The sequence below is a fragment of the Aliirhizobium cellulosilyticum genome, from assembly GCF_014198105.1.
Classification (GTDB): domain Bacteria; phylum Pseudomonadota; class Alphaproteobacteria; order Rhizobiales; family Rhizobiaceae; genus Neorhizobium; species Neorhizobium cellulosilyticum.
The window spans coordinates 230686-346028 of record NZ_JACIGW010000003.1; the positions used below are offsets into that span (position 1 = coordinate 230686).

Annotated in this window: 105 protein-coding genes and 2 pseudogenes (2 of these 107 only partly in view); 44 read left to right on the forward strand and 63 right to left on the reverse strand. The window is 57.2% G+C overall.

Features of this window, described 5'->3' with window-relative positions:
• The 5 genes and pseudogenes from GGE33_RS15535 to GGE33_RS28010 all read right to left on the reverse strand — a co-directional run.
• Positions 1-595: the 5' portion of a metallophosphoesterase gene (locus GGE33_RS15535; RefSeq protein ID WP_183824682.1), read on the reverse strand. Its footprint begins 251 nt before the window's first position; 595 of the gene's 846 nt are visible here — the first part of the coding sequence; its start codon is at positions 593-595; the stop codon falls past the left edge of the window.
• Positions 592-2550 carry an AAA family ATPase gene (locus GGE33_RS15540; RefSeq protein ID WP_183824686.1) on the reverse strand — a complete coding sequence of 653 codons (1959 nt, stop codon included), beginning with the start codon at positions 2548-2550 and terminating at the stop codon, positions 592-594. Before GGE33_RS15540 ends, GGE33_RS15535 begins: the two co-directional genes overlap by 4 nt.
• 56 nt (positions 2551-2606) lie before the next feature.
• On the reverse strand, positions 2607-3095 hold the full coding sequence (locus GGE33_RS15545) for a hypothetical protein (protein WP_246436140.1): 489 nt from the start codon (positions 3093-3095) through the stop codon (positions 2607-2609).
• Between the two features lie 282 nt (positions 3096-3377).
• The gene (locus GGE33_RS15550) at positions 3378-4163 is read right to left on the reverse strand and encodes a substrate-binding domain-containing protein (RefSeq protein WP_246436143.1); all 786 of its coding nucleotides are present in this window, start codon (positions 4161-4163) and stop codon (positions 3378-3380) included.
• Positions 4164-4271: 108 nt separating this feature from the next.
• A pseudogene (locus GGE33_RS28010) lies at positions 4272-4418 on the reverse strand (LacI family DNA-binding transcriptional regulator); the annotation flags it as partial.
• A gap of 207 nt (positions 4419-4625) precedes the next feature.
• Between GGE33_RS28010 and GGE33_RS15555 the strand changes: the two are divergent.
• Positions 4626-5930: an MFS transporter gene (locus tag GGE33_RS15555; RefSeq protein ID WP_183824694.1), complete on the forward strand. Its 1305-nt coding sequence runs from the start codon at positions 4626-4628 to the stop codon at positions 5928-5930.
• 3 nt (positions 5931-5933) lie between these two features.
• Complete coding sequence (locus GGE33_RS15560; RefSeq protein WP_183824697.1) at positions 5934-7127, forward strand: enolase C-terminal domain-like protein; 1194 nt, start codon at positions 5934-5936, stop codon at positions 7125-7127.
• A 173-nt stretch (positions 7128-7300) separates the two neighbouring features.
• Here GGE33_RS15560 and crcB read toward each other — a convergent pair whose 3' ends face one another.
• The 5 genes from crcB to GGE33_RS15585 all read right to left on the reverse strand — a co-directional run bounded on the left by crcB (position 7301) and on the right by GGE33_RS15585 (position 12265).
• Positions 7301-7690 (reverse strand): fluoride efflux transporter CrcB, encoded by a 390-nt coding sequence (gene crcB / locus GGE33_RS15565; protein ID WP_183824700.1) that lies wholly within the window; start codon positions 7688-7690, stop codon positions 7301-7303.
• 372 nt (positions 7691-8062) lie between these two features.
• A complete protein-coding gene (gene alsS, locus GGE33_RS15570; RefSeq protein ID WP_183824703.1) occupies positions 8063-9736 on the reverse strand; it encodes an acetolactate synthase AlsS in 1674 nt (557 codons plus the stop codon).
• A 31-nt stretch (positions 9737-9767) separates the two neighbouring features.
• Complete coding sequence (budA, locus tag GGE33_RS15575; protein WP_183824706.1) at positions 9768-10559, reverse strand: acetolactate decarboxylase; 792 nt, start codon at positions 10557-10559, stop codon at positions 9768-9770.
• Between the two features lie 453 nt (positions 10560-11012).
• Positions 11013-11885 (reverse strand): l-ornithine N(alpha)-acyltransferase, encoded by an 873-nt coding sequence (gene olsB, locus GGE33_RS15580; protein ID WP_183824709.1) that lies wholly within the window; start codon positions 11883-11885, stop codon positions 11013-11015.
• Positions 11886-12061: 176 nt separating this feature from the next.
• A complete protein-coding gene (locus tag GGE33_RS15585) occupies positions 12062-12265 on the reverse strand; it encodes a hypothetical protein (protein WP_183824712.1) in 204 nt (67 codons plus the stop codon).
• Positions 12266-12771: 506 nt separating this feature from the next.
• Here GGE33_RS15585 and GGE33_RS15590 point away from each other — a divergent pair.
• The 3 genes from GGE33_RS15590 to GGE33_RS15600 all read left to right on the forward strand — a co-directional run bounded on the left by GGE33_RS15590 (position 12772) and on the right by GGE33_RS15600 (position 16079).
• Entirely contained in the window at positions 12772-13866 is a 1095-nt protein-coding gene (locus GGE33_RS15590; protein ID WP_183824715.1) for a hypothetical protein, read from the forward strand.
• A 567-nt stretch (positions 13867-14433) separates the two neighbouring features.
• Complete coding sequence (locus GGE33_RS15595) at positions 14434-15054, forward strand: hypothetical protein (RefSeq protein ID WP_183824718.1); 621 nt, start codon at positions 14434-14436, stop codon at positions 15052-15054.
• 761 nt (positions 15055-15815) lie between these two features.
• The gene (locus GGE33_RS15600; protein ID WP_183824721.1) at positions 15816-16079 is read left to right on the forward strand and encodes a hypothetical protein; all 264 of its coding nucleotides are present in this window, start codon (positions 15816-15818) and stop codon (positions 16077-16079) included.
• A gap of 68 nt (positions 16080-16147) precedes the next feature.
• On the opposite strand, the gene GGE33_RS15605 is transcribed toward GGE33_RS15600, so the two are convergent.
• Positions 16148-17074 (reverse strand): LysR substrate-binding domain-containing protein, encoded by a 927-nt coding sequence (locus GGE33_RS15605; RefSeq protein WP_183824724.1) that lies wholly within the window; start codon positions 17072-17074, stop codon positions 16148-16150.
• Between the two features lie 187 nt (positions 17075-17261).
• Here GGE33_RS15605 and dctA point away from each other — a divergent pair, with 187 nt between their 5' ends.
• The 5 genes from dctA to ku (GGE33_RS15630) all read left to right on the forward strand — a co-directional run bounded on the left by dctA (position 17262) and on the right by ku (GGE33_RS15630) (position 22809).
• Positions 17262-18569, forward strand: coding sequence for a C4-dicarboxylate transporter DctA (dctA, locus tag GGE33_RS15610; protein WP_183824727.1), 1308 nt, complete (start codon positions 17262-17264; stop codon positions 18567-18569).
• A 31-nt stretch (positions 18570-18600) separates the two neighbouring features.
• Entirely contained in the window at positions 18601-19764 is a 1164-nt protein-coding gene (locus tag GGE33_RS15615; protein WP_183824730.1) for a mandelate racemase/muconate lactonizing enzyme family protein, read from the forward strand.
• A gap of 573 nt (positions 19765-20337) precedes the next feature.
• On the forward strand, positions 20338-21030 hold the full coding sequence (locus GGE33_RS15620) for an SDR family NAD(P)-dependent oxidoreductase (RefSeq protein WP_183824735.1): 693 nt from the start codon (positions 20338-20340) through the stop codon (positions 21028-21030).
• A 79-nt stretch (positions 21031-21109) separates the two neighbouring features.
• A complete protein-coding gene (ku, locus tag GGE33_RS15625) occupies positions 21110-21985 on the forward strand; it encodes a non-homologous end joining protein Ku (RefSeq protein ID WP_183825594.1) in 876 nt (291 codons plus the stop codon).
• Positions 21986-21987: 2 nt separating this feature from the next.
• Positions 21988-22809 carry a non-homologous end joining protein Ku gene (gene ku, locus GGE33_RS15630; protein ID WP_183825598.1) on the forward strand — a complete coding sequence of 274 codons (822 nt, stop codon included), beginning with the start codon at positions 21988-21990 and terminating at the stop codon, positions 22807-22809.
• 15 nt (positions 22810-22824) lie between these two features.
• On the opposite strand, the gene GGE33_RS15635 is transcribed toward ku (GGE33_RS15630), so the two are convergent.
• The 5 genes from GGE33_RS15635 to GGE33_RS15655 all read right to left on the reverse strand — a co-directional run bounded on the left by GGE33_RS15635 (position 22825) and on the right by GGE33_RS15655 (position 27341).
• A complete protein-coding gene (locus tag GGE33_RS15635) occupies positions 22825-23091 on the reverse strand; it encodes a hypothetical protein (RefSeq protein WP_183824738.1) in 267 nt (88 codons plus the stop codon).
• A gap of 807 nt (positions 23092-23898) precedes the next feature.
• Positions 23899-26538: a DNA ligase D gene (ligD, locus tag GGE33_RS15640; protein ID WP_183824741.1), complete on the reverse strand. Its 2640-nt coding sequence runs from the start codon at positions 26536-26538 to the stop codon at positions 23899-23901.
• A 59-nt stretch (positions 26539-26597) separates the two neighbouring features.
• Positions 26598-26909, reverse strand: a complete 312-nt coding sequence (locus tag GGE33_RS15645; RefSeq protein ID WP_183824744.1) for a hypothetical protein — start codon at positions 26907-26909, stop codon at positions 26598-26600.
• Between the two features lie 32 nt (positions 26910-26941).
• On the reverse strand, positions 26942-27127 hold the full coding sequence (locus GGE33_RS15650; RefSeq protein ID WP_183824746.1) for a hypothetical protein: 186 nt from the start codon (positions 27125-27127) through the stop codon (positions 26942-26944).
• A gap of 4 nt (positions 27128-27131) precedes the next feature.
• A complete protein-coding gene (locus tag GGE33_RS15655) occupies positions 27132-27341 on the reverse strand; it encodes a hypothetical protein (protein ID WP_183824749.1) in 210 nt (69 codons plus the stop codon).
• A 138-nt stretch (positions 27342-27479) separates the two neighbouring features.
• Here GGE33_RS15655 and GGE33_RS15660 point away from each other — a divergent pair, with 138 nt between their 5' ends.
• Positions 27480-27689, forward strand: coding sequence for a hypothetical protein (locus tag GGE33_RS15660; protein WP_183824752.1), 210 nt, complete (start codon positions 27480-27482; stop codon positions 27687-27689).
• Positions 27682-27897: a hypothetical protein gene (locus GGE33_RS27515; protein ID WP_246436145.1), complete on the forward strand. Its 216-nt coding sequence runs from the start codon at positions 27682-27684 to the stop codon at positions 27895-27897. The genes GGE33_RS15660 and GGE33_RS27515 overlap by 8 nt, the downstream gene beginning before the upstream one ends.
• A 263-nt stretch (positions 27898-28160) precedes the next feature.
• Here the strand turns inward: GGE33_RS27515 and GGE33_RS15665 are convergent, their stop codons facing one another.
• Entirely contained in the window at positions 28161-28427 is a 267-nt protein-coding gene (locus GGE33_RS15665) for a hypothetical protein (protein ID WP_183824755.1), read from the reverse strand.
• Positions 28428-28631: 204 nt separating this feature from the next.
• Between GGE33_RS15665 and GGE33_RS15670 the strand changes: the two genes are divergently transcribed.
• The 3 genes from GGE33_RS15670 to GGE33_RS15680 all read left to right on the forward strand — a co-directional run bounded on the left by GGE33_RS15670 (position 28632) and on the right by GGE33_RS15680 (position 30173).
• Entirely contained in the window at positions 28632-28802 is a 171-nt protein-coding gene (locus GGE33_RS15670; RefSeq protein WP_183824758.1) for a hypothetical protein, read from the forward strand.
• Positions 28803-28872: 70 nt separating this feature from the next.
• Entirely contained in the window at positions 28873-29658 is a 786-nt protein-coding gene (xth, locus tag GGE33_RS15675) for an exodeoxyribonuclease III (protein ID WP_183824761.1), read from the forward strand.
• On the forward strand, positions 29655-30173 hold the full coding sequence (locus GGE33_RS15680) for a GXWXG domain-containing protein (protein WP_183824764.1): 519 nt from the start codon (positions 29655-29657) through the stop codon (positions 30171-30173). Before xth ends, GGE33_RS15680 begins: the two co-directional genes overlap by 4 nt.
• A gap of 44 nt (positions 30174-30217) precedes the next feature.
• Here the strand turns inward: GGE33_RS15680 and GGE33_RS27725 are convergent, their stop codons facing one another.
• The 6 genes from GGE33_RS27725 to GGE33_RS15705 form a co-directional block, all read right to left on the reverse strand.
• Entirely contained in the window at positions 30218-30346 is a 129-nt protein-coding gene (locus GGE33_RS27725; RefSeq protein ID WP_281388788.1) for a hypothetical protein, read from the reverse strand.
• Between the two features lie 100 nt (positions 30347-30446).
• Entirely contained in the window at positions 30447-30857 is a 411-nt protein-coding gene (locus GGE33_RS15685) for a GFA family protein (protein ID WP_343062497.1), read from the reverse strand.
• 16 nt (positions 30858-30873) lie between these two features.
• Complete coding sequence (locus tag GGE33_RS15690) at positions 30874-31086, reverse strand: hypervirulence associated TUDOR domain-containing protein (RefSeq protein ID WP_183824771.1); 213 nt, start codon at positions 31084-31086, stop codon at positions 30874-30876.
• Between the two features lie 146 nt (positions 31087-31232).
• On the reverse strand, positions 31233-31742 hold the full coding sequence (locus GGE33_RS15695; protein ID WP_183824774.1) for a hypothetical protein: 510 nt from the start codon (positions 31740-31742) through the stop codon (positions 31233-31235).
• 144 nt (positions 31743-31886) lie between these two features.
• Positions 31887-32489 (reverse strand): alpha/beta hydrolase, encoded by a 603-nt coding sequence (locus GGE33_RS15700; RefSeq protein ID WP_183824777.1) that lies wholly within the window; start codon positions 32487-32489, stop codon positions 31887-31889.
• Positions 32490-32638: 149 nt separating this feature from the next.
• A complete protein-coding gene (locus tag GGE33_RS15705; RefSeq protein WP_183824780.1) occupies positions 32639-33088 on the reverse strand; it encodes a DUF892 family protein in 450 nt (149 codons plus the stop codon).
• Between the two features lie 556 nt (positions 33089-33644).
• Between GGE33_RS15705 and GGE33_RS28015 the strand changes: the two genes are divergently transcribed.
• A complete protein-coding gene (locus GGE33_RS28015) occupies positions 33645-33716 on the forward strand; it encodes a glycine zipper domain-containing protein (RefSeq protein WP_425486663.1) in 72 nt (23 codons plus the stop codon).
• Between the two features lie 68 nt (positions 33717-33784).
• Here the strand turns inward: GGE33_RS28015 and GGE33_RS15715 are convergent, their stop codons facing one another.
• Positions 33785-34171, reverse strand: a complete 387-nt coding sequence (locus GGE33_RS15715; RefSeq protein WP_183824783.1) for a winged helix-turn-helix transcriptional regulator — start codon at positions 34169-34171, stop codon at positions 33785-33787.
• Between the two features lie 81 nt (positions 34172-34252).
• Here GGE33_RS15715 and GGE33_RS15720 point away from each other — a divergent pair, with 81 nt between their 5' ends.
• Positions 34253-34984: an SDR family NAD(P)-dependent oxidoreductase gene (locus GGE33_RS15720; RefSeq protein WP_183824786.1), complete on the forward strand. Its 732-nt coding sequence runs from the start codon at positions 34253-34255 to the stop codon at positions 34982-34984.
• Between the two features lie 65 nt (positions 34985-35049).
• On the opposite strand, the gene GGE33_RS15725 is transcribed toward GGE33_RS15720, so the two are convergent.
• On the reverse strand, positions 35050-35700 hold the full coding sequence (locus tag GGE33_RS15725) for a PRC-barrel domain-containing protein (RefSeq protein ID WP_183824789.1): 651 nt from the start codon (positions 35698-35700) through the stop codon (positions 35050-35052).
• A 451-nt stretch (positions 35701-36151) separates the two neighbouring features.
• On the opposite strand from GGE33_RS15725, the gene GGE33_RS15730 reads away from it, so the two are divergent.
• The 3 genes and pseudogenes from GGE33_RS15730 (at position 36152) to GGE33_RS15735 (ending at position 39185) form a co-directional block, all read left to right on the forward strand.
• On the forward strand, positions 36152-36769 hold the full coding sequence (locus GGE33_RS15730) for a DUF1684 domain-containing protein (RefSeq protein ID WP_183824792.1): 618 nt from the start codon (positions 36152-36154) through the stop codon (positions 36767-36769).
• 16 nt (positions 36770-36785) lie between these two features.
• Positions 36786-36875: pseudogene (locus GGE33_RS27520) on the forward strand (exodeoxyribonuclease III); the annotation flags it as partial.
• A gap of 363 nt (positions 36876-37238) precedes the next feature.
• On the forward strand, positions 37239-39185 hold the full coding sequence (locus GGE33_RS15735; RefSeq protein WP_246436147.1) for a KAP family NTPase: 1947 nt from the start codon (positions 37239-37241) through the stop codon (positions 39183-39185).
• Positions 39186-39528: 343 nt separating this feature from the next.
• Here the strand turns inward: GGE33_RS15735 and GGE33_RS15740 are convergent, their stop codons facing one another.
• Together GGE33_RS15740 and GGE33_RS15745 are read right to left on the reverse strand one after the other, a co-directional pair.
• Positions 39529-40125, reverse strand: a complete 597-nt coding sequence (locus GGE33_RS15740) for a hypothetical protein (protein WP_183824795.1) — start codon at positions 40123-40125, stop codon at positions 39529-39531.
• Positions 40122-40694 (reverse strand): hypothetical protein, encoded by a 573-nt coding sequence (locus GGE33_RS15745; RefSeq protein WP_183824798.1) that lies wholly within the window; start codon positions 40692-40694, stop codon positions 40122-40124. Before GGE33_RS15745 ends, GGE33_RS15740 begins: the two co-directional genes overlap by 4 nt.
• Positions 40695-40997: 303 nt before the next feature.
• On the opposite strand from GGE33_RS15745, the gene GGE33_RS15750 reads away from it, so the two are divergent.
• Entirely contained in the window at positions 40998-41369 is a 372-nt protein-coding gene (locus tag GGE33_RS15750; RefSeq protein WP_210303684.1) for a TIGR03067 domain-containing protein, read from the forward strand.
• A gap of 260 nt (positions 41370-41629) precedes the next feature.
• Here the strand turns inward: GGE33_RS15750 and GGE33_RS15755 are convergent, their stop codons facing one another.
• Complete coding sequence (locus tag GGE33_RS15755; protein WP_183824801.1) at positions 41630-43999, reverse strand: hypothetical protein; 2370 nt, start codon at positions 43997-43999, stop codon at positions 41630-41632.
• Between the two features lie 609 nt (positions 44000-44608).
• Here GGE33_RS15755 and GGE33_RS15760 point away from each other — a divergent pair.
• Together GGE33_RS15760 and GGE33_RS15765 are read left to right on the forward strand one after the other, a co-directional pair.
• Positions 44609-46036, forward strand: a complete 1428-nt coding sequence (locus GGE33_RS15760) for a TniQ family protein (protein WP_281388789.1) — start codon at positions 44609-44611, stop codon at positions 46034-46036.
• Positions 46037-46266: 230 nt separating this feature from the next.
• A complete protein-coding gene (locus GGE33_RS15765) occupies positions 46267-48333 on the forward strand; it encodes a DNA cytosine methyltransferase (RefSeq protein ID WP_183824808.1) in 2067 nt (688 codons plus the stop codon).
• 11 nt (positions 48334-48344) lie between these two features.
• Here GGE33_RS15765 and GGE33_RS15770 read toward each other — a convergent pair whose 3' ends face one another.
• A complete protein-coding gene (locus tag GGE33_RS15770; protein WP_183824811.1) occupies positions 48345-49085 on the reverse strand; it encodes a hypothetical protein in 741 nt (246 codons plus the stop codon).
• A 563-nt stretch (positions 49086-49648) separates the two neighbouring features.
• Here GGE33_RS15770 and GGE33_RS15775 point away from each other — a divergent pair.
• The 5 genes from GGE33_RS15775 to GGE33_RS15795 all read left to right on the forward strand — a co-directional run bounded on the left by GGE33_RS15775 (position 49649) and on the right by GGE33_RS15795 (position 55791).
• Positions 49649-49864 carry a hypothetical protein gene (locus tag GGE33_RS15775; RefSeq protein WP_183824814.1) on the forward strand — a complete coding sequence of 72 codons (216 nt, stop codon included), beginning with the start codon at positions 49649-49651 and terminating at the stop codon, positions 49862-49864.
• A 97-nt stretch (positions 49865-49961) separates the two neighbouring features.
• On the forward strand, positions 49962-50771 hold the full coding sequence (locus GGE33_RS15780) for a hypothetical protein (protein ID WP_183824817.1): 810 nt from the start codon (positions 49962-49964) through the stop codon (positions 50769-50771).
• A gap of 74 nt (positions 50772-50845) precedes the next feature.
• Positions 50846-53023 (forward strand): Mu transposase C-terminal domain-containing protein, encoded by a 2178-nt coding sequence (locus tag GGE33_RS15785; RefSeq protein ID WP_183824820.1) that lies wholly within the window; start codon positions 50846-50848, stop codon positions 53021-53023.
• Positions 53001-53993 (forward strand): TniB family NTP-binding protein, encoded by a 993-nt coding sequence (locus tag GGE33_RS15790; RefSeq protein ID WP_183824823.1) that lies wholly within the window; start codon positions 53001-53003, stop codon positions 53991-53993. The genes GGE33_RS15785 and GGE33_RS15790 overlap by 23 nt, the downstream gene beginning before the upstream one ends.
• 13 nt (positions 53994-54006) lie before the next feature.
• Positions 54007-55791: a TniQ family protein gene (locus GGE33_RS15795; RefSeq protein WP_183824826.1), complete on the forward strand. Its 1785-nt coding sequence runs from the start codon at positions 54007-54009 to the stop codon at positions 55789-55791.
• Between the two features lie 556 nt (positions 55792-56347).
• On the opposite strand, the gene GGE33_RS15800 is transcribed toward GGE33_RS15795, so the two are convergent.
• The 10 genes from GGE33_RS15800 to GGE33_RS15845 all read right to left on the reverse strand — a co-directional run bounded on the left by GGE33_RS15800 (position 56348) and on the right by GGE33_RS15845 (position 68956).
• Positions 56348-57085: a GntR family transcriptional regulator gene (locus GGE33_RS15800; RefSeq protein ID WP_343062475.1), complete on the reverse strand. Its 738-nt coding sequence runs from the start codon at positions 57083-57085 to the stop codon at positions 56348-56350.
• 86 nt (positions 57086-57171) lie between these two features.
• Positions 57172-58410: a Zn-dependent hydrolase gene (locus GGE33_RS15805; protein ID WP_183824829.1), complete on the reverse strand. Its 1239-nt coding sequence runs from the start codon at positions 58408-58410 to the stop codon at positions 57172-57174.
• A gap of 66 nt (positions 58411-58476) precedes the next feature.
• Positions 58477-59811: an aspartate aminotransferase family protein gene (locus GGE33_RS15810; RefSeq protein WP_246436149.1), complete on the reverse strand. Its 1335-nt coding sequence runs from the start codon at positions 59809-59811 to the stop codon at positions 58477-58479.
• 18 nt (positions 59812-59829) lie between these two features.
• The gene (locus GGE33_RS15815) at positions 59830-60897 is read right to left on the reverse strand and encodes a phosphotransferase (protein ID WP_183824832.1); all 1068 of its coding nucleotides are present in this window, start codon (positions 60895-60897) and stop codon (positions 59830-59832) included.
• A gap of 72 nt (positions 60898-60969) precedes the next feature.
• Positions 60970-62397: an amidase gene (locus tag GGE33_RS15820; RefSeq protein ID WP_183824835.1), complete on the reverse strand. Its 1428-nt coding sequence runs from the start codon at positions 62395-62397 to the stop codon at positions 60970-60972.
• A gap of 19 nt (positions 62398-62416) precedes the next feature.
• The gene (locus GGE33_RS15825) at positions 62417-63769 is read right to left on the reverse strand and encodes an aspartate aminotransferase family protein (protein WP_183824838.1); all 1353 of its coding nucleotides are present in this window, start codon (positions 63767-63769) and stop codon (positions 62417-62419) included.
• Between the two features lie 53 nt (positions 63770-63822).
• Positions 63823-65517, reverse strand: a complete 1695-nt coding sequence (locus GGE33_RS15830; protein WP_183825615.1) for an ABC transporter ATP-binding protein — start codon at positions 65515-65517, stop codon at positions 63823-63825.
• Positions 65518-65528: 11 nt separating this feature from the next.
• The gene (locus GGE33_RS15835) at positions 65529-66368 is read right to left on the reverse strand and encodes an ABC transporter permease (RefSeq protein ID WP_183824841.1); all 840 of its coding nucleotides are present in this window, start codon (positions 66366-66368) and stop codon (positions 65529-65531) included.
• Positions 66365-67336 carry an ABC transporter permease gene (locus GGE33_RS15840; protein ID WP_183824844.1) on the reverse strand — a complete coding sequence of 324 codons (972 nt, stop codon included), beginning with the start codon at positions 67334-67336 and terminating at the stop codon, positions 66365-66367. The genes GGE33_RS15835 and GGE33_RS15840 overlap by 4 nt, the downstream gene beginning before the upstream one ends.
• 72 nt (positions 67337-67408) lie before the next feature.
• The gene (locus tag GGE33_RS15845; protein WP_183824847.1) at positions 67409-68956 is read right to left on the reverse strand and encodes an ABC transporter substrate-binding protein; all 1548 of its coding nucleotides are present in this window, start codon (positions 68954-68956) and stop codon (positions 67409-67411) included.
• 250 nt (positions 68957-69206) lie between these two features.
• Here GGE33_RS15845 and GGE33_RS15850 point away from each other — a divergent pair, with 250 nt between their 5' ends.
• A complete protein-coding gene (locus GGE33_RS15850; RefSeq protein ID WP_183824850.1) occupies positions 69207-70163 on the forward strand; it encodes a 2-hydroxyacid dehydrogenase in 957 nt (318 codons plus the stop codon).
• Here the strand turns inward: GGE33_RS15850 and GGE33_RS15855 are convergent.
• From GGE33_RS15855 to GGE33_RS15910, 12 genes are all read right to left on the reverse strand, one after another.
• Entirely contained in the window at positions 70157-70915 is a 759-nt protein-coding gene (locus tag GGE33_RS15855; protein WP_183824853.1) for a GntR family transcriptional regulator, read from the reverse strand. The two genes, GGE33_RS15850 and GGE33_RS15855, sit on opposite strands and share 7 nt — an antisense overlap.
• Positions 70916-71098: 183 nt before the next feature.
• Positions 71099-71884 carry an ABC transporter permease gene (locus GGE33_RS15860; protein WP_148144701.1) on the reverse strand — a complete coding sequence of 262 codons (786 nt, stop codon included), beginning with the start codon at positions 71882-71884 and terminating at the stop codon, positions 71099-71101.
• Complete coding sequence (locus GGE33_RS15865; protein WP_148144700.1) at positions 71884-73065, reverse strand: ABC transporter permease; 1182 nt, start codon at positions 73063-73065, stop codon at positions 71884-71886. The genes GGE33_RS15860 and GGE33_RS15865 overlap by 1 nt, the downstream gene beginning before the upstream one ends.
• Positions 73065-74147: a polyamine ABC transporter ATP-binding protein gene (locus tag GGE33_RS15870; RefSeq protein ID WP_148144699.1), complete on the reverse strand. Its 1083-nt coding sequence runs from the start codon at positions 74145-74147 to the stop codon at positions 73065-73067. The genes GGE33_RS15865 and GGE33_RS15870 overlap by 1 nt, the downstream gene beginning before the upstream one ends.
• Positions 74148-74286: 139 nt before the next feature.
• Positions 74287-75339 (reverse strand): ABC transporter substrate-binding protein, encoded by a 1053-nt coding sequence (locus GGE33_RS15875; protein ID WP_148144698.1) that lies wholly within the window; start codon positions 75337-75339, stop codon positions 74287-74289.
• A gap of 116 nt (positions 75340-75455) precedes the next feature.
• On the reverse strand, positions 75456-76175 hold the full coding sequence (locus GGE33_RS15880; protein ID WP_148144765.1) for an SDR family NAD(P)-dependent oxidoreductase: 720 nt from the start codon (positions 76173-76175) through the stop codon (positions 75456-75458).
• 665 nt (positions 76176-76840) lie between these two features.
• Positions 76841-78010 carry a PLP-dependent transferase gene (locus GGE33_RS15885; protein WP_210303686.1) on the reverse strand — a complete coding sequence of 390 codons (1170 nt, stop codon included), beginning with the start codon at positions 78008-78010 and terminating at the stop codon, positions 76841-76843.
• An 11-nt stretch (positions 78011-78021) separates the two neighbouring features.
• On the reverse strand, positions 78022-78750 hold the full coding sequence (locus GGE33_RS15890) for an amino acid ABC transporter ATP-binding protein (RefSeq protein ID WP_148144763.1): 729 nt from the start codon (positions 78748-78750) through the stop codon (positions 78022-78024).
• Between the two features lie 15 nt (positions 78751-78765).
• Positions 78766-79458 carry an amino acid ABC transporter permease gene (locus tag GGE33_RS15895; RefSeq protein ID WP_183824856.1) on the reverse strand — a complete coding sequence of 231 codons (693 nt, stop codon included), beginning with the start codon at positions 79456-79458 and terminating at the stop codon, positions 78766-78768.
• 1 nt (position 79459) lies between these two features.
• Positions 79460-80206 (reverse strand): amino acid ABC transporter permease, encoded by a 747-nt coding sequence (locus tag GGE33_RS15900; protein ID WP_148144696.1) that lies wholly within the window; start codon positions 80204-80206, stop codon positions 79460-79462.
• Between the two features lie 82 nt (positions 80207-80288).
• Entirely contained in the window at positions 80289-81197 is a 909-nt protein-coding gene (locus GGE33_RS15905) for a transporter substrate-binding domain-containing protein (protein WP_183824859.1), read from the reverse strand.
• 187 nt (positions 81198-81384) lie between these two features.
• Complete coding sequence (locus tag GGE33_RS15910; RefSeq protein WP_183824862.1) at positions 81385-82080, reverse strand: GntR family transcriptional regulator; 696 nt, start codon at positions 82078-82080, stop codon at positions 81385-81387.
• Between the two features lie 407 nt (positions 82081-82487).
• Here GGE33_RS15910 and GGE33_RS15915 point away from each other — a divergent pair, with 407 nt between their 5' ends.
• Positions 82488-83336 (forward strand): alpha/beta hydrolase, encoded by an 849-nt coding sequence (locus tag GGE33_RS15915; RefSeq protein ID WP_246436212.1) that lies wholly within the window; start codon positions 82488-82490, stop codon positions 83334-83336.
• A 72-nt stretch (positions 83337-83408) separates the two neighbouring features.
• Here GGE33_RS15915 and GGE33_RS15920 read toward each other — a convergent pair whose 3' ends face one another.
• Positions 83409-85595, reverse strand: coding sequence for a TonB-dependent siderophore receptor (locus GGE33_RS15920; protein ID WP_183824869.1), 2187 nt, complete (start codon positions 85593-85595; stop codon positions 83409-83411).
• A gap of 175 nt (positions 85596-85770) precedes the next feature.
• Here GGE33_RS15920 and GGE33_RS27860 point away from each other — a divergent pair, with 175 nt between their 5' ends.
• The 4 genes from GGE33_RS27860 to GGE33_RS15940 all read left to right on the forward strand — a co-directional run bounded on the left by GGE33_RS27860 (position 85771) and on the right by GGE33_RS15940 (position 89998).
• Positions 85771-86796: a helix-turn-helix domain-containing protein gene (locus tag GGE33_RS27860; RefSeq protein WP_183685343.1), complete on the forward strand. Its 1026-nt coding sequence runs from the start codon at positions 85771-85773 to the stop codon at positions 86794-86796.
• Positions 86797-86941: 145 nt separating this feature from the next.
• On the forward strand, positions 86942-87892 hold the full coding sequence (gene fepB / locus GGE33_RS15930) for a Fe2+-enterobactin ABC transporter substrate-binding protein (protein ID WP_183824872.1): 951 nt from the start codon (positions 86942-86944) through the stop codon (positions 87890-87892).
• A gap of 43 nt (positions 87893-87935) precedes the next feature.
• Positions 87936-88937 carry a FecCD family ABC transporter permease gene (locus GGE33_RS15935; protein WP_183824876.1) on the forward strand — a complete coding sequence of 334 codons (1002 nt, stop codon included), beginning with the start codon at positions 87936-87938 and terminating at the stop codon, positions 88935-88937.
• The gene (locus tag GGE33_RS15940; protein ID WP_183824881.1) at positions 88934-89998 is read left to right on the forward strand and encodes a FecCD family ABC transporter permease; all 1065 of its coding nucleotides are present in this window, start codon (positions 88934-88936) and stop codon (positions 89996-89998) included. The genes GGE33_RS15935 and GGE33_RS15940 overlap by 4 nt, the downstream gene beginning before the upstream one ends.
• A gap of 8 nt (positions 89999-90006) precedes the next feature.
• On the opposite strand, the gene GGE33_RS15945 is transcribed toward GGE33_RS15940, so the two are convergent.
• Positions 90007-90840 carry an ABC transporter ATP-binding protein gene (locus tag GGE33_RS15945; protein ID WP_183824885.1) on the reverse strand — a complete coding sequence of 278 codons (834 nt, stop codon included), beginning with the start codon at positions 90838-90840 and terminating at the stop codon, positions 90007-90009.
• Positions 90841-91194: 354 nt separating this feature from the next.
• Between GGE33_RS15945 and GGE33_RS15950 the strand changes: the two genes are divergently transcribed.
• The 9 genes from GGE33_RS15950 (at position 91195) to pta (ending at position 102961) form a co-directional block, all read left to right on the forward strand.
• Positions 91195-92844, forward strand: a complete 1650-nt coding sequence (locus GGE33_RS15950; protein WP_246436216.1) for a GGDEF domain-containing protein — start codon at positions 91195-91197, stop codon at positions 92842-92844.
• A gap of 736 nt (positions 92845-93580) precedes the next feature.
• Positions 93581-94909 carry a CitMHS family transporter gene (locus GGE33_RS15955; protein WP_183824892.1) on the forward strand — a complete coding sequence of 443 codons (1329 nt, stop codon included), beginning with the start codon at positions 93581-93583 and terminating at the stop codon, positions 94907-94909.
• A 37-nt stretch (positions 94910-94946) separates the two neighbouring features.
• Positions 94947-96284 carry an acyclic terpene utilization AtuA family protein gene (locus GGE33_RS15960; RefSeq protein WP_183824895.1) on the forward strand — a complete coding sequence of 446 codons (1338 nt, stop codon included), beginning with the start codon at positions 94947-94949 and terminating at the stop codon, positions 96282-96284.
• Between the two features lie 4 nt (positions 96285-96288).
• Positions 96289-96600: an AtuA-related protein gene (locus GGE33_RS15965; protein WP_139678196.1), complete on the forward strand. Its 312-nt coding sequence runs from the start codon at positions 96289-96291 to the stop codon at positions 96598-96600.
• A 67-nt stretch (positions 96601-96667) separates the two neighbouring features.
• Entirely contained in the window at positions 96668-97327 is a 660-nt protein-coding gene (locus GGE33_RS15970) for a CoA transferase subunit A (RefSeq protein WP_183824899.1), read from the forward strand.
• Positions 97324-97980 (forward strand): 3-oxoacid CoA-transferase subunit B, encoded by a 657-nt coding sequence (locus GGE33_RS15975; protein ID WP_183824902.1) that lies wholly within the window; start codon positions 97324-97326, stop codon positions 97978-97980. The genes GGE33_RS15970 and GGE33_RS15975 overlap by 4 nt, the downstream gene beginning before the upstream one ends.
• Before the next feature lie 178 nt (positions 97981-98158).
• The gene (locus GGE33_RS15980) at positions 98159-99331 is read left to right on the forward strand and encodes an acetyl-CoA C-acetyltransferase (protein WP_183824905.1); all 1173 of its coding nucleotides are present in this window, start codon (positions 98159-98161) and stop codon (positions 99329-99331) included.
• Between the two features lie 199 nt (positions 99332-99530).
• Positions 99531-100733 carry an acetate/propionate family kinase gene (locus GGE33_RS15985; protein WP_183824908.1) on the forward strand — a complete coding sequence of 401 codons (1203 nt, stop codon included), beginning with the start codon at positions 99531-99533 and terminating at the stop codon, positions 100731-100733.
• A 116-nt stretch (positions 100734-100849) separates the two neighbouring features.
• Positions 100850-102961 (forward strand): phosphate acetyltransferase, encoded by a 2112-nt coding sequence (pta, locus tag GGE33_RS15990; RefSeq protein WP_183824911.1) that lies wholly within the window; start codon positions 100850-100852, stop codon positions 102959-102961.
• A 62-nt stretch (positions 102962-103023) separates the two neighbouring features.
• On the opposite strand, the gene GGE33_RS15995 is transcribed toward pta, so the two are convergent.
• The 8 genes from GGE33_RS15995 to GGE33_RS16030 form a co-directional block, all read right to left on the reverse strand.
• A complete protein-coding gene (locus GGE33_RS15995; RefSeq protein ID WP_246436153.1) occupies positions 103024-103857 on the reverse strand; it encodes a class I SAM-dependent methyltransferase in 834 nt (277 codons plus the stop codon).
• Positions 103806-104870 carry a glycosyltransferase family 4 protein gene (locus tag GGE33_RS16000; protein ID WP_343062498.1) on the reverse strand — a complete coding sequence of 355 codons (1065 nt, stop codon included), beginning with the start codon at positions 104868-104870 and terminating at the stop codon, positions 103806-103808. The genes GGE33_RS15995 and GGE33_RS16000 overlap by 52 nt, the downstream gene beginning before the upstream one ends.
• A 5-nt stretch (positions 104871-104875) precedes the next feature.
• Positions 104876-105274 carry a 6-pyruvoyl trahydropterin synthase family protein gene (locus tag GGE33_RS16005; RefSeq protein ID WP_183824914.1) on the reverse strand — a complete coding sequence of 133 codons (399 nt, stop codon included), beginning with the start codon at positions 105272-105274 and terminating at the stop codon, positions 104876-104878.
• Positions 105275-105295: 21 nt separating this feature from the next.
• Positions 105296-106273 carry a zinc-dependent alcohol dehydrogenase gene (locus tag GGE33_RS16010; protein ID WP_183824917.1) on the reverse strand — a complete coding sequence of 326 codons (978 nt, stop codon included), beginning with the start codon at positions 106271-106273 and terminating at the stop codon, positions 105296-105298.
• Positions 106270-108198, reverse strand: a complete 1929-nt coding sequence (mdoH, locus tag GGE33_RS16015; protein WP_183824920.1) for a glucans biosynthesis glucosyltransferase MdoH — start codon at positions 108196-108198, stop codon at positions 106270-106272. The genes GGE33_RS16010 and mdoH overlap by 4 nt, the downstream gene beginning before the upstream one ends.
• Before the next feature lie 209 nt (positions 108199-108407).
• A complete protein-coding gene (locus GGE33_RS16020; RefSeq protein WP_183824923.1) occupies positions 108408-109835 on the reverse strand; it encodes a cytochrome c in 1428 nt (475 codons plus the stop codon).
• Positions 109836-109837: 2 nt separating this feature from the next.
• The gene (locus tag GGE33_RS16025) at positions 109838-111472 is read right to left on the reverse strand and encodes a GMC family oxidoreductase (protein ID WP_183824926.1); all 1635 of its coding nucleotides are present in this window, start codon (positions 111470-111472) and stop codon (positions 109838-109840) included.
• 30 nt (positions 111473-111502) lie between these two features.
• A complete protein-coding gene (locus tag GGE33_RS16030; RefSeq protein WP_210297877.1) occupies positions 111503-112048 on the reverse strand; it encodes a sugar dehydrogenase complex small subunit in 546 nt (181 codons plus the stop codon).
• Between the two features lie 318 nt (positions 112049-112366).
• Here GGE33_RS16030 and GGE33_RS16035 point away from each other — a divergent pair, with 318 nt between their 5' ends.
• On the forward strand, positions 112367-112819 hold the full coding sequence (locus GGE33_RS16035) for a MarR family transcriptional regulator (RefSeq protein ID WP_148144673.1): 453 nt from the start codon (positions 112367-112369) through the stop codon (positions 112817-112819).
• Between the two features lie 9 nt (positions 112820-112828).
• On the opposite strand, the gene glpK is transcribed toward GGE33_RS16035, so the two are convergent.
• Together glpK and GGE33_RS16045 are read right to left on the reverse strand one after the other, a co-directional pair.
• Entirely contained in the window at positions 112829-114325 is a 1497-nt protein-coding gene (gene glpK, locus GGE33_RS16040) for a glycerol kinase GlpK (RefSeq protein WP_183824928.1), read from the reverse strand.
• Between the two features lie 94 nt (positions 114326-114419).
• On the reverse strand, positions 114420-115343 hold the 3' portion of the coding sequence (locus tag GGE33_RS16045) for an ABC transporter substrate-binding protein (protein ID WP_183824930.1). It continues 798 nt past the right edge of the window; 924 of the gene's 1722 nt are visible here — the last part of the coding sequence; the start codon falls outside the window, past its right edge; the stop codon is at positions 114420-114422.

Here is a 115343-nt window from a genome sequence, read left to right on the forward strand (position 1 = left end):
GTGATCTTGGCGATGGCGCGTGATGCGTCAATACAACGGTCGTTCCATCAAACGGCACCTCTAGTTGGCTTTGAATGTACGCACGGCTAGCCAAATGGCGTTCAAGCAGATCATCTGCGGAGATCAGATGCAGCCCGCCGTCCTCCCGTCTCTGCGGCAGAACAATCTGATAGAAATCCATCATGCGTCGAGTGCATTCTCTGATCGCCAGGTCACGACGAGCGCTAAGCGGTAGGTGTCCCTCAGAATGGGCATCGATCTCGAAGTCGGTCCAGAGGGTTGCCCCGATCACCCGGACACCATCCTTCTGAAATACCCCGTTCTCCAGAACATGTACGTTCGTGCCGATGGTAGCGTTGCGAGCGTACTCAAGTGTTCCGTCGATTGAAGATCCATAATAGTCATGGTTGCCCAAGGTCGCGACGACGGGCATATGCGGAGCGATCTCAGACTTCAGATAATCGATGGACCTTTTGATATCATCCGTGACGTCACCTGGATAAATGCAGATGTCCGCCTCTGGGATGATGAGGGGCCGCGGATGTAACAGGTCCAGTCGAGAGGCGTGTAAGTCGCTAATAACCCAGGCCTTCATGACCGGATCTCCTGTTTGGTGGATCGGGTCGTTCGTGATTTCCGAGTTGAGGGGTAAATATTGGGTCGCTTCAAATTGCTGGTTTCACGACGCAGTTCATCGAGCCTGGCGGGCGACATGCAACCGTGCTCATACAAATCGTTTACGACCTTGAGAAGGAGCGTCTTTTGCTCTCGAAGGATCTCTTCTGAGCGCTTCATCTCCTCGGAAAGGATCGAGTCGACGCGATCAACCAGCCATGGGACTTGCTGATTTCCAATGGCATCCCACGCGGTTCCGGTTCCCAGCTGCAACAACCGGTTGCCCATTCCTAGTTTTGTCTCCATTAGCAAGGCCAGATCGGTGGCCGCGGCGAGATCACTGTCTCGCCCAGCGCCTGATCCGTGGCCATGACTGCCCAGCACCAAGCGTTCGGCGGCCATGCCAGATAAAAGGATGCAAATCTCATCGCGATACTGCTGCGCGTTGCCGAACAAATTCATGGGCCGTTCGAACACCGCGCTCCCAGCGGACTGGGTCCTAAAACGAGGATTAAGTTGATTGCGGATAAATGCGCCCAAAAATTTCCCGTAGTCGATGACAGTTCCAACAATGGTATGCCCTGCCTCATGGATCGCCACGCATCGCCGATACTCACCAACTACATGCAGCATCTCCGGTAGGGTCGCTGAAAGGTCTGTCAATTTGAGCGCCCGCGCTTCCCGTCTCGCGTTTTTTTTGCCATCGCGGACGAGTTGAGCAAGATCGGCACCTGCCATCCCTTCCGTCTGAGGGCCCAATTCCCGAATATCGAAAGTGAGGTCCCGCCCCAGAAGTTGACGTAGGATTGCTAACCGATCCTCTTCACTCGGCAGCTTGATAGCGACATGTCGATCAAGTCGCCCCGGCCGAAGGACCGCAGGGTCAATCTTGTCCGGGTGGTTCGTGGCTCCGACTACCACCACCCCATCCCTAGACGCAGCCCCGTCGAGGCACTCCAAAAGTGCGTTCACGACTTGGACCGAATAATTGGCATAATCACCGCTGAAAGCTTCTCGACTTCCGACGGAGTCAAGTTCATCGATGAAGATGATACTTGGCGCCTCATTTGCAGCGGCTTGGAAGTCTGATCTCATTGCCTTGAGAAGGTCGTTGAGACTGCCTTTGGCCTGCCACTGACTGAGTGAGGTCGCAACAAAATTAACTTCGCACGTCGCTGCCAAAGCTTTCGCAAAGACAGTCTTCCCGACCCCTGGCGGGCCGCTAACAAGCAAACCGCGATCGACGTCAGACCATTTGAGCGATCCGCGTTTCCATCGTTTCAGATCATCCGCTAACTGTAGACCCCACTGCTTTGCTTCGCCGTAGCCGTGAAGCTCATCAAGTCGCGGACTACTCTCGATCGAAGGAACTACGCGAGTGGTTTCTGGAGCAAACCTCTTCAGTCGTTGAAGGCTATCTGAAATAGGCCGGTCCCGCCTGAGGGCGCTAACCATGATATCCCGAGGATAGGTCAAAAGCCTCGATGCTTGGCCCGTCGTGATGGATAAGTCCAATGCCGTCCTGCACGCTTCTCGCAGATCGGCGGGGGTCACCGACTCCATCTGCACGGTTGCATCAGCCGCGACAAGAATCTCGGTTGGCAGGATCGGAGTTTCGGAAATGACGATCGCCCGTCTTTTCGGGAAGCATGCGGACTGGAAGGATGCCTTGATCCTTTCGGGTTTGTCCTTCGCCGCGACCAATAGATAACCTGATGTGAGGGAGCTCGATGCCTCGAGGTTCTCGTTGAGATAAACAGTGGCTGAGGGCTCAAAATCCTCCGCTGATTGCGCGGGCGGCGTCAGTAGTACCAACAACCCAGGAGCGCCCAAGGCGAACGCGGGTTGAGTGTGAATTGAAGCAAGGAAGATACGGTGGAAAGCGTGATCGAGGACGCCCGAGCCGATTTTCTCGGTTCTGGAAAATACAGACATAGTGGTTCCTTCGCCGCCAAATAGCGGTCGTAAAATGACAGGGGGGATTGTGGGATTCAGTCGAGTATGCGTCGGACGATCGTCTCGGGTCCGATGAGCCGCTCGTCTAGATCCATCGAAACGAAGCGATGCAAAACCATCGAAGCTAAACCAGCCATCGGTTTCGTTTCGCGAAATACCATCAACGCTTCCGCCACCGTCAGGCTAGAGCACTCATCAAGCGCGGCAAGGAGACGAATTCGGTCTGAAAGCGCGGCTTCGTAACGAGCATAGCGGAGGAGATCCTTGGCATTCTTCAGGCGAACGCGCGGAAGCGATCGGCTCTCTACCTGCTCGTAGCTGAGACCAGCGGTCTTGGCAGCACGTTGCGCCCAATCTGGTGGCCCCTCCTCTCGGACGCCGTCCAAGAGGAATGCTCCCTGCTTGCCCTTAATCAGGAAATCGGGGCGGTACGTCTGACCTTTGTGGGAAAGCGCCACAGACCTGCATGACCACGAAATGATATCGTCATTGACATCAAGAATACATGCAACGTCGCGGGCCAATTGGTCTCTGAATAGGACCGGGCCCTCACAACGAACTGTGCTGAGTGGATAGAAAATCTGTACGGTATTCAATGACGCACTGGAGTGCGAAGAAGAGATGCTCATCGTGAACCCTCAAATAGACATGGAACCGAATCCCCTGTTCGGGGAAGTTCAATGGCCTATTCGTATCGTGGGTCGAGCGATCTTGGTCATAAGGAACAAATACGGAACGAAATCGATCCTGTCAACGACTTAGTTTCGTGCCACGGTTCGCCGCGGCTTCAAGGGCGAGCCTCCGACCTACCCGCTGCGTCCCTCGCTTGGGCTCATCTTCCAAAGCTCCAGCCGAGGAACATTCGTGATGTTCGACGAAACACGGTCAGCGGCCAATTCGCCAATCATCAGCTCACCGAGGCGGTGTCCGTATTGTCGAAGGTCAACACGGTAGGACGTCAACGAGGGCGACAAGTATCGGCAAACAGGGTTTTCTCTGAAGCCAATAACCGCAACATCGCGCCCGGGCTCAAGTCCGCTTATTTGGAGCTTTTGATACAAGCCCATCGCCATCGTTTCCTGAATGAGAAGGACTGCATCGGGTCGAGGATCAATGTCCAGTAGACTACTGGCGATTTCATGTCCTCCGGCGATCCTGTCGTAAGGTCGAAGAACCAAGGTGTCGTCATAGGGTAGTCCCGCATCATTCAACCCGCGTCGATACCCTTCCAGAAACTTGAAATTGCTATTGGTTTCCTGAGACGTCAGTCCCAGTACAATGCGAGTCCGACCCGACTTAACGAAACGCCTGACAGCGTCCGCGGCAACTGAACCGAAATCAAGATCGAGAGCTGCATAGTCTCCCCTGGTCTCGCTGCTTCCCAAAGCAACAAATGGAACCTGAGCCTTCAGTAGATAATCAACCCGCGCGTCATATCGTTGAATATTTGAGATAATAAAAGCATCCGCTAAATGGCGGTCCACAGCGCGGTACAAAAACTCATTTTGATCCTGATCCGACGAGCATGGCAGGATAATTAAATCCATTCCGGCACTGGCTAATGCTCCTTGGAGCCCCTCACTCAAGGCCATGAAAAAGGTCTCGCCCGCTACCGTACGCCCAATATCAGTTCTCATCGTCAACGCGACAGTGTTGGTACTTCCGCTTCGGAGGCTTCGACCTGATTGATTAGGTCGGTAGCCCAACCTTTCCGCCTCCGCGCGGATCCTGTCACGCGTCTCCAGACTCACATCAGCGCTATCGTTCATTGCACGCGAGACAGTGCTGATTGACATCCCCAACTGAGAAGCCAACTCACGTATGCCTATGCCTGAGCGCTTGCGCATGCTGTCCCTTTTTTATCGTCCGATAGCCTTCTTGACACGGCGAGGCTTGAGTGACAACTTCCGGAAACGTTTCCGGGAGGCGGAATTGCTTAATGTGCTGCGCGACCATGAAGCCCATGTTTGCGGGCATATTCTAACGCCTCACATCGTTTCGATAGAGGAGAAAAACCGGAAACGTTTCGTTTTAGGTTTTATGGTGGAGGAATCATGGATACCTTAGAGAAGGAGACGCTCGGTAAAATCACCCGGCGGCTTCTGCCGATTTTGATCTTTGGTTATTTTATCGCGATCCTTGATCGCGCGAACGTGGGTGTCGCCGCGCTTACAATGAACCAGGATCTGGGACTGTCGACCGCAGCATTCGGCTTTGCCGCAGGCGTTTTCTTCGTCCCATACGTCTTGCTGGAACTACCATCCAATTTGGCGCTTGAACGGTTCGGCGCACGATGGTGGATCGCCCGCATTATGTTAACTTGGGGTCTTATCTCCGCAGCTCATGCTTTGGTTTGGAGCGCTGAGAGTCTTTACGTAGTTCGAGCGCTTCTAGGTGCCGCCGAAGCTGGCTTCTTCCCAGGCGTTGTCTTCTATTTGACCTTGTGGTTTCCCGCTGCGTACAGAGGCCGCATCATGAGCATGTTCATGACTGGCATCCCAATCGCACTCGTTTTGGGCACTCCACTCTCGACGATCCTTCTTGAGCTCGATGGCGCGATGGGCCTTCACGGTTGGCAGTGGATGTACATTGTGGAAGGCATTCCCGCGATCATTCTCGCGTTCTTCATCCCCTTCCTGCTGCCAAGCGGGCCAGCCCAAGCGAAGTTTCTGTCAGAGCAAGAAAGGGCATGGCTCATTTCACGACTGGAGCAGGAGCGAGCCGAAAAAGCCATGGTGGGCCAGGGTAGCCATGGAAAACAGCTTCTCAAGGCACTGCTGAGCCCACAGGTTTTGCTGTTCTGCCTGATGTATTATGGATTGACCAATCTCAATGGCGCAGTGAGCACATTCCTGCCGCTTATCCTGAAGGAGTTCGGTTTCGGCCAACTGCAGTCAGGTTTTGTTGCCGCCATCCCATATGCATTCGGCGCGGTCGGCATGCTTCTGCTTGGACGCCTCGCCGACAAGCCCGGAAGGCGAGTTGCTACGAACTATCTGGCACTCGGTATCTCCGTAATCGGCCTTCTAGTTACTGCTTGGATAAACGATCCAACGCTCAAACTCATTTCACTTTGCTTCGCGGCTGTGGGGGTATTTGGGGCCATGCCAGTGTTCTGGGGCCTACCAACAGCGGTTCTTAGTGGTGTGGTCGCGGCAGGCGGCATCGCGCTTATTAACTCGTTGGGCAACCTTTCCAGCGTCATCAATCCGTGGGTGATCGGTATCATTCGCGACCAGACTGGAAACTTTAATGGCGGCTTCTACTGGCTCGCTATCATGGCAACCATGTCGATGATCGTACTCACGGCAATCACATTGACCTTCGGTCGTGCCAGCGCCGCTTCCAAGAGGACTTAATTCATGCGCATCACAGAAATTCGGCTACGCCAACTTCATGGTACCTTGCCGACCAATGGAGATCATTGGGAAGAACGCCTCGTCCGTCCCATTGATATCTATCCCGAATATCGGACCCGTAACGACCACGAAGGTGGTACGCAGACTACCGACGGCTTCAAGATCGTCACCTACTTCGTTGAGGTTCACACCGATGAAGGTGTAACTGGACTTGCTGGTCCGATACCGGAAGGCGTTGCATTCATTATCGCACGCCAACTCCGACGGTTTCTGATCGGCCAAGATCCGATCGCTGGCGAAAGGCTTTGGGATCAAATGCATCGTGGCATGGTGCATGGACGACAGGGCGATGCGATGCTGGCCATCAGTGCCATCGACTGTGCACTCTGGGATCTGCGGGGGAAGTGGCTAAATCAGCCGGTGTACCGCCTGCTGGGTGGACCTACACAGACGACTATCCCAGCATATGCCTCAATGCTCGGGTTCGCAGTGCTCGATGCTGGTAAAGTCCACGAACGCGCAGTCGAGTATAAGGAAAAAGGATACCGTGCACAGAAGTGGTTCTTCCGTCACGGCCCGATGAGCGGTGCGGATGGCTTGAAGAAGAATATCGAGTTGGTTCGAACGCTTCGCGAGGCAGTCGGCGAAGACTATGATCTGATGTTCGATTGCTGGCAGGCAATGGATGTCGGATATGTTGTCGAGCTAGCCGAACGGATTGAGGAGTACAAGCCGCGTTGGCTCGAGGAATGTGTCATGCCGGACCGTATCGAGAGCTACTCGAGAATTCGGGAACGCATCTGCACCCCCCTCTCCGGCGCCGAACATGAGTATACGCGCTGGGGCTTTAAGCGGTTTCTTGATGCGGGTGCCTTGGATGTTATTCAGCCGGATATCTATTGGTGCGGCGGTCTTACCGAAACACTGAAAATCGCGGCTCTTGCGACCACTTATGATGTCGTGACCATTCCTCATGGCCACTCGACTTTTGCGACCGCGCATTTTTCTGCAACACAGTCTCCCATCCATACTCCCTATCAGGAGTATCTGGTCAAATGGAATGCCGTTCACCAGCACTTCTTAGTTGACCCATTGGATGTGATTGATGGCATGATTAATGTGCCTGACAGACCGGGGATGGCGATGGAAATTGACACGTCCAAGATTGAGAACGAGGCAATCGTTTTCAGCGACTAGCAGGAGCCCTCGAAGCGAGACTCTGATTTTGCAATTGCCCCAACGAAAGCCAGTTTAAACCGTTTCTGTTTCGTTGGATTGGAGTGTCCATCGCCAAATGGATGCAGTCGGTAAAGTTCACGACTTTTCCAACTGCGCCCATTTTGGACGACGATGTTCTCATTCTCTCGTCTTTAGCTAGCTGAGTTCGACAAACTCCAGCTGACGACGGCCATTCCCACGGCCAATCCCGCGAGTGAAAGGATTATCGAAGCCAAAACATATGTGAATGCCGCACTCTGGTGCCCAGCGTCCCATAAGCTGACCGCATCAAGCGAGAACGTTGAAAACGTCGTGAAACCACCAAGAATACCCGTCGTCAAGAAAAGCTTGAGCTCTTGAGGGAGATCCGATTTGAGTGCGAAGAGCGCCGTTATGGCGCCCATTGCGATCGATCCAACGATGTTTACCGTCAACGTACCATACGGGAAGTGGAGACCCAGTAGCCTCGCCGAAACGACATTGACGATTTGCCTTAAGACACCACCAATTCCGGCGCCGAAAAAAACGACAAGATAAACCATTCATATGCTCGCTATGTTGCACATCGGGTTAGCTTCAATTCGAGTGCGCCATCGCGCAACCATACATACAGATAGGTAATTGCCTGTTGTGAGACTTCGGGAGCTGCCAAGACTGTGCCAGAAGCGGTTGATCGATTCCGATCGAAGCCGAATTCTTTAATTGATACCTGTAGCACCCTTCCGGTCACACTCAGCTTCGATACCTCGAGCTGATTAACTTGCGCAGTGCCCGCGTTCCGTGGGCACTGCGCGGTTGAAGATGGCTTAGGATTCGACCACAATGGCAGTGGGCCTAAAGCCACTTGGTTGAACGCGTGAGATAGGAAGCCTGGCTCACAAAGCAGCTAGAACAGGCACCTAACGAAACAGTGGTTAAAGGATGCTGTCGTGATGTACTGCCTCAAAGAGCTGTGCGTTCTTTGTGTAATCCACGTTGACGCCAATCAAGACTGGACCAGGGATATCGAAAGCGCTTCGAAGTGTGGTTGCAAGGTCGTCAGGCCCTGATACCTGGAAACCTTTGGCGCCGAATGCCTCTGCGTATCGCACAACATCTACAGATCCAAGGTCGGTACCGGAATGACGCCCGTATTTGAGCTCTTCTTGAGCCGCCACCATGTTGTAGCTCCCGTCGATCCAAACCATATGAACGAGGTTCGACCTCAACCGTACCGCCGTTTCAAGCTCCATAGCCGAGAACAGAAACCCACCGTCGCCGGAAACTGAAAGGACCTTTTCAGTCGGGCGTACGATACTGGCGGCGATCGCCCACGGAAGCGCGACACCGAGTGTCTGCTGGCCGTTGGAAATAAGAACTTGGCGTGCACGGAAACTGGTCAGGTAACGCGAGAGATACAGGCTGAACGATCCCATGTCCGAGCAAAGGGTCACGTCAGGGGACATGAATTTCTGCAGCTCGGCAATGATCCTGAAAGGGTGGATTGGATCGCCTCCTTGAACTGCTGCTTCCGCCAAAAGGTTCGCGCGGTCATGTTTGATCTGTTCGAGTAGTAAGCTCGTCCTTTTGCTAAGTACCGAACGCGTTATGAGCACGCTCAATTGATACAGGCTCTCCTCGATGTTCCCGATGATCTCAACCGATGGATTATAGTCGTTTTCGATTTGAGCCGGGACGACGTCAATGTGGACAATCGCTCGGTCGTTATCCTTATTCCAGATTGACGGCCAGTATTCGATGGCGTCGTATCCGATGGTGACGACCAGGTCAGCCGATTCCAGGAGCTGATCCACCGGCTGGTTTGCCAACTGACCAACGCGACCGCCAAACATCGCGAACTCCCGTTCTGATAGGGCGCCAGCCGCTTGAAAGGTACCTACAACCGGCAACGCCTTCTTGTTCAGCAAATGTCTAATGGCATTCGCAGCACCTGGCTTACTTGCCATCAGACCGAGTAGCACCACCGGGTTCGTAGCCTCGTCGATCAGTCGCGCTGCTTCCGCGATAGCGGCGGTCGAGCCAGCGCCTTGTTCGAGGATTGAACGGAGGCGGATCGGCCTGCAGGCCGCAGGCGCATTCATAACGTCAATGGGGAGGCTGACGAACGCAGAACCGGGACGACCACTTTCAGCTGCGCGGAACGCTGCCGAAAGGACCTCGGCCGTCGCGGCAGGAGAATCTACCTCTGCTGCAAACTTTGTGACCGGTTTCAGCACATTCACCGAGTCGAGCGTCTGATGTAACGACTTAAGCCGGTCGGCAACCGCCACGCCGCCTCCTAGAGCAACAAGCGGATCACCCTCGGAGTGTGCGGTAGCAAGGCCGGTTGCGAGGTTCGATACACCAGGCCCCGAAGTGGCAATAGCTACGCCAGCCTTACCGGTCATCCGCCCAATTCCGCCCGCGATAAAGGCCGCATTCTGCTCGTGCCTGCAAACGACAGTCGTGATCGACGAGTCCAGCAAACGGTCAAAAACCTTGTCGATCTTCGCGCCCGGAACACCAAAGACATGCGTGACACCATGCTGCTCGAGGGTCTCGACAACGATGTCCGCGCCAGTTTGCGCAGTTTCACTAAAGCTGGTCATTATCTTTTCCGATCTCTATTGATGGGCTAGATTAAGAGTTACCGCCTTCTGCGGCGCTTATTTTTTCCGCCAGATCTGGCGCGGAAAGGTCTGCCTTCAGAAAATCTGAGGTGTCGGGAAGCTCCAGGTGGAAGCTCTGGAGAGGGCACAGGCGGCCAATCGCATTTTCGACCTCGAAATCGAGCACGTGTCCGCCGAACTTGCGATCCGCCATTAGAAAGTGGAGATGAAATCCCGGAACTCCAAAAGCTCCAGCATAGGCAGGGGTGCGAAATCCGGCCAAGGTCCCTTCAACATCATGAAGGATACTCTGCTTTTGCCCTTTCGCAGCCTCCTGCAAAGGCGGGAATGGACGGCTCTGCTTTCTTACCGTGCGCGTAACAATCGTCCGGAAGCGACCGTCAATTCTGATCGCAGAAAAGAGGTTAGCCTGTGTGCTTTGCTCCACTAATCTGAACGCCTCGGACATCGTTACTGCCTCGAGTTTTAGATCGGCAACATCCTGGAAAAAGGTAACAAGCGCGAAAGGCGTACGTTGCGTGTCATCGACAATTTTCACACTACCGTCGGAGCGCAATTGATAGAACACGCCGTCAAATCCGACCATCTCTCCATCAAGGTCGTTAAACGTTCCCAATCCGAAATCACCGTGCGAATGTAGATCACCGTAGGTCGTGGTGCCCTCGTAAACTCCATCTACGAGAGCCGACATCAAGGAAGTCTGATAAGCTTCCCCCGCGACAGCATTTGGGACCCTATCCGCAAGGACAGATGCCGACGCGATCAGCTCATTGGCGCCGGAGAGAGGTTGTATGTTATCCATCGAGAATCCTGTCTACTTCGCGTGCCTAAGTATCTCACGGAAGCTATGGCTGACTCAGTGAACGAGCAATTGGACCAAGATGTATGCTTCCCATACCTCAGTAGAGGGACCACTTAGCTTTCAGGACGCGGATAGCCGTCTGGATGTGTCGCTCATGCCTCAGACGGAGGGCCACTAACGCGCACCAAATTTGCTTTGGCCTGCGTCGAAAAACAAACAACTGCCACACCAACCACACGTGGCTGACAGTGCGATTGTCATGTGAGGCGCGGCAAGCAACTTAGATCTATCGATGCACCATTCGGATGAAATAGCGGGTGGAGATGTCCTTCGGACACCAACGTTCAATCAGCATCCTGATTGCGAAAGCTTTTCCAGGGATACTTCAATTGCGATCTCTGAAGAAAGCTGTCCCCGCTGTCATCGTCAAATGAAGAGCTCACGATAGGATCGTCAGCTCGCAAAGCGGGTGAAATCAGTCCCGAAATGGTTGGTATAGCGTCCGGAAATAACCGCAATGGGCAAGACGATTAGGACATCGGTGGTGTTGAAGGCCTGATCGACAACGGCGCCATCACCAATCATAGCACCAAGACGCAGATAACCTTTCACCAGCGGCGGCATCGCCAACAAAGCCTGACGCGGATCGATCTCTTCAAGGGCGAGCAGATCCATATTACGATAGAGATCCGTCTTTGCCGAAACCATCCATTCGTCCTTTACCAGCGAGCTCTGGTGCAGAAAGGAGAGTGCGAGTGCGTGCTCCTGCGGATCGATACCGGGGAAAGATGCGCAGCCGAACATTGCGCCCATGCCGTGTCTCAGTGAATATGCCCAGTTGCCTTGCCAGAGCAGTTGAACCGTTCGCTTGGTGCGATACTCGGGTAGAACGCACGAACGGCCGAGCTCCATGAACTGCTTGTCCGGATGACGCTTTATAAGCGGTTCGATATCGAACTCAGAGGCGGAATAGAAACCGCCATTCGCCATGGCGACTTCTTGGCGGAGTAAGCGGTAGGTGCCAACAATCTGCTCCTCGATCTCACCTTCGATTGCATTGTCGATGACCAGAAGATGATCGCAGATGTCATCATAGGAGTCGAAATCGCGCTTTAGATGCATTGCCACGGGAGGCAGCATCGCTTTCATCTCTCCGACAAAAACACGGTAACGAACAGACTGTGCGGCGGCGATCTCCCGGCTGTTGCGTGCAAGCCGCGTTTCTAAGGAGCCGATACGTCCGAATACATCACCATATTCGTTTGGCGGTGCCGGTGTAGAGTGAGTATCAAGGATCAATTCACGGGTAGGGAATTCGATTGCCATGGTGTTTCCCCCGACCGGTTCCGAAGAGACGCCGAAACAGACCATTAAAATGTTCCGACGTCGCACATCAGATTAGCTTCATTCGCAATCCGCAATTCCGCAACCATACGTAAGGATAGGCAACGGCCTTTTATGAAGTTTTCAGACAACTCAAAACGGCAGCAAGGAAGGATTCCTTAGCGATCGATCGAAGACAGAGTTTGCTCCGCCGGATCACCAGGCCTCGCCCCGAGCGGATGTTGCACTTCTTTCAAACGCTCGATCACCTCACTTGCATGCTCAATAACCTGATGTAAGCGCTTTAGATGCAGTGATACCGTGCGGAGCGCTTCCTCTTCGCTTGTCAAATCAAAGATCGAGCGATTGTCGTTGTCAGACATGAATTCAATCTGTCCCTGTCTAAATGATTATGAAGCTAAATTGAGTGCGGTATTATTTTTCACCGAGCGCGGAGAGCAGCAGCTACTTAAATACTTGGATATCTTATCGTTTATTACTCGCACCTTAACCAAGCATCCGTTTTTTTAGAATTCATGGATGCATAAGCTATATCTATTTGTCGCCTTAAAATTGTAAATTCCGCAGTGTTTTTCAGAGCAGCCAACAGATGGGCGAATGGATAACCCACCTCAAAGCCGTCATTGACAAAAAGGGACCGCAGCGGAGTTTCTTGCGACGTCGCGGGGGACATAACTGACGTCTTTGAAATCGCTCGAGCTTACCACTTAACCCAAGGAGAATTGTCGCCGCCATGACGAATGAAGTTGTGGGTATCCGGATTTTCGTGTGGAACACCGTTTGTCGGGTCCCGATCGGCATAACGCGACACTAGAGCGGAAGTTTTGGCCTGAAGAATTATTGGCGTTTGACAGGACAAGGAAATTCGATGTCTCATTTAGGTAATGAGGCTTTATTCCTAATTTCCTTGCAGACAATTTCCATTCCATTTTATTGCTCCGATGAAGATCGTGCTTTCCTCGTCGAATTGCGACGTTTGCAGTCGGTAGCGATCCGCACCGCCTACGCCAACGCGCTGGCGGCCGACGGCAAGCCGCGCAAGGAAAAGGATCTCCGCCATCAGGTCAAAGCACGGGTGGTTGGCTATGGAGTTCTCGATAGCTGGGCCGTCCAATGTGCGACGAGGGTTGGCATGGCCAAGCGCAAGCTCCGCTCCGACGGTAAGCTAATCTTCGGCAGCCGTGCTGCGCTTGAGCGACGCCGGAAAGGCTTGATCTCCTGTGAGCAGTGGCGCCGAAAGCGCCTACATCCGTTTGTCAGCTACGGCGATCGCCAGAAGACCCGCGGCAATCAGAATATCCATCTGATCGACGAAACGACAATCCTGGTGAAGATTGGCAGGAAAGAAGGCGGTGGCCGATCTGGCAAGACTGTCACTCGCACGGCCCTATTCCATCTACCGCGCATGACGGGCAATCGCGGGGCGATCATGCGCCAGTTGGTCGAGATCTGCTCCCGGACCGTAGAAAAAGACCGGATCAACGTCAGCTATGCGATCGGTGATACTCACATCAGCGTGACCTTTGATCCCCAGGACTTGCCAGATCATCCCCAGCGCCGACGCCCGGTGCGGCCGTTTGCTGGGCGAAGCCTGGGCATTGACCTTAACCCGAACTGGATCGGCATAGCCGTTGCCGAGAACGTGGGCGATCCGTCTCGAATGTCTGAGACGTCTCTTCTCGAACATGCGCTGGTCAAACTCGACCTACCAGCCGATGCATCACCCGAACTTGTACGAGAAACGCTCGCGGCGGTCGCGGATCGAGCCATCGATGTGGCTCGCAAGCACCGATGCGGGACGATCGTCTTGGAGAAAGGGCTTGGAAAGCTCCGCTCCAGCGGAAAGAACAGGTCACTCAATCGACTGTTGAATTACTGGGCAAGGACCATCTTCTTCCCAGATGCTGACCCGCCGAGCGCGGCTTGCCGGGATCCACGTTATGGAGGTGTGGGGTGGATATAGCTCCACCATCGGCAACTTGGCATTCGACGCTCCAGATGCGTGCGCGGCCGCCTGTGAGATTGCCAGGCGCGGAATAGCGCGTCTGGCCAAAGCAAAGGACGTCCTTCCGGTCTATGAGGAAGGGTGCGTTTCCCGTCTATGGAAGAATGGGAAGGCGCCCGTTGAACTCAAGTCGTGGCAGGACGCTCATCGGAAAATTAAAGCGGCGAAGATTGGCTACCGCCGCCCGCATCCCGACCGGCCGCAAGGCTGGCGGGATACCGATGCCCCGACGCTCGCGTCAGATGGGCATGCGGTCGTCCGCCTTCGCAGACGTCATCGACCGGGACTGCTGTTCCGCCTGATGGCATCACCGAAGTCGGATGCAGTAGTTCGGAATTTTGTTCAATGTGGACGTGTTTCGCTGAAACACGAATCCACACAAAAATCCGGATAGCCGAAGTTTCTTTGGCACGTCACCAAGATCATGCACGAATATTAAGGCAGTGGTTCCGCACCCTCGAAGACGCCCCTGAACCGCTTCGTTCTCGCATTGCGTGGCTAAGATCACAGTTTTCAGCAGAGAGGTTGTCTACGGAAGTTATCGTGCAGGGTCGCGGCATGGTCGGATCTGGTCGGTTGAACTGGCCTGATGATCTTCAAGAAAGGCTTTCGAGCCAGCTAGCTCTCTTAGAAGCTCTCACGGAAAAAGAGGATTCCGGATGGCGTTTTGCCATGAATTTTTTCCCAACCAGGACCAATAACCTGAACGACATCGTCTCAGAGTTAAATACCCATCTCTTCGAGCCTCACGCACGCGAACTCCGGCGATACCTAGCAAAAAATACGAACGTCCCAGTCGTCGAAGTCGAACCGGATGAGATACCCGCTTCGGACCGGATCGTGACTCTACACCACAACACGGTAGCACATGATGAGGCCGACGCCGCGCTTGCGAATGTCGAGAGGGACCTCCAGCAGGCCAATGATGGAGATCCTCAGGAGAAGGAGCGAGTCCTGGCTGAAATTGGCGCGGCCCGGCGATTGCTGAAAGCCTCTCAAGTTCGCATCGCCCTCCTCGCCGGACTTCTCGGATCTGCCTTGAGCTGGATAACCTCGCAATTCGCCGAGACCGCGGCTGGTAAAGCTGCTGAATGGGCGATTCAGAAGCTGACGGAATACCTGCCAATGCTTTCCGACTTATTCTAAGATCGGCTTTCGCGGAGCCGGGCCAAGGTGTGCAGCCGTTGTTTCGGACATTCATACAGCGACTGCAGTCTCCAACCTTTTTCGTCGGCCTAAGCCTGCGGAGACAGCCTGCAATTCCGTGGATTCCCTAACATGCGTCTGGACACCCAGCATAAGCAGGACCAGGCAGGATGCCGCGCATTTGGAGTTAGTACCGCAGTCCAAGCACATATTCGAGCCATCCTATTTTCGGAGATAGCTCTTCGCACCGCTATCAGAGTAGCAGAAACGGCCTCCTCTGGGACCTACGCAATAGTTGCCAGACCGGCAGGAGCATTCGCCCGATACCGCGGGGCTCATTTGATCCGCAGTGTTGTTGAGCAGCCCCAACGCTCCAGCGCCTGAGGCCGAACAGCTCTTTTTGCTCGCGCTGACCGAGCCGTCATTGCATATGAAGGTCTCACCTCTGCACCCTGCTACACCACCTTTGCTACCGCTGCATGGATAGTTCGCAGCTTCAACATTGAGACTGACGAGCAAGATTGTTCCGAGCGTCCAGCTGAAAGCCAAGGCTCGACAGATCCGATTGTCCGATAAAACACGCATTCTTCAGTCAGTCTGATCACTCTGAACAAACCGCCCCAACCCAGCTTTTAATCGCTCTGGAGCCAACCATCACAAATGCGCGAATGCAATACATTTACACGTTCTTGATTAACAGCACACAGAACGCAGGTCTCCCTGCAACTCCGCCATCATGGAATGGTGATAGAAAGGCGCACATGACCTTAGGTGAACTCATCGCCCTTTATCGCCCAAACCTCTTGGACGAGACCGTAGGTGTTCAACGTAGTTGGGAGGAAACTTTCCGCTACACCCTGAAATTCTACCCACTGGACACCCAGCTTGAGAAATTCGACCTGGATGTTCTGGCGACCAAAATGGCTGCCTCAGGGATCAATCCACAATTCGTGTCGGGATACGTCGAACGCTGGCGCCGTCTACTCGACAGGGTCCACGAGCTGGAAGCATCCAGACAACCGTAAATGCATCCTGAGATGCCAGGCCCAGTGCCCTGTCAGCGCGATGCCTTTCGTTTTTTGCAGATCACAGATCAGCCACCGGGAGGTTTGGACTGAACCGCGCCGCTCTCAACTGCAGCCCAAAAGCGCTCGGCAAGCTCGGACATCCTGGCCTTCGGCCGAATGAGCACGATCTTGACCCCGACTACCCATTCATCGGATCCGGCCACAGTGAGCTTGCCGCCTTCGCCCAGCTCGGAATTCGCGATGCTTCCGGGTATCCACGCGATTCCTTTCCCTTCCAAGGCGAGGGCCTTGAGAACCATGGCAAGGTGAGACGTCAGAACATGCTTGAGATGTAAGCGGCCAGCACGTTCCGGGATCGCCGCTGCAAGGATGCGCCCCATCCCCGAGGACTCATCGAAAGCGATATGGGGTACCGGCTCGCTCTCCAATCCAGGGAGAGCAAAAAGCGGTTTGCCATCGCAGGTTCGCGCAGACACCGGTAAGAGCTGGTCGCTTGCCAACTCCAGGTGCCTATACTCGCTCCGCTGAAGCCGTATCTCGCTCTCCGGATGATAATGACACAGGAGGAACTGCGCACTGCCTTCCGACATCATCCGCTCGCACTCTCTCATATTGTCGGAGAGCATTCTGATGGGCAATGCTGATGCCGATGGGCCGAGACTTTGGAACCAGCCAGGAAAAAACGTGAAGGACAGCGCATGGGTCGCTGCGAAGGTCAGCGTCCCCGATGCCGTTTTGGCTTGATCAAGCTCATGTTTCGCTTTCTCCAGACGATTGAGGACGTCTGCAGCGGCAGCAAGAACGATCTTCCCGCCAGGGGTAATTTTTAGCCGATGCGTTGAGCGATCGACCAAAGGCAAGCCGCTCCATTCCTCCAATGCTCTGATTCTTCGCCCGAAAGCTGGCTGCGTGATATTTCTTTTTTCGGCAGCACGCGAGAAATTGAGTGTTTCCGACAAGGCGATCAGATCCGCTAACAAAGCTGTATCCATCTTCTCTCCCCAGGTTCCGATCGTATTGCGCAACCAACCTACGCTAAGAAGGCGGCCAACAGCTATGCCGAAACGGCACTGATAGGAACGCGAACGGCATTAGATCGTCCACTCGCGCCTCGGTATCAAATTCTCGTCGGATTTTCCGACCGCTGCAGAGGAGCGGCGTGGGAGAAGGAGGATCGCCATGGCACGCAAAGTGCTGGGTCAACTGTATGTGCAAGTCCTAATCGGCATAACGCTTGGCATCGCTCTCGGGCTGTTCGTTCCGGACTTTGCACAAAAACTACAGCCGCTGGCCGACGGCTTCATCAAGCTCATCAAGATGCTTCTGGCACCGGTCATATTCGCGACAGTGGTCCTGGGTATCGCCAAAATGGGCGACATAAAAGAGGTAGGAAAGATCGGAGCTCGCGCACTGATCTATTTCGAAGTCGTCTCCACGATAGCTCTTGTGTTGGGACTGATCGTCGTCAACATCATGAAGCCTGGCGTCGGCATGAACATCGATGTCAGCACGCTCAATGCCAGCTCAATCACCCAGTATCAGCAAACAGCCCAGACCCAGGGTGGGTTCATCGAATTCGTGATGAATATCATCCCGACCACCATGGCTGACGCTTTCGTCAAAGGCGCAATGCTGCAGGTCATACTGCTCGCAGTCCTGGTCGGCGTTTCGCTGGTTCAAATCGGCGAACGCGGCAAGCCCGTCATCGATTTCCTTGATGCTTTCCTGCAGTGCTTGTTTCGCATTGTGTCGATGGTCATGCGGCTCGCCCCGCTCGGCGCAGGCGCAGGCGTCGCCTTCACAATTGGCAAGCATGGCATTGGAACGCTCTGGTCCCTCGGCTACCTTATGCTTGCCGTCTACCTGACGTCTGCTCTTTTTGTCGTCTTCATTCTCGGAGCAGTCGCACGCTGGTCGGGTTTCCCTCTGATGCACTTCTTCCGATACTTCAAGGATGAGCTGCTCATCGTGCTGGCGACCTGCTCATCTGAAGCCGTCCTTCCAAGGATGATGGAAAAACTCGAAAGGCTCGGCTGCAAGAAGTCCGTGGTCGGCCTGGTTCTTCCAACGGGCTACACATTCAACGCTGATGGCACCTGTATCTATCTCACGATGGCAGCTGTGTTTGTTGCACAGGCAACGAATACCCCTCTCGGCATTGAAGGTCAGCTTCTTATCCTTGGCGTGCTTCTGCTGACATCGAAAGGATCTGCTGGAGTTGCTGGCGCAGGCTTCGTCACCCTCGCCGCGACCCTCTCCAGCTTCCCCGCCGTGCCAATCGCAGGGCTTGTTCTCCTTCTCGGGGTCGACCGCTTCATGAATGAAGCACGCGCAATCGTGAACCTGATCGGCAATGGCGTCGCCACAATAGCCATCGCGAGATGGGAAGGCGCTCTCGACGAGAAAACCGTCAAGGCGGTCATCGCAGAACAACGCGGGGACATCCCCCGCCAGATAACCGCTGCCGCTCCAAGCGTGCAGCACTAACGACCTGAATATTTAAACAACGGAGTAGCAAATGCGTATCGTCGACGTCTGCGAGGTCACCAAACCGATCTCGTCCCCCATTCGGAATGCCTATATCGACTTTTCCAAGATGACGGCCAGCCTGGTGGCGGTTGTCACCGACGTGGTCAAGGACGGCCGCCGCGTGGTCGGTTATGGCTTCAATTCGAACGGACGCTACGGCCAGGGCGGTCTCATCCGCGAGCGTTTCCGTAACCGCATCCTGGAGGCCTCGCCTGAGAGCCTGCTGAATGATGAAGGCACCAATCTTGATCCTCACAAGATCTGGGCGACCATGATGATGAACGAAAAGCCCGGCGGTCACGGTGAGCGGTCCGTCGCTGTGGGCACCATCGACATGGCGATCTGGGATGCTGTCGCCAAGATTGAAGGAAAGCCGCTGTTTCGTCTGTTGGCTGAAATGAAGGGAAGAGAAGCAAACCCTAAGGTCTTCGTTTACGCCGCAGGTGGCTACTACTACCCAGGCAAGGACAATAGTGCACTGCAGGCTGAGATGCGGGGCTATCTCGATCGGGGCTACAACGTCGTCAAAATGAAGATCGGGGGCGCTTCCATTGACGAAGACCGAGGCCGGATTGAATCCGTGCTCCAGGAGATCGGCTCCGAAGCCCAACTGGCTGTCGACGCGAATGGCCGCTTCGATCTCGAAACAGGTATCGCCTATGCCAAGATGCTGCGCGACTATCCGCTCTTCTGGTATGAGGAGATCGGCGACCCGCTGGACTATGCCCTGCAGGCTGCAATTTCTGAATTCTACGATGCCCCGATGGCGACAGGTGAGAACCTTTTTTCGCACCAGGACGCCCGTAACCTGCTCCGCTATGGCGGCATGAGAGCAGACCGCGATTACCTGCAGTTCGACTGCGCCCTTTCCTACGGGCTGGTGGAATACCTTCGCACACTTGACGTTTTGCGCCAGTTCGGCTGGTCACCAGAGCGCTGCATTCCGCATGGCGGCCACCAGATGTCTCTCAATATCGCGGCGGGTCTCGGACTTGGCGGCAATGAGAGCTACCCTGACCTCTTCCAGCCCTACGGCGGGTTCCCAGATGGCGTTAAGGTGGAGGACGGACATATCGTGATGCCTGACCTTCCCGGCATCGGCTTCGAAGGGAAGTCGGACCTGATCAAGGTTATGCGGGAACTGGCCGAATAGAGGATTCCGAAGGCGGCGGTGACTTCTTCAGCGCCGCCGCAATCCGGCAAAATGACAGAGGGCGCTCAACCCAACCGGGGAGCGCCCTTTTGATGTGGTCGTCAGATGACGGTGCCCAACTTCCGGCTGGAAATGACGCGACCGTCTCACCGTCGGCCAGGCCGCTGACAAACAACGCCAACTGAGGCTTCGTGCGCCATCTTCGAGCCATGGCTCCTACTCTTTCAAATAGCGGCCTGATTTTCTCGTGATCTTTTTCGTTCGATCAACGTTTCACCACTATGGAAAACCTTGGCCCATACCACAGCAGTGTATCCGATTCTGAGACGGCTCTGAAACGTCTGCGAGAGATGGAGTTGATCGAACTGATGCTCGATTTCGATATCGACAGCTTACAATTTTATGCCGACTCCATCGCTGAAGAACGGCAGCACCTGACAAATCTTGCAGTCCGATACCCCTCGTCAAAAACGCCGAATTCATAGTGTGGCTTGCGAGGTTGTGCGACTGAGCTAGACCCTAAACATCATACGAACCGCCAGCGCCCTGCTGCCCCCTGTTTAAGGAACCTACATGAAATCATTCGGGGAAAACTTTCGTGCCCTGGTCATCGGAGCGAGCGGTGGTGTCGGCCAAGCTCTCGCTGAGAGCCTGCTCCAGCAGGATGCTTGTGGCGAAGTCCTTACGCTGTCGAGAAGCGAAGATGGCCTCGATCTCCTCGATGAGAACAGTATTGCAGAGCAAGCGGGTAAGCTCGCCGAAAAGCATTTCGACCTAATCGTGTGCGCCACCGGAGCGTTGACCATCGAAGGCGTTGGACCAGAGAAGACTATCAAACAGATTTCTCCGGATGCGATGGCTGCCCAATTTGCAGTGAACGCAATCGGCCCTGCCCTCACTTTAAAGCACTTTACGCCATTGCTGCGCCAGTCGAAACGATCCGCCTTTGCGTTGGTTTCCGCCCGGGTCGGCTCGATCGGCGACAATCGGTTAGGCGGCTGGATATCTTATCGGTCGGCAAAGGCTGCCTTAAACCAAATTGTCCGGACAACCGCGATAGAGGTTGCGAGGAAGCGGCCAGACGCAATTATTGTCGCCATCCATCCGGGGACAGTGAACACGCCGCTGTCTCGGCCATTTGGCTCGAATCACACGTCGACGGAGCCGAGCGAGGCGGCAACGATGATTCTGGCGACTATCGATTGTCTGAAGAGCTCGGACACTGGCGGCTTCTTCGCATACGATGGTAGTCGAATTGAGTGGTAGGCTAGCGTTAAATCTGAGGGTCGGCTCGGAACCAACTTCCCGGAGTTGGGTTGATCGCTTCAGTCACTTGGAGGAAGCAATGACCGCTCACCGCGCCCAATGGAAAGGGCATCTCAAAATTGGAGAATTGACCTGCGCCGTCGGCCTCTACACTGCGGCCTCAATCGCTGATCGGATCAGCTTCCACATGCTGAACCAGAAAACCGGCAATCGCCTGAAGCGCGAGTTCATCGACAGCGAAACCGAAGAATTGGTCGAGCGCGATCAGCAAGTCAAAGGTTTCGAAACTGGCAGTGGCGACTACATCATGATCGATCCGGAAGAGGTGGCGGCCGTCGTGCCGGACTCGGATAAGATGTTGGAGGCCGAGGCTTTCATCCCCTGCAGAAGCGTAGACGATGTCTATTTCGACAAGCCGTATTACCTGGTGCCTGTGGACGAAGCGGCCAATGATGCCTTCACCTGCATCCGAGATGCCCTGGTCAAAACCAAGGCTACCGCGATAGCGCGAACAGTGCTTTTTCGGCGCATCCGAACCGTGCTGATCCGGCCGCACGGCAGGGGTCTGATCGCCACGACCCTCAATTTCGACTACGAGGTCCGGTCCTCGAAAGATGCCTTTAAGGACGTGCGGAAGGTGAAGGTCGAAGGCGAGATGCGCGATCTCGCCAAGCATATCATCGAAACCAAGATGGGCGATTTCAACCCTGCAAAGACAGATGACCGATACGAAACCGCCCTCACCGCTCTTGTGAAAGCGAAGGCAGAAGGCAAGGCACTGCCGAGACCGAAGCCAGTGAAGGTCTCGAAGCCGAGTGATCTCCTTAAAGCGCTACGAGAAAGTGCTGGAAAGGGAAAGAATTCGGCCAAAAAGCCAAAGGCCGCAAACGCCAACAGCAGGAAAAAGAAGCCTTCCGCGAGCAAGTCGAAAAACACCCAAAGGAAGGCAAGTTGACCATGGCACCACGTCGTCCTTATTGGAGAGGATATCTCAAGCTTTCACTCGTCACTTGCCCTGTCGCAATGGTGCCCGCAACATCCGCCAGCGCGAAGGTTCGCTTTCACACCTTGAACAAGGATACCGGCAATCGCGTCGTTTCGCAGTATATTGACAGCGTTACCGGAAAGAGCGTGAAGGACGAAGACGAGGCGAAGGGTTACGAACGCGGCGAAAACGATTACGTGATTCTGACGGATGAAGACTTGGAGGCCGTCGAATTGGAGACGGTCAGAACCATAGACATAGAAAAGTTCGTCCGCCGCGACAGAATCGAGTGGATCTATCTCGACACCCCGTACTACCTGACAGCGAACGAGAAAATTGGCGATGAGGCCTTCTCCGTCATTCGAGAGGCTATGAAGGCGCAGGATGTCGTCGGCGTTTCGCGTCTCGTCCTTGGCCGCCGCGAGCGAGCAGTGATACTGGAGCCGCGCGGCCAGGGGATCGTTGTCTGGACGCTGCGTTTCGGTGACGAGGTTCGTCCAGAGACAGAATACTTTGCCGACATAGATAAGAAGTCAGACACCAATGGCGTCGCGGCTCTAGAGAGGGTCATCAAGAAGCGGATGAAGGATTGGTCGCCTGAAATGGTATCGGATCCGATCCAGGAGAGCCTGCTCAAACTGATCGCAAGTAAGAAAAAGTCGAAAAAGCCAGCCAGAAAGACGGCCTCCAAGTCGGCCAAAGGCAAAGAGGAGAAGCCCAGCAATGTCGTCAACATCATGGATGCGTTGAAAAAGTCGGTGGCGAAAGAGCTGCAATCGCGCCGGGCTGGCTAACCGGCAAGGTGCAAGTCAGTTGCGTGGTTGCTCGCGAAGCGCTGCCGATATTGCTAGCAAATTATCGACGATTTTCGGGAACGCAGGATCATCGGCAACTTCCCGCGCAATTTCATCTGCAAAATCCGCTGCAGCCAAAGATAATTGCTCAGATTCTCTGAAGCGTTCAGGATAGTGTCCTTTAAGCCAATCAATGAGGTCTTTGGCCTCCCATGGGTCCCTGCGGTCGATCGCCCGTAGGAGTCGCTGCCGAATTTCGAAGTCATGAACACTCAGTGTCATCCGCGTTCTTCTCCGACCAGTTCAACAGAAGGCTTTGCCGATTATCTTTGTGGGTTCGGTAAACTGCAACAAGCAACATAACCTTCATCATTGTCCATATCAAATGCGGGCACACTTCTGTCCTAGCGTGAGGTTGACTGATAGCTGCACTATGCCGTTGACATCGGCTCATCTCGCCAAGGCGAACTGGGCTGGTGGATCATTGGGCCACGTGGTGAGGAATGGTAAACAGGACTCGAGCAGATGATCGCGGGGTTTACAGAAGCGATACGCTCTCGGCCTGTGATCTTGGTTTTTAAGCGCCCATGCATTCGTGTGCGAATCCTGAATTGACTGCAACTTTGCAACGTCGAGTTATAGATTCTATAGATTCCAAATTTTCGGGGCATAGGTTAACAGCATGAAATTGCTCGAAAAACGGCATGCCTCAAATCAGCAATCCACTAAATTTTGAACGCAATCCACTAAAAATCGCCACAACAAATGCTTCGAACTTCGAACTAACCCTGTTCGGGCGGCCGAACACGCATGGACGATTGTTCGGCACTCCGAACGATGCGGGAGGGGGTCTGCACCTCTTCCCTTCTTTGTTAGAAGTCGGCTGGAACCCAAATCGACCTCACCAAAAGCTTCACGGACTGTCAGTCTCCTATTGAAACCTCTGGCTGGCGTGACAGGCACTCGCCCGGCACGATCGTTGCGACATTTCTTCAATGTCCGTTACACCATCGCGCGGATACGGCTGGTTGACGAAAATCTCAACAACATCATCGCGCACAAGCTCCACCGCCAGGATCGGGCTGGTTACTACCGCCGCTTGTTCAGCCTCTTGATCGCTTGTTCAAGTGAGCGCTGGCCGTCGCAATAATCCTGCCAAGCAGTGCTGTCCTTCAGGTGCCCTGGTACGGTGCGAATTGTATAACGTTTCGGATCAAGGCCTTTCTTCACCTGCGTCCAGTTCAAGGGCATCGAAACCGTTGCGCCCGGGCGAGCACGCGGCGATAGTGGTGCCACCGCCGTTGATGTCCGGTCATTCCGAAGATAGTCGAGGAAGATGCGCCCATTCCGCAGGCTCTTTGTCATCTTGATGAGGTAGAGGTCAGGATTGTCCCTTGCCATCTCCCGGCAGACATCATGCGCAAATGCCTTTCCCTCGTCCCAAGAGAGCTTTTTGCCTTTTGGGACCAGCAGTGGCGTCACAACATGAAGTCCTTTCCCGCCCGTGGTCTTACAAAAGCTGACGAGGCCAAGTTCTTCAAGCCGATCACGAATTTCACGGGCACCTTCAATAACTGTGTCAAAATCGACATCGGGACCGGGGTCGAGGTCGAACACCAAACGTCCAGGCACCTCGGGCTGGTCCGGTTCACAATTCCAAGGATGGAGTTCGGTGCCGCCGATCTGTGCAACAGCAGCCAGTCCTTCTACGCGATCGATCTGTAAGTACGGCTGTTTGTCGCCCCTAACGGTGACTTGTTCGATCAGGTTTGAGGTGCCCTGCATCGCGTGCCGTTGGAAAAACTGTTCTCCACTAATGCCGTCCGGTGTCCGGATGATCGAGCACGGTCGTCCTTTGATGTGATCGATCAACCAGGGACCGACAGCCTCGTAGTATTGAGCCAAATCGACCTTGGTGACCGGCTCGTTATCGAGAGCATCCGGCCAAAGCGCTTTGTCCGGGCTGGAGATCAGAACGCCCATGACGTCGGCCTTTGCCCCTTTACGGTATTTAGAGGCGCGGGGCTTTGCCGGTGCATCATTTTCCGGATCGGCCACATCGGTCTCGGTTGGCTTGGCAGGCTTCTCAGCCTCGACCTCCTCGGCCGGTTTGTCTTCCCGCAATCCCTTGAAAGCAGCCTGTCGTACTTGACCGTCGGCGGTCCAACCGGCGAACTGAATTTCAGCGACCAGCTCTGGCTTTAACCAGACGATATCGTCGCTCTTCTTCGGAGCGCCAATGCCGGTGAACGGCGACTTTGAGGATTTCATCTCTTCCAGTCGAGGCATCAGCTTGTTAACGACACTGGCTCCGTATCCGGTACCCACGCGGCCCACATAGACGAAGTGGTTGCCACGATTAACGCCGACGAGCAGGGAGCGAAATTTCCCGTTCGTGGTCGCATAAGCGCCGATAACTACCTCATGTCCTGCCCGGCATTTGGACTTGGCCCAGGTCTTCGTTCGGCCCGAAACGTAAGTGGCATCTCCCTTTTTGGAAACGATGCCCTCCAAGGATAGCTTGCATGCCGATTTGAGGACAGCATCTCCGCCGGTCTCGAAGTGCTCAACGAAGCGAAGGCGCGGGTCGCCAGTAGCGTCTGCCATAAGCGCCGATAGACGCTCCTTGCGCTCAATCAGGGGCAATTTGCGGAGGTCGTTGGCTCCTTCGAATAGGAGGTCAAACGCGAAATACACGAGATCATCGGTCTTGCCTTCCGAAAGCGCCGCTTGGAGGGCTGCGAAATCTGGCGCCCCATTTTCGTCCAGAGCGCAAATCTCTCCATCAATGATGGCGTCCGGGAAGTTCGAGAAACACCGCACTATCGCAGAATATTTGCCGGTCCAGTCCAGTCCCTTGCGGGTTTTGAGGGTGACGTCGCCGTTTTCGACGCGGGCCTGGATGCGGTAACCGTCGAACTTAATCTCATGAAGCCAGCCTTTGGCGGCGGGCGGGCGATCAAGGTTCTCACAGAGTTGCGGCTCGATAAAGGATAGCATCTGGGTTTCAGATGCCTTCTTGGCAGCCTTTGGCTTTGTTTTCGTTCCGACCTTACGGTCCTCAGCCGCTAAGCCTTCACTGCTGTTCCACACAGCATCGGCATCGATCGCACTAGACGTCATGAATGGCTTCGGTTTCCGGCCTTTTCCCGATGCGATGGCTTCCATGTCTCTGCCAGAGGCGACGGAGGTATCGTTCACTTCCAAGATTGCTGCGCCATCTTCGTCGACTGAAAAGTCGTCGTGATGTTTAATCAAGAGCCAGTTCGCTCGCTTTTCGCCCTCCTTGCCTCGCATCCGTACGAGCACGAAACTCCCGCGCAGACGGTCACCCTCAAGTTTGAACTTGAAGTCGCCCTTGGCCAACGCCTCTTCGGGGCTTTTACTCCCGTCTGGCTCCCAGTAGCCCCGATCCCAAAGCATGACTGTGCCGCCGCCATATTGCCCCTTTGGAATCGTGCCCTCGAAATCACCGTAGTCTAACGGGTGGTCCTCGACCTCAACGGCTAAGCGCTTATCTTGGGGATCGAGAGAAGGCCCCTTTGTGACGGCCCAGGACTTGAACACCCCGTCCATCTCGATGCGGAAATCGTAGTGGAGGCGCGTCGCGTCATGCTTCTGGATTACGAAGCGACGACGGTTCGATGACTTTACCTCAACCTTCCCGCTGGGTTCGGCGGTTTTTTTGAAGTCCCGCTTTGCGCGGTATTTGCTCAGATTGTCAGCCATATTCGGGTCTTAGCTCCGTAGGGACTGAATTCCGACTACACGCATAGTTCTGTGAGACCTCAGCTCGTAACAACATCGGTTGCGCCCAATTCATTGAAGGCGGCTTGAACGCTCTCTTCCTGGTCTGCGGCGACGTCAGCAGATACCTCGATGTTCGACGACAGCGCCCCATCACCCCGCGCATCCCCGTCCACCGTCGCGGCGTCTCCGCCGCTGATATCGGTGCCTGATGAGTTTTCTGAACCGCTGGTCTGTACAAAGATATCCGCCCGGTCGATGCCGAGTTTTTGAACAAGATGTTCAACCGCTAGGTCAGCAGCCTCACGAGTGGAAAAGGTGGCGGTGATGGTCTTCGTGCTTGTGTCAGACATCAAAATCTCCTCTCGTTTCTACCGCCAATAAATCATGCGGTCTGCTTGAATTCGCGCAGCTGGTCGATCATCGCTAGAGCTGCCGCTACGGTTTGGTCTTCGCTGGAGCCTGGATCAGCAGACATCCTGACTGTGATGAGATCGTTGCCCTCACCCTTGAACTCCACGGTGACGGTCGTGTCTGTGGTCTGTGCGACATTTATGTTCTTCAGCAGCATAGAATTAATCCTTGGACGAGGCTGGATGGGTATGCATTTCTTGAAACTCATAGCGATCTAAGGATCGATCGGTCTTGCCGGGTTCGGCATCGGGGTGAGAGATCTTCACATCAACATCAGAAGGCAGAGTCATAGCCTGCTCAGCATTCATTATGCCTAGCGCGATGACGCCGTCCTCCATCTCAGCAACCACCTCTACAACCTTGCGATCCATCGCTGGCCTCCTTCGTGAACATGTCCGCTTCCTGAACTACCAGCCGCACTCGGTGGTTCCCTTGCTTTGAGAGGGTGAAGTTGAGCCGGAACGATCGTCAGCTGCACTGGTTGTGCTAGTTCAATGGAGGATCTCAAAATGGCAACCACAACACCAAGTGACGGCGCTCCGGGCACAACCGATCAATCTCCGCGATGGGAAGGGCCTCAAGAAAACAAACCCCGCGGTTATATGAAGCCGAAGGACGATCCAGATCGGGATGAGGATGCAGTTGGCGAAACGAATGCCAACCCGCAGAAAACTAGCGTGTCCGACGCCCTCAAGACGAAGGATGATCCAGATGCCTAACCCTGAAGACGATGCCAAAGGTCAATATGCTCCATCGCAAGCGGATCGGAAGGCCTCTGGAGTGCACAGCGCGAAGCCTACAGTAGTCACTGGGTCGGAAGATGCCACCGTGCACCGCGATCCACCTGGTAAGAAGGCCGGAAAGGACTGGGATGTGAACTACGATCCCACAGAAAATAGTGAGGAAAGATCTAACGGCTCGCGCTAGCCTGCCCAAACTGGTAGTGTGAGTGGAACGCGGGGTGCCAGTCGACTTGGAGGCACTCTCACCGTCGCGAAAGCGATCCAGCTGGTATAGCGGATAGAACGAAAGTTTGAAGAGTTGTCGAATTTCCGAGAGGGCGTCCGAAAGGAGCCCTCTTGATGGTTCTAGCAGCGCTTCGTCCCCGCCTGTGAAATTTAGACACTCAACTCATGCGTTTTCGCATGCTGCCCCTATTGCTCAATAGAACCGGAACAAGTCGCGATCCATTATTTCGTCGAGCCCGCCAAGGGGTTGCCAAACAAGTCGACAGACGCTGGTGGACTGATGCGCTTATCATCGCTGCCATCTGATAGGCGTCCGCCGAATGATCTAGCGCTGTTTGGCCGTCCAGACCACAGCACTAACTCGACCTTCTCTCCCGCCATGATATCCCGATGAGCAATGAAGTAGCCTCGATGATCTGGAGCGCCCTCATGACCAGCCTTTTCAACTTCAAAAAGGCTGACATCGCCTGGCTTAGCCTTGTAACCCATTCCAAGATCCCTCGGTCGTATGACAGTCTCGATACACAGATAGCGTTAGGCCCGCACTCGACAACATGAAACATGCGCGAACTAGCAACGGGTGCCCTGGCCCGAACGGCTGGACGTCCCTTCCATTGTCAGTTCCCTCTGAATTTGTTTTGCGGAACAGAGTGCCTCATCGCCAGTTCATAATGCGGCATGAGGAGCAAACTAATGAATGTTTCACACACACGAGTAGTCCACGAAGGCGCTGGAAAATGGATTGTTGATTTCATCATTGATGATGGTGAATCTGTCTCGGTGAAAGTCACCGACGAGAAGCTGGCCGAGGCGGAAAAGGTCATCGATCACGCCAAGCGCATCACGAGCGAATTGGCTAACTAGGCCAGGAGCCTTGCAAGAGAGTGGCGAATCCCACCTCAAGTTTCGATAGCAGTAACAGGGCGGCAGCGAATTGAAGATTGCCACTTACAATGTCAATGGGATCAACGGCAGGCTAAATATTCTGCTGCGGTGGCTCAAGGAAGACAAACCGGACATAGTCTGCCTTCAGGAACTCAAGTCCACGACATTTCCGCAGAAAGAGATCGCCCGTGCTGGGTATCGCGCTGCTTGGCACGGCCAAAAGTCCTGGAATGGTGTCGCAATCTTGGTGCGGGACCAAGAGCCCCTCGTAACGCGGCGCGGCTTACCAGGCGATCCAGATGACAGTCAAAGTCGGTATATCGAAGCGGCGGTTGACGGCGTGATAGTGGGCTGCCTTTATCTCCCAAATGGCAACCCCGTCCCCGGGCCAAAATTCGATTACAAGCTCAAATGGTTTGACCGCCTCCGAGACTACGCTGCCGAATTGATGGACCTTGATATCCCGGCCCTCCTCGTTGGTGATTTCAACGTGATGCCGACGGAGCTCGATGTCTACAAACCGGAAAGATGGGTCGATGACGCCTTGTTCCGCCCCGAAGTCCGCCGGGCTTATGCTGACTTGCTCCAGCAGGGATGGACAGATGCAATCCGGCATTTGCATCCCGACGAGCGGATTTACACCTTTTGGAAATACTGGCGCAACAGCTTCGAGCACGATGCGGGCCTGAGGATCGATCACTTCCTCCTGTCACCGACAGTCGCGCCGTGGCTCAGATCAGCATCGGTGCGCAGAAAGCCCCGGGGTTGGCCACATACGAGTGACCATGCACCTGTGGTGATCGAAATAGACGTCCCGGGAGATGCAAGCCAATGAGAAACACGCGGCTTCAGTCAACGCTGCAGAGTGAGATCGCAGACTGGTTTAAAGCGCTGGAAACCGTCCATCCTGAGGACATGATCGGTTTGTGGAAGGGGTCGGGTCACCCGTCGGGCCACCCTTTGGATGGCGTTCTCGAAAATCTGCACTGGTTCGGGAAGCGTTTTCATCCCGACATGCGGGCCGACGCATTACTTTTCGAGGGAGACCAGGGAGAGCTCGTCGCGATCGAACCTGCCTTCTTCCCTATCCGCTGGGCGTTAAGGTTCGCAAGTCTTGGCAGGACGGCTCGTGCGAGGAACCTGTTTTCTCACTTGAGACCGCGCCTGAGAGCCAAAGGCACGACAGCGTCCCTCGAACGGCGGATAGACGAAGGCGTTTTGACCACAGCAATGGTTTATGACCGACAGCCCATCGTGGATTTTTTCCGTCGATCAGACGACATGGTGGTCGGTAAGATGGTAGTTAGTGGAGATCCCCGCCCATATTTCTTCAGGCTACTAAGGGTCTAATAACCGCAGAGATATGGTCTACCGTCGGTGAAGCATAGGGAGTGTCAGAAGGTCAGGGCATTGACGGCCATCACGATTGGTAAGGCAGATGCGGCAATCACCGCCATCCAGGCTATCAGGATCTTACCTACATAGACGCGGCGAGCTTTCCTCGCATTCCACTCGTAATACACGCACACTCTCCCAAAACACGGCGGAGTATATGAAGCACCGCTAAATCGCAGTGTGAAGTGGCGCAGCAGTTACAGTACGTTTTTTATTCAAGTTGCAGGGTCAACGCTCTCGATGGATCGCGTCTCCTTTGACATCAGTCCAAAGATGCATGCGGATTTCATATATCGACCGCTGGGGTGCCGGAAAATTAGGATCGGCAAATGCGCCTACAGGAATCGCATAGACTCCGGGCGTATCCTCGTTTTCGTAATAGACTGTTGATCCACAATCCGGACAGAAATGATAGCGTGCCCACATACCGCTATCTCCAGTCCTCTCGTACAGCCGAGAACTTCCTTCGATTTCCACATCCGTCTTCGCGTATCGGGCCTGGACTGCAAAGGCACTTCCGGTTCGGCGCTGGCATTCCAGGCAATGACAGACCGAGACCCTCTGCGGCTCCCCATAGCATTCTGCCCGTAGCTCACCGCACCTACACTTTGCGACCCGGAGTGACATGCTGGACCTCATCAAGCAAAAAGAAACATCAAGACTTCTTCTTGAGGGCGCTCGGCTTATGTGCTGCCTTGGCTCCAGATTTAGAGCTCTCGACGATTATTTGAGGATCCGCCTTGGAAGCCTTTACCTGGTGCCCGTTGATTTTTGTCGAGCTGGTTTGCTCGCGGATCACCTTACCTGTCGTCTCACCTTGGCTCGTTTTCCACGCCACGGTGTCGCCCTTCTTCAGATCCTTCGCCATACGGCCTCCTGCATGATATCGGCAGCAAACATATGAGAGGATCATATGGTTCCGTTGAAGCTGTCGTCGCCTGGGTGAGCTATCTCACTATGTATGACATGCCCACAGATCTTGGAGCGGTTTCGTTGAAACCAAATTGTTCAGCCTTATAGCTGCTCATTCAATTCCTTGAGCAACTTCCTGCGTTCCCGCCTGCGAGTAATCTGGCGTGTCAGTGCTTCGGATGCTCGAATTGCCGATCCGCTGTCGGACTTCGTGAGTTCGAATTTTCGCGTCGCGCCGATCAGTAGGTCCTCAGAGCCGTAGATGCCCAGGATCGTAATCTCGATGTTTTCTGCAACTGCATCAAGTTTACCCGTAAAACGCTCGCCTGCTTCGATCGCGTTTGCCTCAGCATAATCAATGATGCAGTCGAAAGTCCCCATGTCCGCCATTGTCCCGGGTTGCAATGGGCCCTGGCGCGTCATTCTTTGCCATCCAGTATCGATGCCTGATTGCCGGATATCCTCTGCATCTGTGATGTAGGCGGTGTAGGTGTGGTTCTTAGTTTTGACTTTTGCGACGACGCTTTGAATGTGCACTGGCTCCCGGCTCATGTTTGTCACCAAACAATGAGCGTTGAGTGCCCGCCCCTCTCCGTGGTTGATAACCAGCATTGGTTTGACCTGTCTTCGATGCCCTCCAACGAAGATTTGAAGGTAGACAGCCCAAATGCAAAGGGTCCCAATGCTGGCCGCAGCGGAGACGATAGGAGCGTTCGCTCGCAGTAACTCTAGCATTTGGAATCCTGTCTCTGAAAATCAGGCTACGTGTGTGCGGAGAAAATCCAGGCCAAGACGTGCGCCCGTCATTGAGATCGTATGACCAACACCTGGCTCGATCTTCAGATCAACCTTGAAACCAGCCGTTTGGAGCTGGGAGGCGGCAAGGGTAGATGCAATTGGCGGGATAATTCGATCACTCTGTCCGTGAACAAGAAGAACCGGCGTGCCGCTGCTGTCGGAAGAAAGCGGGATGGGTGGGAGAAGGCCGGAATAGCCAATCAGTGCGCCAATTTTCCATCTGCCAGACGCGACCGCGTCAAGAGCGACAATCGCCCCCTGTGAGACACCGACAAAGGCGACCCGATCGAGTGCTTCCTCAAACCGCTCGCGCTTGATGATCTGATCGATCGTGCGATCGAATGCGTCGCGGATGTCGGCAAGGCGGTCAGGCCGAAGTTGATTACCGTCGACTTGAAACCAGAGATGACCAGGTCCAGCCACTTTGCGAAATGGCGCGTCGGGCGTGGCGAACCGTGCTGCAGGTAGGCTTGTCTTCCAGGACGAGGCGAGTGGCATCATCTGCGCACCTGACGCTCCGATGCCATGGAAAAGAATGATAAGTCCGGTCGTCAGTGCCAAGCTCGCCGACTTTCAGTGTGAGATCAAAAACAGAGGGCGCTCAACCCTTACGGAGAACGCCCTCTTCGACCCGGAACGAGGCAACGCGACGGTCATCGTGGCGTCATCAGTTACGGGGTCAAGCTCGAGACGATTGACTGATTGTGAGATCAGAGCCGGTCAGCAGTCGTCTCGAACCAAGTACGATGACGGACTTCGTCCTGATGGGCCTTCATAAAGAACGCTTTCGTTTCCGGTCGAGCCTCTTCGTGCTGCGAGGCACGCTCATAGGCAGAGACTGTGTCGTCTTCGTTCGTCTTCATTGCCTTTAGGATTGTCTTGTCGCCGAAAATGTCGGCGAGCGCGATCTTGCCAGTCGTCAGCATCTGCTTCATGTCACCCTTCTCAGGAGCATCGATGCCAGCTTCTGCAGCGATTTCGTTAAGGGTGGAGAGATGCTGGAGATGATCTTGACGAAACTCGTCGACCTTTGCGCTAAGCGTTTTGTCATCGAGACGCTCGATCGTAGAATCGTAAGCCGCAATCGCATCGTGCTCGAGGTAGATCAGATCCTTCACGAGCTTTCTAAAGTCGCTCTCATTACCAACCATAGTAACCATTGTTTTCTCCCTTTCCAATGAGGCAGGGGAAAGACATGACAGTTGAGCACGTTCCATTCGTAAGGACGACGGTACGGAACCGTACGATCGGCTCGTCTCAGCAACTCAAGGCAATCAGAAGGGTTCTATAAGCGCCGCCGCGTCTCGATCGACTGGATTCCTCCAGTAGTGCACATACATAGCCGGGAAACGCGGCGATACAAACACAGATCATGAGTTGTGCTAAAGATTTTAAGGAGGTGGAAATGGCGAATGAAAAATCAGCTGCGGTTGAAGCATTCGAAGCCGAGCATGCTCGGCAAAGATCGACCAGTCTTCTAGATGAGGGATTGGAGGAAACGTTCCCGGCGTCTGATCCAGTGTCGGCCACCACGACCGCTATCCCCTCAGGAACTGGCCGACGGGCAGCATCCGATGCGCCACGTGTCGACCAAGCTCTCGAATTGATCCTTGAACATCGAAATGACCGTAGGTCGAGCCGCGTGAGCAGCTCGCTGCTCTCAGGGACGAGGCCGAGAGTCTGCAGCATCGAGCGACCGACAACGTAAGGAATAGGATCCGACGAAATCCTTGGCAGGCGATCGGCCTCGCTGCTGTAGTCGGCTTTATCGTCGGCATTACGCGATAACTGGACATGAACATCAACAAGGCCTCCCATTGCCGACGTGGGTGGCCGATTTGCTTACAGTACCTAGCTTATTTACCTGCCTTATCAAAGCGAACGGCGGCCGCCTCGATCTGAGGGCCATTTTCTAGCGACCAAGCGCAGAGCGCTTCAAATGGCTGTCTCAGAGAATGCCCCAAAGGGGTAATCGCGTATTCGACACCAATCGGCTGAGTTGGCAACACAGTCCTTGTTACCAAACCATTTCGTTCCAACCTCTTCAAAGCGTCTGAGAGCGCTTTGTGTGTAATCCCATTGAGGCGTCGCTTAATCTCGTTGAACCGTGACGGCTTCGGACAAATTACGGTTAGGATGAGGATCGTCCACTTATCAGCGATCTTATCCAAAACGGGACGCACAATCGCCATATCGTCCAGGGCGCGGCAGGAAAGCATTTCCAGGTCAGTATACTGGTCCATATCTAGGCTACTCAAGGTGCGTGATTGATATCAGATTTACGACGTATATCATCTCGAGACCATCAAGTGAAAGGAATTCAGATGACTCGAATGCATAACAAAGTCGCGCTGGTCGTCGGTGGAGCAAAGGGTATCGGCCTAGCCATCGCTGAGCGGCTGGCTTCGGAGGGAGCGACGCTCTTTATTACCAGCCGCCGTGCCTCCGATGTCGAGAAGGCAGCCTCCAATATTGGCAGGGGCACGATAGGGATCACAGCCGACGCTAGCTCACCTGAAGACATGCTGAAGGCCGTAGATCGCGTGCGTCAGACCCACTCGCGTATCGATGCTCTCGTGCTGAATGCGGGCATCTCCGAACCCGCCCGGATAACTGAAGTCACTCCAGACCACTTCGATCGCCACTTCGATGTCAACGTCCGCGGCACAGTTTTCGGACTGCAGGCCGCGCTTCCAGTGATGGGTGAAGGAGGCTCAGCTGTCCTAGTAGGATCAATTGCAGACAATGCGGGGATCCCTTCATACGGCACCTATGCCGCAACGAAGGCTGCACTCCGATCCTACGCGAGAACCTGGACCGCAGAGCTCGCTTCCAAAGGCATTCGCGTCAACGTCGTCGCTCCGGGCCCGACAGATACAGAAATGATGGCGGCTGTTCCAGACGACGTCCGCGAGTCATTGATTGCGCCTATACCTATGAAGCGGATGGCACGTCCAGAGGAAGTCGCGGCGGCTACGCTTTTCCTGCTGAGCGACGAGGCAAGCTACATTGCAGGTGCCGAACTTTGCGTCGACGGAGGAATGAGGCAGATCTAGCTTATCTGATAAGCTATCGTAGATGTGGTGCGCTTGCATACCAAGCGAGCGCACCACTCGAGGCTTTACTGCTGATCGCCCTCGACGCCTTCAAACTCCGGCGCGTCCTGTACCTGCTGGCGCGTCACGTTCAACACGATCTGCTCTGGCAGGCGATCCGACCCAGCTTCAACCCCCGATGTGTCAGCGCCATTTGCAGGAACTGCACGGTTAGGGGCTGTGGCCGTAGTGGAAGTCGAAGCTGTAGTCTCTCCCGAAACGCCGGGTGCTGCTTCACCAGCCGCCGAGTTGTTCGACATGTTGCCAGGACCCAACTGCAGAGCGCTGATGTCTACTGCGACGTTCTTCTCGCCAATCCCCAGGAAGCCACCCACACCGACGATGACCGCATTAATGCTTCCATCCTGACTGACCAGCACATCATTGATCTGGCCTATGCTTTCATTTTCTGCACCGTATACTTCTTTACCCTCAAGATCACTGACCCGCCATGCGCCAGATTCTGGTACGGTAACGAATGGACCCGCTGTCGTAGCATCGCTGGCTGACGCCTGCTCCATCGGCTTTGCGGTTGTCTTATCTTGTGCCGAGTTCTGGTCGGACGCCCTCGGGGCTGGCGTTGCCGGAGCGGTCTGCGCAGCACCTTCAGCCTGCGCGAGTGCTGCAACAGGGATAGCTGCGGACAGGATGAGTGCGGAGATCGTGCGCTTCAACATAAGTATATCCTCGTATTTATCGAACGTGCAGGCAACGGAGCGAGCCGACCTTCGTTCCTCGCACTGAGATGACATTCAATGACGAAATCGTGTGACCGGCTTCATCGATAGAAGGCGATGTTTGAAGCTACGCGGCTACTTAGAAGGTCGCCGATGCTCTCGTGAGAGACAAACTCAGGTCAGGAACGCGGCGACAACAGCGCGGGAGGCGGTTACCCTCTGAATATCTCGGTTTGAATCAACTGAGATCGACGGCACACAGATCAATAGAAGGGTCACCTGGAGTTCGGAGATCTGAGCTGTGCCATCGTCCTCTAAAAAGCGGCATCGATCATGCGCGACGGCTCCAACATCAGTAAAAGAAGATCGGCCTAGACGATGTTGCGATGCTTCTTCTGTCCCCTACCTTTCAGCGAGGCATAGCTAAATTTTCGATACCGGAGAAAGCGATTTGGAAGACACCCTACAACTATGGGACTGGCGCAAGAAAATTGCAGATCTCTACCACCAGATTCGCTCCAGCACAGATGTATCAGCTGCGTGGCGCCTCTGGCGCGACACCCGCTCAACGATGTTCCGCGATCATCCTCAATCGCCAATCGAAGCGGCGGATCGTCATGTGTTCGAGGGACCAAAAACGTTTCCTTATGATCCCTCGATGCGCATCACAGTAAGCATTGAGACGGTGGCCCCGGAGAAGATCACCGTCGCGACTGGAGCGGACGGCGAATTGTCGATGCGCTCATTCGCCCGCACGTGTGGGCTCGAAGAGAACCTGGGTGGCGAGCTGACCTTGTATTGGATCGAAGGTTACGGCGGCGGCGTGTTTCTGCCATTCGCCGACGCGACGTCGGGAACGGAAACATATGGTGGTGGACGGTATCTACTCGATACGATCAAAGGCGCAGATGTGGGCGGCGCTCGGCCAGATGGCACGTTGGTGCTCGACTTCAACTTCGCTTACTTCCCATCATGCGCATACTCTTCGCGCTACGTCTGCCCATTGGCGCCATCAGGGAATCGATTGAAGGGAGCGGTTAGAGCCGGAGAACGACATCCGGAACACTGAAATCGTGTGAGCGACCATGAAGATCGCGACCTATAACGTCAACGGCATTAACGGGCGCCTCAAAAACTCGCTGCGCTGGCTGAGTGAGAACAAGCTAAATGTCGTCTGACGCCCTTTACCGGCCCGAGGTCCGCAAGGACTATCCTATCTTGATCGAGCAAGACTGGACGGATGTGATCGGGCATCTGTATCCAGATGAGCGCATCTACTCCCTCATCGAAAGCTGCACTCAACACGGTCGACCCGTCCGCCTACTCGTCCGGCCCTCTCACCGCCGTCGTTACCGTCCACAGACAGAGCCAATTGACGCGATTACCGAGTAATATTTGCCGCGTGCGAACAGCTAAAGTCCGCAGTCGGCGCTTATGCGCCGAGACGGCAGTCGGCCCGAATCGGACAAACGACCCGGATGACGCTAGACAGGGTTATGGAAGCAGACTTTACTGCGGGAGAAGGAGTCCCCCTCGAAATGAAGAACGAACACGCGACCGCAGTGATCGACGCCTACCTTGACGCGGATGTCCACCCGGTTACCCATGCTATATTGGTCGAGGGTCCCTGGGGAAGCGGCAAGACCTACTTCCTCGAGAAGATCTACGAACCCGACCGACAGGCAAAGGCCAAAGCTAGGGGGTTCTATAAGACGCCCTTTCTCTTCGTGAGCCTCTTCGGCGTAAAGACGGCCGACGACGTCGAGAAGCGGATGCACCGCGCCGCGAGCCCTGGCGAGGTTGCGGTCGGCAAGACTATTGGGACAATTGTCTCAGGCGGTTTGGAATTCCTCAAGATCAAGGACGCAACAAAGACGACTTTCGACGCCATCGAGAAGCGTGCAGCACGTCGACACGTCGACTACATCCTCGTCTTCGACGATCTCGAGCGGGTCGAGACGGGTGCACTAGGCGAGATCATGGGTCTCGTAAACTCCCTGATCACGATGGGACAACGCCGTGTCATCCTAGTTGGAGACGAAGCGAAGCTGCTTGAGATTCATAAAGATGCCAACTGGGACGAGCAGAACGAGAAGATCGTTGGCCGACGGGCCCGTATCGAGGCAGACGTCGAAAGCGTAGTCCGCCGTTCGGTCGAAGACGTATCTGACGGCCCTACGAAGTCGTTCATGAAGGAACGTGTTGATGTCCTGATCGACCTGGCCAACCGCTCTCACGTCGAGAACCTGCGCAATCTGTCCTGGGCCATCGTCAACGGTGCGCGGTTCGTACGCAGCCTACTGACGGATACGGAAATTCGCGAAGGTCATACAGACCATGTCGCTCGAACTATGCTCGTCGTGGTAGCGACGACGCTATGGTATCGTTCAAAGAAACTGAGCAACGAAGCTTTGGGTAGATTGCCAAGTCTTTCCATGACTCTCGCGGTCGGGTCGATGGGGCGACATAATAAGCGTGAGGAAGAGGATCCGGACACCGCTGTCGCGAAACAGTTCTCTGAAATCTTCGCAGATCTGGCCGTCGAGTCACCGCCATTGGAATATCAACGCATCATCGACTTCGAAGCCAGCGGCATTTTGGACGACGCTGAGTTCACGACGTGGACCAAGTCTCAGTTTGGCTTCGGCAAAGGACAGTCGGAGCCCTCTTGGCGGCGGTTGTGGCACAGCTACGAGAGACCAATGGCTCACACTGACGAAGCCGCAGAGGAACTCGCGGAGGAGCTCGCTAAGAGGACCCATACGAAACGGGGGCCGATCCTTCATGCCGCCGGTCTGGCCATCAAACACGGCAAGGCGGGGGACATTCGTCTGACGAATGGTGCGGAGGTAGTCTCGTTCTTCAAGTCTTACATTGATGAGTTGGTCGCAAACAGATCACTTGAAGTAAACAAAATCGACCCCCTGCCAATCGAATACGAATCGGCTGCTGGACTGGGGTTCAACTCGAAGGACACCCCGGAATTCGAGGAAATCTACCGATACCTGACCGATAAGCAGGCGGATGTTGAAAAGGTTGACCTCGAGAGTCGCGCCGACGAGATCGTCAAGGAAGCCGAGGCCGGTGATCTTGACGCACTTCATAAGCTCAACATGATGAACGACGATCTGTCGAGGAACCCGGTACTACTCGGCATCGACGTCGACAGGATGGCAAACTTGATAGCGAACGACGTTCCCGCACTGAACGTGGGCTCGAGACTTCTGGCTTACCGTTACCATCATGGGAGGCATGGGGAGCCGCTCATGACCGAAATTCCCTGGGCCCGGAAGGTTTATGAAGCAGTGATCGCGAAGGTCGACCAGTGGCCCGAGCCGCACCGCTACATGTCAAAGGAGACTATGGAGGGATTGATCCGCCACTACGAGAGGGGGCACGATCCAGAAGATCAGATCTTACCCACACCGGAAGATGCGGAAGTCAATGCCAAGGAAGCTGACGATCGAGCAGCGACGTCCGCCTAAACGGCCTCCTATTGCCGCGAACCTGAAAACAGCTCGGCTAAAATCTCCCAAGGGGATCTTATTTTAGCGAAGCGTTTAGAAGTGCTTCGATTTGAATTTCAATTGTATCCAGCGTCTTCAAAGGCAACGAGGCGCTATGGGGGCTATCGGTCCCGAAGCGAACGTTCCTTAGGCAGTCCCCGGAAGTCTGAAATGGGGGTGGAATGCGGGCATTTTGCTCCTCACACGGACAATCTCAAACGCGGGCTTCGCGCCTAACCGGACAATCACCGGCTGGCAATGAAACGCTCACGCTGTCGCGTGACAGCGACCTGCTTTCGGAGGCTATCTCACAGCGTTTTTTTTAAAGGGCATCAAGCTCGGCGCCAGCCTTGCTGGCCTCGAACGCCTTCTCCCCCTCTTGCTGGACGTAAATGAGACGCCAGAATGTGTCCTGGTAATTTGAATTAGCCGACAGCTCGACTGTGCTGGCATCTGATTTGTACGTCCGAAACCAATTGGCCTCGTTCTGGCTGAGGGAGTACGCAAATTTTTCCGCCCTACCATAGTAGGTATCGCTGGGCTGACGCTCGTACACGCCAGTTTCGGTATAATTCTTTGCCAGAGAAGCAGCGAGTTGATTGTAACGGTCCATGATGCGGGACCCATACTGGTCATTGACGAACTCATTCCCCAGAACCACGATACGCCAGAGGCGATCGTCATGCCCGAACGAAAGCATCACAATTCTCATGTCAGACAGTGCCTTGGGCAAAGAAGTCGCGACGTAAGTTTTGCCAAACGTCGTGCTCTCCGCAGGCCGCAATACAACACCGAGTTTTTCGATTTCGGAAGCACTGACCATCCATTTGAGACCAAAAGGGGCGGAAGTTTCCTGAGCGAGAACCGGCTGAATCAGCGTCATTAGAAGGAGGGCGAGAAGGGCCAATGTTTTCTTCATAGCGCGTCACCGTCCTCCACTGTTTCCTGGCCCATGGGAGCTGCGGGACGCCCTTCAGATCGCCGGTTCCAAGTTAAACCATACCGTTCAGACAGCAGCGCCAATCGAAGCTGGGAAATACTCAATTCTGCTGTTGCAGCATTTGTTAAGGCGATTGCTTGGATTAACCCACCGGTGTACCGACTGGCCTCAGCGCTTAAGCGGTCGCGCTCACTCGTGGCTGCGGCTAGGTCTGTCCCGATGGCAGCAATCCTTCTTTCGTCCGGCCGATGGATCTCGCCATTTAAAGTATAGTTCAGGTCGATCCGCCGAAGGAAGCTGAGGCGCTTCTGTTCGAGCATGGCAGCGGTCACCTTCAGCGTTTCAATGCGAACATCGATGAGGCTGGTGATTGCACCGCCGTCGTAGCGGGCCTTCTGCGCTTCTGCCTTAGATATCTCGTTTGCAATATTAACGAGGTCTTGATCCAAATCCGCAGTGCTAGGATCACTACCAGAGTAACTGATGAAAGCCAGGCCGCCGCCTAGCAAAATTAGGCAAACAACTGCTGTTGCAATAATGGTTTTCATGAAAGCCCCCTTCCATATAAACGCTTCAGTATCTGGCCGCATACAGAGACGCAAGCGCGATCTACCACTCAACTTAACTGTTGCATGAAAAGTGAAAGCGGACAGCAAACTCCCGGGATTTCTGACATCTGCGTCAACGACCAAAATGGGGTCGAGAGGCGACAATGATCGAAGAGTGCCGCAACGTCCCCTTCTGGGGCTAACCGGAAGACGACAATTGGCCCGAAACGGTCAAGTTGTTTGAGGGATGTCTTTCGAATAAGGGTTCTCGAAATACAACTTCAGCAAATGGAGGGGATGGTTATGGATACTGATCTAAAGCGATTTCAGGGCCGGTGGCGGCAGGTGCGATTTGAAGAAAATGGGATTGTAGATCCAGCCGACACTCACGGCGCACCTGACGCCGTCATGACAATCGTCGGCGAGACTTTCCATGTGGCGGTTCCAGGTGAGGAAGCGCTAATTGAGGGAAGCTTCGTGATTAAAGACGATACATCCCCAAAACGCATAGACTGGATCGATAGCATAGGCACTGATGCAGGGAAGAGGCTTCCGGCCATTTACACGCTGTCAAAGGACACATTTGAGTTCGCTGCGGCAGATGCTGATATGGAACGCCCGCAAGATTTCACAGGCGGGAGCGGGATCACTATCAGAGGATTTGTTCGAACCTGAGACGCTATGAGCCCTTGTGGTGCATTGTTGACATCCGTGTTGCCATGGCAGCTGTGTCAATTGGCCTACAAGGGCAAATTTTCGATAAAAGTGGATAGCTCTGGCTACCCAGTCGATGTGCGAGATCTCGGAATAGACATCGCAAAGTCCAGTAAATACCTGCAAAGCAACGCCGTCGATCACACCTGAACGGCAATCCAAGGGGGCGGCAAACCTATTGTAGCCGTCCCCTCAGAGGATTTTACCCGATCATGTCATGACTATGCCCTGAAAGGCAGCTTCGACTTCATCGAAACCCAAGCTTGCGCCGCCTTCTTGCTCGCTGATTTAGTTTTCGACGGTTCCGAGGCAAGTGCCTCCAAGAGTTCTGCCAACTCCTTCGCGACGGCAATGGGGTGGACTTTCGCCGCATCCATCGCAGCAAGGCAAGCTCGCGCTTTAGCAGGTTGCCTCAGAGTTGGAATGACTCCCTCAAGATCGTATGCGACCTCACCGAGGGACACGATATCATCGGCAAATCGCGCATCAATCCAGTCGCCAATCACCGACTTGGGTTCAGGAATGCGGGCTCGCTTCGCCTCAAGCATTCCAATCTTTGCCCTCACCACATTCAGAACGGCGTCCTTGAATTGCTCTGTGAACGTGTCGACGTCGGCCAGCCATTCCGATGATATCAATCGCGTCGCCTGCTCCCTGGTCCAACCGGCTCCAACCAGTGCGCTGACACCACCAACGCCGCCAAGAACCAAAGCACCAGCGGGGCCGAATGCAAGAAGCCCTATCGCCTTGCCTGACAATGCACCGATAGCCGATAGCCCACCTTTGACGCTGGCGTCCATGACAAGCGAGAACGGTAGATCCGACAATGGCATTCTGCCTCGCCATACCCGATGAAGGTTGCGTGCCGAGGACATCGCCATGGCAAAGTACGGAGCGTTCAGATCACCAAGTGCTTCACCCGCTTCCAGGGAAGTCTTCATAATCAGATCAGCGATCTCGCGATCAAACCCGTCAACGTAAAATACCAGGTTTGCCCACGCCGCGCCGCTGTTCACGACGGCTTCTGCTAACTCGGCGTTCGCATATACGGGCATATCCGGATACTTCGAGAAATGCTCTCGCAATCCATCGAGGCTCCGCAAGCATTTCACCTGGAAGGGTACGCCGTCCACGAGCAGATCGAAACCCGCATTGTTCGATGTCTCAGGGAAGCTGACCACATGGCCCACCTCTGTCAGACGAGCCGCGACGAGCTGCTCGGAAACATATCCACGAAGGTTGTTGCCTGCTCCAGCGACGGCGGCAGCACTCATCGATCCGATACGTTCCGCAAAGGCACCAAATTGGAAGATGTCCCCAATATCCTCCGAGCGCGAAAAGTCAGCAGCGGCAAGAACCATCGGATCGATGGACACGGCGTTATACAGGATATCACCGGCAGTCAGTCCTGCGACCGCCGCAATCTCCCCCGCATCGCCTCGGCTTCTCGACAAGACACCATCCAGCAAAGCCTCCCTGCGGTCTAAGAAGTGGCTTTTGCCGTTGAGGTCATCCACCGCATTCGGCAGTTGTCGGCCCGTAGTCCTTGCGACGGCGGCAACACGGGATAACGCCTCTGCCCTCATCTCTGCGGGAAGGGACCGGAGATCTAGCTCTGTCGCGAACCTGAAGTCATTCAACGTGACCGTCAAACCATCCCGTTCAGCGGATAGTCCACGCAGCGCTAACTGGACCGCAACGACGGCAGCCAGCTTCTGAGCTTGCCCACCGTTTACGTGACGATTTGCGAGATAGCCTAGTCCGACGACGGCAGGGATGCTGAACAATGGGTTCGCGAGCAGGAAGAGTGTGGAAACTACGGCTGGTCCGCTCATGAGTGGGATGAATGCCGAAGCCTGTGCGGCGAGAATATACGCGCTGAAACCCGCCAGGTTTACGCCGACGCCAACCGAGAATGCTGTAGTACCTGTCGCAAGCAGTGCGAAGGCTGCGCGATCTCCAGAAACCAACGCATTTCGCATAGCATCGTCTCGGAGTTCAGGCGGCAGCTCTCGGATATGATCTCGGATGCGTGCGCCGAGTTCGCTTTGCAGTTCCGCGGACAATTCACCCGATCCGGCTGCCTCACCCACTGCCTTGGCAACAAGTTCGGCCTGGGCAGCGACTAGGGATGCAAAATCCTGATGCTGACGAGCACCAATCGACCTCACAGTCCGCCACGCCTTTTGAACCGTGGTCTGGATGTTGGAAATGTCGTCTTCAACAGGCATGGCAATAATGCTTGCCGCTTTGAATGCGACACCTGCACCGATTGAATTTGCTCGTTTCGTAGACAGAGGAAGCGCCGCGCTCAGACCGAGTGCTTCAGCCATGTTGCCCCAAAGACGGATACGCAGCTCTCGCTCCAAGGCCGTGGACACAAACAAATTATCAGCCGCTTCCTTTAGACGCTTGGCGAACGCATTCATTTCGCCGTCGCGCCCACTCTGGAAGCGTGCAACAATATCACTGACGCGATCCATCGACATCGACAACAAGGTCGTAGCTTCGAAACTGGCAATTAGATTGCAGAGTTCGCGGCGATCAAGCGCCCCTAGACCAGCGAAAATCGTCCACGGTGGTATGTACAAGTCCGTCCCCATCAAATGCCCTGGACTTCATGCCGTAAGGACGCACGGTTGTCGATTTGTTTCCAAGGCTTGTGCGGGATTCTTATCGGTGCAAATGGTAACGAACTGGCGGATCGACTTCAGCCTAACTAGGTAACCTTCTCTTGCGCAATCAGGCGTTACACGCCAGCATCCCCGAGCGGTACGAAGTCCAGTGCTGAGTTTTGCTCCTCACCAGCCCGCAACACTGCGAGCGGCATACGCACGCATTAACCATGTACGCAAATTTAATATGTTGGTAACCATATTAGATCGACAATCAGCTGTGCCAGTGCCAAGATGACGCCGTGCATCATTACGGCGAGCTAGCTATGGCATTTCTTCGAATACAGAAATCGCTGGCGCATTAATTGACCGGCTGCCGACAGGTGTCGCGATAACGCGACGCAATCCTTAGCCACCTTTCATAATCGGCGACAATGGTACGCTTACGCTGAAGTGAGCATAACTTTTGCATCAGTGTAACCGTATCCGTCGCTCTGGTTAGCGTTACTCAGCCAGATCCGTCATTCCGCGGCATCAGGAAACGACATCTGGCTGCCACGCTGTATGAGGCTTGGTTGCTCACTCATGCCAACGACACCACTACATTTTCCTCGCGTTGTCTCGCCGATGGACGACGAGGTCCCAGCCAGCTACCTCGCTCGGCTTGCATGGACGAACGGGTTTGAAGACATCAGGCAATTCGCTCGAGTGATCGGGATCGATGGTGACATCCGCCGCTTTTCGGAACACGATGCGAATATGCTGTCTGATAAGACTGGACACTGCCTGGACAGACTGCGCCGCTACACCGTCGCGTCATTCGTCTTCATCTCTTTCGGCGAAAGTATCGTTCGCCGAACTCAATTGAACAACAAAGGCATCCGATTTTGCGCGGAATGCCTTCAAGACGCGCGAAAAGATGGTTCGGCCCTTCATATCCGGGGACCCTGGCAATGGCGATTGATTACTCACTGCCCCATTCATGGTGCCACTTTGTCAGTTGCCCTCCAGGATCCGAGACGGCTCTCGTCATTCGACAGCCTCTTAAGAGCCGATGCTGCAACAATCCCGAGCGGTAATTCTTATCCTCGTGCCAGTGATCAGTATTTCTATGACCGCCTCTCCCACCCACCCAGCTCAGCGTTTCTAGACGCGTTCCCGGTGTATCTTGCGGCCGACCTTTGCGTGCTGTTAGGTCGATGTTTGCAGATGCAAGAGATGAAAGAAAACGGCCTTCGCCGTTATACGGAACGAGAGTTCCAGCGAGGGTTCGATATTGCGCACAAGGGCGAGAGCAACGTTTGGTCGTTCTTGGCAGAGCATGTCCGAGTTGTTTGCAAACGAGTTACACATCCTCGCCTCATCTACTCACCTTTCCTGACTTGGTGGTCATCCAACAAAGGTGACCCAAGGGCCGCATCGGTGATGTCTTTTGTTCAGCGACATGCCGAGACGCATGTCGCACTGGAGCCGGGGGACGCGTTTGTTTGGCCCGTCGCTGAGCGCAGGTATCACTCGATCAAGTCTGCCTGTCAGGAACACGGGTTATCAGAGAACGAGGTCAGGGAGGTCCTGGCGCGGGTATTCGTAGAGCAGGATGAACCTCACTTCTTCGACCGATTGGAATTTGAGCGCTCACTCGCTACGCCATCCGCCTCGCAGAAAAGAGCCTCTGCTAACGAAATCCTTTCCCTGGATGCTGCTCGTCGCAAGTTGGGGGTGACATCGAAAGCAATGTTGAACCTCACTGCATCGCAATTGATTTCGACGGTTGAGTTGAAAAACATGTCGCTGTGGAAAGGGCGCACGCGGCGAGGTATCCGCATGCGTGAGCTGGATCGGTTTTCAAGAGAATATGTCTCCCTCGATCAGTTGGCGGCACAGCATCGAATTAGCCGTACCGAAATGCATGATAAATTGCGGAAGAGCGGTATTGAGCCTGCCCTTCCTACACGATCGTCTATGGCACTGTTATTCCGAAGGCGAGATCTCAAAACGGCTGGTATCAACTGACATAAGGATGGGTCTTAAAACTTAGTCAGCTTTTATCTCGAAGGACAACGCCTTGAACTTGCCTGTTACTGCGTGGGCGACCTATCCGCGATAGCGGTAGCACATTGATCGAATCTGTGTGGGGTTACCAACACGGTAGGGCATGTCTAAATTTTTATGTGTGCCATTTCCTTTAAGATCATCTGTTCGTGCAATTGTCCGGTCATATTGCATGGAGCAGATTGCGTAAGATGAGCAGCATTGAGGAACGAATTTCCCCCGCGACAAGCACCCCAGCTTTGAGTGAATCAGATGCTTCAAAATGGTTCGATGTGCGCAAGCATTTCCTGGTGCTAAGCAGGAAAATCACAGAAAATTATGTGAAGCAGCTGGAACACGTCGCCAAGCTGCAAAAAGGAAAGTTTCCTCACATCGCTGAGCTCCTGGCTGATTGCGATGTGCCTGGCTACGATGTCGAAGTATTTATTAAATTCGGCTCAACACTGCAACCTTACGCTCGTGAGTTGGAAGAGCATGCCGTTTCTCCTGTTATTATTAACGCCCTCATTCGTGCGGGCGATGATGTGCGAGACGCGGCCCTTCAACGGATTCGTAGCGGCTATAAAATCTCAATCAACGACTTCCCCAACATCAAATCTAGTCTCGCCATGGCTAACATGTCAGCGGAAGAGCTCGTCATCGAGTCCAACAAGGAGAGTCTCCGCGCTGCGTTTGCGAAGAAAGCGAAGACCGATGAGGATGCCTTTCGCGCGGATGCTGCTGTCCTCTACAATCTCATTGTCATCTATGCCAACCAACCATCCGACAATGTGTTCGTGAAAATTCGCAAACATTCCCGAATTCTACTCCGCCGCTTCGAGGAGCTGTTCGGATCTGAATTCCCCTCCGTGCAAGATTGGCTCTTCGTCGGACTTGAGGATCCCGAAAAACAGTATCTTGCTCAAGCACATTACGCCCTGTCTGAAATTTCCAAGGGTAGCTTCCGGGCAGGATTTCCGTGGCTGCAGAGTAGCTACACTTCCTGGTTCTCCAGCGACTCCGTCAGATATCTCGCGGGTATCAATGTTTCGACGGATACAGGGACTTGGCGCAAGTCTCCGGATCACTTGCGAACGCTCACTGCGATACAAGTAGGCGCTGATTGCGGGGGAACGACCTTGGGCCTTGAAGCGGCCCGATTCAATATCCTTGCCGTTACGGAACCTGATTTTGCATGCACCAAGACGCTTAAAATGAACAGGCCGAAATTAGGTGTTGAATCGGTGGACATCAGGGACTTCGATGGGTTAGCGAAGCTCGCGGACCAGCGGACTGGATCCACAAAGCTAGATATGCTTGCTGGCAACCTGAACGGTCCAAACTTGATGCAGGTCGAGAAGCTTGAGCGTCTAAATGCGGCGATTGATTGCATTACCGCCGTCAATCCTCGAGCGTTCTTTTTCCAGATTGACGCCGCACTCTATGGGGCAAAGCCAAATCTTCCCCACCGGAAAAAACTTCATGAAATCTGTCAGAACCAAGGCTACAGTTTTGACATCTTCGACGTCCGTGCAAGCGATGTTCAAGTCCCTCAGGAGATGCGTGTCGATACCTTCATTATCGGCATGGAAAACGAAATGTGGCGTAAGTTCACCCCTCCGGGCTCAACGCCACGCAATTCTCACTTGGGTGAAGTCCTATTTGACCATGCTTTTCCGTACCGGAGTGACAACTGGGGTACCAAAGACGATGCGGCTGATCCTTCGGACACTCGCGACGCTGAACAGCGAAAATACGATAGGTGGGCTCGCAACTGGCTCGAGAAATACGGAGACAAGTTTGCGCCGAGGATCATCGATCGCGTCAAAGGTGACGAGAAAAAATGGACCAATGTTGGATTGACGATGTCACTCCATGACGAACCTCTGAACATTGGTCACGACGACGCCACATCCGGCAAGCCACTACCACTGACTTTCAGCCTCCTTGCTTTGCTTAATGGGTTCCCATTTGGATGGCATTTCCCCGGCAAGGACGTAGGACAAAAAGTTGAGAATCTTACCAAAGCGGTGCCCCCTGCAGTCGCTCATGCAGTTGCAATAGCCCTGCGCACCGCACTAACGGGCGAGGAGCTTGACCCCATGAACCCTCAAGCGTTCGAGATCGGTGGAGAACTTCCGACGAAACTCAAATTTAAACTCACCCCGGAAGCTAGCTCAAACCGGGATCGATTTTTAGCGAATGAATGGCGAAGGGCCATGATCGAGCAGGCGATGCTCGATCAAATGTTGACTGATGATGACAGCGATGATGAATGAAGCCATTAATCTCATAGCGAAAGATCGGAAGCGTTTTCGTCGCTGCGATCTCTATCTTCCGTCTCAGCCAATTTGTTGCTGATCATGGAGAAAACTCGCGAGGGTTCGTCGGCGACGGTCGATGCGGCTAGAGTGCCATCGATCAACAAGACGGCTTCATCAGTACGGAATTCCACGCGCCACGCCTCCCCGTTTGGATGTTTGAAGTCATAGCCATCGAAGCCGTTGATCCGCGAGCATCTCAAAACTGCACCTTCCAGTTCACAGATCACCATGTCGATGTCCGTGTGCGCCCTCGCGAAATCATAAATCCTAGTAATTTTCTCAGGAGCGGAAGTTACATGGATCAGACTGTAAAAATTGAGTCCGGCCAATATTTGTTCATTCCGATGTGTCTCGTCATCCGGAAGGCTGGCGCCCCACTCTTCATTGAACCTTAGGTACTGCCAACCGGTCTCGCCCATGTATAGGTCCTGCGACCAATGGTTACTGATTAGGGTAGCGCCCTTCCAGGTGGGCGTGAGCACTCCATTTTCATCTGAGAATGGTAGGCGTATCTCAATCGGGCTGAATACCGTTCCGTCCGTGTTTTGAAAGCTGATCGCAAGCGTGGCAGAACCGTTCTCGTGCTGCGTTTGCCCTGCGTAGTAACTGTTAATGGTGCCAACGGTCGGGCGAACGGCAAGCTCTTTAAACTTCGGCGGCAAGTTCGCTCTAAGCTCACCCAGTATCTTGAGGATTGGAAATTGCATGAAGCACCTTCTATTCAGTGGTGCTCAGAAAATCACAGCCCTCCATGCAAGCAACAACACGCTTCGCATGATGCGCTGACGTTAACCATATCTTCATAAATGTTAACGGCTTCTAAATTTCAATTGGACATCGTCCCGATTTGACGCAAAAGTCGATTGTCTCTGATGGAGCCACGCTACAATGCAGCTGTTTCGAATAATCTCGGTCTAGCAAATGCCGTCCCAAGGTGCGTCAGCCTCATTGAGTGAGGTTCATGCACTAGATCGCAATGCATTTGGCGAGATGAAAATGACAGCGACAGCTCCATCATTCCTCAGTAATCGCAGTCACATTAGCGGCTGTCATGCAAGCGCTAATTACAGAATCTTAGCGCTCCAGATCACTTTTCTCGGCCCGCTTTCACCAGATTTCCCCGCGATAATACGCCATTGCTCTCCCCAGGATGCAATTGGAGTGATGCTCGATGAGTTTGGGAAAAGCCGAAGGCGATAAGCCCGCTTCATCGAATATCGTATCCTTAGCATCCGCTCTGTTCAACCGGCTTTTCGGAAAGGGCGCTGCAATGGCACGCAAGAATTCTGGTAACGACTTCATCAACGGTTTGGCTCACGATGATCCTTACGCGGGTCTCTACATCGGCGAGCCGCTCGAGAACGTTCTCCTTGATCCCATCGACGACGATGAGCGTTGCGAGATTTTTCGCGGTTCGTTCGAGCGCCGTTACCGCGACAATCGCATCCATCCGTGGCGCATGAAGTCGCGCCGCACCTCCCTCTAAATTCCACTGCAACGACGCAGTCGGGTGAACCGCCCGACTGCCCCGCAATGCCGTGCGTGCTCGCTCGGCGCTCATCCCGTCTGTCTGGAGTATCGAAATGCGTGATGAAACAATTGTACGCCGCGGAGTGGTGCTTCGCCATCGCCTCCTCGAACGGAACCGCAAGGTCCTGAAGGAAGCCAACGAAAAGGGCGTGTTGCCGACGTTGGAAGACAGCAAATGCTTGCCGTCCTACGAACGTCCTCGGCGCGAGATGCATCAGAAGGGATATTTGCGTCCTAAGCGCCACGGTGGAGTCCGCAACGTAGCACGTAACAGCCGGAAGAACGAACGCGGCTTCACGATTTTCAACGGTCGGGAAGTTCAGCATGAAAGCGGACTTGAGCACGACGTGTCCCTCATGCTTCAGGCAGATCGTACGGTGGCAGAGCTCTATTCCCAGAAAACCGTCGCTAAGTACCAGGATGACGAGGGTGTATGGCGCAAGACTATTTTTGACTACCTCGTCGTCAAAACCGATGGCTCTCACATCGGAATTGCCGTGAAACCCGAGCGCTATCGCCAGCGTATCCTCAAAATCTTTGAGCAGATTGCCATGTCATCGGAGGAAACGCAGATCGACGCGGCAATCTTCATGTCTAATGCTCAGGCGACCCGGGCAAGGGTCGCGAATGCTCGCAGCATCCTGTGGGCCCGGATCGAAGCCAATCCTACCGAAGTCGAAGGTCTTCAGCACTTCTTGAAGGGACGGAAGTCAATCGAATTCTGGGAATTGTATCATTACCGCGCTGTCGGAAACTGGGCACGCAAGGCAGCAATCTGGCGCTTGATCGATCTTGGTGTCCTCGAACCGGCAAGTGAATATGAACGGATCGATGACCTGACCTACCTCACCGTCAACCTCTAACCCCATTCACAACTCAACCGCTGCAAACTCGGGTACCCCGGGGGACGGCGGAGCTATGCCCACAGGAGGGCCACATGAACTTCCATGCCCGTGAGCTGAAATACATCGTCATTCAGGTCAACTCTAACGACCGTATCTTCTATGAAAATCGCTTCTGGATGGGAGCGAAAAGCGATCAACGATTCAAGGCTTACAAGTTTCGTTTGGAAGCCGATCCGGCGGTAGAGAAGGTCGTTTCTTACGAAGATTTCTACGTCGCTTTGAAAGATGGCAAGGCAAAAATCGACCGTGGCTATCACAGCGACGCTCCTTCGCTCATCCGTCGCCTTTATGGCGACAAGCGTTTCAAGGACTTCAAGACAAATTGGATCGCTCTGGCTCGCCACAAGGAGTCTTTGATCTTTCGCTATGAGGCGCACGTCAAGGAGTTCGGTCAGCCGACACGCGATGAACTTAAGGACCTCCTTCTCAAGTGGAATGTCGAAGTAATTCTGAGCCGCGGCCTTAAAGGGGCTAAGAACTCTCAGAAGGCTGTTGATTCGAAGGCTTTCAAGGCTCCGAACGCTCGCACGTTCCTCAGCTACTACGATGACTACCTGAAAGCGGGGCGTGATATTCGCATCCTGCTCCCCCGCCATCGTGGCCCTGGAAAGAACCACCGTCTGCACAAGGTGGCGCCGGAGAGCCTGGCCTTCTGGACAAAGATCGCATTCAAGTATGCGGACGACAAAAAGCCGACGAAAAAGCAGCTCCTTGAGGAGTGCAAGGATGCCGTCAGCCAGGAGAACGCGGAACGCGAGGCCAATGGACGGCACGATCTTCTGCAGACTCCTGGTCGCAAGCAGTTCGAAAACATCATCAATGCGATGGATAAGTTCCATGTGATGGCGGGCCGTGAGGGTTTCACGAAAGCCATGGCATACTTCCGTGCTCAGTCGGAAGGTTTTGATGTTGAACGCCCTGGCGAGCGCGTGGAATTCGACAGCTATCTGTTGGAGCTTCAGACATGGCTGATGCTGTGGGATCTTTGGGACAAGCTTGACGAAAAGTCCAAGTCTGAGCTCAAGCCCGTGCGTATTTATCTGAACATGGCCCGTGACGCGTATACTGGCTACACGGTGGCCGTAACGGCTTCTCAGTCCGAGAATTCCGCCGCTATCATCCACACGCTCGACATGGCGATCGCTGACAAGTCTCATATTGCACGCTACGCCGGTGCGCAGACGGATTGGTATGGGGGCGTTCGCTTCGAGTCCGCTTACGCCGATAACGGTACGGGCTACAATTCCGACGACACGCATGACGCATTTCGCGGTGCTCACATCAGCCTCTCGCACCCGCCTGCTGGCCAGCCTTGGCACCGTGGGTTCATCGAGAGCATGTTGGGCGTCATCTCGCGGACACTGATGTCGTACTTCGATGGTCGCACCTTCGGAAACATTGTCGAAAAGGGGGACTACGATTCCGAGGCTCGCGCGACGCTAACCGCCGACGAGGCCGTATGCCTCATCATCCGCGCGTTGCTGGACTACTTCCACCACCAGGTGAACCCTCGCACCAAGAAGAGCCCGCATGAGGCGTGGGTCGAATACTTGGAGGAAATCGGTGGCCAGTGGGGTGCCGACCCGGAGATGCGTATCACTGTTTTCGGAGCTGAGGACAAGCGAACAATCCACGCTGACGGCATCTACAAGTGGGGCATTCGCTACAACTCCGACGAACTCCAGAAGCTTCGCCAGGAAAAGAATCCGAAGAAGATCAAGATCCGTTTCCACCGCGACGACATCCGTTGGATCACGGTTGAACACCCGGATGGCCATTGGTTTCTGGTGGAAAACCGCGCACGCATGAAGGAACAGATCTCGGTCGACGAATGGCTCCAGGTCCGCCGTCAGTTGGATGATGACGCCAATCAGGCTCAGGGGCCGATGCTGCCACGGATGTACAAGGCGCTGCGTGACATCCGTGGCTCGGTCGAGGCCGCCCGCGTCCGTGCTTGCATCTCGCCCAGCACGGTTACGGCCGAACAACTCGCTAACCTTGAACGCGATCTGTTCGATGGCGAGGTGGCGATGTCCGCGGACGACGACGTCGAATTTGATGTCCCTGTGACTGACATCCCGGCCAACCCGCTGCGCGAAGGCGGAGTCGTACTCACGCGCCCCGATCGCCCTCGCACCCCCATCAAGGCAAACGCACCCAAGATCACTTCTCGCAAGGATAAAAAAGATGACGAAGCTGGCTACCGTTAATAGCGTTCCCGTTTACGACAGCGCGAAATTCCAGAAAAAGCTGAAGGTGACCCTGCCCTACTATCCGTCGCCCCGTGACGATGAGTTTCCTGCGCTCCTCGCGCAGCAGACCCATAATTTCAAAGCTCGCCTGGCGGGCGGCGGCGTGAAGGAATGCGCTATCGTGGTTATGGGCGATTCCAACTCAGGCAAATCTAAGATGCTGGAGTACCACATGTCACGTTTCCCCGATCTCCAACCGAAAATGGCTGAGGACGGAACGATGTACTCGCCCGTCTTGATGGTCGAGGCGCCCGGGAGCTGTACTCCGAAAGCATTCCCTATTGCCATGCTTGCGGCGATCGGCATTCCTGCCACCTCTCGAGCTTCAGAGTTCGAGCTGTATGCTCTTCTGAAACGCGTTCTGAAGCTGAACAAAATCGAATGTGTTGTTGTGGACGAAATGCAGCACGCCATTCGTGGCACCAAGGACGCGACAATCAAGAAGGTCCAGGATGTGCTTAAGAGCCTGCTGCAGATCGATGACTGGCCGATCCATTTCATTTTTGTCGGCACGCACGAACTGTCTCGCTTCCTCATGGGAGACCGCCAGCTGGCAAACCGCTGCACTGTGATGCGCCTCCTCCCTCTCGATTACCAGAACAAGGATCATATGGCTTACGCGCAACGATTGACGCGGGAAATCGTCGTGGACACGGCCGAGCTTAAAATCGGTTGGAAGACGAACAAGCGGCTGCCCGAGCGCCTCACGCGGGCCTCCGAAGGAGCACTGGGCGCACTCATCACCTACGTCCAGCAGGCATGCATTCGCGCAATTGATGAGGATCGCAAAACTGTTCGACTGGAGGATTTTGCCGCTGTTTATCGCGCGAAGACCGGGTGCATGAAGGCAGACAACATTTTCCTCTCGGAAAACTGGGAAGTTCTGGATCCCGCTATGGCTGTCGCAGATCTCGATCGCACCAAGTAAGGAGCTGAACAAAATGCGTCATTTCTCCCCTGACAGACTCCCCAAGCGTCCGGAAATCTTTCCCGACGAAGCGTTCGTTAGCTACCTCTCCCGCCTTGCGTGGGAGAATGGCTTCGAGAACGTTGGTCAGTTCTGCTCCCTCTTGAGAATTCCGCTTGTCAACACGCTGCATCTCCGACCAGCTGACATCGAGCGTGTGGGCATGATGACCGAAATTCCCTCTTCTGTCCTCAACCGCTTCGCGGTGAAGCCTACCACCATAGGGGCGCTCGGCCACGATGATGTCAAGCGTAGTCAGGTCCAGACTACCGGCCTCCGCTATTGTTCAGCTTGCTTGGCCGACGATGCTAAGCAGGGCACGCCCCGCATTCGCGGCGTGTGGCAGTGGCGGATGATAGCGCACTGCACGGAGCATGGATGCCTTCTTCAAACTGACAAAGGTGGCTATATGCAACTCTCCAACTTTATGGCCTTCTCGGGTGACCCTACTTCGCACGAACCGAAGCCGATGGATGCCGACCGCTATTTTACCGACCGTCTCCTTCGTCCCAGGGATAACGCGTTCCTGGACCAGTATCCGGCCTACATTGCTGCGGAGCTTTGTACGCTCATCGGGCATTTCGAAGAAGGCTTGAAAACAGGAAAACCGAATTTCCGGATCCCCGACGGCTACGAAAATTTCGATCTACGCAACGATGGATACAAAGTGGCCCAGCATGGTGTGGATGCTATCCACGAGCTCATGACGGCATATGTGAACAAATGCCAGAAGGCGGTCAGGACAGCGGCTGGTCTCTACGCTCCCGTCCTACGGTGGGCAAAGAAGAATAGCGGAAACGAAGCTTATCACCCCCTGTTTCGTCTCATGCAGGATCACGCAGAGGAGAGCATCCCTTTCGAGCCTGGCGCGGTATTCATCTGGCCGGTAAAGGCAAAAAAGATCTACACCCTCGCCGCCGCCGCAAGTGCGTACAATCTCCCGGAAGAGCGGGTGACCCGCACCCTTGAATGGAAATTCGGTGTCGGCAATGTTCCGCGTTTCCTAAAATACGCGGACATCCATGACGCGCTCTTGGATACGAACTCTTCGGTCTCTACATCTGAAGCAGCAGCGATGCTTGGATGCGGATCGAAGGTTTGCGATGACCTTATCAGGGAGGGGATTTTGGAAGTGAAGGCCAATCGTAATTACAACGGACGGGTCTATCGCCTCGTTCACAAGGATGACATCGCGGCCCTGATTACCAAGATTTCCGACTTCATTGATCCAGATTTGCCGCCTCTTGGTCTAGTCGGTCTCGATGCCATGAAGCAGTACCGGATACGTGTAGTCCAAGTTTTGAAATTTGCCTTTGAAGGGAAGCTCTCACGAATATCCGTTAAGCATGCGGAGCAGCCGAAGTTGGATACCCTCCTTTTTGACCCGACCGAGATTGCTTCGGTTCGCCCCGCCCCCACTCAAGCTCCGCGCGACGAGCGAGAGATAATGACGATTATGGCGGCGGGCCGTGTCTTGGGAGTCAAGAAGTTCACACTCGCGAAACTCATAGAAAGCGGGATAATCCCAGTGGTACCGATGAACAGCGAAAGTGGAAAGCCTGGCGTCCGAAAAGCGGACCTCGACGGTTTTCGGCAAGATTATACATACGCTCGGGATTTGGCTGATCACCGCAAGATAACCGTTGCGGAAGTCGCCAGCGCACTCGCCGCAAAGGCGGTCTCGCCTGTTTTGAAGACACGTTTCGACACGCATCGTCTTTATAAGAATTCAGACTTGGTAGAAGCTGGCTACCACTGACCATAATCCCCTCATCTAGTTTCAAAAAGGTCCGTTTTCCGGACCTTTTTTTGTGTCGTTTTTTCGGTCCGATGAGTGTCGATGGCAGCTGCTGTGTCTCGACCAAGCGGAAATTCACGTGCGGAAGCTAGGCGCACTTGAGGCAGGCTCGCTCTGAACACAGACAGATAGGCGCCTATTTTCTCAATGTTTTCAACTGGATATTTTTGGCGAATGGAAAAACCTAGCCGCCCTCGTCATGTCGTTTTCGCTTGTGGATAGGCTTGTCATAATGCAGCGAGAGATCCCGCCCGGCGGTCGCGGGTCCGGGATGCGACGCATGCCGGGAGGCGGCATGGTGTCGGGCAAGGGCTTGTGGCTTGGGACTTGGGACTTGGGACTTGGGACTTGGGGGGCGGTTTAGTCGTGTCTGGCTATGCGGGCAATATGGAAAGCCTGCCCACCGCCCGATCCACGGCTGGGCCTCGCCGACGGCATGTGCAGCAACCTCACTTGCCGCGATGCTGGCAATATCGCGCATCGCGGCTGGACGTAGAGATCTTCCCGGACGTCCGGTTCACACGTCCGAGAGTGCGTTGAGCAACACGATATCGTCCTCGCCGGTAATGATATCGGCATCGGCCTGAAGGACATATTCGACAACGGCGTTTATGCCGCCGAGATGTTCCTTGAGCAGTTTCGCAGCCCGAATTTCATCATGAGCCTTGATCGCGGCATAAAGCGCCACATGCTCGTCCAGAACCTCTTCGAAATAACCAATCTTCGGAAATGCCTGGCGCCGTACGCGGTCGAGTTGCCCCGTCGCGTTGTGGATCGTCTGCCAGACATTCGGAAAGCCGGCGATGCGGCAGAGGAGGCGATGGAACTCGTTGTCGACCTTGAAAGCCTCATCGATGTCACGCCGCTTGGCCGCTTCCTGCTGGCGAAAGATAAGCAGATCGAGGTCCTTCTCATGGACGGGATCGAAATTACGGGCTGCAAGACGCACCGTTCGCATTTCAAGGCTGGAACGTATCAGATGCCCCTCGATCACCTTGCGCATGGCAATCTTGTTGACGAATGTGCCGCCGCTCGGAACGATATTGACGAGTCCTTCCTGCGCCAGTCTCAACAAGGCCTCCCGCATCGGTGTTCGGGAAATGCCAAGCTCGGCGCAGGTCTCCTTTTCGTTCAGCGTTTCGCCCGGCGCCAGTTTCATGGTGATGATCGCATCGCGGATGACGTTATACGCCCATACCGCCTTGGGCTGTCCGGCCCCCATGTCTTCAAGTGCAAGTTTAGCGTGTGAATTCACTCAGCGCCTCGTCCGCTCGCTTTGCGTGTTTTAGCTTCCTTACATTATAAGCAGTTGCTTTCGTCGGCATAAAGAGGGCACGAGCATCATACTTCGTTCGCCGCGATCATTGCCATTTCAAGAAGCACCTTGGCTCCGGCCGTCACCTGATCGGGCTCGCACCATTCCTTTTCGCTGTGCGAAATGCCCTGCCTGCAGGGCACGAAGATGATCGCCGTCGGGCAAAGATGGGTCATCGACAGTGCGTCATGAGAGGTCAGCGTCGGCAGCATCATCGATGTGTAGCCCAGTCGTTCCGCCGCTTCGAGAACCTGCCCGGCAAGCTCCGGCGACAGGTCGAGCCGCTGGCGATAATGCGAGGTCGTGGCATCGATCGTAAGCCCCGTCTCCCCGGCGATCCGTCTGGCCGCAGCCTCGATACGATCGATGATCTTCGCCCTCCCCTCTTCCGTCGCATGAACGGCGACATAGGAAAGCTTGGTCAGATGCGGAATGTTGACGCGGTTGTTCGGCCAGTTACGGATCACCGTGGCGCTGACCATGCCCGCCGGTTCGTTTTCGGCCCCGATAGCCTCGATTTCGAGGATCAGTTTTGCCGCAGCGACAAGCGCGTTGCGCCGCGTCGACATTGCGGCCGTCTGCGAATGGCCATTCTCGCCGCTGATATCGATAAACCCGCTGCAACCCCAGGAACTGTTGGAAACGGCGGCGATCATCGCACCTGCCTTTTCCATCTCCGGCCCCTGTTCGATATGCAGTTCGAGATATTTATGCACCGCCCGCCCGCCGACCGGCAGCGGCCCTGAATAACCGATACGGGCAAGTTCGTCGCCCAGCATCGCACCATCGTCGTCCTTGCGGGACAAGGCATCTTCCAGGGCTAAGACCCCCGCAAAAATGCCCGACCCCATCACACCCGGCTGAAACCGCGCGCCTTCCTCATTGGTGAAATTGGCGATCTCGATCGCCCGCCGCGTGGTGACGCCTGCCGCATCGAGCGCGCGGATAACCGCAATCCCGGCAAGCACGCCCAGAACGCCATCGAACTTGCCGCCCGGCATCTGCGTGTCGAGATGGCTGCCGATCATCAGCGGCGGCAGGGATGGATCGGTCCCTTCCCGCCGCGCAAACATGTTGCCGATCGCATCGACAGTCACCACAAGCCCCGCCTCCTCCGCCCAGTAACGGAACAGGTTGCGCCCCTCGCGGTCCGCATCCGAAAGCGCCGGCCGGAAACTGCCGCCGCCTTGGGTCGCGCCGATCGCACCCATCGTCATGATATCCGCCCAGAGGCGTTCCGCATTGATTTCCGGCGAGGTCGTCATGGTCTATCCTTTGGCATCGGAATTGGCAGGCAGGGGGATCGGCAGGGATCGAGGAGACGAACGCCGTCACCGCGTCTCGTGCAGCACCTCCTCGAGCACCTTCAGGAATATGTCCGCATGGTCCTTGCCGAACGGCAGCGGGGGACGGATCTTCAGTGTGTTGCCATGAATGCCGGCGGCGCTGATCAGCACACGACGCTCGCGCATGCGATTGACGACCACAAGCGAGCGCGGTCCGTCCGGGGCGCGGCTCTGCCGGGCCTTGACGAATTCCAGCCCGAGGAAAAGACCCGCGCCACGTACGTCACCAATGCAGTCGAAATCCTGCTGCAGCTTGCGCATACCGTCGAGCATGTAATTGCCGGTCGACAACGCATTGCCCATCAGGTCTTCGTCGCGGATGACGTCGAGCACGGCATTGGCGGCGGCGATCGATACGTGGTTGGCGCCGAACGTGTTGAAATAGCGGATGTCCTTGCCGAAACGTTCCTGCACCTCGCCCTTCATCACCGCGGCCGCGATCGGCAGGCCATTTCCCATCGGCTTGCCCATGACGGCGATATCGGGAACGATGCCGTGACGCATGAAGCCCCACATATGCGAGCCGGTGCGACCAAAGCCCGGCTGCACTTCGTCGGCAATGTAAAGCGCGCCGGCCTCATGTACGACTTCCAGCGTCTTCTTCAGGAAGCCCGCAGGCTCCGAATAGATGCCGTCAGTCGAGAATATGCTGTCGGCGATGAAGGCCGCCGGCTTGATGCCATGGCGCAACATGAAGGCGATCGCCTTGGACACCTCTTGCGCAAACGTCTCGCCGACATCCTTGCCATCGGCGCGATAGGCATCCGGCGCCGGCACGGTGATGACATGCATGCCGAGCGGCATGTTGGGGCCGAGCGACGGCGAGATGGCGGCGGCGGCCGCCGTCGTGCCGTGATAGGCGTTCTCGGTAATGATGATGCCGGTTCCGCCCGTGTAGTAACAGGCCAGCCGCATGGCGAGATCGACCGCCTCGCTGCCGGTGCAGCAATACATGACCCGGTTCATCTCGTCGGGAAATGTTGAAAGCAGTTTTTCGGAGTAATCGAGGATCTTTTCGTCGAGATAACGCGTATGCGTATTCAGCACCGCCGCCTGTTCGGCGATCGCGGCGACAACGCGCGGATGGCAATGCCCGACCGAAGGCACGTTGTTATAAGTGTCGAGATAGGCATTGCCGTCGGGATCGTAGAGCCAGACGCCCTCGCCGCGCACCAGATGCAGCGGGTTTTCGTAAAACAGCCGGTAGGACGGCCCGAGCATTGCCTGGCGGCGCTCGATCATCGACCGTTCGCGCTCCGGCAGGCTGCTCAGACGCGACGCATCGAAGCCGTTGATCATTGTTGTGGCTGGCTTGTTCATGTCTCTCTCCCTTAGGTGTCAGGCGCGGCAGGCCGCTGCCAGGCGCTTTACGGCGTCATCTCTTGAAATTGCGTCGAGCCGAGCAAACTGCGCCCAGACGGTCGGGCTGTTGCGGGTATAGAGGTTCCGAAGTTCGGGAAACAGCTTTCCGCGCCATTCGGGTATAGCAAGCCGCATCAGCATCCGGGTGGTCACCGCAGTGTAAAGCAACTCGATCTCTTCCTGAGCGAGCGTCTTTTCGGTCGAATACCCTTTGAGGAAATCGCACATCGCCTCGACCGGATCATCGGCGTCGCCCATCTGGTAGGCCGCGCCGACAGCGACATCGAACAGGATGGGTGCGTACACCATGTCGCCGAAATCGATGATGCCGCTGATCTCATCCGGATCATCCTCGCTGACGAGAATATTCTCCATGTTGAAATCGTTATGGATCACCTGCACCGGCAGTTCATCCATGCGCGGAGCAATCAGGGTCTCGAAATCGGCCATCGCCCGTTCCAGCCTCACCCGTTGCGCTTCGTCTTCGAAGACCGGCAGCAATTCGCGAAGGCCTGCGGCGTGCGACATGTCCCAGGTGATGCGATGGCCTGCTGCCTCGTGGGTAAATCCTTCAAGCGCCTTCTGCATGCGGCCGAGAAGTACGCCGACGCGGTAGCGCTGGATCGGTGAATGCGGCTGTGATTTCTGCGAAATGCCGGGCGCGAAGGTCACCACGCGCACGCCGCGCGTGCCGCCTTCGTCATCGGTCATGCGGAAATCGGCCTCACCGTCCAGGGTGCGGATGATCCGCTGGATCGGAATGCCGGGATCGGCCGCTTCCACATGCAGAAGCGCCTGGCTGTGCATGTTCGTCATCGCCGGATTTTCCGCCGGGTTGAGAACCTTGAAGAGATATTCCCTTCCGTCGTCGAGCGTCAGCCGGTAATTGCTGTCCTTCTCACCCCAGAGCCATTCGGCCTTGCCGGAAAGCCCGTATTTTTCCCGTGCGATGCGCTCGGCCTGATCCGGGGGCACGGCAGTCGCGCCCGTCTTCAGCTCTGCGCCAAGTCCGCTTGCCGCTCCTTGGCTTGCCGTGGAGGCCATCTGTCCCATCCCGATACTGCTGTTGATTGTCGCGGTGCGGAAGACAAGGCCCCCGCACCTTTGTTGTCCGGCTCAGCCGAGCCTGGGCGCGCTGAGAACGTCCTCGGGATAGGCCGCCTGATAGGCCGCCGCCAATGCCAGCACGATATCGTCGCGGAAACGCGGACCGACGAACTGCAACCCGATCGGCAGGCCACCGGCATCAAAGCCGCACGGCACCGATACGGCCGGCTGGCCGGTCATGTTGAACGGATAGGTGAAGGGAGACCAGTCGGACCAGTCCTTGCCCTCGATCCCGCCGGGAAAATCGACACCCGCCTCGATTGCCGTCGTCGGCATGGTCGGCAGCATCAGGGCATCATACTTTTCGTGGAAAAGCGCCATCGTCACCTTGAGATCGGCACGCACCTGCTCGGCCGTGACATAGTCGATGGCCGAGTAGGTCTTTCCCTTCTCGTAGATGCGGATCAGGCCGGGATCCATCAACTTCTTCTGCTCTTCCGTCGGATTGACCATCTCGACGGTGCGGGCTTCGGCGGCGTACCAGAGCGCCAGAAGAGCATCCTGCGGATTGGAAAAGCCCGGATCGATCTCCTCGATGATCGCGCCCATATCCGCCAGCCGCTGGGCGGCCCGCTCGACCGCAGCAGCGACATCCGGCTGTACTTCGGCATAACCGAGATTTCGGCTGTAACCGATCTTCACGCCCTTGACGCTGGCAGCATTGATCCCTTCGTGCCAGTTCGGCACCGGTGTCGGACTATAGCCATACATCGCCTTCGGCGTCGGCCCGGTTGTGGCATTCATGAACAGCGCCGCATCCTCGACCGTCCGCGTCAGCGGGCCGCGATGGGCAAGCTCGAACAGCGCCGTCGGCGTGTCGGAGGGAATCCAGCCATAGGTCGGCTTGATGCCGAACGCTCCGCAGAACGAAGCCGGGATGCGGATCGAGCCTGCACCATCCGACCCCTCATGCAGAACGCCCATGTTGAGCGCGGCTGCTACGGCCGCACCGCCGGAAGAGCCGCCCGAGGCGCGATCAGTGCGCCACGGGTTAAGCGTGTTGCCGAATGCCGGACCGTGAGTGACACCCTTCCAGCCGAATTCCGGCGACGTCGTCGTGCCTAGGATGGTCACACCCGCGCCGCGCAGGCGTTCCATGATCAGGAACTCCTTTTCGGAAGGCGTCGTTGCACCGAGCACCGAGCCGCGCCGCCACGGAATGCCCTTGACCGGAGTGAGTTCCTTGATCGTCGTCGGCGCACCGTCGATGGGTGAAAGCGGTTCGCCCTTCTTCCAGCGCGCTTCGGATGCCTTTGCCTCGGCGAGCGCCAGTTCCGGCACCACATAGGCGAAGGCGTTGACGCTCGGATTGAACTTTTCGATCCGCGCAAGCGAGGCCTTGGCGGCTTCGACCGGGGACGCCTTGCCCGACGCGAACAGCTCGGAAAGCTGTGCCGCGGTCATTTCGCCAAGATCGGTCTTTTCCATCATGTTCATGATCTCAATCCTTGATGCTTCAGGCGTGCGCGGCCGCAACGGTATCCAGCGCGCGGGCAACGGCACCGAACATGTCGTCGATCTGTTCGGCGGTAATGATCAGCGGCGGGCAGAAGCAGATGGCTTCGCCGATATTGCGGATGATCAGGCCCTCGTCCTGGCATGCGGCGGCGATCGCTGCAGCCGCATCACCGGCATTGGCATCCGCCCAGGGCTTGATTTCCAGCGCGCCGAGCAGGCCGACGCCGCGCGAGGAATGCGCCAGCGGGTGCTTGGCAAGTTCTGCCAGGCCGCCGAGGAACTTTTCTTCCAGCCGTGCGACGTTGCCGACGAGATCCCGCTCCTGGATGATCTTCAGGTTTTCGAGACCAACCGCGGTCGCGACCGGATGACCGGAGGCAGTGAAGCCATGGCCGAACACACCGATACGGTCGCTTTCGTCGGCGATCGGCTGATAGAAATGGTCGTTCATGATGATCGCCGAAAGCGGCATGTAGGACGACGAGATCTGCTTCGACACGACGAGCACGTCCGGCTCGATGCCGAGCGTCTCGCAGGCGAACATCTTGCCGGTACGGCCGAAGCCGCAGATGACTTCGTCGGCGACGAGAAGGATGTCGTATTTCTTCAGGATGGCCTGAACGCCGGCCCAGTAGCCGTCCGATGGCATCAGCACGCCGCCGGCGCCCATCACCGGCTCGCCCCAGAAGGCGGCGATCGTTTCAGGGCCTTCCTTCAGGATCAGGTCTTCCAGATCCTTCAGCATGCGCTTGGTGAAATCAGCTTCGCTTTCGCCTTCGAGGCCGAAATGCACATAGGACGGGCAGGATGTATGAACCATCCGGTCGAGCGGCAGGTCAAAGCTCTCATGGTTGCGCGGCAGGCCGGTGATCGAGCCTGAGGCGATCGTCACACCGTGATAGCCCTTGATCCGGCCGATGATCTTCTTTTTGTCCTTATTGCCGAGCGCGTTGGAGCGGTACCAGACCATTTTGCAGGCAAGGTCGTTGGCTTCGGAACCGGAGGAGGTGAAGTGCACCTTCGACATCGGCACCGGTGCGATCTTGACCAACATCTCGGCCAGATCGATCGACGGCCCATGCGTCTTGTAGGAGAAGCTGTGGTAATAGGGCAGCTTTTCCATCTGCGCCTTGGCGACTTCCGCCAGCCGCTTTTCGCCGAAACCGAGCGCCACCGACCACAGGCCGGCCAGACCCTCGATATAGCGCTTGCCGGTATTGTCCGTGACATAGATGCCGTCGCCGCTCTCGATCACGAGGCCGCCGGTTTTTTCGTATTTCCGAAGATTGACCATCGGATGCATCTGATAGGCCATGTCACGGGCTTCGACCGAGTTCGGCATAATCGTCATGTGCTGCTCCATAAGCGGGCTCTGTTGCCCGAATTGATTGATATCCGACGGGCTCAAGCCGTCATCAGCGCTTCCTTTGCCCGACCGGGAATGGCCTCGATCAGGCTTTTCGTGTAGGGGTGCCGGGGCGTGTCGAAGATCTCGCTCCCCGTACCAAGTTCGACGACCTCACCCTTCTGCATCACCATAACGCGGTCGCAGATCTTGGCCGCAACGCGCAGGTCATGGGTGATGAAGACGAGGGAGAGGTTGAGGTCTTTTTTCAGCTGGCCCAGCAACTCCAGAACCTGAGCCTGGATCGAAACGTCGAGCGCAGACACCGCCTCGTCGGCGATGATGATCTCGGGTTCGAGCGCCAGTGCCCGGGCAATGCCGATACGCTGCCGCTGACCGCCGGAAAACTCGTGCGGAAAACGGTTGGTTCCTTTGGGATCGAGCCCGACCATCTCCATCAGCTCGGCGGCTCGCGCCAGCGCCTTTTTCTCATCCTCACCATAGGCGATCGGCCCCGAGGCGATGATGCGCCCGACCTTTTCGCGCGGATTGAGCGACGAATACGGGTCCTGGAAGATCATCTGCATTCGGCGGCGCATGGCGCGCAGTTCCTCGCCCTTCAGATGCGCCATATCCTGTCCGCCGAGCAGAACGCGGCCGCTTTCGGGGTCCTGCAGCCGCACGAGGCAGCGACCGACCGAAGACTTGCCTGAGCCGCTTTCTCCGACGATGCCGAGCGTTTCGCCGCGCCCGAGCGTGAACGACACGTCCTTGACGGCATGCACTTCACGGACCTTGGAAAACAGGCCACCGCCCATGCGATAGATTTTCGACAGGTTCTCGACGGCAAGCAGCGGCTCGCGGGTTTCGATACGCGCCACCCCTTCGCCGGGACGCGGGATCGCCGCGATCAGCTTCTTCGTATAGGGGTGTTGCGGCGAGAAAAGCACCTCTTCGGCCGTTCCCTGCTCGACGATGCGGCCGAGCTGCATCACCGTCACATAGTCGGCGATCTCGGCCACGACGCCGAAATCGTGGGTGATGAACATCACCGCCATGTTGCGCTCCTTCTGGAGCCCGGCGATGAGTTTCAATATCTGCGCCTGCGTCGTCACGTCGAGCGCCGTTGTCGGCTCGTCGGCGATCAGCACTTCCGGCTCGAGCGCCAGCGCCATGGCAATCATCACACGCTGACGCTGACCGCCGGAAAGCTGAAACGGATAGCTGTCGGCGGCTCGCGGCGGGTCGGGCAGACCGACCTCTGTCAGAAGCGAAAGCGCCTTTTCCTTGCGCTCCTTCGGAGTCAGAAGACCATGCGCCTCGAACACTTCCTCGATCTGCGCCGAGACTTTCATCAGCGGGTTGAGCGCTGACATCGGCTCCTGGAAGATCATCGCCACCCGGCGACCGCGAATGGCGTAGAGCGCATCTGCAGGCATGGTGATCAGATCGGTTGCGCCAAGCAGGATACGCCCCTGCGCCACGCGAACAGTGTCGGGAAGAAGCCCCATCAGCGCATTGGCCGACATGGATTTGCCCGAACCGCTTTCGCCGACCACGCAGAGCATCTCACCGGGAAAGAGCTTGAAGGAGACGCGGTCGACCGCATAGGGACGATCCGCGCCGTCCGGAAGTGCGATGCTCAGCCTGTCGATATGGACGACCGGTTCGCCCCTCCCCTCCTCCTTCAGCGCACCCGGATGGATGACGGCGGCAGCGGTTTCGTCGGATGTCACGGCATTGGTGTCGATCATGTCTGCCATGGTTACCTCCCCTTGCGCGCAAGGCGCGGGTTGAGGGCGTCGTTCAGCCCTTCGCCGACAAGATTGAGTGCCAGCACGGTCAGAAGGATTGCAAGGCCGGGAAAGAAGCTGACCCACCAGGCCTGACGGATCACCGTGCGGCCCGCGCCGATGATATAGCCCCAGGACATGATATTGCGGTCGCCTAGCCCCAGGAAAGACAGCGAGCTTTCGATCAGGATCGCCGCCGCAACCATCATCGAGGCCAAGACGATGATTGGCGAGAGCGTGTTCGGCAAGATCTGCCGCCAGATGATCGTCGAATGCATCTGGCCGGAAAGCACGGCGGCCTCGACGAATTCACGCGACCGGAGCGACATTACCTCGCCACGCAGAAGCCGGGCAACCGGCGGCCACGAGACCACGGCAATCGATATGACGATCGAATAAATGCTCGGCTGGAAGATCGCCACCAGCACCACCGCCAGCGCGAAGCTCGGCACGCTCTGGAAGAATTCGGTAAACCGCATCAGCAGATCATCGACCCAGCCGCCGAAGTAACCGGCTATGGCACCGATCGGAATGCCGATCAGCAGCGAAACGACCGTCGAAACGAGACCAACCAGAAGCGACACCCGTGCGCCGTGGGCGAGACCCGCCGCAAGGTCGCGTCCCATCGGATCGGTGCCGAGCACGAAAGCATCCATGGTGAAGGGCGGAATGAACGGCCGCTGCACCATCGCCCAGGGCGACTTGGTGTAGATGAAAGGAGCGACGATCGAAAGAACGACGACCAGAAGCAGGATGACCAGGCCGACGACGGCGCCTCGGTTCTGCGAAAAACGTTTCCAGAAATCCTTCATGACGTCACCTTGATGCGCGGATCGACGAGGCGGTAAAGCACGTCGGTGATGAGGTTGAAGAGCAGGACCATCGCGGCGGAGACGACAAAGACGCCGAGCAGCAGATTGTAGTCGCGCTGCGAAAGGGCATCGAACATCAGCCGGCCGATGCCCGGCCATGCGAATACTGTCTCGATCAGCACCGCGCCGCCGACGAGCTGCCCTGCCTGCAGGCCGGCAAGCGTGACGACCGGCAGAAGCGCATTGCGCAGCACATGGCGGCGCTGGATGACGCCGGGACGCAGGCCCTTGGCCTTGGCGGTCTTGACGAAATCGAGCCTGCCGACCTCCAGCATCGAAGCGCGGGTCATGCGGGCATAGACGGCCATGAAGAACAGCCCGAGCGTCATAGCCGGCAGGATAAGGTGCAGGAAGATATCAAGCGCCCGGGCAAAGCCGGTATGGTTCGCGCCAACAGTTTCGTAACCGAAGCCGGGCAGCCAGCCGAGTTGGACAGAGAATAAAAGCACGCCCATCAGCGCCAGCCAGAACAGCGGCGTGGCGTAGAAGATCAGCGCGACCAGTGAGATGATCGTGTCGGCCCATTTGCCCTGACGAGCCGACGCGAAGGCTCCGGCCGCAACGCCGAGGCCGAGCGAGATCACAAAGGCAGAAAGGGAAAGCAGCAGTGTCGCCGGCAGGCGCTCGCCGATCAGCTGCAGCACCGGCAATTGCTGGCGGTAGGAATAACCGAGATCGAGCTGGACCACCGAGGAAACGTAGATCCAGAGCTGCATGTAAAGCGGTTTGTCGAGGCCGAAGCGTTCTCTGAGCTGTTGCAGGAAGGCAGGATCGGCATCACCTGCTTCGCCGGCCATGACCGCTGCCGGATCGCCCGGTGCGGCATGGATGAGGAAGAAATTGAGCACGGTGATACAGATCAGGATCACGACTGCCTTCAGCAATCGCCCCGAGATGAATCTCAGCATGAGCACGGCTCCGACTAGATTTTTCAGGTCAGGAATGAGCCAGGCGGAGACGGATCTCCGCCTGAATGTCGATTACTTCTTGATCCAGGCGTCGCGCATGGATTCCGGCAGGCCGGAGGCGGTCGTCACGATATCCTGAACCTTGCAGTTGTAGATCGTCGGGAAACCGAGTTCGAGCAGCCAGGCGACCGGAACGTCTTCCTGAAGCTTCTTCTGCGCCTGGTCGTAGAGTTCCTGACGCTTGGACGCCGGATAGGCGACTGCAGCCTCGTCGAACAGCTTGTCGAGGTCGGGATTGGAATAGCCCTCGACATTGTTAAACGGGTTGCCCTTGGCGATCTGCGAAGTCTTGTAGTTGCGGTCCACGCCGATTGCCGGGTCACCATTCTGATAGAGGTAGGTGAAGGCGATGTCGTATTCCCAGTTGGATGTGCGCTGGTTCCAGCCGGCAACGTCGGCTGCTTCGATTTCGATCGGAATACCGACCTCTTCGAGGTTCTGCTTCACTGCTTCGGCCCAACGCTGCCAGGTCTCGCCATAGGGAAGCGGCAGGAGCTTCAGCGGCTTGCCGTCGTAGCCGGCTTCCTTGAGCAGTTTCTTGGCCTTGTCGACATCATGCGGGTATTTCGGCTCGACATCCTTGTAGAAAGGGAGCTTTGACGACAACGGCCCGGTCGCAACCTTGCCGTAGCCGTTCCACAGAACGTCCTTGGCGAATTCGCGGTCGAGCGCATACATCACCGCCTGACGGAACTTCACATTGTCCATCGGCGCTTTGCGGTTGTTGAGCCACAGCCAGGAGAGCGGTGCGAAATATTCCCAGCCCTTTTCTGTCGTGCAGGTATTGGGCAGGTCCTTGAGCCGCGGAATGTCGAAATTCTCGACTGAGCCGCCCGGCACCACATCGATATTGCCGGTCTCGAAGGCGACCGACCGCGACGCGCCGTCCGGAATGACCTGGTAATACAGTTCGTCGAGATAGGGCTTGCCCTTCACGTAATAGTCGGGGTTCTTGACGAGATGGATATAGCTGCCGCGCTTCCATTCGTCGAACTTGAACGGGCCGGTGCCGATCGGCTTGTCGTTGGCCGGATTGGTGGCGTAGTCGGTGCCCTCATAGATATGCTTGGGCAGGACCGGCATCGTGTAGAACGCCAGGCCACGGATGAAGGCCTCGAAAGGCTGCTTCAGCTTGAACACGACGGTCTTGTCGTCCGGTGCCGTGACGCTTTCCACATGGGTCATCAGGTTGCGATGACGCGGCTGCATCTTCATCAGGTAGTCGTTGGCGGAAAACAGTACGTCGGCCGAGGTCATCGACTTGCCGTCATGCCACTTCACGCCATCCTGCAGCGTGAACGTATAGGTCAGGCCGTCATCGGAGACCGTCCACGACTTGGCGAGCGACGGCTCGGGCTTGAGGTTCTCGTCGTAGCGCAGCAGGCTCTCGTAGATATTGCCGCCGACAAGCAGAGCCGGGCCGTTGGTGGTTGTGCCGATCATGATGCTTGGCGGCTCTGGCTGAACAATGAGGTTCAGCTTGCCGCCCGGTACAGCCTGGGCAAAAGCCGCTGTCGTCGTCATGAAAATGGCTAGGGATGCAGAAATCAGTCGTCGCATGAAGTTCCCCTTTATGGATTTTCGTTTGCGTGCAGACGTCACTTCGTGATCGTACCGGAACTACAATATACCGATATATCGATACATCATCTTGACTCCGGCCTTTGGCACCTGTCAAGCAAGGCAGGTGATTTTTTGCATAAAACTTGAACTCGAAAACTGGTCGCTCAAAAAATGATCAACTTGCGGAAAATCGCGACGCCATATGCTTTGAAGACAGACAAGCAGCAGCAATGAGGTCCTGATAAAGATGGAATTGATAAGCCGGACGGACACAAAAATCCCCCACATCGCGCTGGTCAGCAGCACGCTCGATCTCACCTTTCTGAAGACCGCATTCGAGGCTTCAGGCCTGAATGTGCGGCTGAGTATCTACCCCGAGCCCGGTTTCAAGGACGCCGATGTCGCCGTGGCGTGGAACCCGCCGCACGGGCTTCTGGCCGATATGCCGAACGTGAAAATGGTGCACAGCATTGCCGCAGGCCTGGACAATATCTTCGCCGATCCGAAGCTTCCCGCCGTCCCCGTCTGCCGTGTCGTCGACAGCCAGCATGCGCTTGGCATGGCGGAATATGCGATCTGGTCCGTGCTGCTGTTTCACCGGGAAATGGACCGGCACCTGCAAAACGCCGCGCACAAACGCTGGGAGCGCCCCGGACAGAAAGCGGCACAGGATTATACCGTCGGCATACTGGGTTTCGGCGCAATCGGCCGCACTGTTGGGCGCAGTCTGCGCGCCCTCAACTACAATGTTCGCGGATGGGCGCGCTCGCCCAAGGAAGAGGCGGGGATCGCCACCTATTGCGGCGACGCGCAACTGCCGGATTTTCTCAACGGTTGCGATGCGCTGATCTGCTTGCTTCCCCTTACCGACGCCACCCGCGGCATATTGAATGCCGACCTCTTCGCCCACCTGCCGCAGGGTGCCGCGATCATCAACATGGGCCGTGGCGAGCACATGGTGGAGGCCGATCTTCTGGCCGCGATCGACACAGGCCATCTGCGTGGCGCAGTTCTCGATGTCTTCCTCAAGGAGCCCCTCCCCGAGGAAAGCCAGTTATGGACCCATCCCAAAATCTTCGCCACGCCGCATATCGCCTCGATGCCCGATCCGCGTGATGTCGCCGCGCAGATTTTCGAGAATGCCACGAGGGTTCTGGCCGGACAGGAGCCGCTCAATTCCGGCAGTCGTGAAAGCGGTTATTGAGCCGCAGGCGCCAGCATCACGTCCAGCGTCGACAGATCGAAGCCGGGTTCCTGCACGATCAGGCCCGGCTGATCGGCAAACACATATTCGACGACTGCCGCGATATCGTCGAGATGCCGCCGCATCAGATCATGGGCGCGATCGGCATCGCCGGCGCTGATCGCTTCGTAAATCGCCCGGTGCTCCTGCTCGACCTCGTCAAAATAACCCGACCGCGGGATGGCGAAGCGCCTTATCCGGTCAAGCTGCCCTGTCGCATTGTGAATGGTCTGCCAGACATCCGGGAAACCGGCCATCGTGCAGATCAGCCGGTGAAAGTCATTGTCGACCGCAAAGGACTGGTCGTAGTCCTGACGCTTGGCCGCATCCCCCTGCAGGAACATCAGAAGGTCGAAATCCCGGTCCCGCACGGCGTCATGGGAACGCGCGGCTAACCGCACCATCCGCAATTCCAGGCTGGAACGGATGAGATGCCCCTCGATCACGCCCCGTAAGGAGATGCTGTTGACGAAAGTGCCGCCGCTCGGCACCACATTGACCAGCCCTTCCTGCGCAAGACGTAACACCGCCTCGCGCATCGGAGTGCGCGACACGCCGAGTTCGGCGCAGGTTTCCTTCTCGCTGATCGTCGCGCCCGGCTCCATCTTCATGGTGATGATCGCATGGCGGATGTAGTTATAGGCCGTCAGCGCCTTGGGTTGACCCACCGCATTTCCGGGCAGGAAGTCGGACTGATTTAAACGTGTGTTCATCCCGGTCCTCCTTCCCTGAAGGTCTTCAGCCAGCGCCATACCGATATATCGCGGCTTCTCCCTAGCCTCTTCTCCGCCGTTTGCAAGGAATATCGTCAGGTTTGCAAGCAAAGCTCCGCCCCGCGGGTGTTCTGCATCCACGTGAACGCGCTACAGGGAAACTTCCGAAACGTAGCTGCGGCGCTAGATCGCAGCCACCTCCTTTTTCCGCCGGACGATCAGCACCACGGCAGCAAGCAGCAGGGTGCCGAAGATGAACAGGAAGGCCGCGGCGGCGATCGCCGGGCTGATATTGTCGCGAATGGTGGAAAACATCTGGCGCGCCAGCGTTCTCTGGTTCGGCCCGGCGACGAACAGCGTCAGCACCACCTCGTCCAGCGACGTCGCAAATGCCAGAACCGCGCCGGTGAGGATGCCGGGCATGGCAAGCGGCAGGGTCACCTTGCCGAATACCCTTTGCGGCGAAGCACCAAGACTTGCCGCGGCAAGCTCCACCCGCCTGTCGATGCCTGCGAGCGATCCGGAAACGCTGACGATGACGAAGGGCACCGCCACGACCGTATGCGCGATGATCACCGCCAGATGCGTATTGGCAAGCCCGATACGCGCCAGGAGGATCTGCATGCCGATGCCGAGCACCACCGCTGGCACCACCATCGGCAGCATGAACAGCGTGCGGATCACGCCGCCGATCATCGGCAACCGCCGGCGCAGACCGAGTGCCGCCAGCACGCCGAGCACCGTCGCCAGCGCCGTGGTTCCGAAACCGATGATCAGGCTGTTGACGATCGCCCTTTGCCAGACAGGCAGGGTAAACAGCTCGACGAACCAGCGAAACGAGAATGACGGTATCGGATAGACGAGAAGCAGGCTCGAAGTGAAGGCAAGCGGCATCATGACCAGAAGCGGAACGATCAGGAATGCCGCCATCAGCGCTCCGAAGAGCCATTGCAGTGTTTTGGCCGGCATCAGGCGCTCCTTTCCCGCTGGGTGGCGAGCCGGTCATAGACGGCATAAAGAATGATGGTGACGACAAGCAGCACGATGCCGAGCGCACTCGCCATGCCCCAGTTTCCGGAATTCTGGGCATGAAAGGCGATGAAGGAACTGATCATCTGATCACCCGCCCCGCCGATCAGCGCCGGCGTGATGTAATATCCGATCGCCGACATGAAGACGAGCAGCGAGCCGGCGGCAATGCCGCCAAAGCTGAGCGGCAGCAGCACCCGAACGAAGGCTCTGAGCGGATGCGCCCCGAGCGAGGCCGCCGCCGGCATCAGATTCTTCGGAATGGTCAGGAGCACGCTGTAGATCGGCAGCACCATCATCGGCAAAGACACATGCGTCATCGCGATGATCACCCCGGTGCGGTTGAAGATCAGCGCCAGCGGACCGGCGATGATGTTGAGATCCATCAGGGCCGAATTGATCAGCCCCTGTTCCTGCAGCAGGATGAACCATGCGGCAGTGCGCACCAGAAGCGAGGTCCAGAGCGGCAACAACACGGCTGCCAGCAGTGCCTGCTTTTTCCAGCCGGTCGCAACCGTGATCAGCAGCGCATAGGGATAACCGAGCAGCACGCAGAAGATTGTGACTGTCGCGGAAATCCAGAATGTCCGCCCGAAGATCGCCACGTTGATCGTCTGCTCGGGTGGCTGTGAAACGATTTCACCGGCATCGTTTCGCATCAGGTCGACGGCGGCGAGAAGATAGCGATCGGTCGTCGGCGAAAGCGCATCGGTAATCGCCTTCCAATATTGCGGCTGGCTCCATTTCCTGTCGAGTGCGACGAGGTCGATCAAGCCTTCCGGCGTCTCCTGCACAGCCCTCAGCGTCTTGCTCATCAGCGTCCGGAAGCCGGATTGGGCGCTGTTCAGGCGGCGTACCATGTCACCGACGGCCTGTTCGTCGGTTGCGGCGCGCAGATCGGTCACGAATGCCGCCTGCAGGTCTTCGCCCGGGGCGCTTTCTCCATCCCAGGAGGAGGCGACCTTGGCGGTCTCCGGCAAGAGCCGCGCTACCGCATTGTCCGAAACCGATTGCGTCAGCACGGAGCCGAGCGGCCAGATGAAGAACAGGCAGATAAACAGGAAAAGCGGAGCGACCAGAAGAAACGGCCCGCTTTTCTGCAGAAAGCTCTTGCCGCTCATCATGCAATCACCTTGCAATCCTCGGGGCTGAAAAACGCCGTGACCTGAGCGCCGCGCTGCGGCTCCGGCGACCTGCGGTCGAGGCGCACGACATAAGATGCGTCCGCGGGACCAGCGAGCTGCACACGCAGATGGTCACCCTGATAGACACAGTCCGTCACGATCGCGGAAATGGCATTGTCCGGCAGGCCTGCATTGTTGCTCAGGCCGTCCGTCAGCGAAAGCCGTTCCGGTCGAAGCGACACCGAGACACCCTGCCCTGCCGCCAAACCACCGGAGCCGGCGACACGCACCACATCACCGCCGTTCAGGCGGATCACGGCGGATGCCGGCTCAACCGTCTCCACCGTGCCGTCGATCAGGTTCGTCTCGCCGATGAATTCAGCCACGAAACGTGTCGCCGGCTCGTCATAGACCTGACGCGGCGTGCCGATCTGCTCGATCTTGCCCTTGTTGAACACGGCAATCCGGTCGGACATCGTCAGCGCCTCGCCCTGATCATGGGTGACGAACACGATCGTCAGCCCGAGCCGCTGATGCAGCGCGCGGATATCGAGCTGCATCTGTTCGCGCAGGTTCTTGTCGAGTGCACCGAGCGGCTCGTCCATCAGCACCACGCGCGGCTCGAAGACGAGCGCACGGGCAAGCGCCACGCGCTGCTGCTGGCCACCGGAAAGCTGCGACGGCTTGCGTTCCGACAATGCACCGAGCTGCACCATGTCGAGTGCCGTCTTTACACGGTTCGCGATTTCAGCCCTGGAAATCCCCCGCATCTGCAGCGGAAAGGCGACATTGGCGCCGACGGTCATATGCGGAAAGAGCGCGTAGTTCTGAAACACGACACCCATGTCGCGCTTGTGCGACGGTACGTCATTGACCCTGTAGCCGTCGACGAGGATCTGGCCTTCAGTTGCAGTCTCGAAGCCGGCCAGCATCATCAGAAGCGTCGTCTTGCCCGATCCCGATGGCCCGAGAAGACTGACGAACTCGCCCTTCTCGATATCCAGCCTCAACTTGTCGACTACGCATTGCTGTCCGTAATATTTGCTGACGCCATCGAAGCGTATGCGGAATTCGGCCACGCCATTCCCCTTTTTCAGTCGCTGGATACGGTTAGCCGATCGGTCGCGCTCATCTGGCGGGCCGTATCCATCCGTTTTATGTCGGCTAAAGAGGGAGGCCGCATGTCTGCGGCCTCCCGATCATCGGGAAATGGCTTGATTACTGCGCCAGCCAGGCGTTGAAGCGTGCCGTCAGCGCTTCGGAATTGTCGATCCAGAAATCGACATTGAGCGGGATCGCCTCTTTCAGGTTTTCCGGGTTGGTCGGCAGGTTGGCGTCGATTTCGGGCGGAATGGTCGCAGCAGCCTTCTTGTTCGGCATGCCGTAATCCACCTTCAGCGGCAGCTTGGCCTGATTTTCAGCCTGGCTCGCGAATGCGATGAAATCCAGCGCCGCATCCTTGTTCTCGGCGCCCTTGAGGATCACCCAGCTGTCGATCGCATACATGCTTTCCGGCCAGACCAGCTTGAAATTCTTGCCTTCCGCCTTGTTGATGCCGGTGACGCGGCCGTTATAGACCGCGGCGATGGAAACTTCGCCGGATGCGAGATACTGCACCGGCTGCGCACCGGCTTCCCACCAGACGATATTCGGCTTCAGCTCGTCGAGCTTCTTGAAGGCGCGGTTGACGCCTTCATCGGTCGACAGGACGTCATAAAGTTCCGCCGGCTTCACGCCATCGGCCAGAAGCGCGAATTCGAGATTGTATTTGGCGCCCTTGCGCAGCGAACGCTTGCCCGGGAACTTCTTCGTATCCCAGAAATCGACCCAGTTTTTCGGGCCGTCCTTGAGCTTGTCGCCGTCATATCCCATCGCCAGCGACCAGTAATAGACGCCTGCACCGCACTCGTTGACGGCTTCCGGCAGGAACTCGTCCTTGACGCCGATCTTGTCCCAGTCGAGCTTTTCGTAAAGACCATCGGCGCAACCAAGCGCCAGCTCTTCGGCCTCGACCTGCACGACGTCCCAGTTCGGAGCGCCGGCCTTCATCTTGGCCTGCAAAACGCCGTAACCGCCGTCCCAGCTTTCTTCCAGGAATGGTTTGCCGGACTTTTGCGAGAACGGCTTGAAATAGACGTCGCTCTGCGCCGCCTGCGCCACGCCACCCCAGCCGACAATCGTCAGGTCGCGTGCATTTGCCTGCCCCGCTATAAATGCCGTGGAAGCAAGCGCGAACATGCCGAAGGCTGCGGTCTTGAAGAGATTTTTCATTTCGTTCCCCTGATTGGGCCCGGACTGTTATCCTGGGCCTTGGACGTTGATACGGATCCTTTCGTTTCCTCCAGCAGGGTGCGCAGTTGGCCTGCGTCTATCCTTAGATGACAGGGTCAGACATGTTGTCCGCCGTTGATGTGGATTTCCGCACCGTTGATGTAGGACGATTGTTCGGTGCAGAGAAAATAGATGGTCTTGGCAACTTCGATGGTCGTGCCGAGCCGACCAAGCGGCACTTCGGCCTTGACCAGTTCGTCGGTGCCTGGCGACAGGATCGAGGTCGCGATCTCGCCCGGCGCAATCGCATTGGCGCGAATGCCACGCGGACCGAATTCATGCGCCAGTTCGCGGGTCAGTGCAGCAAGCCCGGCCTTCGACGCAGCATAGGCGACACCGGCAAACGGGTGCACGCGGGAGCCGGCAATAGAGGTAACGTTGACGATCGATCCCTGTGCGGCCTCTAGTTCCGGCAACAACGCCCGCGCCAGAAGCGCCGTAGAGACGAGGTTGACGTTCATGACCTTCATCCAGGTCTCTGCATCTGTTTCCGCGACACCGAGGCGGCTGCCGCCCGGTCCCTTGGGCGAAATCCCGGCATTGTTTACCAGCGCTGCGAGCTTCCCGTCAGGCAACCGTTCACGCACTGTCGCGGCAAGCGCATCGATCGTCGATAGGTCTGCGAGATCGGCCTGGATGTGGCTTTCGCGGGCAGACGGCCAGCGGCATTCCTCGGAAAAGGGCTGGCGCGAAACCGTCAGGATCCGCCAGCCATGCTCCATGAACAGCTTGACCGTCGCGTGACCAATGCCGCGGCTGGCGCCGGTCAGAAGCATGTAGGGGGTGGTCGTCAATCAAAAACTCCCTGGGTCCTGCATCGGACCCGTTACCCGATATATCGGTATGTTAGCGACGGATTAATCGTTTGCAAGCGGTTTTCATACCTTCGAACGACGCAAGGCAATCTTTAATGGCGATCAGGCCTCTATCGGAATAGTGAGGCATGAGACGACCAACTAGTGCAACGTCGATCATGAAGGATCGGCCGCAGAACATCGCGAAAAAAATCGCATGTGCCCTCCGGCTCACTCATCACTCCACGATGCGAAGGGTGGCAACATCGATAACGAAGGCAATTAGACGAAGCCCATAACCTGTTCGGTGCCGGAGCCCTAATGAGGTGTCACCCGGTCCAATGGACCAAGGACCGTCTGCTGTGCCAATGTCGCGCGATGGGCTAGTGCGTATGATATCTTGCAAGCACATCAACCTCATAAGCCTGGCGACCATAGAGAGGCAACATCAAAGCCTTCACACCTTAATTGCCCAACATTGCGAGCGCTACAGACACGGAAGTTCAGCTTCGTGATCCAGCACCATACGGAACGCATGCTCACGACCCGCCAACTTTAGCTTTGCCTAGGTAATTCCGGCGCGCGATGGCCCAAAGTCGAGGTGCGCCTCCAAAAGATGCCACGAGCCCAACCAGACCTGCCGAAATTCAGAGACACAGATGGACCAGAGCTTTGGCCAGCTTCTCGGCCACCATATGAAGATAGTCGTTATCGCAACCTTGCGCCGTTATGAACTGCGTGCCGACCCTAAGCGCATGCCGGCCAGGCAAGATTGGATTTTTGCACGTACCAACCAGAATCCCAAGCTTTTCCAAACCTTGCATCACCTGCGGCGGATTGAGATGATCTGCGAGCGGCAAAAGAATTTGATGGGTGAACTGCTCGCCTTCTGACGGAGCGATAACCTCTATGCCGAGTTCGCGTAACGCATTCGCAAGAACCTGCGAATTATGGCAAACCCTCGCAGCATATGCTTTCGCGCCAGCGCGCGTCTCCTGGAGCGTCAAGAGGAACGAGGGTAGCTTGCCGGCATCAAAATTGGCGAGGAATTTCTGATCGATGAGGGCCGCGAGCTTTTCGCCATCGCCTCGAATACGACCTGCGATGATACTATGCGGCCGACCGGCAATCGTCTTGTAGGTCGAGCTTGTCATCACATCGACACCAAGTGAAAGCGGATTTGGAAAAGCTCCACCCGCGATCAATCCCGAGACATGCGAGGCATCGAAGACAGTCTTTGCTCCCACCTCCTTGGCAGCAGTAACCACCGGCGCAAGCTCATCCGGCTTGATCATCACCGATCGACCGAGCATGACCATGGCAGGCGCAGATTTGCGGATCGCAGCGGCAGCGGCAGCGGCGTCAAGCCGGCATTTCTCCATATCGAAGGGCAGATCCTCGATTTCTAATCCGGCAAGATCAGGCGTACCACCGCGACGCTGGCTCAAGTGTCCGCCGTGATCGGCGGACGGTGCAAGCAGAAGATCGCCCGGCTTTGTGAACGCATGGAAGACCGCCATGTTGGCGATCGTGCAGCTTGGCAGCCGTGGCTCCGCCCATTCGGCTGAAAACAGCGCACAAATTTCAGATCGAACAGCCACTTCCAATCGCGAAACGAGATCGGTCTCCGGCTGCTCCTTGTCGAAACTCGGCCCCATGGCAGGATAGGCGCTCAGACCTGCGGAATAGGCCTTTTGTGCTGCCTCGCTCGGAAGGTTTGCGCCGGCATAAAGCACGATGCGCTCACGCGACAACACCCAACTTCTCTCCGCAGCCGCCTGCAGTAGATCGTTTTCGTTCCAGACGTCGATATCCATTTTCAAGCCAGTCAGTGTACGAGAATCTTGGAGAGGAACTGCTGTGCCCTTTCGCTGCGCGGTTTGCCGAAGAAGTCGTCCTTATCGGCATCCTCGACGATCTCGCCGCGATCCATGAAGATCACGCGGTTCGCCACTTTGCGGGCAAAACCCATCTCGTGGGTGACGACCATCATCGTCATGCCGTCACGGGCAAGTTCTACCATCACGTCCAGCACTTCGTTGATCATCTCGGGATCGAGTGCCGATGTCGGCTCGTCGAACAGCATCGCGATGGGATCCATGGCAAGCGCCCGCGCGATGGCGACACGCTGCTGCTGGCCGCCGGAAAGTTGACCCGGAAATTTCTCCGCATGGGCGGCAAGACCGACGCGATCAAGCAGAGCCATGCCCTTCTCCATTGCAGCATCCTTCGATCGCTTCAGAACCTTCACCTGAGCAAGCGCCAGGTTCTCACGGATATTGAGATGCGGGAAAAGCTCGAAATGCTGGAACACCATCCCCACCCTAGACCGCAGAAGCGGGAGATTTGTCGTCGGCGCCGAGACAGTTGTACCGTCGACGATGATATCGCCACTATCGATAGGCTCCAGCCCGTTGATCGTCTTGATCAGCGTCGACTTGCCCGAGCCCGACGGACCACAGACAACCACGACCTCACCCTTGGAAACCCATGTCGAGCAATGCGACAGGACCTGGAAATCTCCGTAGGTCTTGCTGATGTCTCGAAGTGTAATCATGCTCATGAAGTGCCCCTAGCGAATGATCGCGACACGCTTCTGCAATCGTCTGACTGCCTGCGACGCGATGAGGGAAATGATGAAATAGACGACTGCCGCGAACACATACATTTCGAGCAGCCGGCCATCGCGCTGTGCGATCTTGGCGGCGGCACCGAGGAAATCGGTGATCGAGAGAACGTAGACGAGCGATGTGTCCTGGAAGAGGATGATGGTCTGCGTCAGGATCAGCGGCAGCATGTTTCTGAGCGCTTGCGGCAGGATGACGTAGAAGAGCGCCTGCCGGTCGGTCATGCCGAGCGCGCTGGCGGCAAGCGTTTGTCCCCGCGGCAGCGACTGAATGCCCGAGCGCACGATTTCGCAGAAATAGCAGGCCTCAAACAGGGTGAAGGTGATCACGGACGACCAGAATGGATCGATCCTGACCGGGCTGGACGAACCTGTCAGCCACTGCGCCAGGAACGGCACAAGGAAATAGAACCAGAAAATGACAAGCACGAGCGGCAGCGATCGCAGCAGGTTCACGTAGCCGCCGGCGATGGCTGACAATATGCGGTTGTCGGAAAGTCGCATGACCGCAAGCAGAGTACCGAAAATCATGCCGCCGATCGTGGCGCAAAGCGTCAGCGTCAGCGTGAACGACATACCCGTCAGGAACAGATAAGGAAGCGCGTGGACGATGGTTTGAAAATCGAAACCGGACAGCATCTCAGCGCCCCCGTCCAGCGATACGATTGCCGAGCCCCGGAATGACTGCCGCTTTCTCGACAGAACGCATGGCAAAAACGATGACCATGTTGAGCGCCAGATATAGAACCGTTGCAGCTGCGAAAGCCTCGAAGACCTGGAATGTGTTCTCCTGCATGGCGCGGGCGGTACCGGTGAGTTCCACCAGACCGATCGCAATGCCGACCGAGGTGTTTTTGGTGCAGCTCAGAAATTCCGATGTGATAGCCGGCACGACGATGCGATAGGCGACAGGCAGAAGAACGTAACGATAGGTTTGCGGCAAGGTCAGGCCAAGTGCCTGTCCGGCCATCTTTTGCCCCCTGGAAAGGCTAAGCAGGCCGGCGCGCACCACTTCGGCCATACGGGCAGCATGGTAGAAACCAAGGCAGACTGCGGCCGTGTAGAATTGGGCGTTGGGAAACTGTTTCAGCCACATTCCCGCATCCCGTGGCAACACTTCCGGCAGCACGAAGTACCAGAGGAACATCTGCACCAGCAGCGGGATGTTGCGGAAGACCTCGACGAACACCATGCCCGACGTCTGCACCCAGCCGATTGGCGCAGTACGCGCCACGCCGACGACGGAGCCAAGAACGAGCGCGATGGTAAACCCGACGACTGCGGTTGCCGCCGTCCAGCCGAGCCCCCAGAAAAGGGTCGTAAGATACGTGTTGGTACCATCGAGCGAAGGCTCGAAGAAGATCCACCAATTCCAGTGATAATTCATGGGGGGTGTCCGTCGAATAGCAGATCCTCCCGGCCGCAGTTCCGGCTCTGGGCCGACGCTGCGACCGGGAGGGTAAAAAATATCAGCGATAGAGATCCGGGTTCGGATCGTCGGTCGGATTAGCGATGACCTTCTTCAACTGGGCTGACATCGGGAAGTTCATGTTGATGCCCTTCGGCGGAATGGGCTGGGTGAACCACTTCTCATAGATGCCGTTGATCTCACCGCCCTTGTAGAGGCCTTCGATCGTCCCGTTGACCAGAGACTTGAAGCCGTCGTCATCGCGACGCAACATGATACCGTAGGGTTCAACCGACAGCGGATCAGACGACATCTGATAATCCTGCGGCGCCTTGGACGTAGCAGCAGCGCCGGCGATAGAGACGTCATCGAAGATCAGCGCCACAGCGCGATCGGTCTCCAGCGTCAGCATACCTTCGGCAAGATCCTTGGCCGAGAGGATTGTGAGGCCAAGGTTTTCGGCCGTGTTTGCCGCGTTGATCAGCTTCACGCTCGTTGTGCCGGAAAGTGTCACGACCGTCTTGCCCTTGGCGTCTGCCATGGAGGCGACAGGCGCACTCTTTTTCGACAGGATGCGAATGCCGGCAACGAAATTGGTGGTAGAGAAAGTCACCTGTTTCTGGCGTTCGACATTGTTGGTTGTCGTACCGCATTCCATGTCGATCGTGCCATTGACCAGAAGCGGGATGCGGGTTGTGCCCGTGACCGGCATATAGCTGACCTTCAGATCCGGCTTGCCGAGCTTGGCCTTTACCGCATCGACGACGCGTGCGCAGATGTCCATCGCGTAACCGATCGGCTTCTGCTGATCGTCATAATAGGAAAAGGGCACAGCGCCATCCCGGTGACCGACCGTTATCTCGCCGCGCTCGGCGATCTTGGCGAGAGTGGCGCTCTCTTCGGCGGCATGCGCAGGCAATGTGGCAAGCATCAGCGTCATCAGCGGCGCTGCGAGCAGTTTGATCGTCATGAAAGTTCCCCGGTTTGTTGATCCCCCGCCGATTGGCAGGTGAACAGGCCTGTTATTAGACCCATGCTTGGGGAAGCCACTTCGCTCGTCAACCAAAAACAGAATAATGAATTATGAATTTATTTTTCTGCCCAAAGCTTCGGCGAGAAATGAATATATGCTTCAATATTGACCTGCGATCGCCTCTTTAAGAGCCACTCTCCGCAGCGAATCTTGGCCCGTTGAGATCGTCCATCGAATGACGAACAGCCTCTGCCGTGTTCAACACGTGCTGTTTCATGATCGCTGAAAGACGTACCTTGTCACGAACACCGAGTGCAAAAAGCATCTCATTATGGTCATCGAGCGCCTGCTTCCAGTCATCGGGAAGCTGGCGCATCGTGTGGCGGATGTTGCGGATCTTGAGTTCCATGTTGCGATAAAGCGCAGTCAGCGCCGCATTGCCTGCGGCATCGAAGATTGCCATGTGAATGGCACGATTGAGCATGGCATATTCCAGCCGGTCGGATTGGTTGAATGCGGACAGCATACGCTCATGCATCTGCCGGATTTCTTCGACCTGCGGATCGGTGATTCTGTCACAGGCGAGTTCGCCGGCAAGCGCCTCCATGGCTGCAATGATCGGGAACAGCTCGGCCACTTCTTCTTCATCGAGGATCGCGACCCGGGCACCTCTCTGCGGTAGAAGCTCGAGCATGCCTTCGGCGGCAAGCGCCTTCAGAGCCTCTCTGAGTGGGGTGCGAGAGATATCGAACCTGTCACACAGTTCTTTTTCCGGGATCTTCTGACCCGGTTCCAGATGTCCATCGACGATCATCTCGCGGATAGCGTCGACAATTTCGCTATGTAGCGTGCGTCGCACGCCTGTGGTCCCAGAGATCAAGCTCGGCTCCCATCACGTTCGTAAGCGACAGCTAGTCTCAACCGAGTGAATTGTCATCCGATAACCCACAGAATATCCGCACTGATGATTGTTGCTGCAATCAAATCGGGCCAGAAGGCTAGACCGCCGCTAACAGGATCTACGGATCCCAAGCCTCAGGCGCATTGCATCCGGGACAACAGGCGCGCTGCCGGGAGTAAAAGTATACATAAGGCGCCGATGTCGAACCCATGCCTGTTTCTTTGCAAAAACCTTGCCGAAGCGACGCGCTTCAACGCAAATAGAGAGGTACCATAAACTACTGATCTCTGATAGATTTTCCTTAGAATCTCGTCGAGCCAAGCTGTGTTCTGCCAAGCGGCTCAGCATAACGCCATCGGACGAAAATGACCTCTATTATGCAAGGCATGAGTGAATGGCAGCCGGTTAATCTGCCTGGATCACAAACATTCGAAATCCACTCTCAACGCACCGGTGAAATCTACCGAATCCTAGTCCGCGCGCCCTTGGGGCCACCTCCACAGGCAGGCTATCCGGTTTTGTGGATGCTGGACGGGGACGCGAGCTTCCCACTCGTCTTTAGCAAGCCTGCAGGCGGGCTTTTCCCCCCGGCATCAACACCGGCAGATCTGGGCACGGGTCTGACCGTTGCAATCGGCTTTCCCGGCGGCACACCGTTCGATGCGCCCGCACGATCCAGAAACTACACACCGCAGCCGGATCAGGAGACCGGCGACATCGTCTCCAGTGTCTTCGGGGGCGCCAGGGATTTCCTGTATTTCCTCGTCGAAGAACTGCGTCCCGCGCTTGCCGCGCTCTATCCGCTGGACCCGACCCGCAACACCCTCTTCGGCTTCTCCTATGGCGGGCTCTTTACCGTCCACACACTGCTGCACTGTCCCGGCCATTTCCAGCGATATTGGGCCGCAAGCCCGTCACTCTGGTTCAGCGACGCGTTGATGATGCGCCGCATGCGCGAGGATGCGTCGACGAGAGCGGCCGAACGGCTTGTGATCACAGTCGGCAAGGACGAGCAATATGCAACGCACGCTCTGCCGGCCGGACGGCAGGACCACCTGTCGCGCCGGGCCATGGTCGACAATATCACGGAAGCTGCCGGCCTGATCGCCCGCGCCAACCCGACCATGAAGGTCGATCTGATCGTCGCTGCCGATCACGACCATTTCGACATGCTGCTGCATGGTGTCCGGCGCGCGCAGGCAATGGCCTTCACCGAGGCGGATTCGGCCGACTGAGATCGACCGCAAAACGAAAACGGCCCGGAACATTGGTTTCGGGCCGTCTTTTTGAGATTTGCAATCTCCTGATCAGAAAGTCGCGTTGAGCTTGAAGACAACGTTGCGCGGCTCGCCGTAGAAATTGAACACCGAAGTGCCACCTACCCGTTCGTAATATTTCTTGTCGAACACGTTGTTGACTGACAGGCTCGCCGTCAGATTTTCGTTGAACTTGTAACCTGCCTGTAAATCGACCACACCGTAACCCGGGGCTTCGATTGTGGTGGCTCCGCCTGCAGCCGTGCGTGAAATGTTCTGGAACGAGGAGAACAATTTCACGCCACCGCCAACGAAGATGCCGTCGGTCCAGGTGCCTGAGCCGTCAAACGTGTATTTGGTAAAGAGCTGAACCATATGCTCCGGGGTGTAAAACTCGGAGCCTGCAGCGCGCGTCGTGTTTTTGAACTGAGTATTTGTATAGGTGTAACCGGCCATTGCTTCCCAGTTGGGCAGGATTTCCCCATTGATCTCGAACTCAATGCCTCGCATATGCGCTTCACCTGCAGCAAGATAGTAACCGCTATGGGCCGGATCCGTATCTGAAACCGCGCGATTCTTGTCAGTCAGATCGAACCATGCCAGTGAAGCATTGAGATCTTCAGTCAATTCAGCCTTTAACCCGATCTCGTATTGCTCACCCGTACGCGGATCGAGAATGTCTTTCGTCGTGTATTCAAGAGAAGACTGCGGTTGGAAGATTTCCGTATAGCTGGCATATGCCGACAAGCGGTCTGTCAGGTCGTAAATGATGCCGGCATAGGGAGTGAATTCGCCGTTGACCTTGACCTCACTGGCTCCGGACTGAGCATCGTACCAGCTGAAGCGGCCACCCCCGATCAATGTCAGCTTGTCGATCGGCTTGATGCGCCACTGGCCATAGATACCATATTGATCGGTCTCCGTTTCGGCAGGGCTACCGAAATTGACGGTCGGCTTTGCGACGTTGGAACTCCAATCGTAGATATTCTGCGTCCCCGCGATCAGGCCGGTTGCCGTCCGCAGGCTGTCATCCGAACCACGATAGTCGGCGCCAGCGATTATATTGTTTTCAAGGCCAAAAAATTCGAAGGGCTTGCTGATGTGGGCATCTAGCGAAAACGAATCCTGCTGATAGTCGCGCGCCAGCCAGCGCGTTCCGCCAGTAATGCCTCCAGCAGTCGCGGATACATTGCCGGTTGGCGATGCGGCACTTGCCGCGTAAGCATAAAGGAAATTGACGTCCACATGCGAATAGAGCGCCGAAATCTTCGCATGGCCACCCTCATCGAAACGGTGCTCGAGTTCGGCGATATACTGCGTGACGTTGTTTTCGAAATTGTTCCAGTCCGCACCGGTATAGGTCGAACGCGGTAGATCGATCAGCGTCCCGTCTGCAAATGTCGGCAGGCCGTTGAACGGCGTGATGTCGCGGCGGGTGTGATTGATGCTCAGCGTTGCTGTCGTGTTGTCCGTGATGTCCGCCTGGATCGTGCCGTAGATGACGCCGACCTTGTTGTCGACGGTATCGATGAAGCTGTCCTTGGTCGAGAGCGCGCCGACAAGGCGGCCGCGCACCCGGCCGGACTTGGTCAGCGGTCCGGTCACGTCACCTTCGATACGCTTGCCGTCCCACGAGCTCATGATCGTGTTGATGCTGGCCTTGTACTGATCGGAAGCCTGCTTGAGGCGCATGTTGACGGCGCCGGCCGGCTCACCTGCCCCGCCGAAAAGACCGGAAGGCCCGCGCAGGATTTCGATATGGTCGACCACAACCATGTCCGGCTGGGTGCCGTAGATCGAAGAGACCGGCGTCGAAAGGCCGTTCATGTAAAGCGTGTCATATTCGAAGCCGCGCGAATAAAGGCTGGAGCGACCATCGTCATTGGTCAGCACCACGACGCCCGGCGTCTTGCGCATGACGGTATCGAGCGAAGAAAAATTGCCGTCGTCGAGACGTTCGCGCGTCATCACGGTGGTCGACTGCGGCACTTCGCGCAGGGTGCGCGTGTCCTTGTCGCCGACGCTGATTTCCTTCGTCGTATAGCTGTTCGTGCCTTCGGTCTCGTAGGTCGCACCTTCTAGCACGATCGGCGCCAGTTCCGTGCTGCTTTCCTGATTGTCGCTGCCGTCCTGCGCCTGCGCCGCAGTCGCAAGGCCCGTCAGCACGGTCGTCGCCAGCAGAATCTGCGTCATCCGCACGATTGCCTGCCGCTGTGCGATTGTCTTATTTCCGTTCATTCCCATACCCCTGGGCAACCAGTTCATTCCGCACGATTGTCGCGCCCCACACGGCAAACAGTGCCGGACGTCCCCGTCGCGGCTATTCTTGAGTGCATATTTCATGTATTCCTATACGTGGTCTTGCAAACCTCCGCTTTCGTTAATCACGCATAAACTTATGCAGGAGACCTGTGTGAACAGTGCCGTCGATCCCCTTCCGCCCGTGCTCGCCAATCCCAACCCCGTCCTGACGCGGCGCGAATTGCGCAAGAACGGCGTGCGCGTGCTCGATGGCGGCGATCAAGGCGATGCGGTTGTCGCGTGCGGCCTTGTGGGCCAGGTGCGGATGGATGGCATCCACGTCAATTTCGGCCGCCGCATGCAGGTCGACGATCTCGAGATGGAAGTGGCGCTCGACGCTCAGGTCTGCATAAAGATCTTCCTCGAAGGTTTCGTCGAGGCCTCGCTGAACGGGGTGCCGATGCCCATGCCGCAACGCACGGCGCAGGGACGCTGGCAATCATCCGCAATCATCGTTTCCCACGAAAACGGCGCGCGTCTGCGGCGGCGGGCGCGCAAGGGCCAGTATCTCGACAAGATGGTCATCGGCATGTCGCGCGAATGGCTGCAGCGCTTTTCAGAGACGAGCGAGTCTCCAGACACATTCCAGGCGCTTCTGGGCGGAGATCCCGGCTTCTGGCAATGGCAGCCCAATCGCAAGGTGGAATTCCTGGCCCGGCAGATGTTCGATATCGCCGCCCGCAAGCCGCCGTTTTCGGCCGTGCTTCTGGAAAGCCATACGCTCGCCATCGTCTATGAGGCGCTGACGGCCGCCTTCGGCTCCAATCCCGATGCGGTCATGCCGCCGACGAACCTGACGGCAGCCGAACAGCAGCGTATTTATGCGCTTGTGCAGTATATCGACCGTCATTCAGCCCAGGAACTGGCCGTTACCGAGATGGCGAACGAACTCGGCGCCAGCCAGGCGACGTTGCAGCGGCTGGTGCGCAAGGCGCATCATTGCTCGCTCAACGAGTTCATCCGCAATCGCTGGCTGACCGAGGCGCGCCAGGCGCTTCTCTTCAGCAATCGCAGCATTTCCGATATCGCCTACGAGGCGGGTTACGTGCATCTGTCGAACTTCACCACCGCTTTTCGCAAGCACTTCGGCTATCCGCCTTCGTCACTGCGGCGGCAAACGGGACAGGCCGAGGGCTGAACGACGCAGCCCGAACAATCCTGCGCGATGCGCTCATGTTTTGGTAGCGAGTGCCGGTCAGCGATGCTAATGCTGCCGCCCGCACGGGCTGCGAGCGGACGGTACGGCCCCTGCCCTTCCCACGCCGTCAGCGGAGAATGCAGCCATGAGGATTGCGACAACCAGCCGATTCGCGATGCGAATCGCCACAGCGGCGATTGCTTCGCTGCTATTCTGGTCGCAGGCCTCCGCCACCGAGACGTGGCCGCGCAGCTTTACCAATATTGATGGCAGCCAGACGGAAATACCCGCCAAGCCGAAGCGCATTCTCTCGACCTCGGTGACGCTGACGGGCACGCTTCTGGCGATCAAGGCTCCGGTTGTCGCGAGCGGCTCGGCCGCCAACGGTCAGTTCTTCGCCCAGTGGGAAAAGGTCGCCAAGGAGAAAAACGTCGACAATGCCTGGCCGGCCGGCAAGGTCGATCTGGAAGCTGTCTATGCCACCGAACCCGATCTCATCATTGTGACGGCAAGCGGCGCAGGCTCGACCAGGGACCAGCTTGCCGCCTTCCGGCAGGTCGCGCCGACCATTCTCGTCGATGACGGCGCCCTTTCCTGGCAGGAACTTGCAACCGAACTGGGCCGCGCGACGGGGCTGGAGGAAGAGGCCGCCGCATCGATCGCCGATTTCGACGCCTATGTTGCGGCAGCCAGAGCCAGGATCGAGATCCCGGCCGGCAAGGCCAATATCATCAGCTTCAACGGAGCAGGCCAGAGCAACCCGATCGGGCGACCGGGCGGTCCGCATGCATCCCTTCTGTCAGCCCTCGGCTTCGACATCGAGGCTCCGGACCCGGCATGGCACACGCAGGCGGCAAGCCGCGACGATTTCGTCTGGGCGGATTACGAGCGGCTGGTGGATCTGAAGGCCGAAACAACATTCCTCCTGCGCGTGGATGACAGCAAGGCGGCAGCTTTCCGCAACGACCCCGTGCTTGCCAACCTGCCCTCGGTGAAGAACGGCCAGGTCTTCGGGCTTGGCATCCATTCCTTCCGTATCGACTATTACAGCGGCAAGGAAATCGTCGACGGCATCGTCTCCAGGTTCGGAAACTGAGGTCTTGCGAAGCTGCCCGAACAGCACAGGAACGCCGACTCATATGCGCGATCGCCGCCTGACGGCGGGGCTCTGCGCGCTCTTCGTGCTGCTTCTCGCCGCGGTCTTATTCGGCATCGTCGCCGGCGCTCGGCCCATCCCGTTTGCCACCACCTGGAACGCGATCACCCATTTCGATCCCGCCGACAGCGATCATCTTCTGGTTCGGCTGCTGCGTATTCCCCGCACGCTGCTTGCCGTCGTGGTTGGCGCAGCACTTGGGGCGGCCGGCACGATCATGCAGGCGCTGACCCGCAATCCCTTGTCCGATCCGGGCATTCTCGGCATCAATGCCGGGGCGGCAATGGCCGTCACGGGCGCGATTGTCGTGTTGGGCATAACCGATGTGACGGCCTATATGGGCTTCGGCATCGCTGGGGCCGCCTTTGCCGGAGCGGCCGTCTATCTGCTCGGCAATCTCGGGCAAAACGGCGATCCGGTGCGGGTTGTCCTCGCTGGCGCAGCACTTTCCGTCGTTCTTTTGTCGCTGACCCAGATCGTTCTGGTCAACAGCGATGAACAGGTCTTCGACCAGTTTCGCAACTGGTCCGTCGGCTCGCTTCAGGGCCGCGGTTATGCGGTTCTTGTGCCTGCTCTCGCCCTCTCTTCGGTCGGCATCCTGATCGCACTCACCCTGACCAGGGCCTTGGACACGGCAGCCCTCGGTGCGGATCTCGCCAAGGCGCTCGGCGACAATCCATTACATATCTGGAGCCTTTCGGCGCTTGCCGTGATCATTCTTTCCGGTGCCGCGACGGCGGCAGCAGGTCCGATCGGCTTCATCGGCCTCACTGCGCCGCATATCGCCCGGTTGATCACCGGCCCCGGTCACCGCTGGCTGCTGCCCTATGCGATGACCATCGCCGCCCTCCTGACAGTCAGCGCCGATGCGCTCGGGCGGATCATCGCACCACCCGGAGAAGTCGGTGTCGGCATCATGGTGGCACTGATGGGCGGACCGTTCTTCATCGCGCTCGTTCGCCGCCACCGGATATCGAAACTATGAGCCGCGCATCCGCCTCCAGTTCCACCGGCACGGCTCGCCGGCTTGTCTGGCGCAGCCGGCGTATGTCCTTTGCCGTCGCCATCCGCCCGATCGCGATCACGCTCTGCCTGATGGTCCTCACACTCCTCGCCGCACTTTTTGCCATCACGCTCGGGCGTGTCTCGGTTCCCTTCATGGAGGTCGTGTCAACGCTTCTCGGATATGGAGAGGGTGGCATGCGGCAACAGGTCATCATCAACCTGCGCCTGCCGCGCCTGCTCGTCGCGATCTTTGCCGGCGCATCGCTCGGCGTCTCGGGTGCCGTATTCCAGTCCGTGTCCCGCAATGCGCTCGGCTCGCCGGATGTGATCGGCTTCACCACCGGGGCCGCGACAGGCGCGCTGCTACAGATCGTCATTTTCGGTGGAGGCCCGCTTGCCGTGGCGCTGTCGGCCATGCTCGGCGGACTGGTGACGGCAACCTTCGTTTACCTCCTGTCATTCCGGCAGGGGATGACAGGAGGTTATCGTCTGGTCCTGATCGGGATCGGTGCCGGTGCGACGCTCAATGCCCTTAACGGCCTGATGCTAGTGAAGGGCGACCTCGACAACGCAATCGCCGCCAATCTCTGGCTTGCCGGTTCGCTCGATGCCCGCAACTGGGATCACGCATCGACCGTGATCGGCGGCGCGCTTCTGCTCATTCCGCTGGTCGGCCTTGCCGCGACACGGCTGCGGATGATCGAGATGGGCGACGATCTGGCCCGGCAACTGGGCGTCAATGTCGAGCGAACGCGGTTCGCCATGATCGCCTGCGCCGTTCTTCTCGCCGGCGTTGCAACCGGCGCGGCGGGACCGATCGCCTTTCTGGCGCTGGCGGCACCGCAGCTTGCGGCACGTTTGACCGCCTCGCGCGGAATGCCGGTCGTGAGCGCCGCAGCCATGGGGGCTTTCCTTCTGGTCATCGCCGATCTTGTGACCCAGTACATTGCCGCAGATATTGTCCTGCCCATCGGGCGGACGACCGGCCTTGTCGGCGGACTCTATCTTCTGTGGCTGCTCACGCGATCAAAACAGCGCTGACGGCAGGGTCACGGCGACGTTGCCATCTCATCGAGCGGCACGACCATCGGATCGCCGGTCACCGGATCGTCGATAACGATAGCCGCAAGCCCGAAAACAGACTTCACAAGCTCCGCGGTCATGACGCTGCGCGGATTTCCTTCCGCGACAATGCTTCCGTCGCGCATGGCGACGATGTGATCCGCATAACGGCAGGCCTGGTTGAGATCGTGCAGAACCGCAACGACCGTGTTGCCCTGCCGGCGGTTCAGATCGCGCAGAAGATTGAGAAGCTCGATCTGGTGGGCGATATCGAGAAAGGTCGTCGGCTCGTCGAGCAGAAGAAGCGGCGTTTCCTGTGCAAGCACCATGGCGATCCATACACGCTGGCGCTGCCCGCCGGAAAGCTCATCGACGGCTCGCTCGGCAAGCGCCTCGACCCGTGCGGTGCGCATCGCCCATGAGACCGCGTCTTCGTCCGCCTGGCTCCAGCGCTGCAGGAAGGACTGGTGCGGATACCGGCCGCGAGCCACGAGATCGGCAACCGTGATCCCGTCAGGCGCCACTGAACTCTGCGGCAGAAGACCGAGCGTGCGGGCGACATGGCGAGCCGGGATGCGTTCGATCTCTTTGCCGTCAAGCACGACATGACCGGCATCCGGCCGGATGATCCGTGCCAGCGCTCGCAAAAGCGTGGACTTGCCGCAGGCATTGGGGCCAACGATGACGGTGAAAAGACCGTCCGGAACCTTGAAGCGCAGATCGCGCGAAATGGTCCGGTCGCCATAAACCAACGTGACGTCTCGGGCTTCAAGCCTGCTATCCGAGCCAATGCGGGTGGTTCTGGAAACGGAATCGATCATAAAACTTCCATCCTTCAGTCGATCGCTTTTGGCTGAACGGTGGAAGCATCGTCAACCAATATCTCTCTGCTCGGAGCATCCGGCATGTTCAAGGGGGCCCGCCATGGCGGCCGCTGCATCTTGATTTGAAACTTGAGAACGGTCAGCTGCAAGCGATAAAGTATGGCGTCTAACATGAACACCGACTAGCTGGCTTCTGCAAATTTGGCACACCGTCAGCGGCCACGAAATCTCGCACGAGCGCCCGGCAACATAGGCAAGAATACACATAACCGGTGTAACTTCATTGCAATGTTTGACGTATAGCGTCGAGAGATGCCGAGGGACAGAATTCAAAAGTTATTCTTTGTAGCAATGTTAGGCTTGGCGGTGCTGGTCTATCTGGTTGCCAATCCTGTGCGTGCGGAAGAACCTTCAAAAATTGTTAGCTCCTGCTGGACCTCGAGCGGATTATCGAGCGACATGGTCGAACTTGTAGGATCGCTTGAGCATTGGATTTGCGGGGATCAAACCTATTCGCTCGAGGGCGAAAGGGTGCTTCTGCGCTTCGAAATCGGGCCCGACGATACGCTTCCCCGCTATCTGTTCTCCAGGAGAAGCGCACTTCAGGCCGTTCATCTGTTGGCGATCGACCGGGATGGCGCGACACGCCAAAGTTCATTTTCCTCAGGTGACCTGTTGAATTCCCTTCGTGGCGGGTATTTCAAGGCATCGTTGCCTGAAGTCACGCGCAACACGCAACACGTCATAGCTGCATTTGATCTGCCAAGCCATCGGATGACGCTGGAGCGTGCGTATCTGTCACAATCCGACCTCCCGTTGAGTGGCAATCTTCTACGATCATTTCTGCTTCTTGCCATCCTTGCCGGCATGCTTTCCATGCCGCTCATTTTCAACGCCGCTTTCTACAGGATCTTGAACGAGCCTTTTGTATTGTGGCATTCCACGCTGACAATCTCGCTTCTGCTGACGATATTGGTCTCGTCTGGACTTGCAGCGGTTCTCTTCGACCTGCCGGCGATGACGCTAAGCTGGATGACGACGATCATTTTCGGTTTTACCGTGGCATCCGGGGCTATGTTTACCCATAGTTTCATCGAACCCGGACGTATGCATCCCATCCTGCGCCGAGCGTTGCTTTATTGCGCAGGCTGGGCAATGTTGCTGAGCATCTCTCACGCTGCATTTCCTTTCGTAGCGCGCCCTATTCAGTCGACGCTCTATACGGCGGCTTTTGCGCCGATTCTCGTCATTTTCTTACTGTCAGTTGCCGACGCCTTAAGGCGAGGCAGCCGTGCCGCCAAATTCCAGGCGCTTGGCTACATACCCGTGATCTTGGCCGGATCGGTGCGGCTGGTTACCGGTATCACTCCTTGGCTGGAGAGCAATGATGCCATGCTGCTCTTCTATATGGGATGCGCATGTGAGGTTTTGTTCACCACTTTGGGGGTTGCCGATCGCTTCATGGCGATCCGGCGCCAGAGAGACAGCGCACGCTTCGAGGCGGATGTCTTCGAGCGCCTGTCGGAATCCGACGCACTGACGGGGCTGCTCAACCGAAGGGCAATAGAACAGAATTTCGAAACGTATCGTGCCGAGGGATATCGCGCGCTTGCCGTACTTGATCTCGACCACTTCAAGAAAATCAACGACGTTTACGGTCATGGGATCGGCGACGAGGTTCTGAAAGCGGTGGCCGAGACCCTGCAGGCCGACCCTCAGATTCGTGCATTTCGTCTGGGCGGCGAGGAGTTCGTGCTTCTCGTACGCGGTGAAGACGCCCAGCTACGGGCGGAACGTCGGCGCCAGGCAATTACTGCCGCAGTCGCAACTGCGCTACCGGAACTTGGGCAAGCGGTCACCGCCAGCATGGGCATGACAAACTCCCGACCAGATGAAGATGCGGGCTTCGCCGAGCTTTACAAGCAGGCCGACAGATTACTTTACGACGCCAAACTCGCTGGCCGAAATCGAACAAAACTCATTCTGGTGCAAGGCGCCTAGACCTGCCCCGATCACCTGAACCACTCGTCCAACAAATCAGACATTCGAATATGCCACTGCTCTCTGCCTGATACTGAGAGGGCAGGCGTGAGGCCGACAGTTCATCGGCATGGATTAGGTTGTTCCTTGAAGCCTGAGTTTCTGCTCGCTTGATGAACCTGCGCGATAGCTGCACCCACAGTGCCGGGCAAAGAGCTTTGTCAAAATTCGGAAGCGCGAACGGATATGCAACAGGACTTGCCCCACGTGCTGCAGTCCGTCGAGAGGTGATCCACTATCTATAAACGCAACAAACCCGATCGAAGGCTTCTCCAGCCCCGAGACAATTCAGGCCGAAACTAGCCGAAGCCAATACTAAGGCGACGTTGCATAGCCCGAAATATGCGACAAAACGTCAACATTTTGATCCACACGCGCTTGGATCCATCTCAATGACGCAGGCAACCGGTTGATAATATAACGTTTTCTAGAAATCTCTCTTGTCATTACGTTTGCTAATTACAGTGATCCAATAAATTCAATTCTTTAAACGTCACATCTCTGCCACAAAGTTTTCAGGCGCTTCCTTCGAAGTGAAAAGCAAATTCAGATCAGTTTTTTTTGAGGCAACCTCGACATGGATTGCACTCGATCATTTGTGCTTATCAGAAACAAAAGGAGCCCTTTCTGATGAAATACATTTCAAATTCAAAAGTAAACGCTTCCTAATTTTAGCGTTACTTGGGAGAGAGCAGATATGCTAGCTATTCTTGGATTAGTGACAATCCTTGTTCTGTTGACAGTTATATTGACGAACAAGCTGTCACCATTGGTTGCCCTCATCGTGATCCCGATCATCGCATCGCTGATTGGCGGGTTCGGTGCAGAGACAGCAACATTCATCGTCAGTGGCGTCAAGAACATCGCGCCGACGGCAGCCATGTTCGTCTTTGCGATCGTCTTCTTCGGTGTCTTGACTGACGCCGGCATGATGGACCCGATCATCGACCGCATTCTGAAAGCCGTCGGGTTAAAGCCGACCCGCATCGTCGTCGGCTCGGCATTGCTCGCCCTGATGATCCATCTCGACGGTTCCGGCGCGGTCACCTTCCTCATCACCATTCCAGCCATGCTGCCTCTCTACGACCGTCTGGGCATGCAGCGCCGCATTCTGGCACTCGTCGTGGCTCTGGCTGCCGGTGTCAACTTCCTGCCCTGGACAGGTCCGGTTCTGCGCGCTTCGGCTGCACTTAACGTGCCTGTATCGTCGATCTTCACACCGCTCTTTGTCGTGCAGATTGTTGGTCTGGTATTCGTCTTCGCCACAGCCTGGTACATGGGTAAGCGCGAGGAACGTCGCCTTGGCCTTGGTGCTGGCGCCACGGTTGCTGCAGCCGGCGAAGGTTCGGAAGGCGCCTACAAGCGCGAACTGACCGAAGCCGAAAAGGAAATCCGTCGTCCGCATCTCTTCTGGGTGAACATTCTTCTGGCGCTTGCGATCCTCGGTACGATGATCTCAGGTTATGTCGATGCCGCTCCGATGTTCATGATCGGTACCGTGCTTGCCCTGATGATCAACTATCCCAAGGTCAAGGACCAAAAGGCTCGCGTCGATGCCCATGCAAAGGCCGCGCTGATGATGGCCTCCATCCTCTTCGCCGCTGGCGCCTTCACGGGCATCATGGGCGGTACAGGCATGATCAAGGCCATGGCCGCAGCCGGCGCAACTTATGTCCCGGCAGACCATGCACAGGCCATTCCCTTCATCACCGGTATCCTGTCGATGCCGCTCAGCCTGCTGTTCGACCCCGACTCCTACTACTTCGGTGTCATGCCGGTTCTGGCAAATGTCTATCACAGCTTCGGCGGTGACCCGATCCACGTCGCCCAGGCCTCCATTCTCGGCCAGATGACCACCGGCTTCCCCGTCAGCCCGCTGACGCCCGCCACCTTCCTGATCATGGGCCTTACCGGCGTCAGCCTCGGTGAACACCAGAAACTGGCAATTCCATTCCTCTTCGCTGCCACGGTCCTGATGACCATTACCGCAGTGATCCTGGGTGTCATCCCATCCCCGTTCGGATGAGCCGCGCCCACCTGATTTGAAATAAGGAGTTACAATAATGCGTACTATTCGCATCGGATCCGGAGCCGGATATTCCGGCGATCGCATCGAGCCGGCGGTGGAACTCGCCGAAAAAGGCAACATCAACTACCTCGTTTTCGAATGCCTGGCAGAGCGCACCATCGCGATCGCCCAGAACGCCAAGCTGAACGACCCGACAAAGGGTTATGACCCGCTACTCGTCCAACGTTTCGAGGCCGTATTGCCGATCTGCAAGAAGAACGGCATCAAGATCATCACCAATATGGGCGCTGCAAATCCGCAGGCCGGCGCTGCCAAGGTTCGCGAAATTGCCGCCCGCCTGGGCCTCGGCAAGCTCAAGATTGCAGCCATCTCCGGTGACGATGTCGTCGAAGCCCTCAAGGTCAGCGACACCAAGATTCTTGAAACCGGCGCTCCGGCTTCCAGCATGGCCAGCGTGCTCGTCTCCGCCAACGCCTATGTGGGTGCCGCCCCCATGGTCGAGGCACTTGCCAACGGTGCCGACGTCATCATCACCGGCCGCGTTGCCGATCCGTCGATGTTCCTGGCCCCGCAGATCCATGAGTTCGGCTGGTCGCAGGACGATTGGGACAAGATCGGCAAGGGCACGGCCGTCGGCCACCTCTTGGAATGCGGCGGTCAGGTCACCGGCGGTTATTACGCCGAACCCGGCAAGAAGGACGTTGCCGACCTCGCACGCCTCGGCTTCCCGATCGCGGAAGTTTCCGAAGACGGCGCGATCGTCATCACCAAGGTTGAGGGGTCGGGTGGCAAGGTTACCGAGCACACCTGCAAGGAACAGATCCTCTATGAGGTTCACGATCCGAAAACTTACCTGACACCGGATGTGACTGCCGACTTCTCGCAGATCACCTTTACGGAAATCGCTCCCAACCGCATCCGGGTCGGTGGCGTGACCGGCCGTGCCCGCACCGACACCCTCAAGGTTTCGGTCGGCTATAACGACGGCTACATGGGCGAAGGCCAGATTTCCTATGCAGGTCCGGGCGCTTTGGCCAGAGGCCAGCTCGCACTGGAGATCGTCAAGGAACGACTCAAGATCACCGGCGTCAAGGCCAACGAACTTCGCTTCGACCTTATCGGCGTCAACTCGATCCACGCCGATGTCCTGGCCCCTGCTCCCGAACCGACTGAAGTTCGCGTTCGTGTCACCGGCCGTTGCGACAGCATGAAGGAAGCCGTGCGTATCGGCAACGAAGTCGAGACGCTCTACACCAACGGCCCTGCCAGCGGTGGTGGCGCCACGAAATCGGCCAAGCAGGTCGTTGCGATGCTTTCCGCGCTCTTCCCACGCGACAAGGTCGTTCCCGTCATCGAATATCTGGAGGCTTAAGGTTATGAAACTCTTCGACATCGCCCATTCCCGCACCGGCGACAAGGGCAACATCTCCAACATCTCCGTCATCGTCTATGACCAGAAGGATTACGAACGGGTCCGCGAATATGTCACGCCCGAACGGGTCAAGGCGCATTTCAAGGGCATCGTCAACGGCGAGGTCGTCCGTTACGAAATCCCGACGCTCGGCGCGCTCAACTTCGTCATGCAGGATGCGCTCGGTGGCGGCGTAACACGCTCGCTCGCCCTTGATGCACACGGCAAGTGCCTGGCCTCCGCGCTTCTGGCGATGGACATTCCGGCCAAGAACTAAGGCGTCAAAGGCGCGGGCAGCCTGAATTCTTGTGGGCTGCCCCGCCTCCCCCGAAGAGGAAAAATCCATGTCAAAAGTAAGTAGCGTCTCGGCTGCAGTCGAACAGATCCCGGATGGCGCGGTATTGATGATCGGCGGTTTCATGGGCGCGGGCACCCCGCCACTGCTGATCGACGAACTGGTCCGCCAGGGCAAGAAGAACCTGACCGTGATCGCCAATGATACGGCCCGCCCCGGTGTCGGCATCGGCAAGCTGATCGATGCCGGTTTGGTGAAGAAGGTGATTGCCAGCCATATCGGCACCAACCCGCAGACCCAGAAGCTGATGATCGCAGGTGAACTCGAGGTCGATCTCGTTCCGCAAGGGACGCTGGCCGAGCGGGTGCGTGCCGGCGGTTCCGGGCTTGGCGGCGTGTTGACGCCGACGGGTGTCGGCACAACGGCAGGTGAAGGCAAGAAGACCGTCGAACTGAACGGCGTCACCTATCTCGTCGAAGAAGCCATCAAGGCCGATATCGCGCTGATCTCAGCCCGCAGCGCCGACTATTCCGGCAACCTGCGTTACTCGCTGACCTCGCGCAACTTCAACCCGCTGATGGCGCTCGCCGCCGAACTGGTGATTGCCGAGCCGAACGAGATCGTGCCGATTGGCTGCATCGAACCCGATGCCGTCGTCACCCCGCATGTGCTCGTCGACGTGATCGTTGTGAAGGGAGCGGAGAAATGAACGACAAGGAAATCATCGCCCGGCGTGTCGCGCTGGAACTGAAGCGCGGCTCGCTCGTCAATCTGGGCATCGGCCTGCCGACCATGGTCGCCAACTATCTTCCAGCCGATGCCGGCATCTCCTTCCAGTCGGAAAACGGCATTATCGGCATGAGCGCCCTGCCCGACCCGGGCCTTGCCGGCGCCGACCTGACCGATGCCGGCGGCTCGCCGATCGGCGCCTTGCCCGGTGCCTGCGCCTTCGACAGCGCCATGTCCTTTGCGCTGATCCGCGGTGGTCATCTCGATGTCACCGTGCTCGGCGGCCTGCAGGTCGATGAAGAAGGCCAGCTTGCCAACTGGATGGTTCCCGGCAAGATGGTGCCCGGCATGGGCGGCGCGATGGACCTGGTCTCGGGTGCTAAGCGTGTGATCGTTGCCATGACCCACACGGCCAAGGGCGCGCCGAAGATCCTGAAGAAATGCACGCTTCCGCTGACGTCTGTTCGCCGCGTCGATCTGGTCGTCACGGAAATGGCTGTGATACAGCCGACCGACGAGGGGCTTGTGCTTCTGGAAACGGCTCCCGGCGTGACGGTCGATCAGGTTGTCGCCGCATCAGAGGCCAAACTGTTAATGCCGAAGGCTCCAGGCGTGATGGGCATCGCAGCCTGACCTGTCGGTTTGCGGGAGGGGCGGTATCCTCTCCTCCGTCGTCCCTCCCGCGTCATTCCGGCTCAAACCGAGCCATCGTAGTGCAGAGGCGTATATCTTCTTCTGCACCATGCTCTCTCTTATCGCTACGGATCCAGGCCTGAATGCCGATGGTTGCTGTGGCAGGATTGGAAAAACCATGACCAATATCGTAATCGTATCGGCCGCCCGCACGGCGATCGGCAAGTTCATGGGTGGGCTTTCCACCCTTCCCGCAAGCCAGCTGGGTTCGATCGTCATGCGCGAGGCTCTAGCGCGCGGCGGTGTCGAAGCCTCTGCCGTTTCCGACGTCGTGCTCGGCCATGTGCTGAGCGCCGGCCAGGGCCAGAACACCGCCCGCCAAGCAGCCGTTGCCGCCGGCATTCCGATGGAAGCTACCGCACTCACCATCAACCAGGTCTGCGGATCCGGCCTGCGTGCGGTAGCACTCGGCGCCCAGTCGATCCTTGCCGGTGATGCCGATGTGGTTGTGGCCGGTGGCCAGGAGAACATGAGCCTTGCCCCGCATGCCGCCGTGTTGCGCTCGGGCATCAAGATGGGCCCGGCCGAATTCGTCGACACGATGATTCGCGATGGTCTGTGGGATGCGTTCAACGACTACCACATGGGCATCACCGCCGAAAACGTCGCCGAGAAATACAAGCTGACCCGTGAAGAACAGGACGCATTCGCACTTGCCTCGCAAACCAAGGCCGCAGCCGCCATCGCAGACGGCCGGTTCAAGGCAGAGATTGTTCCTGTCACGATCAAGACCCGCAAGGGCGACATCATCGTCGATACCGACGAGAACCCGCGCGCCACGACGCTCGACGTTCTTGCCGGCCTCAAGCCCGCCTTCAAGAAGGACGGCACGGTAACGGCCGGCAATGCCTCGGGCCTCAACGACGGCGCGGCTGCCGTGGTGCTGATGCGCGAGGATGAAGCTGCCCGCCGTGGTCTGACCCCGCTTGCCCGGATCGCGTCGTTTGCAACGATGGGCGTCGATGCATCGATCATGGGCACGGGCCCGATCCCGGCATCGCGCAAGGCGCTGGAACGGGCCGGCTGGAACATCAACGATCTCGACCTGATAGAGGCAAACGAGGCGTTTGCGGCACAGGCGCTTTCGGTCAACAGGGAACTCGGCTGGGATCCGGCCAAGGTCAATGTCAATGGCGGGGCGATCGCCATCGGCCATCCGATCGGCGCTTCCGGTGCCCGTGTTCTTGTCACGCTCTTGCATGCGCTGAGGGCCCGTAACGCCAGGAAGGGTCTCGCAACGCTCTGCATCGGCGGCGGCATGGGGATCGCCCTCTGCGTCGAGGCGCTCTGAAACACCCCTGCGAAGTTTTAGCTTCGCAAGGCGTGGGCATCTGGTGGGTGCCCACGCCTCTCCAAATTTCCGCTAGGCTGACGCGGGCGAACCGCCAGCACCTCATAGCAATATTTAAACAAGTCAGGGCGCGAACGGCATTGGCTGTCGCGATTAGGAACTGTGCCTCAGCGGCACTTTTCGCCAGAGGATTACATGAATGGCCAAAGATCAGTCACACGTTCTCATCATCAATTGCGGCAGCTCATCGCTGAAGTTCAGCCTGTTTTCCGGCGAAGGCCGCACGGCAGTCGTTTCAGGCCTCGCCGAAAATCTCGGACAGCCGGAAAGCCGCCTGATCCTCAAGGAAAACGATGCGAAAGTGACGATCGCCCTTGATGGTGGCAGCCATGACGCAGCGCTGCGCCGACTGATGGACAGCCTGAAGGAGCGCGATCTGCTGGACGCGATCGGCGCTGTCGGACACCGGATCGTGTATGGCGGCGAGCGTTTCACTAAGGCAATCCGCCTCGACGCTGCGGTTCTCGACGAGATCGACGCTCTTTCCTATCTCGCACCGCTGCATAACCCGGCAAACGTGCTTGGCGTACGTATCGCCATGGAGGTGCTTGGATGGGTACCGCATGTGGCGGTGTTCGACACGTCCTTCCACATGACCATTCCGCAATCAGCGCATGCCTATGCCATTCCGCAGACCTATCGGTATGCAGGCGTTCGCCGTTACGGCTTTCACGGCACCAGCCACGGCTTTGTCGCGAAGGAAGCCGTGGAACTGCTGGGCCTTGACCCCAGCGATCATGGCCTCGTGATTGCCCATCTCGGCAACGGTTCTTCGGCAACCGCAGTCCTGAACGGCGAAAGCGTCGATACGTCGATGGGTCTCACACCGCTTGAAGGCCTCGTCATGGGCACACGTTCCGGCGATATCGATCCCGGCGCGATATTCCACATTGCCCGACAGGATAAGCTCTCTATCGATGAACTCGACACCCTGCTCAACCGCAAGAGCGGCCTGCTTGGCCTTTCCGGCCTCTCCAACGATTGCAGGGCGCTCGAAAGTGCGGCAGCCGAAGGCCATGAGGGTGCGGTTCTGGCACTCGATGCAATGGTCCATCGCCTCGCCCGTTATATCGGTGGACTTGCCACGTCCCTGCCCCGTCTCGACGCAGTCGTGTTTACCGGGGGTATCGGCGAAAACTCAGCCTTCGTACGCCGCAAGACGATCGCCCGGCTCAAGGTGCTCGGCATCTCGCTGGACGAAGAAGCCAATGGCCAGATGTTCGGCGGACGCTGCGGCGTGATCAGCGCTTCCGGCAGCAGGACCGCTGCGGCCGTTATCGCCACCAACGAGGAATGGGCCATAGCAAACGAGGCCCGGCCCTATATAGGTAAGGCAAGCTGAGGCGGTCCGATCAAATTCCGAGGCATCCGGTCCATACGAAGGGTTGCCGGGCGCCTCAAAATAGATTTTCCCGGCATGGCCGGAACGGTTATGACAAATCGAAAGGCGATAGTTTCATGTCGGCACATCTCATTTTCCTCGCACCGCTGGCGCAAGACGTCGACCTGAGCGCCGTAGCGCTCGGTTTCGTGCGAGCACTGCAGCGTGACGGTCTGAAGGTCGGCTTCGTCAAGCCGATCGCTCAGCCGACGGCCAGTGAACATCCCGGCTCGCCATTAAAGACGACCGAAGTCTCCACCTATTTTGCCCGGAGCCTGTGCCTGACGGAGGCACCCGAGCCGATCGCTTTCACTCATGCAGAAGATCTCCTGCGCAAGGGCGAGCTCGATCTGTTGCTTGAAGAAGTCGCAACGATGACGGAAGCCCTGCGCGCCGATCATGACGTCGTTGTCGTCGAAGGCCTGATCCCGTTTACCGATCTGCAGATCGTTCCCAGGCTCAATGTCGAGATTGCTCGCAGCCTCGACGCCGAAGTGGTTCCGGTCGTCAGCGGTGTCGACGATGACAAGCGGCTGACCGATACGGTTGCGCTCGCCGAGCGTCAGTATATGCGCGACGCCGAGGGGCATTTTGCCGGCCTGCTCGTCAACAAGCTGCCTGAGAAAAGCCGGCGTGAGGCTCTGACGGCTGCATTTGCCAAAGCCGGAATGGAAACCAGCACCATCCTCGGCGCGATCCCCTACGAGCCGAATCTCAACACGCCACGCCTGTCCGACCTCGTCTCGTCGCTCGATCTGAGCGTCGTGCAGGGTTCCAAGCTCGATGCCGTGCGTGTCCGCGAGATCGTCGTCGGCGCCCGTTCGGTCGAAAAGATGATCGACCGCCTGCGCCCCGAAACCCTGGTCGTCATGCCCGGTGACCGCAGCGATATCGCGCTTGCCTCGGCACTGGCTCACAGCCGTGGCGTACCGCTTGCCGGCCTGTTGCTCACCTGCGGCGCACCGCTTGCAACCCCGGTCGCAGACCTGATGGCCTCGGTCGGCTCAAACATCCTGCCGATCCTGTCCACCCCCGACGACACCTATGCAACGGCCTCGCGTCTGGCGCATCTCAGCTACCATGTCAGCCAGGATGACAGCCAGCACATGGAAAAGGTCATCGATTTCGTCGCCGAACATATCGACACGACATCGCTGCGTGACCGGATCGGCACCTCGACCGAAGCCCGGCTGTCGCCGCCGCGCTTCCGCAATCACCTGATCGAGGGTGCACGGAAGGCCAACAAGCGCATCGTTCTGCCCGAGGGTGAAGAACCCCGCACGCTGCAGGCTGCCGTCATCTGCCACCAGAAGGGCATTGCCCGCTGCGTCCTGCTCGGCCGCCCCGATGCCATCCAGATGATCGCCAGGGCCAAGGACATCGAACTGCCCGCCGATCTCGAAATTCTCGACCCGGCCGCCGTGCGCGCCAACTATGTCGACGCCATGGTCGAACTGCGCAAGTCCAAGGGCATGACACCTCCCCAGGCAATGGCCCAGCTGGAAGACACGGTCGTTCTCGGCACGATGATGCTCGCCGTCGGTGAAGTCGACGGTCTGGTCTCGGGTGCTGTCCATACCACGGCCAGCACGGTGCGCCCTGCCCTGCAGCTGATCAAGACGGAGCCGGGCCAGAGCATCGTCTCGTCGGTATTCTTCATGCTGATGCCCGATCAGGTTCTGGTCTATGGTGACTGCGCCATCAACCCGAACCCGACGGCTGACCAGCTGGCGGAAATCGCCGTCCAGTCCTCCGACACGGCAAAAGCCTTCGGCATCGATCCGCGGGTGGCGATGATCTCCTACTCGACCGGCACGTCCGGCACCGGTGGCGATGTCGACAAGGTGCGCGAGGCAACCGAACTTGCAAAACAGCGCAAGCCGGACCTCTTGATCGACGGCCCGATCCAGTATGATGCGGCAAGCGTCGAAAGCGTCGGCCGCTCGAAGGCTCCCGACAGCCCGGTCGCCGGCCGCGCCAATGTCTTCGTCTTCCCGGACTTGAACACCGGCAACACCACCTACAAGGCCGTGCAGCGCTCCGCCGATGTCGTATCCGTCGGCCCGATGCTGCAGGGCCTGCGCAAGCCCGTCAACGACCTGTCGCGCGGCGCGCTGGTTGACGACATCGTCTTCACCATCGCGCTCACCGCTATCCAGGCCGACCAGCAATCGGCGGGCGCGAAATAAGGCGTAGAGGGCAGAACAAGATCATCACGCCGGTTTCACATGCCGGCGTGATGAGTGCAGCCTCAACGAAATGCAAATAGATCCCAATGCCCGACTAGGCAGTCCGAGCTTTCCGCCTGCTGCAGCCGTGCCAGTCGCCAGTCGTTCACATCAGCTTCCTCAACAAGCCCTGTTTCAGCAGCGGCACTCGCAATGCCGAAAATGAATTGCCGCTGCAGCTCCGCGTGTGCTTTATCAAGCCGCCACGGGCTGGGTGCCAAGGCGACCTGAAACCCCTGCTCCTCCAGCAATCTGCGCAGAACCGGCGTAGCGTCTGGGCCGAGTGCCGGACCGAAACCCTTATCTCGCCTTTGATGGACATTGAACGCCGCAACCACCTCATCATCCAACGGATGATGTTCGTCCCAGCGACAAACACCATCATAATTCAGTGCGGCATAAAGGCCGATATTTGTCTGGGCGAGTTCTGAAACCAGCCGGGCCAGAAAGCTCTCCGAAACAAGATCGAAAAGAGCGGAGGCCGTCACAAGTCGCGCTTCGAAAAACAGGCTGTCAGCCGGGGCATCCAGATGTGCCTCCATACATTCAATCCGTGCGGACCCTGCATGCCGGCGTTTTGCCTCGATTAGCAACAGTGGATCATTATCGACCAGCCGCCAGCGCCAATGAAGAGCCTCAGGCAGAAAAGCCCTGAAGGTCGACCCTGTCCCGGCCCCCAGATCGACAACCAGCGTTTGTCCATGCGCCGCAGCCAGATGATCGATCACCTGCTTTTGGAGGCCGTGATCCCGCGCCGCATGATCGGCGGCTTCCCGCAGGTCAAGCCAAGTCTTGTCGAAGCCGGTCATCCTATACCTTCCAGAAAATCGGAAAGAACTTTGGCGCTCGCCGGCCAATCCGGTAAACGGAGGCCCGTGGCAAGCGCGGCGGCAGCGTAGGTTTGCCGTTTCTGAGGCGCATCCAGCATCGTCGCCAGCGCCTCCGCAAATCCATTGATATCGCCGGGCTCCAGCAGGATCCCGGCGTCACCAGGCACAAGATCAGGGACCGCGCCGCCGCGGCAACCGACGATCGGCAGGCCTCGCGCCATGGCCTCGGCAAACACCATCCCAAAACCCTCGTAATGGCTCGCCAACGCGAAGATATCAGCACCGGCATATTCCGCGTCGACGTCATCGAGTGCACCCGTCACGACAATCCTGTCGTTCAGGCCGAGTTCGGCAATCTGCCGGCGGAGGGCGGCCGCGGATTGGAGATCCATCCGGTCGCTACCGACGATACGGCATTGCCATGATCGATCTTGCAACTTCGCCAATGCCGCAACAAGCGTCTGATGATCCTTGCGTGGCGTCAGCGAGCCGATGGAAAGGATCATCGGCGGTGCGCCGTCGATGCTGCCATGCGCCTGCTCGGAAGGTGCCGTCCCCGGTATGGCGATACAGATCGAACCCTGTCGAACGCCGAAATTGCAAGCCAGAATGCGGGCCGTCTCGGGACTTGTAACAACCACCCCCCGCACATGAGCCAGCGCATCAGCTTCGCTTTGCCTGAGTTCTTCCGCTCGCTGTTGTAAAAGCCCGGTTTCCATCGCCAGCGGATGGTGTACGAGCGCGACGAGCTTCAGCCGCTCCGCCTCCCGCCTTGCAATATCGGGCATGGTGCCGAAGGCCAACCCATCGACAAGCACAAGGCTATTTTTCGCAAGACCGGCAAAGTGCCGTGCCGCCGTCTCAAGTTCGTCGCGGCCTGGAGCCGGAAATCCGTCCGGCAGTCTCATATGGTCGACTTGCCAGCCAAGCTTGCGCAATTCCGCGATCATTCGCCGATCATAACTGTAACCGCCACTGCGGGTCTCGATGTCTCCGGGAATGGCAAACACGAGATGCGGTGCTCCGGCTTTCTCATCCACACCGTTCAAATCGCGGCCTCATACCATGCGCGCGCCACATGGCTTTCGTGCAGCATGATCTTCAAGCGACAAATCCGCTTGCCGCCCGGCCCAAGCTCGCCCGCCTCAATGCGTCGACGCAGATCGTCGAAGATATGCTTGGCCAGCACTTCGGTGGTGGTCACCTTGCCGCGAAAGATATCCAGTTCATCGAGGTTCTTGTAGTTGAGCGGTGCCAAGGCGTCTTTGAGCACGACTGTCGCCAGCCCGATATCGACGCCAAGGCCGTTGTCATCGAGATCCTCCGTCATGAAGGCGGCGTCGACAACGAAAGTCGCGCCGTGCATGGCCTGGGCGGGACCGAAAACCTCGCGCGGCAGGCTATGGGCAATCATCATGTGGTCGCGCACTTCGACGGCAAACATCGTTCTTGGATTCTCCGGTTGTCAGGAATAGCGGATGCGGTGACACAACGTATTCGGATCGGCGAGGATCCGGATATAGCTTGCGGCGAGATCATCGAAAGCGGTCTCACCGGAAATGAGAGCATCAAGCCGGTCGTCCGCCAGGAGAGCGAGCGCTGTTTCAAGCCGCCGCGAAAGTGGCCAACGGGCTCGCCTTGCAGCCGGGACATGGCCAACCTGCGAGCCGACAATCGACAGGCGATGGCTGTGAAACCGTCCGCCGAGCGGTATATTGACCATACCTTCCCCGAACCACGACATTTCGACGATCCTCGCTTCGAAGCCGGCAACCGCGATGGCAGTCGCAAGGCCTTCGGATGTTGCCGAAGCATGAATGACCACATCGCTGTTGCAGGCAGATCCCTCGGCTTCGCCGGGTAGAGCGAAACGGCAACCGAAAGCCGTGGCAAGCGCCTCTCGCTCGGAGTTCACATCGATCAAGGTGACATCCGTCCCCGGTATTCTTGCCGAAAGATATGCGGCGAGAAGCCCAACAAGTCCGCCACCGACAACGGTCACCTTGTCGCCTGCGAGGATATTCGCGTCCCAGATGCCATTGAGCGCCGTTTCCATGTTTGCGGCAAGCACGGCGCGGGATGCAGGCACATCGGGCGGAACGGCTATCGCCATATCTGCCGGCACATGAAAAAGGTCCTGATGCGGATGGAGACAGAAGACGGTTCGACCGGCAGGCGTCTCTGAGCCCGCCTTCACCGTGCCGACCACCGCATAACCGTATTTGACAGGAAACGGGAACTCGCCGTCCTGCAGCGGCGCGCGCATGCAATCATGTTCACTCTCCGGCACCGATCCTTCGGCCACCAGAGCCTCCGTGCCTCTGCTGATCGCGCCAAACCGGCTTTCGACAAGCAGTTCGCCCTCGGTGAGCGGTCCGATCATTGCCGGTTTCAGTTCTGCCTTCATTTTACCCGTCAGCCACAAGGCGCGCGATGTCGTCATGTATGGCTATCCGCCAAAGCTTGGGATTGAACCGTCGTATCCCGATGGAAAGGTGCAGTCGCGCGGCGACGCCAGCGACGGGCGGCATGCGGCACGAGCGGGCTCAAAATCCGCGGCATGCGCACCTCCTCGGGAACGGCGAACAGGCCGAAGCGCGTCGCCCAGCGGCCGAAACTCTTCGAGGCGGTCAGCATTGTGAACGGGATTGCCAGACAGAGACCGACAACCATAGGCAATGTCCACAGAAGAGCCGTTACTCCTGCACCTGCAAGGAGAGCGGTGGCGAGCATAAAACCGATGACGGTTTGAAGTCCCATTGTCTTCAAGGCTGAAAGAAAGGAAACCCCGAGCCTGTCGCGGTTCTGACCGCTCCATGTGACGCAGCGGCCGAAAGGCAAGCCGAGCAGAAAGACCGACACGTAGACCGCGATGATCGGCGCCATCAGCATCGAGGCGAGAATTTCGATTATTGCCGACAAGCCGAACCGCAGCGGTCCGCCATAACGCCGCACCGCGCCCTTGGTCAGACAGACATCGAGCATGCCGGCGAGTTTTGGGGCTACCGACATGAAGAAGATGACGGCAAAGAGACTAAGGCCCAACTGCAGATAGGCGGGATCGAACTCCCCAGAGATGGCTTTCCACGCGGCGGCAAAGGTTGCGACGATCCAGGCCGGCGGCGCGACATACATCAATATAGCCTGCAGAACCTGGAACCGGCTGAGCATTTTCAGCCCGGGCTCGAACAGGAAACGCCAATATTGCATGTTTCCCTGGCACCAGCGCAGATCTCTCTTGGCGAAATCGGGAAATGTGGGCGGGTTGGCCTCGAAGCTCTGCGTCTCGACAGGCAGCACACGCACCTCGTAACCGCCGCGACGCATATAGGCGGCTTCCAACTGATCATGGCTCAGCACATGTCCGCCGAGCGGCGGAGCGCCCGGCAGGATGGGCAAGCGGCAGTGGGCCATGAATCCCGCCGTGCGGATCAGGGCGTTGTGCCCCCAATATGGGCCGCAATCGGCATTCCACCACGCAGCCCCCATGGTGAAAGCACGCATGCCATGGCGCATGCCAAACTGGAACATCCGCGCAAACCCGCTGGTCGCCGGCATGCCGACCACAAGCGACTGCAGGATCCCGATCTCGGGCCGCGCCTCCATCGCTGCGACAAGCCGGATGATCGCATCACCGGACATGACGCTGTCTGAATCGAGCGGCAGGAAGAAGTCGTAATCCTCGCCGTATTTATCGAGAAAGTCGTGAATGTTGCCGGCCTTGTAGCCGGTATTGACCTCACGCCGCCGGTAGACCGGGCGGTTTTCAGCGGGAAAAGCGACCGCGCCAACGAAGCATTCGAAGCCCATGGCCTCGGCTTTCGCAATGGCCTCGTCGGATGTGTCGCTCAAGACGAAGAACCGGAAATGCTGCGCGAGGCCCGTCGCCTTCAGGCTGTCGGACATCGCCTCCAGCCGTGCCAGAGCCGGCAGCGGATCCTCGTTTCGCAGAAACAATGTCAGTGCGGTTCGCGACGAAAGGCTATTGGGGCGGCCGCGCTCACCTTGCGGGTAAAACGGATAGATACTGCGGGCAGGATCGCCCGGCCCATGCTGAAGCATCAGTCCGATGATCGCATTCCAGAAGCCAAGCACGGTCCAGGGCATGGCCAGCAGAAAACCGAGCAGCATGACGGCCTCAAGCAGATCGATCCCGCCCGGTGAAAGGAGGCGGAACAGCCCATATCCCAGCGCTGCAATCGTTGCGAGATTGAACGCCAGCACAATCATCCGCCGTGCGCCGATCGGTAGCCCCGCATATCGACAGGTGATTTCCGGCGTAGTTTCGCCGCGAGGCTTATGGCCACTCTCGAGACCGTCGCCAGGGACAGTCTCGGCGGTTTTCGGCCGACTGGTATGCAGATCCATGGAGGCATGCTTTCGGTGGGTGTCCGAAAGCTAAAAGTAGGAGCCGATTACGTTTCAACAAGCAGGCACGCGTTCAAACGGCCTGCCTCTACCGTCACGAACGGGTGATCCGGCATGACGCCGGACAAATCCTTGATCGACGAAGGTTTCATATCCTCGAAAGACAAAAAAGCCTCCGTCAGCATATCGGCTGGCGGAGGCTCAATTTGCTATGCCGCGCGGGCAAGCCTTGCTTTGCGTCGCGCCCTATACCAGACAAAACCCACAGCAAGCAGCAATGCGGCAATCGCGGCCGCCCCCATGCCGATCCTTGCCAGCTGAACGATATTCGACTTCGGTCCGCCTTCGCGGATCACCTGAACGTCTTCTGTCGTCACGGTCAGCTTGTCATTGCCGTATTGAGCCAGAAGATAGTTCGAAAGCGAGGCAACCTCGACATTATTCAGCTGCACGACGGCATTCACCTGATCACCGAAAGGCGGCATGAAGACATGACCGGCTTCGGTGTGGCGATCCACGCCGTTGAGGATCGCGGCGATCACATTGATCGAGTTGTCGCCTGCCGTCGCGGCATTGTGAAACAGGCTCGGATAATAGCCGTCCTTAGTGCCCTGGGCATTGTAGCCATGGCAGGAGGCGCAGTTGGCGGCAAAGATCTGCGCCCCGGCGTGATCGCCCCTCAGTCCGTCGGTATAGTCCTTGCCGCGGAAAGCGGCCATGTCATTGCCTGCTGAACCCTTGTCGAAGCGGGTAACGCCTGATGCCTGCCCGGCATTGGCGGAGGGAACGCTGTGCACATAGGTGGCGATCGCGTTCAGGTCCGCATCGGTCAGGTGCTGGAAGGAGTAGCTGATGGCTTCCGCCATGCTGCCCGCCGCCTGCGCCCTGTTTTCCAGCTTGCCAGTCTTCAGGTAGGTGACGAGATCCTCCTTGCTCCAGGAGCCGATACCATGCACCTTGTCATTGGTGATATCGGGCGCATACCAGGCGCCGACCTGACCGCCGGTCAGATTGAGGCTCTTCTGTTCCTGCATGAAGACGCCGCGCGGCGTGTGGCAGGTGCTGCAGTGCGCGGCACCCTCAGCCAGATATTTGCCGCGGTTCCATTCGTCCGACTGGATCGGATCATCCTTATGTACCTCGTTCGGACGGAACAGCAGGCTCCAGCCCATCATCGAAACGCGGATGTTCATAGGGAATGGCAGCTTCGTTTCCGGAGCTTTCTCGTCCACCGGTTCTACGCCCTGCATGAAATAGGCATAGAGCGCGTGGATGTCCTCGTCCGTCATGTTGGAATAGGACACATAGGGCATGGCCGGATAGAGGTTTGCGCCATCTCCACGAACACCCTTGCGCACTGCATCGGCAAACTGGGCTTGCGAATAGTTGCCGATGCCGAACTGCTTGGAGGGCGTGATGTTCGTCGACATGATCGTGCCGACCGGGGACACCATGGATAGGCCGCCGGCCATCGGCTTGCCGCCGTCATGGTTGGTATGACAGGCAACGCAGTCGGAAGCGGTCGCGAGATAGCGGCCCTTCTCGATCAGCTCCTTGGAGAATTCCTGTGCTGCCGCCGGTGCCAGCGCAACAAGGGCAAGCGGTGCCGCGAGGGCGAAGGATTTTACGGTCTTCATGATCAGGCGCCCCGCATCTGCTCGACAATGGCGTCGCCGGCCTTGAGGGCAAGCGCGGTCATGGTGATGGTGCTGTTGCCGCAGGCACCGGCTGCCATTGCGCCGCCACCGGGGATGAACAGGTTTTCGTGGTCATGGGCGCGGCAATCGACATCGACAACCGAGTTCGACGCATCCCTGCCCATGATGGTGCCACCCATGATGTGCTTGCTGTTGTTGTATTTCGGGCTGATCTTGATATCGATCGCACCCATGGCTTCGGCGATCTGCTTGCCGATCGGCTGGGAATAGACTTCCCAGCATTTACGGACATAGTCGCCGACGTCGTAATTGATCGACGGCTTAGGAAGACCGAGCCAGTCTTTCTTGTCCGACAACGTCAGGCGGTTATTCGGGTCGGGCAGAATTTCGTGAGCCGCGACGATATCGGCCGTGCAGGCCGCCATGCGCCGGATTTCGTCGTCCAGAGCCTTGCCGACCAAGCCCTTCTTCAGCGCTGCGAATGTGACGAAGCGGTTGCGAGCAAAATTGTTGTAGCGGAAGTAGGCGCCGGCATGTTCGGAGCGGAACGCGCCTTGCGAGGTTTCCATGATGCCCGAATTGACGACCGGGCCGATGCCAGACCAGAAGGGCTCCTTGGTGGTGACCGTGAACGTGCGGGCCGGATGGTCCATCATGTTGCGGCCGACCTGATCGGAGGAATTGGCAACCCCGTTCGGGTTGCGGTCGTCCTTCGACATCAACAGCAGTTTCGGGTTTTCCAGACCGTTACAGGCGAGCACGAATAGCTTACCGCTGATGCGGTGGCTTTCCTTGTGCTGGTCGTAGAAGTGAACCGCCTCGATCTTGTTCTGGGCATTCGTCTCGACCTTATAGACGACAGAATCGACCAGCAGCGTCGCGCCCTTCTTCTCGAGGCGATGCAATGCGGTTTCCGCATCATACTTGGCTGCCACGGGACAGACCGGTACGCAGTTATTGTTGGCGCAGCAGGCCGGACGACCGTCATAGGGCATGCCGCTGTTGCGGGCCTGCGAGACGGGAATGTTGTTGTAACCCAGCGTCTTGACGACTTCGGTGAATTTCACTTCGCCGGGCGAAAACGGCAATGCCGGCATCGGATAGGGTGCCGAGCGGTCGCCCGTCTGCGGCCATTGCTGTGAGCGGTCGGACGGGCCGCAGATGCCGAGTTTATGCTCGGTGCGGACGTAATAGGGTTCCAGCGTGTCGTAGTCGAACGCCCAGTCGCGACCAACGCCGTAAAGCGAGTTAAGGCGCATGTCCTCCGGCGTCAGGCGCCAGGAGGTGCCGGCCCAGTGCCAAGTCGAGCCGCCCGCGTAACGAATGAAGGTCTGATCATAGGCGTCAGGCCCGGTAAACTGCAGATAGGCGTCTTCCGGCTTCTCTCCGCCCATCGGATGCGGCGCCCAGGGCCGCGACGGATAGGCGACCGATGTATCGCCCTTCACGCCAAGAGGAGCGTTGCGCCAGTTTTCGACCACTTCGGCGCGCGTGACGCGCGGACCGGCCTCGATCATCAGCACGGAATGACCTGCATCGAGCAGCTGTTCGGCAATCACAACGCCGACGACGCCCGTTCCGACGATGACGACGTCGGCACTATTCTTGGTAACCATGGGGAAAAGACTTTTCTTCGCTGGATTTCGTCAGAAGCGCGGCATCGGCGCCGAAAGCGGCAAGTTGGGCCGGGTCCACAGGTTGGGACCGGAAATGCCGTAGGAGGGGATGGTCAGAATATCGCTGGTCGTCTTGAAGGTCAGCGCTTCTTCATAGGTGAAGACGGTCGCATTGCGCTTCTCGGAGGAACAGCCGCTATACCAGGCAGAAATCACCCAATGGGCAAAATCCTTCAGCTCGCCATCGGGAATATCGCCGAAGAAATCTTCGACCTGCGCCGCATTTTTCTTCTCGGCGATGGCGATGATCGCATCGAGCATCTGCGGAAGGTTCTTGTATTCACCGCTTGCCGTATCAACGATACGCGCGCCGACAGCCGGGCTGAGCTGGTGCTGAATCAGCAGGTTGGACAGTTTCATGAACTGTCCCTGCGTGCCGGCATCGACGGCCGCCAGCGAGAGGGTGGGACAGAGCGTTGCAGCAATGCTGCCGGCAAACAGCGTCGCACCGCCGAGCAGAATGCCACGGCGCGACATCATCAACGTACCGTTGGGGTCTTTCGACTGTCTAGTCATCGTTTTCCTGACCATGGGGAAAAAGAGGCTGATGCCTCCGGGGTGAAAGCTGCGGCCGTTAAGGCGCGTTGCGTGTGCGCGAAATGTCGGGCAAGTTTCGTCGCAACCCTGCTCCCCATCGTGTCAGAGGTGGGGATATTGAGGGCGGAAGTGGGACAATGAATCGCGGACATGCAACAACAAAAAAGGCGCGAGTGAACACAATGACGCTGTCGCTAGACAGCGCGGTCCTCCGCCGCACCGAATTAGTTGGATAGCTGATTATCAGCTACGCCACCAATTGATAATTGTCAATCCGGCAAAGGGAGGCACACCGGCGTGATCGTTACTGCTCATGAAATCCTGCATTCGCACGGTATTCTGCTGCGACGCTGCCAGCAGGTGGCGCTCGCCATGTTCACGCAGGAGGCAGGCGATCTCGGCTTTTCTCCCACGCAATACAGTGCGCTAGCCTTTGCCCATATCGAACCCGGCATTCACCAGAATACGATGGGGGAACGGATCGCACTCGATCGCTCATCCGTTACCAAGTGCCTGGAAGGTCTCGAAAGCCAGGGTTTCGTTCGCCGGGAAGTCGATCCGAGCGATAAACGTGCCCGCCTGATATACATCACCCCGGAAGGCGAGGAGATGCTGAAGCAGGTCGCCGCCGCCGCACGACGTGCACGCAAACGATTCCACGCCGCCCTCGGCGAGGCTGAGTTCGGCCACCTCATGGATCAGCTGAGCGCGTTCAGCCGCGTGCTGGAAGAGCCAGAAGAGGGAAAGTAGCGGATAGGATCACGTCCGGCGGGTAAGGCAGCGCGAGACGCTATCCTGCCAGCCGGCGATTGCCGACTTCCTCTCTTCATCCGCCATTTCCGGTTCAAAACGCTTGTCGCGTTTCCAGTGAGCAGCAAACCCTTTCGCATCCGGCCAGACGCCGGCACGGGAGCCGGCAAGCCAGGCGGCACCGAGCGCTGTCGTCTCCAGAAGCTCCGGCCGGTCGACGGGGGCGGCAAGGATGTCGGATAGGCGCTGCATCGTCCAGTTGGAGGCAACCATGCCGCCGTCTACGCGCAGCACGGTCGTCGCGCCGTGACCCTGCCAGTCCTTCTTCATCGCCTCAAGAAGATCGTGAGTCTGGAAGGCGACGCTTTCGAGGGCCGCGCGGGCAAATTCAGCCGGGCCGCTGCTGCGGGTGAGCCCGAAGATCGCGCCACGGGCCTCCGCATCCCAATAGGGTGCGCCCAGCCCGGTGAAGGCCGGAACCATGTAGAGCCGCTGTTTCGGGTCAGCCTGCCGGGCAAGCGCGCCGACTTCGGAGGCAACTTTGATAAATCCGAGCTCGTCGCGAAGCCATTGCACGGCCGCACCGGCAATGAAGATCGAGCCTTCCAGCGCATAGGTAGTCACGCCGCCAAGCCGATAGGCGATTGTGGTCAGAAGCCTGTTGGAGGATGTGACACGATCGGTGCCCGTATTTAGGAGCGCAAAGCAGCCTGTACCGTAGGTAGATTTCAGCATGCCGGGTTCAAAGCAGGCATTACCGATGACTGCGGCCTGCTGATCACCAGCGACGCCGAGGATCGGCATTTCTACGCCGAATATCGATTTGTCCACCACGCCGAAGTCCGCCGCGCAGTCTTTTACCTCGGGCAGCACGGCCCTCGGTATATCGAGAATGCCAAGCAGTTTATCGTCCCAGTCATTCTCGCCGATATTGTAGATCAGCGTGCGCGAGGCATTTGTGGCGTCGGTTACATGTGCCCTGCCGCCAGTGAGCTTGTAGATAAGCCAGCTATCGACCGTGCCGAAGCATACTTCGCCGCCTTCGGCGCGGACACGCAGACCCTCGACATTTGAAAGCAGCCAGGACAGTTTTGTCCCGGAGAAATACGGGTCCAGCAACAGGCCGGTCTTTTCGGTAAAGGTGGCCTCAAGCCCCCTGCTCTTCAACTCCTCGCAAAGTCCGGATGTGCGGCGGTCCTGCCAGACGATCGCCGAATTGAGTGGCTTGCCGGTCTTGCGGTCCCAGACGACAACGGTTTCGCGCTGGTTGGTAATTCCGATCGCTGCGATATCGGCGGCCGAGATCCTCGCCTTCTCGATCGCCGTGCGGGCCGTCGCAAGGACGCTTTGCCAGATTTCCTCCGGGTCGTGCTCGACCCAGCCGGAGGCCGGAAAGAACTGGGTGAATTCCTGCTGGCCAAAACCTTTGATCGCCATGTCGCCATCAAAAACGATCGCCCGGCTCGATGTCGTGCCTTGGTCGATGGCAAGAATATACCCACCCATAAATCCAAACTCCTCCAGATATTCCATAAGATCCGGCATAAGAACCGGGGCGCGATATCACGCCCCGGCGTTTGTCATATAGGCTTTCGGCTGCTCATTTCTGCCAGCTCTTCACCAGTTCATCGTAATTCACGGTGATCGGCTTTTCCTTCTCGTTCTCGATCTTCAGCTGCGGCGCAAGGTTGCCCTTGGAAACCGCATCCTTGTTCCAGTATTCGAGATCGTGCTCTTCGGCGAGCTTGGGCCCCATCTCACCCTGAACGCCTGCACGTTCGAGGCGCTGCAGCACCTTTTCCTGCTCGGCGCAAAGCGAGTCCATTGCCGCCTGCGCAGTCTTGGCGCCGGAGGAGGCATCACCGATCGCCTGCCACCAGAGCTGCGCAAGCTTCGGATAGTCCGGGATGTTCGTGCCGGTCGGCGACCACTGGACACGGGCCGGCGAGCGATAGAACTCGATCAGGCCGCCGAGTTTTGGCGCACGATCCGTGAAGGACTGATGGTTGATCGAGCTTTCGCGGATCAGCGTCAGGCCGACATGACTCTTCTTCACATCCACGGTCTTCGATACGACGAACTGCGCATAGAGCCATGCGGCCTTGGCGCGGTCGTCCGGTGTCGACTTCAGCAGCGTCCAGGAGCCGACGTCCTGATAACCGAGCTTCATGCCTTCCTTCCAGTAGACGCCATGGGGAGACGGGGCGAAGCGCCATTTCGGCGTTCCGTCGTCATTGACCACCGGCAGGCCCTTTTTCACGAAGTCGGCGGTGAATGCCGTGTAGGTGAACATCTGTTGCGCGACTTCACCCTGCCCCGGAACCGGGCCGGATTCGGAGAAGGTCATGCCGTTGGCGGCAGCTGGCGCGTAAGCCTTCATCCAGTCCAGATATTTCTGGATGGAATAGACTGCGGCCGGGCCGTTGGTATCACCACCGCGGGCAACGCAGGAGCCGACCGGTTGTGATTTCTCGTTGACCTTGATACCCCATTCATCGACCGGAAGACCATTCGGCAGGCCCTT

What these genes read in the sequence shown, in the direction of transcription:
- GGE33_RS15875 (WP_148144698.1), bottom strand. Translation starts at nt 75,339, where the DNA reads ATGAAAAATCTCTTCAAGACCGCAGCCTTCGGCATGTTCGCGCTTGCT.
- crcB (WP_183824700.1), bottom strand. Translation starts at nt 7,690, where the DNA reads ATGGTTTATCTTGTCGTTTTTTTCGGCGCCGGAATTGGTGGTGTCTTA.
- GGE33_RS16030 (WP_210297877.1), bottom strand. Translation starts at nt 112,048, where the DNA reads ATGACTAGACAGTCGAAAGACCCCAACGGTACGTTGATGATGTCGCGC.
- GGE33_RS15850 (WP_183824850.1), top strand. Translation starts at nt 69,207, where the DNA reads ATGGAATTGATAAGCCGGACGGACACAAAAATCCCCCACATCGCGCTG.
- GGE33_RS16020 (WP_183824923.1), bottom strand. Translation starts at nt 109,835, where the DNA reads ATGAAGACCGTAAAATCCTTCGCCCTCGCGGCACCGCTTGCCCTTGTT.
- dctA (WP_183824727.1), top strand. Translation starts at nt 17,262, where the DNA reads ATGGCACGCAAAGTGCTGGGTCAACTGTATGTGCAAGTCCTAATCGGC.
- GGE33_RS15905 (WP_183824859.1), bottom strand. Translation starts at nt 81,197, where the DNA reads ATGACGATCAAACTGCTCGCAGCGCCGCTGATGACGCTGATGCTTGCC.
- GGE33_RS15645 (WP_183824744.1), bottom strand. Translation starts at nt 26,909, where the DNA reads ATGTCTGACACAAGCACGAAGACCATCACCGCCACCTTTTCCACTCGT.
- GGE33_RS15970 (WP_183824899.1), top strand. Translation starts at nt 96,668, where the DNA reads ATGTCAAAAGTAAGTAGCGTCTCGGCTGCAGTCGAACAGATCCCGGAT.
- GGE33_RS15605 (WP_183824724.1), bottom strand. Translation starts at nt 17,074, where the DNA reads ATGGATACAGCTTTGTTAGCGGATCTGATCGCCTTGTCGGAAACACTC.
- GGE33_RS15865 (WP_148144700.1), bottom strand. Translation starts at nt 73,065, where the DNA reads ATGAGCGGCAAGAGCTTTCTGCAGAAAAGCGGGCCGTTTCTTCTGGTC.
- GGE33_RS15705 (WP_183824780.1), bottom strand. Translation starts at nt 33,088, where the DNA reads ATGGTTACTATGGTTGGTAATGAGAGCGACTTTAGAAAGCTCGTGAAG.
- GGE33_RS27515 (WP_246436145.1), top strand. Translation starts at nt 27,682, where the DNA reads ATGCCTAACCCTGAAGACGATGCCAAAGGTCAATATGCTCCATCGCAA.
- GGE33_RS15590 (WP_183824715.1), top strand. Translation starts at nt 12,772, where the DNA reads ATGTCTCATTTAGGTAATGAGGCTTTATTCCTAATTTCCTTGCAGACA.
- GGE33_RS15915 (WP_246436212.1), top strand. Translation starts at nt 82,488, where the DNA reads ATGAGTGAATGGCAGCCGGTTAATCTGCCTGGATCACAAACATTCGAA.
- GGE33_RS15835 (WP_183824841.1), bottom strand. Translation starts at nt 66,368, where the DNA reads ATGAAGGATTTCTGGAAACGTTTTTCGCAGAACCGAGGCGCCGTCGTC.
- GGE33_RS15975 (WP_183824902.1), top strand. Translation starts at nt 97,324, where the DNA reads ATGAACGACAAGGAAATCATCGCCCGGCGTGTCGCGCTGGAACTGAAG.
- GGE33_RS16010 (WP_183824917.1), bottom strand. Translation starts at nt 106,273, where the DNA reads ATGACGACATCGCGCGCCTTGTGGCTGACGGGTAAAATGAAGGCAGAA.
- GGE33_RS15805 (WP_183824829.1), bottom strand. Translation starts at nt 58,410, where the DNA reads ATGACGACCTCGCCGGAAATCAATGCGGAACGCCTCTGGGCGGATATC.
- alsS (WP_183824703.1), bottom strand. Translation starts at nt 9,736, where the DNA reads ATGACCAGCTTTAGTGAAACTGCGCAAACTGGCGCGGACATCGTTGTC.
- GGE33_RS15790 (WP_183824823.1), top strand. Translation starts at nt 53,001, where the DNA reads ATGACGAAGCTGGCTACCGTTAATAGCGTTCCCGTTTACGACAGCGCG.
- GGE33_RS15770 (WP_183824811.1), bottom strand. Translation starts at nt 49,085, where the DNA reads ATGCAATTTCCAATCCTCAAGATACTGGGTGAGCTTAGAGCGAACTTG.
- GGE33_RS15650 (WP_183824746.1), bottom strand. Translation starts at nt 27,127, where the DNA reads ATGCTGCTGAAGAACATAAATGTCGCACAGACCACAGACACGACCGTC.
- pta (WP_183824911.1), top strand. Translation starts at nt 100,850, where the DNA reads ATGTCGGCACATCTCATTTTCCTCGCACCGCTGGCGCAAGACGTCGAC.
- glpK (WP_183824928.1), bottom strand. Translation starts at nt 114,325, where the DNA reads ATGGGTGGGTATATTCTTGCCATCGACCAAGGCACGACATCGAGCCGG.
- GGE33_RS15935 (WP_183824876.1), top strand. Translation starts at nt 87,936, where the DNA reads ATGCGCGATCGCCGCCTGACGGCGGGGCTCTGCGCGCTCTTCGTGCTG.
- GGE33_RS15725 (WP_183824789.1), bottom strand. Translation starts at nt 35,700, where the DNA reads ATGTTGAAGCGCACGATCTCCGCACTCATCCTGTCCGCAGCTATCCCT.
- GGE33_RS15555 (WP_183824694.1), top strand. Translation starts at nt 4,626, where the DNA reads ATGGATACCTTAGAGAAGGAGACGCTCGGTAAAATCACCCGGCGGCTT.
- GGE33_RS16005 (WP_183824914.1), bottom strand. Translation starts at nt 105,274, where the DNA reads ATGTTTGCCGTCGAAGTGCGCGACCACATGATGATTGCCCATAGCCTG.
- ku (WP_183825594.1), top strand. Translation starts at nt 21,110, where the DNA reads ATGACCGCTCACCGCGCCCAATGGAAAGGGCATCTCAAAATTGGAGAA.
- GGE33_RS15765 (WP_183824808.1), top strand. Translation starts at nt 46,267, where the DNA reads ATGAGCAGCATTGAGGAACGAATTTCCCCCGCGACAAGCACCCCAGCT.
- GGE33_RS15615 (WP_183824730.1), top strand. Translation starts at nt 18,601, where the DNA reads ATGCGTATCGTCGACGTCTGCGAGGTCACCAAACCGATCTCGTCCCCC.
- GGE33_RS15665 (WP_183824755.1), bottom strand. Translation starts at nt 28,427, where the DNA reads ATGGGTTACAAGGCTAAGCCAGGCGATGTCAGCCTTTTTGAAGTTGAA.
- GGE33_RS15880 (WP_148144765.1), bottom strand. Translation starts at nt 76,175, where the DNA reads ATGCTTCTGACCGGCGCCAGCCGCGGCATTGGTCACGCGACGGTCAAG.
- GGE33_RS15655 (WP_183824749.1), bottom strand. Translation starts at nt 27,341, where the DNA reads ATGGATCGCAAGGTTGTAGAGGTGGTTGCTGAGATGGAGGACGGCGTC.
- GGE33_RS15635 (WP_183824738.1), bottom strand. Translation starts at nt 23,091, where the DNA reads ATGACACTGAGTGTTCATGACTTCGAAATTCGGCAGCGACTCCTACGG.
- GGE33_RS16025 (WP_183824926.1), bottom strand. Translation starts at nt 111,472, where the DNA reads ATGGTTACCAAGAATAGTGCCGACGTCGTCATCGTCGGAACGGGCGTC.
- mdoH (WP_183824920.1), bottom strand. Translation starts at nt 108,198, where the DNA reads ATGGATCTGCATACCAGTCGGCCGAAAACCGCCGAGACTGTCCCTGGC.
- GGE33_RS15945 (WP_183824885.1), bottom strand. Translation starts at nt 90,840, where the DNA reads ATGATCGATTCCGTTTCCAGAACCACCCGCATTGGCTCGGATAGCAGG.
- GGE33_RS15825 (WP_183824838.1), bottom strand. Translation starts at nt 63,769, where the DNA reads ATGACGATTATGCCGAACTCGGTCGAAGCCCGTGACATGGCCTATCAG.
- GGE33_RS15815 (WP_183824832.1), bottom strand. Translation starts at nt 60,897, where the DNA reads ATGGCCTCCACGGCAAGCCAAGGAGCGGCAAGCGGACTTGGCGCAGAG.
- GGE33_RS15740 (WP_183824795.1), bottom strand. Translation starts at nt 40,125, where the DNA reads ATGAAGAAAACATTGGCCCTTCTCGCCCTCCTTCTAATGACGCTGATT.
- GGE33_RS15845 (WP_183824847.1), bottom strand. Translation starts at nt 68,956, where the DNA reads ATGCGACGACTGATTTCTGCATCCCTAGCCATTTTCATGACGACGACA.
- GGE33_RS15900 (WP_148144696.1), bottom strand. Translation starts at nt 80,206, where the DNA reads ATGAATTATCACTGGAATTGGTGGATCTTCTTCGAGCCTTCGCTCGAT.
- GGE33_RS15955 (WP_183824892.1), top strand. Translation starts at nt 93,581, where the DNA reads ATGCTAGCTATTCTTGGATTAGTGACAATCCTTGTTCTGTTGACAGTT.
- ligD (WP_183824741.1), bottom strand. Translation starts at nt 26,538, where the DNA reads ATGGCTGACAATCTGAGCAAATACCGCGCAAAGCGGGACTTCAAAAAA.
- GGE33_RS15960 (WP_183824895.1), top strand. Translation starts at nt 94,947, where the DNA reads ATGCGTACTATTCGCATCGGATCCGGAGCCGGATATTCCGGCGATCGC.
- GGE33_RS15600 (WP_183824721.1), top strand. Translation starts at nt 15,816, where the DNA reads ATGACCTTAGGTGAACTCATCGCCCTTTATCGCCCAAACCTCTTGGAC.
- GGE33_RS15895 (WP_183824856.1), bottom strand. Translation starts at nt 79,458, where the DNA reads ATGCTGTCCGGTTTCGATTTTCAAACCATCGTCCACGCGCTTCCTTAT.
- GGE33_RS15860 (WP_148144701.1), bottom strand. Translation starts at nt 71,884, where the DNA reads ATGCCGGCCAAAACACTGCAATGGCTCTTCGGAGCGCTGATGGCGGCA.
- GGE33_RS15540 (WP_183824686.1), bottom strand. Translation starts at nt 2,550, where the DNA reads ATGTCTGTATTTTCCAGAACCGAGAAAATCGGCTCGGGCGTCCTCGAT.
- GGE33_RS15940 (WP_183824881.1), top strand. Translation starts at nt 88,934, where the DNA reads ATGAGCCGCGCATCCGCCTCCAGTTCCACCGGCACGGCTCGCCGGCTT.
- GGE33_RS15620 (WP_183824735.1), top strand. Translation starts at nt 20,338, where the DNA reads ATGAAATCATTCGGGGAAAACTTTCGTGCCCTGGTCATCGGAGCGAGC.
- GGE33_RS15810 (WP_246436149.1), bottom strand. Translation starts at nt 59,811, where the DNA reads ATGAACAAGCCAGCCACAACAATGATCAACGGCTTCGATGCGTCGCGT.
- GGE33_RS15950 (WP_246436216.1), top strand. Translation starts at nt 91,195, where the DNA reads ATGTTAGGCTTGGCGGTGCTGGTCTATCTGGTTGCCAATCCTGTGCGT.
- GGE33_RS15840 (WP_183824844.1), bottom strand. Translation starts at nt 67,336, where the DNA reads ATGCTGAGATTCATCTCGGGGCGATTGCTGAAGGCAGTCGTGATCCTG.
- GGE33_RS15920 (WP_183824869.1), bottom strand. Translation starts at nt 85,595, where the DNA reads ATGAACGGAAATAAGACAATCGCACAGCGGCAGGCAATCGTGCGGATG.
- GGE33_RS15760 (WP_281388789.1), top strand. Translation starts at nt 44,609, where the DNA reads ATGCCAACGACACCACTACATTTTCCTCGCGTTGTCTCGCCGATGGAC.
- GGE33_RS15855 (WP_183824853.1), bottom strand. Translation starts at nt 70,915, where the DNA reads ATGAACACACGTTTAAATCAGTCCGACTTCCTGCCCGGAAATGCGGTG.
- olsB (WP_183824709.1), bottom strand. Translation starts at nt 11,885, where the DNA reads ATGGCAATCGAATTCCCTACCCGTGAATTGATCCTTGATACTCACTCT.
- budA (WP_183824706.1), bottom strand. Translation starts at nt 10,559, where the DNA reads ATGGATAACATACAACCTCTCTCCGGCGCCAATGAGCTGATCGCGTCG.
- GGE33_RS15660 (WP_183824752.1), top strand. Translation starts at nt 27,480, where the DNA reads ATGGCAACCACAACACCAAGTGACGGCGCTCCGGGCACAACCGATCAA.
- GGE33_RS15685 (WP_343062497.1), bottom strand. Translation starts at nt 30,857, where the DNA reads ATGAGGTCCAGCATGTCACTCCGGGTCGCAAAGTGTAGGTGCGGTGAG.
- GGE33_RS15680 (WP_183824764.1), top strand. Translation starts at nt 29,655, where the DNA reads ATGAGAAACACGCGGCTTCAGTCAACGCTGCAGAGTGAGATCGCAGAC.
- GGE33_RS15965 (WP_139678196.1), top strand. Translation starts at nt 96,289, where the DNA reads ATGAAACTCTTCGACATCGCCCATTCCCGCACCGGCGACAAGGGCAAC.
- GGE33_RS15720 (WP_183824786.1), top strand. Translation starts at nt 34,253, where the DNA reads ATGACTCGAATGCATAACAAAGTCGCGCTGGTCGTCGGTGGAGCAAAG.
- GGE33_RS15735 (WP_246436147.1), top strand. Translation starts at nt 37,239, where the DNA reads ATGAAGAACGAACACGCGACCGCAGTGATCGACGCCTACCTTGACGCG.
- GGE33_RS15985 (WP_183824908.1), top strand. Translation starts at nt 99,531, where the DNA reads ATGGCCAAAGATCAGTCACACGTTCTCATCATCAATTGCGGCAGCTCA.
- GGE33_RS15690 (WP_183824771.1), bottom strand. Translation starts at nt 31,086, where the DNA reads ATGGCGAAGGATCTGAAGAAGGGCGACACCGTGGCGTGGAAAACGAGC.
- GGE33_RS15780 (WP_183824817.1), top strand. Translation starts at nt 49,962, where the DNA reads ATGCGTGATGAAACAATTGTACGCCGCGGAGTGGTGCTTCGCCATCGC.
- GGE33_RS15745 (WP_183824798.1), bottom strand. Translation starts at nt 40,694, where the DNA reads ATGAAAACCATTATTGCAACAGCAGTTGTTTGCCTAATTTTGCTAGGC.
- GGE33_RS15670 (WP_183824758.1), top strand. Translation starts at nt 28,632, where the DNA reads ATGAATGTTTCACACACACGAGTAGTCCACGAAGGCGCTGGAAAATGG.
- GGE33_RS15785 (WP_183824820.1), top strand. Translation starts at nt 50,846, where the DNA reads ATGAACTTCCATGCCCGTGAGCTGAAATACATCGTCATTCAGGTCAAC.
- GGE33_RS15830 (WP_183825615.1), bottom strand. Translation starts at nt 65,517, where the DNA reads ATGATCGACACCAATGCCGTGACATCCGACGAAACCGCTGCCGCCGTC.
- GGE33_RS15820 (WP_183824835.1), bottom strand. Translation starts at nt 62,397, where the DNA reads ATGAACATGATGGAAAAGACCGATCTTGGCGAAATGACCGCGGCACAG.
- GGE33_RS15560 (WP_183824697.1), top strand. Translation starts at nt 5,934, where the DNA reads ATGCGCATCACAGAAATTCGGCTACGCCAACTTCATGGTACCTTGCCG.
- fepB (WP_183824872.1), top strand. Translation starts at nt 86,942, where the DNA reads ATGAGGATTGCGACAACCAGCCGATTCGCGATGCGAATCGCCACAGCG.
- GGE33_RS15890 (WP_148144763.1), bottom strand. Translation starts at nt 78,750, where the DNA reads ATGATTACACTTCGAGACATCAGCAAGACCTACGGAGATTTCCAGGTC.
- GGE33_RS15550 (WP_246436143.1), bottom strand. Translation starts at nt 4,163, where the DNA reads ATGGCCTTGAGTGAGGGGCTCCAAGGAGCATTAGCCAGTGCCGGAATG.
- GGE33_RS15980 (WP_183824905.1), top strand. Translation starts at nt 98,159, where the DNA reads ATGACCAATATCGTAATCGTATCGGCCGCCCGCACGGCGATCGGCAAG.
- GGE33_RS15795 (WP_183824826.1), top strand. Translation starts at nt 54,007, where the DNA reads ATGCGTCATTTCTCCCCTGACAGACTCCCCAAGCGTCCGGAAATCTTT.
- GGE33_RS15775 (WP_183824814.1), top strand. Translation starts at nt 49,649, where the DNA reads ATGGCACGCAAGAATTCTGGTAACGACTTCATCAACGGTTTGGCTCAC.
- GGE33_RS15585 (WP_183824712.1), bottom strand. Translation starts at nt 12,265, where the DNA reads ATGTCTGACAACGACAATCGCTCGATCTTTGATTTGACAAGCGAAGAG.
- ku (WP_183825598.1), top strand. Translation starts at nt 21,988, where the DNA reads ATGGCACCACGTCGTCCTTATTGGAGAGGATATCTCAAGCTTTCACTC.
- GGE33_RS15750 (WP_210303684.1), top strand. Translation starts at nt 40,998, where the DNA reads ATGGATACTGATCTAAAGCGATTTCAGGGCCGGTGGCGGCAGGTGCGA.
- GGE33_RS15695 (WP_183824774.1), bottom strand. Translation starts at nt 31,742, where the DNA reads ATGCTGGTTATCAACCACGGAGAGGGGCGGGCACTCAACGCTCATTGT.
- GGE33_RS15885 (WP_210303686.1), bottom strand. Translation starts at nt 78,010, where the DNA reads ATGGATATCGACGTCTGGAACGAAAACGATCTACTGCAGGCGGCTGCG.
- GGE33_RS15715 (WP_183824783.1), bottom strand. Translation starts at nt 34,171, where the DNA reads ATGGACCAGTATACTGACCTGGAAATGCTTTCCTGCCGCGCCCTGGAC.